The following is a 115,343-nucleotide window of genomic DNA, read 5'->3' as shown; positions in this document are numbered from 1 at the left end:
GCAGGCCGCGGATGCGGTTGCCGATTCGGGTGGCTTCGCCGACCAGGTCGTCGTCGAACCTGACCAGCATGGCCAGCCAAGCCGAGGAACACGCCATAGCCGCCGATGCCACCAGGCCCGGTGACCCCCGGATCATGCGTGCGACTGGAGGTTGGTCATGCCGGACCTGACGACCACAGCTCCTTGGTCAGGAACTACGAGGAAGGTAACGAGGGCACCGGGCAGCGGCCGATCATTCCGGCCGGTGGTGAGCAGGTCGTGAGTGGCGGCATACTTCGGTTGCTGTCACGGCGGTTTGCTCTCCGAGCATGCCGAGGAGCCCGTCGCCTGGTGGTCGGCGGGCTCCTCGGTTTCAGCGCTTGTTGCGACGAGGTCGTTGTAGTGGGTCCAGGTACTGCGGCGGGATGAAGTCCGGTCGGCCGCCGGTCATGCGGATTTTCCAGCCGGATTGGCCGTGGATGACCATGTGGTGGTAGCGGCAGAGTAGACAGAGGTTGTCGAGGTCGGTGTCGCCTAGCTGGCCCCACGGAAGAATGTGATGGGCTTCGCAGTGCTTGGGTTTTCGGTGACAGCCGGGGAAGGCGCAGCCGTGGTCGCGGAGGTTCAGGGCCCGGCGTTGGGCTGGGGTCACTGATCGGGCGGCGCGGCCGATGTCGAGGGGTTCGCTGTCGGTGCCGAGGACGGCGGGGATGATTTTGGCGTCGCAGGCGAGCATCCGCGCGTGCCGAGCGGTGATCTGCGAGACCTCGTCCACGCAGGCGGATTCCAGTCCGGAGGTGAGGGTGTCCAGGGGGATGGTGACGACGACGGTGGTCCGGTCCCCTGACAGGGTGGGGGCTTTGTCGTTTGTCATGGCGTAGTGGATGGCGTCGAACAACGCATCACCATGACGCTCACCGGGAGTGCGCGGGTCGCGGTTGCCGTCTTCGTCGACGGGTCTTCGTTGTCCCCAGGTGTCGAACAGGGCGTTGGCGCGGGCCCCGAATTCCGGGTCCAGGAGGCCGTTGAGTCGCCACCAGCCGTCGTCGCGTTTGCGGAGATGCACTTCGCGTGAGGGTGGTGTGAGGTCCTCGTCCTTCGGCTCGTTCCCGTCGGGGTCCAGCCGCGCCAAGAGTTCCGCGCCGGCGTTGGTGATCTGCTGTGGGCCGGCCTGGCGGGCCAGGTTCACCAGGATCTGTTCGGCGCCCGACCGTTCCTCGGCGGAGGCGTCGGCGGGAATTTTCTTCAGCACGGCGAGGATCGGGTCGAGGTGCTGGTGCCCGAGGTCCCCGTCGGCCGCGGCGGCGCCGGCGATCGGGGCGGTGGCGGGTGCGGGGGTGCCGTCCAGGTTCCGGCTCTCGTTCACCGCCAGCGCGCGGGTCACGGTGTCGCGGGCTTCTTTGGGGCTGATCCGGGCGGTTTCGGCGAACCAGCCCGCGGTCGAGCCGTGTCCGAACAACTCCATCGGGCCCCGGGACTCGATCTCGGCCAGGAACTGCCCGACCTCCGCCAGCGCCTGTCGTGCCACCGACAACCGTTCGACCACGCCGTGCGCGAGTTCCCGCGCACCGGCACGCCACAGCTCCTGTGGCGGTTCGAGGGTTCGTCGGCTGGACACCCCGCCATAATATCAGCAAATTCGAACACATATTCGATCCGGAAAGAACTTTTCTCGAAGGTGGAATGAAGGTAGTTCGCATTCAAAAGTGCGCGAATAACACTCGTGGGTGAGGGACGGCGTGGTCGTGAGTCGCGTTCTCTTGGGGGTACTTCAGGCGGCCTGAGCGGCGGACCGTGGTGGGCCTCGTGAGTGGTTAGGACGGTTCTAACCGTCCTAACCACTCACGAGGATCGCCACAGTGGTCGCGCTATCGCAGGCGAGATCATCCGGTGGAAAAACGCGAAGTGGGCGCAGTACCGGAGATGAAACGGACAGCTCACAGCTCCCGTAGCAGGTACCGCTGCAGTTTCCCGCTCGCGTTGCGCGGCAACGATTCGAGGAACCGCACGCGCCGTGGGTACTTGTACGGCGCCGCGGTGGCCTTCGCGTGGTCCTGCAGGGCTTTCACGAGGTCCGTGCCGGGTTCGGCGCCGGGCCGGGGTACGACGAACGCGGTGACGACCGAACCGCGATCCGGATCCGGTGTGCCGATCACGGCGCATTCGTCCACGTCCGGATGCGTGAGCAGGACCTCCTCGACCTCGGGAGCCGCGATGTTGTAGCCCGAGGAGATGATCATGTCGTCGCTGCGCGCGACGAACCGGAAGTAGCCGTCGGCGTCGCGGACGTAGGTGTCGCCGGTGATGTTCCAGCCGCCGCGGACGTAGTCCCGCTGGCGCGGGTCTTCGAGGTAGCGGCAGCCGGTGGGGCCTCGCACCGCCAAGAACCCGGGAGTGCCGTCCGGAACGGGCGTGCCGTCGATGTCGAGGACGGCGGCCCGGTAGCCGGGAACGACCTTGCCGGTCGCGCCGGGACGCGCGTCGTCGTCGGCGGCGGAGATGAACACGTGCAGCATTTCGGTGCTGCCCAGCCCGTCTATCAGCGGCCGTCCGACGATCTGCCGGTACTGCCCGGCCACAGGAGCGGGAAGCGACTCGCCCGCCGAGACGGCCCGGCGAACTCCGGTCAGCAGTCGCCCGTTGCCGGCGTTCAGGATCGCCCGGTACGCGGTCGGGGCGGTGAAGAGGACGGTGACGCCTTGATCGGCGACGAGGGTGGCGAGTTCCGCCGGAGTGGCGCGTTCGACGAGCAACGTCGCCGCCCCCACGCGCAAGGGGAAGACCAGCAGGCCACCGAGGCCGAAGGTGAAGGCCAGCGGTGGCGTACCGCAGAAGAGGTCGTCGGACGTCGGGCGCACGACGTGCCGGGAGAACGTGTCGGCGATCGCGAGCAAGTCGCGATGAAAGTGCATCGTCGCTTTCGGGGAGCCTGTCGTGCCTGAGGTGAAAGCCAGCAGGGCGACGTCATCGGCCGCGGTCGGGACGTCGGCGAAGGTCGCCGGATATCGTTCCGCGCGGGCGGCGAGCTCGGTTCCGTAGGACACGGCAGGCAGATCGGGCGGGAGTTCGTCCAGCAGGCGTTCGTCGCAGACGGCGAGCGCGGGCTTCGCGCGGCCGGCGATCTTGTCGAGTTCGGCGCGCCTCAGCATCGGCATGGTCGTGACCGCCACCGCGCCCGTCTTGAGCACGGCCAGCCAAGCCGTCGCGAGCCATGGTGTGTTGGCTCCCCGCAGCAGCACCCGGTCCCCGGGAACCACCCCGAATTCGGTGACCAGGACGTGGGCGACGCGGTTGGCGCGGGCCAGGACTTCGCCGTACGTCCACGTTTCGGCGGGCGAAAGCAGACATGGCCTGCTCGGGCCGAACCGCGCGACGGTGTCGTCGAGCAGCGCGGTCGCGGCGTTCAGCCTGTCGGGATACCGCAGTTCCGGCAGATCGAACACGAACTCCGGCCACTGATCGGCGGGAGGCAGGCGATCACGGCAGAACGGGTCGACGTGCGCGCTGGGAGAAAGCATCATCGTCGCCGCTCCTCGATCCGGCCGTGCCCCCTCCCGCGAAGGTAGCACTTGTTACGACCGTCGAGAAGACGCGATGTCCTGCCCGTGACGACGGCACCACACAGAACATGCGACAGAATGTCCCCTGTGGACGCGGAGGGGGCCGGACCGGGCGGGGCCGCGCGGAAGCTCAGCTCACGACATCGGTGACCGCGCGGCGCAGGGTCGTGCGCACGGTCTCGGCGTCGTCGAGGTTCCCGCCGTGAAGCGCGCCGTCGCGGAGGAGGACGAGCGTGCGGGCGGCGTGGTCGGGGTCGGGGTGACCCGCGTCGCGCGCCAAGTCGCGAAGCGCACCGAAGAACCACTCCCGGTGGTCGTCGATGACCTGGCGGACCTGGTGCGCGGGATCGGGGTATTCGGCGGCGGCGTTGAGGAACTGGCAGCCGCGGAAGTCGTCGTCGAGCGTCCGGTCGCCGATGATGCCCAGCGCGGCCAGCAGCGCTTCGCGGGCGGGCTTCCCCTGCGTCACCGCGCCGACACCCGCGCGGATCCGTTCGCTCGTGGTGCTCAAGTAGGCGGCGACGAGGTCGTCCTTGGTGGGGTAGTGGCGGTAGAACGTCGCCCTGGTCACGGCCGCTTCGGAGACCAGGCGCTCCACTCCGACGGCGTGGATGCCCTCGGCATAGAAGAGCCGTGACGCTGTCTCGAGCAGCCGGACCTTCGGGTGTATGTCCCGGTCGACAGTCGGCATCTCTCAACTATAGAGAAAGAACGATCATTCCACCAGGTCGCCATCGTCACGTTGCGGAAGACATTCCGGGTCAGCATGGTTGAGGCAGAAAGACCGATCGTTCTACCTAGCTCAGAGGGAGCCATCATGAGCAACCAGAAGCCCACCATCGTCCTGGTCCACGGCGCTTTCGCCGACTCGTCCAGCTGGAACGGCGTCGTCCCGAAGCTGCGTGAACAGGGCTACCGGGTGCTGGCCGCGTCGAACCCGCTGCGAGGGATCGAGTCCGACGCGGACTACGTCGCCGACGTCGTCAACGGAGTGGACGGCCCCGTGGTGCTGGCCGGGCATTCCTACGGTGGCGTGGTGATCAGCCGCGCGGCCACCACCGCGCCGAACGTCAAGGCGCTCGTCTACATCGCCGCCTTCCAGCCGGAGGCGGGGGAGAGCGTGTTCGAGCTGTCCGGCCGGTTCGAGGGCGGCAAGCTCGGCCCGGACACCACGAACGTCCTCGCGGCCCAGGGTGAACTGTCGATCAAGCCCGAGAACTTCTCGGACGTGTTCGCGGCCGACGTCCCCGCGGAGACCGCCGACGTCATGGCGGTCACCCAGCGTCCGGTCACCGAGCGCGCGCTCGCCACGCCGTTCGACGGCGAGCCGGCGTGGAAGAACGTGCCGTCGTGGGCGCTGATCGCCGAGCAGGACCACGCGATCCCCGCCGCCGCGCAGGCGTTCATGTCCGAACGCGCCGGTTCGGAGGTCACCAGGGTCGACGCTTCGCACGCTGTCTCGGTCTCGCGGCCGGACGTCGTCGCGGAGGTCATCCTCGCGGCGGCCGCCAAGGTCGCCTGACCTCGGTCGCTTGACAGGTGAAACCCTCCCCGGAGAGGCTGCAAAAGCGCTTTTGCAGCCTCTCCGGGGAGGTGGGCGGCCGCGCGGCTCACCGGTTCACCAGGTGACGGGCAGTTCCCGCACCGTGTAGAAGACCGCGTTCTCGTCGAACGGAAGTTCTTCCAGTGGGATGGCCGATTTCAGGGTCGGTATGCGCCGGAAGAGCGTGCCGTAGACGACCTGTAGTTCCACCCTGGCCAGTGGGGCACCGAGGCACAGGTGCCTGCCGTGGCCGAAGGCGACATGGTGGCGGGCCTTGCGCCGGACATCGACGGTGTGCGGATCCGGGAAGGCGGCCGGGTCCCGGTTGGCCGTGTTCTTCACCGCGATGATGCCCTCGCCGGCGCGGATGAGCCTGCCGCCGATCTCCAGATCCTCTCGCGCGACGCGGCGCGCTTCGGTGTGGGTGTTGGACAAGTAGCGCAGGAGCTCCTCCACCGCGCCGGCCGCCCGCGCGGGGTCGCCGTCACGGACCAGGGCGAGCTGGTCCGGGTTCGCCAGGAGCGCGGCCGTGCCCAGCGCGATCATGCCCGCGGTGGTGTCGTGCCCGGCCACCAGAAGGAGCTGGCCCAACGTGGCGATCTCACGCGGGGTCATCGCGCCGGTCCGGAACTGTTCGACGGCCAGCGTGCTGAGCAGATCCTCGCCGGGCGCTGCGTTCTTTTCGAGCACCAGCTCTTCCAGATAGGCGTTCAGCTCCTCACTGGCGGCCATGGCCCGCTCGGGATCGAGCTCGTCCATGACGAGGGTGCGGGCCACCCCCTGGAAGAAGCCTCGGCCGGCGTAGGGCACGCCGAGCAGTTCGCTGATCACCAGCGAAGGGACCGGCAACGCGAACGCCGTCACCAGATCCACCGGCTTGGGACCGTCGAGCATTCCGTCGACGAGGTCGTCGACGATCCGCTGGATCCGGGGTCGCAGAGCCGCCATCTTCCCGATCGTGAATTCCGGCGTCAGCAGCCGCCGCTGGGCGGTGTGTTCCGGCGCGTCCATCTGCATCAACGTCTTCATCTCGGTGTCGCGTGCTTTGCTCACCGCGTTGGTGTGCGGGAAGGCGGGTCGCGCGGCATCGACGCTGACCCGTGGATCGGCCAGGACCATGCGCACGTCCTCGTAACGGGTGATCAGCCACGGCGTGCCGCCATCCCACAGCTTCACCCGGGACACCGGGTCCTCTTCGGCCCGCCGCAGCAGTTCCGGTGCCGGGTCGAAGGGGCGGCCCACCGCGCGCGCCATCGGGAATCGCCGCATGCCCGCCTGGTCGTCGTCCACACGTTTCTCCTTGCTGTCGAGTGCTTCGCGCTCGCAGCATGCCGGTGCGGAGAACCCCGGTAATCGGACAAATCAGACGTGAATTGCGTCACATTATTTCGGACGGCCGGACCGCTAGGAACTCCGGCACACCGCGACCGGCGCGTCCCCACCTTCTTGCTCGGTGGCCGCGATGAAACCGAAAGTGGTCGTCCCGCCGGCGGGCAGGACCGCGTTCCAGTCGAGTTCCGACACCCGCACGCGGTCGCCGTCCTGTGCCAGGGAACCGTTCCACAGATTGGCGATGCGGGTGCCGGGCGGCAGGGTCCAGCTGACCTCCCAGCCGGTGAGCCGGGTGTCCTGGGCGTTCCGCACGGACACGCGGACCTCCGAGCCGCCGGGCCAGCGGTTGGCGATCTCGTAACGCGCTTCGCACACCGGTTTCGCGGCCGAAGGGGATGGCGCCGCCACCGGGGCGACGGCTTCGGGTGAGTCGCCGTCGAACAGCAGGATCCCCGCCAGGGCACCACCCGCCACCACCACGCCGCCCGCGATGACGAACGGCAAGCGTGAACGGCGGGTGGGCGCGGGAAGCCGTTTCGTACCGGACAGGATCGCCGAGCGGCCGTCTGCGACGGCGGCGAGCATCCGCTCGGCCTCGGCCATGTCCGGCCGCTCCCGGGGATCACGCCGGAGCAGCCGCAGCAGGACGTCCGTGAGCGGGCCGGTCGTCCGCGGCGCGGTGATCTCGCCGCGGGCGACCCGCTTGAGGAGCGCGATCTGGTTGGCGTCGGTGCCGAACGGCGGCGCGCCTTCCAGCGCGGTGTAGAGCGTGGAGCCGAGCGAGAACACGTCCGACGGATAGCCGGGTTCCTCGCCGTCCGCGACCTCGGGGGAGAGGTACGCCGGAGTGCCGACGACGAGGCCGCCCCCGGTCATGGTCCCTTCGCCCATGGCGTGGGACAGGCCGAAGTCGGCGATCTTCGCCTGGCCGTCCCCGGTGATCAGGACGTTGTTGGGCGTGACATCCCGGTGCAGGATCCCGTTCTCGTGGGCGGCGGCCAGCGCCGAGGCGATCTGCGCGCCGAGTTCCGCCACCCGGCCCGCGGGGAGCGGGCCGTCGTCCGCGAGAAGTTCCGTCAGCGGCCGTGACGGCAGGAATTCCATGACCAGGAACGGGGTTCCGTCCTGCTCGGCGACGTCGTACACGGTGACGGCGTGGGGATGCTCGAGCCGCGCGGCGACCCTGGCCTCCCGCATCGCGCGCACGATCGACCGGAAAGGCGCGTCGTCCGACCAGGTGTCCGGCAGCAACTGCTTGACCGCGACCGTGCGGTCGAGCCGCTCGTCGTGCGCCCGCCACACCACGCCCATCGCGCCCCGGCCGACCTTGCGCTCCAGCCGGTAACGCCCGGCGATGACGGCATTCCGGTCCACGAAGGCAACTGTATCCGCTAGGGCTGCGGGACCTTCCCGACCGGCGCCCCGGCGGCCGCGAGCCAGGCATCGGCGAGCAGCCGGTGTCCCAGCGGGCTGGGGTGGACGCCGTCCGGGGCCAGCGTCGCCGCCCCGTGCTCGGCCGCGGCACGCGGCATGAACAGGTCCGCGCGGACCAGCCGCGCGCCGAACTCGGTCGCCACGTCGATCGCGGCTTCGACGCGCGGCGCCAAATCGCCGAGCCAGTCCTGCTGTTCCGGTTCCACCGGCAGCAGGAACGGCGTGATCACGTACAACTCGGCCGGGAGATGCTGCCGCGCACCGGCCAGCAGCCGGGAGTAGGCGGCGCGGAACTTCCCGATCGGGCTGGGCAGCCTGCGGTCGAACGTGCGCCAGGTGTCGTTGATGCCGATCTTCACCGTCAGCACCGTGGGGCGTGCCGCGAGGACGTCGGTGGTCCACCGGGCTTCGAGGTCGTAGATCCGGTTGCCGTTGACCCCCCTGTTGACCACCTCCGGCCCGTCGCCGAGGAGGTCCGCGATTCGCCGGACGTAACCCTTGCCGAGTGAAGCGGGATCGGTGCGGTCACGGCTGGAGTCGGTGATGGAGTCGCCGGCGAACAGCAGCCTGTCGGCTTCGGTGAACCTCACGCGCCCGCCTCGATCAGCTTCCGCAGCGAGTCCGCCTCGCCGGGGATCAGGTCCGGATCGTTGTCCGGGACGAACTCCAGCAGCGCGTCGAGCGGCCGTCCGGTCTTCGCGAGCAGGCCGAACGCCCGCGTCCACAGTTCCGCCCTGGCGGTCAACGGATGCCGCTCGTTGCTGGGCCACCACGAGAACACGTGCACCGCCCGAACCCGGTCGAGGACCAGTTCCAGCCCCGCCAGCGCCTGATCGTCCGGCAGGTCCTGTGGCGGTTGCCAGTAGGTGCCGAGATTGTCGCGGCCGACCTCTTCGAGCAGCCGGACGGTCGATTCGGCGGTGTCGGTCAGCGTCCCGCCGTGGTACTCCAGCGCGACCTCCAGGCCGTGTTCGTTCGCGACGTCGGCGGCCTCGCGGAGACCGGCGACGACCTGCTCACGTTCGTCGGGGTCGACGTCCTCGGAGCCCGCCTTGCCCGCCCACACCCGGATCCGCGAGGCGCCGAGCCGGACCGCCGTGGCGGCGATGTCGCCGAACTTCCCGGCCTCCATCGGGGTGGCACGGAAGTAGGAGCCGTAGGAGTCGCAGGTCAGCCCGTGCCGCGCCATGGCTTCGAACGCGCGCTCGGCCGCCCAGTCGTCACCGGGGCGCACGTGGACGTCGGCGCCCCATTCGATCACCTGAAGTCCCGCGTTCTCGGCGCGACGGGCGACCTCGTCGGCGTCCAGCCTTCGCAGCGTCACCGAACACAGTCCCGGGCGGATCATTTTCCCTCCAACGGTTGAGTGCTTTCCCGCAGCACGACCTCGCCGGTGATCGGCTTGACGCGGGGACTGTCCGCGCGGTCGGCGAGGACGAAGTCGAGAGCCCGTTCGCCCATCGTTTCGATCGGCACGCGCACAGTCGACAGCGAAGGCCTTATGTCGCGCAAGGTGATGATGTCGTCGAACCCCGCGATCGCGACGTGCGCCGGTACGTCGACGCCGTGGTCGCGGCAGGCGGCCATCGCGCCGACGGCCATCACGTCGTTGACCGCGAAGACACAGCCACGGAAGCCGCTTTCCAGCGCCCGCACCATCGCCGCGTAGCCGCCGTCACGGGTGAACTCCGCGTGCAGGACCTGGTTCACGGGCAGGGGGACGCCGTGGTGGGCGAGGCCGTCGCGGAAGCCGAGGACGCGGTCGCGTGAGGTCAGCAGCCCGGGCGGCCCGGCGAGGACGAGGAAGTCGTGGTGCCCCAGTCCGGCGAGCCGTCCGGCCAGATCCGCCGCGCCCGGCCGGTTCTCCAGCATGACGGTGTCGAACGGCAGTTTCCGCTGACCGATCACCACGACCCGGCCGTCGGCGGCCTCGAACGCCTTGAGTTCCTTGGTCAAATTCCGTTGCAGGGCGCTGTCTTCGTTGCGCGAGCCGGCGAGGATGACCGCTCGCGCCCGTTGCCCGCGCAACGTCGTGACGTACTCGAGTTCCTTCTCCGGATGGTTCTCCGTGCTCGCGATGGTGACCGTCAGCCCATGCCGGGCGGCCACGCGCATGACACCGGACGCGATCGAGGAGAAGTACGGGTCGACGATGTCGTGCACCAGCAGCCCGACGACGTTGCCGCGGCCGCGGGCCATCGCCTGCGCGGGCACGTTCGCCGTGTACTGCAACCGTTCCGCGGCCCGCAGCACCGATTCCCGCAGAGTCCCGCTGACCTGTCTGGTTCCGCCGTTGAGCGCTCTCGACGCCGTCGCGAGCGACACTCCCGCCTCACGGGCGACGTCCGCCAGGGTGGCCGAACCCGCGGCGCGCTGCGGCATGGTTCCTCCTCGGTGGTGCGGTGGGCTCACGCCGGCGTGGGCTGCCGCCGGCGTGAGCCCGGCTTCGCTACGGAGCGTCGGGTCCGACGTCCGCGGTGGTGAGCGGCCGGTTGGTGATGGTGGCCGTCGAGTACTCGTCCGCCCCGACATCACGCTGGCTGCCACGGGGCTGGCCGTCGATGTCGAAGGCGGTCGGCGCGACCGCCAGCGTGGCCGCGTTGATCGCGGGACTGTTCGAGGCGAGACGCGAAATCCCGTCCGAACCCTGGACGAGCTTCGGGTCGATCCGGCTGAAGGTGCCCGCCGGGATGTTGCCGTCCCCGCCCGAGCCCCACAGGATGTTGCCCGACCACGTGAAGTTGCCCGTGGTGCTCATCGCGACCAGATCGCCGTTGCTGCCGACGAAGATGTTGTCGGAGATGGTGCAGTCGCGCGGTTCGATCGTCCGGTTCGTCTCGCCGGACAGCGTGCTGCTGTTGTTCAGCAGCGTGTTGTGCGCGATGAGCACGCGGTCCGCGGCGTCGTTGCCGCGCCGGGATTCGGGCGACTCACCGACGAAGTGATCGCGGACGGTGCCACTGCCGACGACGAGTGCCCGGCTGGACAGGCCGGACAGGTAGTTGTTGACGATCGTGTGGTCGTTCCCGTAGATCCGGATGCCCTCCTGGCCGTTCAGGATGAAGTTGGAGTCGACCAGGGTCTTGTTGCCGTGGCGCAGGACGATGCCGCCGAGGCTGTTCCGGATGGTGTTGTACCGGACGAAGTTGCCGGACGACTTGACCGAGATCGCCTCGGGGTCGCCGTTCGCCCGCTCGAACAGGTTGTTCTCGATCTTCGCGCCGGCGGTGCTGAGCGCACGTGGGCTGACACCGAGCCGGATCGGCTCGCCGCCGTTGCTGCCGCCGAAGGTGTGGTCGGAGAAGTAGTTCCGGAAGACCTCGACGCCCGAGGCCATCTTGTCGTCGTCCGCACCCTCGATGCGGAGCATCACGCCGAGGGTCGACTTGTGGTGGAAGTGGTTGCGGTCCACCTTGGTCTTGTCGGCGCGGACCAGCACCCAGTGCAGGCCCTCGATGTCGGCGAGCTGGAAGTCGTTGCGGGTCAGGCGGATCACCGAACAGTTCGGCGGGATGTCCAGCATCGTGCTCTGGCGGAACTTGAACCCGCTGATCGTGACGCCGACGGAGTCGTCGAAGACGAAGCTCTGCTCGCCGTTCAGCGTCACCCCACCGCGGGACTGGGCGACGATGGTGATCGGCTGGTCCTTGGTGCCGCGCTTGCCCGTGATGGTGATCGGCTTGCCCGTCGGCACGGTGTACGTCCCGTTGTTCACGGTGATGACAGTGCCGGCGGCGGCCGAGTTGATGGCGTTCTGCAGTTCGGTCAGCGAGCTGACGTTCAGAGCGCACAGACCGTTCGGCTTGGCGGACGCCGTCCCGCTGGTGACCCAGGGAACGGTGATCAGCGCGGCGCCGAGGGTGGCGCCGCTGAGGAACCTTCTGCGATCCATGATGCCTCCGTGCTCAATCGGTGGGGAGGGTTTCGGCGGCGGGGCTGGTGAGGAACAGCTCGATCACCGGGACCGGGGTGTCCGGTTTCCGGATGGGGAGCTTGAGGGTGAGCGTGCCTTCCGGCTGCCCGCCCATCTGGGTGTTCTGCGCGGTCTGCCCGGGATCCGTGTGCACCTGCTGGATCTCCGAGGCGTCGTCGAGCAGCTGGGCGTAGCGCACCCGCCCGGCGAGCCCCGGCAGGTGGACATGGTTCATCGGCCAGCTGAAGAGGTGCAGGTAGAGCCGGTCTCCGCGCTGGGTGTAGCGGCCGTCGGCGGGCGCGGTGAACTCGGCGGGGCCGCACCCGCGGATGGAGCGTTCGTGCCGGTCCATCCAGCGGCCGAGTTCCGCGAGCACTTCGTGCGCCCGCGGATCGATCTCGCCCCGGCCGTTCGGCCCGACGTTGAGCAGCAGGTTGCCGTCCTTGGACACGCCGTCGACCAGCATCCGGATGAGCAGTTCGGGGCTCTTGTAGTCGAGGTTGTCGCGGTCGTAACCCCAGCTGCCGTTGAGGGTCTGGCACGCCTCCCACACCACCGGGACGCCGTCACGGGTCATCGGTCCGGACGGCTGGTACTGCTCCGGGGTGATGAAGTCGCCGGGGACGCCGGTGCGGTCGTTGACCAGGATGCCGGGCTGCAGTTCGCGGACCATCTCGAGCAGGCCGGGGGAGTCCCAGTCGTCCGGTCCCTTGCCGCCCCACCATTCCTTGCGGCCCTTGTAGGAGAAGTCGAAGAACAGGTAGTCGATCGTGCCGAAGCGGGTGAGCAGTTCGCGCACCTGACCGTGGAGATAGAGCTGGTATTCGGCGATGTCGGCGTACTGGTGCGCCGCGATGTATTCCGCGTCGTCACGGCGGGGGTGGGTGCCGTCGACGGGGAAGGCGGGGTGGTGCCAGTCGATCAGCGAGTGGTAGAAGCCGACCTTCAAGCTTTCCTCGCGGCAGGCGTCGACGAACGGACCGAGCAGATCCTTGCCGTAGGGCGTGTTCGTCACCTTGAAGTCGGTGAGGTCGCTGTCCCACAGGCAGAAGCCGTCGTGGTGCTTGGTGGTCAGCACGACGTAGGTCATACCCGCGGCCTTCGCGGCCCGCGCCCAGGAACGCGGGTCGTACTTGTCCGGTTCGAAGTGGTCGTAGTAGACCCGGTACTGCTCGTCGGTCAGCTTTTCGCGGTTCTGCACCCATTCGTGCCGGGCGGCCAGCGAATACAGTCCCCAGTGGACGAACATCCCGAACCGGTCGTGGGTGAACCAGGCGGTGGAACTCACTTCAGGATCGCTCCTTGATTGTGGGTCAGCCCTTGAGCGCGCCCGAGGCGAGGCCGCGGACGAACGAACGCTGGAAGAACAGGAACGCGGCGACCGAGGGGAGCAGCGCCAGCAGCGACGCGGCCATGATCACGCCGGGGGTCACGTCCGAGTCGATGCGCAGGGTCCGCAGGGCCAGCGGCAGGGTGTAGGTCGAGGCGTCGGTCGACACCAGCAGCGGCAGCAGGTACTGGTCCCAGATCATCGTGAAGCCGAAGACACCGATCACGCCGAGCGCGGGCTTGCACATCGGCAGGATGATCTGCGCGAAGATCCGCAGGTCACCGGCACCGTCGATCCGCGCCGCCTCTTCGAGTTCGCGGGGGACGTCCTTCATGAACTCGGTCATCACCAGGATCGAGAAGGCCCACGCGCCCAGCGGCACGATCATCCCGGCGAGGCTGCCGATCAGGTTGAGGTGCACCACGGGCAGGTCGGACAGGATCAGCGACAGCGGGATCGCGAGGATCTCCTCCGGCAGCATCAGCGTCGCCAGGATCGCGACCAGCACGAAGGTCATGAAGCGGAACTTCTTGCGCGCCAGCGCGTATCCGGCCAGTACCGAGATGACGACCTGCAGCAGCAGGCCGAAGCCGACCACCAGGAACGAGTTGAGCAGGTACATCCCGACACCCTTGTCGAACGCGATGCCGAAGTTGTCCAGGGTGGGGCTCGACGGGATGACGCTCAGCGCCGTCGGGTCGGACACGTCGCTGAACGAGCTGACCAGCAGCGCCAGCAGCGGGCCGGCGAACACCAGGAGCAGCAGGGCGTACAGGACGAACCTCAGGATCCGTCCGCCCGGTGATTTGACGGCGTCGAGCCCGAGCGCCGAATCATTGGCCGCGGTCATGCGTCTCGCCTCCGTCGGAGCACCTGGACGAACAGCGTCAGCACGAGCGTCGCGAGGAACAGCAGGACCGCTCCCGCCGCGCCGACACCCAGCCGGTTCTGTTCGAGTCCGAGTTTGTAGATCAGGGTCATCGCCACCTCGGTCGAGCCGTTCGGCCCGCCGTTGGTCAGCAGGAACACCTCGGTGAACACCCGCAGGCCGCGGATCGCCGCGAGGACGAACAGGATCGAGAACACCGACCGCAGCCCCGGCAGCGTCACGTGGAGGATCTTGCGCCAGCGCGATGCACCGTCCACAGTGGCCGCTTCGTAGAGCCCCCGGTCGATACCCGCCAGGCCCGCGAGGAAGATCATCATGTCGTACGGCGCGCCGCGCCAGATCCCGGTGATGATGACCGAGACCATCGACGTGTCGGGATCGTTGATGAAGCCCGACGGCCCCAGCCCGACCAAGCCGAGGATGGAGTTCAGCATCCCGTCCTCGGTCGGGTGGTACATGATCCGCCAGAGTTCGGCGACCACCGCGATCGGCACGACCACCGGCAGGAACGCCGCCGACCGCAGGAACTTCAGCCGCTTGCTCTGGCCCTCCATCAGCAGGGCGAGCGCGAGGCCGATGACCATCGACCCGACTGTCTGGCCGACCGCGATCACGACGGTGTGCCAGATCGCGGAGTGGAACGCCTCGTCACCGAGGACGGTGCTGTAGTTCTCCCCGCCGACCCACTGGTTGCCCAGGTACGGCTGGACGTCCTGGAAGGACATCGTCACCGCGGTGATCATCGGGATGAACTTGAAGTACACGAACAGGATCAGGGCGGGGGCCAGGAACAGCCACGGCGTCCACCACTTCCCGTCGCGGTCGCTGCGCCTGCGGGCCTTCGGCGCGGGCGTCCGCTTGACGGCGGGACGGTCCGCGCCGACGGCCGCCGGCTTGGCGTGATCTACGGTCATGAGGCGCTGATCCCCTGTTGCTGCAAGGTCGCGGTGAGCTTGGTGTCGAGTTTGGACAGTTCCGCCTTGAGGTCGAGCTTGCAGTCGGCGACGAGCGCGCTGACCGTGTCGGCGGTGTCCTGGCGGACCGGCGTCCAGTTCGGGATGGACGGCGCGTAGTGTCCGGACTTGGCGTAGATCTCGGCGTAGGTCTTCCAGCGCGGGTCCGGGCGGACCTGGGCGATGTCGACGTTCTTGTTCACCGGGAGCTGCACGATGAAGGCCGATTCGCCCTCCATGCCGATCTTCTGGCCGTCGGCCGAGATCGCGAAGTCACCGAAGGCGTCCTGCCCGGCCTGGTTCGGCGAACCGGCCATCATGTAGATCGACAGGCCCTCGGCCAGGACGTCGGCGTTCTTGGCGCCCTTCGGCATCGGGACGACCTCGTACTTGTCCTTGCCGAGCGACTTGTCGAAGCGCGGCAGCAGGTACGGGCCGACGACGTACATCCCGGCCTTGCCCGCTTCGAAGGTCTCGTTGGTCGCAGGGGTCGGCATGGTGACCGAACCGGGCTGGATCACGTTGTCCTTGCAGCCGAGGTCGCGGAACCACTGCACCGCGGCCACGGATTCGGGGGTGCTCATCGACGGCTTGTACTTGCCGCCACCGGCTTCGGTGATGAAGTCACCGCCCGCGGCCCACAGGAAGTTGGAGAAGTACCAGGAGGCGTACCCCCGCTTGGTCGACAGCGTCGCGGTCAGCCCCGCGGTGTCGTTCTTGCCGTTGCCGTCCGGGTCGCCGGTGGTGAAGGCCTTGGCGAGGTCCGCCAGTTCGGCCCAGCTCTGCGGGACGCTCTTGCCGAGCTTTTCGCGCCAATCCTTGCGGATCAGCAGCGCCGAGGCCTGCGCGCTGTAGGGCAGGCCGTACAGCTTGCCGTCCGGGGTCTGGTTCGACTTCAGCGCCTGCTCGGTGAGCTCCGAGGCGTGCTTGATCTTGCCCTGTTCGATCTCACGCACGAGCCCCTGGCTCTTCAGCGTGCCGACCTGCGTGACGTCGTTCATCACGATGTCCGGCAGGTCGCGCTGCGCGGCGCGCTGGGCCAGCTTCGTCTCGAAGTCGTCGAAGATCGCGGTGACCTGCACCTTGAATCCCGTGGCCTTCTCGAAGGCTTCCGCGAGCCGCTTGGTGGCCTGCTCGCCCGCGCCGCCAGGGGTCGTCCGGGTCCACAGTTCCAAGGGCGCCTTGGTGTCCTGCGCGACGTTCGTTCCGGCGGGGCCTGCCGAGCAGCCCGAAAGGACCAGCGCTGAGACAGTGAGCCCCACGCCGATCCACCGCGATTTCCGCATCGCTTCTCCTGTTCACTGTGGACCACGCTGTCTACTTCGGAGGGGACGGTAAGCGCTTTCCCGGGTCCCGGTCAATGGTCCGATGATTACGAATTTCAATCGGCCGGGATTGCCTCTGCATGGGGCTCGCCGTCCGTGGACCGGGTTAAGCATCCGATGTATGGTCGCCGACGGAGGTAGGGATGACCGAGCTGCAACACCGGCCGACGGCACTTCTCGTGATGGAGGAGCGTCGCCGCGACGACGTTTACCCCGAGACGGTGCTGAAGGAGATCGAAACGCTGGTGGACCTGCGTGAACCGCTCACCCGTGAGCGGCTGGCGGAGGACCCGGCGGCACTGGAAGGCGTCGAAATCCTGCTGTCCGGCTGGGGTGCCCCGGTGCTGGACTCCGTCCTCTTGGGACACGCGCGGGACCTGCGGGCCGTGCTTGTCGCCGCCGGATCGGTCCGGCCACTGACCACGCCCGAGTTCTGGGCGCGCGAGCTGCCGATCGTGTCCGCCGCGGCCGCGAACGCCGTCCCGGTCGCCGAGTTCACCCTGGCCCAGGTCCTCTTAGGACTCAAACAGGTGCACCGGATCTCGCGCGAGATCCGGGAGCGGCGGGCCTATCCGCCGGACCCGAGGGTCGCCGGTGCCTACCGGTCGCGGGTCGGCCTGCTAGGCCTCGGCGAGATCGGTGCTCTCGTCGCGTCGCATTTGCGCGGTTTCGACGTGGAGGTGCTCGCGAGCGACCCAGTCGTCGACGCCGCGACCGCCGCCGGACTCGGAGTGCGGCTGGTGGACCTGGACGAGCTGTTCGGCACCTGTGCCGTGGTCAGCCTGCACGCGCCGCTGCTTCCGGAGACCGAAGGGCTGGTCAACGGGGAGCTGGTGGCCAGGATGGGCATAGGCGCGACTCTGATCAACACCGCCCGCGGCGCCGTCGTCGACGAGCCGTCGGTCATCCCGGTGCTGCGCGGGCGCCCGGACCTCACGGCGATCCTCGACGTCACCTGGCCCGAACCGCCCGAACCGGACTCGCCGCTCTACACGCTGCCGAACGTGGTGCTCACACCGCATCTGGCCGGGGCGCTGGGCGCCGAGCGCGCCCGGATGGGTGAACTCGTCGCGCAGGAGCTGCGGCGGTTCGTACTTGGGCAGCCGCTGCGGCACGCCGTCGCGCCGGACCGGGCCCACCTCCGGGCCTAACCTGGCGAGGTGAAGCTCGCCTTTCGAGACACCGGCCCACGGACGGGTGTACCTGTGGTCCTGCTGCACGCCCTGGGCAGCGAATCCGGCACTTGGGACGATTTCGTCGCGCGCCTGACGTCCGGTGGCCGCCGTGTTCTCGCTGTCGACCTGCGGGGACACGGCGACAGTGCCCACACGGAGAAGTACTCCCTCGAGGCGATGGCCGATGACGTGGCCGATCTTCTCGGGGAGCGGGCGGACCTGGTCGGCCATTCGATGGGCGGCCGGGTCGCCGTGCTGCTCGCCCAGCGCCTGCCCGGACGTATCCGGCGGCTGGTCGTCGAGGACACCCCGCCGCCCCCGACGTCGATGAAGGAACCGCTGTCCCCGACCGTGGAGCCGCCTGAGCCGCTGCCGTTCGACTGGCGGCTGATCGACCCGATCATGGCCGAACTCCGGACGCCCGACCCCGCATGGTGGGAGCGGCTCACCGCGATCACGGCGCCGACCCTGCTGGTCGGCGGCGGGCCGTCCAGCCACGTCACCCGTGAATCGCTGGAGCGCATGTGCGGGCTGATCCCGGACTGCCGTCTGATGACCATCGAGGACGCGGGGCATCGGGTGCACAGCACCAAGCCGGAGGAGTTCGCCGCGGTCGCGGGCGAGTTCCTCGGCACGGCGTGATCCGGTCGGCCTGGCTGGGGCTCGTGAGGGGTAAGGACGGTTCTGGTGGACCTGTATTTGCCTACCCACTGGAACCTGAGCTCACCTGGGTGTCCTCGGGTTGGATGATGGGTGTGCGACGGGGGAGGATTCCGGACGTTGAACGTCCGAATTCTTCCCCGCTCGGTCGGTGGGGTGGTCTTGATCAAGTCCGAGAGTGGATCGTCGTGCGTTGATGAAGGAATCGGGACACTCAACGTCCCGATTCCTTCGTCAACGGCGCCCGGACCGCCGCCCTGAGGTGGTCAGGCGTAGGTAGGTGAATACTGGTCCGCTTCTAACCGTCCTTACCCCTCACGAGGCCCGGCCGCGGCACCCGGCCCGCGGTGCGTCGCCGCGAAACGGCGACGGTCACCAGTTCCGCACTGAGGGCGCGTATCCCGCCGGCTTGTCCCCGACCTTCACCCCGGGGCTGATCACCCAGTTCTGGTACTCAGGCGTGAGCATCCGATACACCGACTCCGACGGCACGGCACTCGCCTCGTCGAGGAGCGCCTGCAGGTCCGGCGGCAGTTCGAAGTCCAGTGCGGCCATGCTCTTGCCCAACTGGTCCGCGCTGCTCGCCCCGACGATCGCGGCCGCGACGCCCGGTCGGGTCGCGACCCAGTTGATCGCGACCTGGGCCATCGTGACACCGAGTTCGTTCGCGGCCTTGTCCAGCGGCTTCAGCAGCGCCCAGTCGCGGTCCGTCCACGACTGGGCGGGGTTCCCCGGATCGCTCAGCCTGCCCTCGCCGGACGGCGTCTCGCCGGTCTGCCGGTACTTGCCGGTGAGGAAGCCGCCCGCCAACGGGCTCCACGCGGTGATGCCGAGCCCGAGATGCTGGCCCATCGGGACGTGTTCCGTCTCGATGGTCCGCTCCACGAGCGAGTAGGGCAGCTGGAGATTGACGACCGGGGTCAGCGCGTGCGCCTCGGCGAAGCTCTGCGCCCGGGCGGCGTACCAGGCGGGCACGTCGGAGAGCCCGGCGTAGCGGATCTTTCCCGCGCGCACCAGGTCGTCGAACGTGCGCATCACCTCTTCCACCGGCGTGACACGGTCCCAGGTGTGCAGCAGGAACAGGTCGACGTGGTCGGTGCCGAGCCGTCGCAGCGACGCTTCGAGCGCCCGGATCAGATGCTTGCGGCCGTTGCCGCCCGCGTTCGGGTCGCCCGGGTCGACGCTGTTGGTGTACTTGGTGGTGAGCACGACCCGGTCGCGCACCTTCGCCTCGGCGATGAGGCGGCCGAGGATGGTCTCGCTTTCGCCGGCGGTGTAGAAGTCCGCCGTGTCGATGAAGTTCCCGCCCGCCTCCAGGTATTCGCGGAAGATCGGCCGGACCTCGTCCTCGGTCTTCCCGTACGCGGCGTGGAAACCGCCCGGTGCCGAAGTTCATCGTGCCGAGCGCGATCCGGCTGACGCGCAGTCCGGATCGGCCGAGCAGGTAGTACTGATCCAGTGTCATGACAGGAACTCCAGGGTTTCAGAGACGACCGGGGTCGGTCGCCGGCGCGGTGAGGGTGTGGAGCGGGTCTCGGTCAGCCGTCGCGGCGTGTGGTCGAGCGGTCCTCGGGCCACAGGGGAAGAACGGCATCTCAGTGATGTCCACTGTGGACGGGAACGACGACGTTCACCGTCTTCTGGTCGAGGATCTGGTGCGTCGGGTCGGCGAGACCGATCCACACCTTGTGCGGTCCCGCCGGCAACGACTGGATGATCAGTGGTTCTCCGCTGCCGTCCGCCCAGTGCCACGCCGCGTCGTCGACGGTCACATGGATGTGGCCGATCCGCGGCGAGACGTCCAGCGCGGCCGGCCCGTACACAGGGACGATCCGGAGGTTCTCCGCCCGGTACCGCAGCACGACCAGGCCCATCGCGAGCTGATCGGGCAAGGGCGCGTCCACGACCAGCGACGGCGGCGGTTGGGACGGCAGCGGCACCACGGGAGCGGGTGACCAGCCGGCGGCGGCCGCGGCGGGGGGAGCGGGCGCCGCCGGAGCGGGTGGGGGAGCGCTGCAGGCGGCGGTGAGCAGAACGGCGGAGGTGAGGGCGATTTTCCCGAGTGCGGGCATGAAATCACGCTAGGACGGTCAGAGGGGCCGCGGCGCCCGTCGGATGACGTCATCGGTGTACGTCACCCGTGACACTTTCCGGTGATCCCCAGGTGGATCGGCCGGATCCGGGGAATATCCAGGACATCGACCCGCTGGGTGGAGGAAAAGGAGAGAACGATGAAGTCCCGGATCGCCGCCTTGGCGGCCGCAGTCATGTTCTTGGTCTCCGCGGGCGTTGTCACGGCCTCGCCCGCCACCGCGGACCCGGTACCCGGCAGCCCGAACCAGTTCTACGCGTCGTGCGCCGTCGACCTGCTCGGCTCCCCGGTGGGGTGTCTGGAAACCGACGAGGTGCACGCGACGCACATCTGCCAGTACGTGGTCACGGCGTTCGGGCTCGGCCTCGACTGCATCCAGCGCTGATCGTTCGAGGAAGCCCGCTCAGGTGCCGAGCCAGCCGGGGTTGGCCGCAGCCCACTCGGGAAGGCGATGCCGGATCGCGGCCAGTTCGGTGATCGCGTGCACCAGTCCACTTCGGACATCGGTGACGTCGACGGGCGAGCCGTCGCGCCACAACAGGAGATGCCGCGTCCGCAGCGGCACCCCTCGCAGCGCCACCACCGAGCCGGGCATCGTGGAACCGGAATCGAGGGACTGGGCCGGCACCACCGCGCGGGGATCGCGCCGGACGGTCTGCCGCAGCACCATCGGTTCCAGCTCCCGCACGGTGATCGCGCCGAGGCCGGCGCGTGCGCACTGATCGGTCAGGTGATCGTGGAATTCGTCGTCCCTGCCTGCCACCGCCAGCCAGACCGAGCCGTCGAGCTCCGCCAAGGACACCTCGCCGCGTCCGGCGACGGGATGGTCCGGGGACACGATCACGAAGACCGGCTCCGTCCCGACGGGAAGCATGTGGACGCCTTCGGGCGGGACGATCTCCTGCCCGGGATGGTCCACGTACAGCGCCAATTCCACCGTGCCGTCGAGAAGCGCGGAGAACAACGCCGTCCGGCTGGTCATCGCCAGCAGTTCGACCGGACGGCCGGGGGCGGCCGCGGCGACCACTTCGCTCAACGTCTCGGCGAAGACGGTCGGGAGCGCGCCGATCCGGAGCAGCCCTTTGGGCGGCGCGCCGTGGAACCGGCGGATCGCCAGTTCGAGGTCGTCCGCCGCGGCCAGTACGCGTCGTGCGTGGTTCAGCAGCACCTCGCCCAGCGCGGTGAGCCGCACGCCGTGCCGGTCGCGTTCGAACACCGTCCGCTCCAGTGCCCGCTCGACGCGGTGAAGCTGCGCGCTCAGCGCGGGCTGGGAGAGGCCGAGCGAGGTCGCGGCCTTCGCGATGCTGCCGGCCGACGCGATCGCGTCGAGGAGGCGCAGGTGCCGGACGTCGATTTCCACCGGCCAGGTGTGGCCGTCCCCGGGACCGATCAGGGGGCTGATCACAGGTCGTCCTCGCTGATGATCGTGCGGAGTTTGTGCAGGGCGCGATGCTGGGCGACCCGGACCAGGCCGGGGCTCACCCGCAGGACCGCCCCGGCCTCGGGAGCCGTCATGCCGACGGTGATCCGCAACCGGAGGATCTCCTGCTGGATACCGGGCAGGGTGCTCATCAACCGGGTCAACCGGTCGTGGCCGTCGGCGGCGAGGGCCTGGCGCTCGGGTTCGTTGGGCTCGGGTGTCGCGCGTTCCGGCGGGTCGGGCGTGGGTTCCGATCTGTCCCGGGCTCGCCGCCGGAAGGCAGCGGCGACCTTCCGGGCGGCGATCCCCAGGACGGCGGCGAGGAAGGTGCCGCCGGTGGTCCTCGCGGTGGGCAGCGCGGTGAGCACGGCGAGGCAGGTCTCCTGCGCGACGTCCTCCGCGGCGATCTCCCGCGCGTCCGTTCCGTCCATCCGGCTCCGGCAGTAGTCCGCGACCACCGGCTGCACGATGCTCATCAGCTCGTTGGTCGCCGCGGGGTCACCGCGGCGGGCGCGGGGGACGAGGGATTCGAGATCCGCCCATGCGCCGTCGTCAAGGGGAGGAGCCGCCCCCGGCGAGGTCGGGTCGCCGGGGGCGGTCCAGGTCAGGCGAGTTCCCAAAGCGCGGGCACGTTCGGCGGTTCCCAGCCGGGCATGGAGGTGTGCGGCTGGATGACCCGGTAGTCGTTGCCGCCGTAGCTGGCGGTCGCGCCGGAGCCGTAGTACGTGTACGGCGCCCAGGTGCCGCCCGGCGGGTTCGACGTCGTCGGGCTGGTCGGGGTCGTGGGCGTGGTCGGCGTCGTGCTGGACGGCGGGTTCCCGCTGACCGTCAGACGCAGGTTGTAGACGCTCAGGATCTCCGAGATCGGCTGGAAGTAGGTCGTGCCGCCGGAGGTGCAGTTGCCAGAGCCACCCGAGGTGACGCCCTGCGCCTGGTCGCCGCTGATCCACGAACCGCCGGAGTCACCGGGTTCGGCGCAGGCGTTGGTCCGGGTCAGGCCGGTGATGGTGCCTTCGGGGTAGGTGACCGAGGCGTTCTTCTGCAGGATGGTGCCGCAGTGCCAGCCCGTGGTGGAACCGGAACGGCAGACCGAGGAGTTGACCGCGGCCTCGGTCGAACCCGCCACCGGCACCGTGCCCGGGTAGCGGTTCACCAGCGGACGCGGGGTGTTGCCCGCGTCGGCGCGGACCCATGCGTAGTCGTTGCCGGGGAAGCTGGAGCCCGCGACGGTCCCGCTCGGGTTCGAAGTCCGCGTCCCGGTGGTGCCGCAGTGCCCCGCGGTCACGAAGCCGCCCTCGACCGGGAAGCCGATCGAGCACCGGCCCGAACCGAAGGTGTAGGCGTTGCCGCCGATGATGTCGATCAGCGCTCGCGGCTTCTCGGTGCTGGCCTCGATCCGGACCAGGTCGGACGGCACACCGGACTCGGCCGCCCACGACTTCGCGGCCGCTTCGCCACCCGCGTTGGCCAGCACGACGATCGAGTTGGTGGTGACGTCGGTGAACCAGCCGGGCACGGTCTTCGGTGCCTTGGTGGACTTCGCGTCGAGCCGCAGCTTCGCCGCGTCGAGATCGGCGGCGCTGCGGGCGACGGTCTTCGGGGTGGCGCCCGCGGCGCGCACCAGGTCGGCCTGGGCGGCGTCGGTGACCGCCACGGTGAGCGTGGTCCCGGTGGAGTCCAGCCACGATCCGGCGTACGACGTGCCGAGCTGCTTCTTCAGCATGTTGTCGGCGACCGCGGCGCGCTGTTCGCTCGCTAGCCGGAGCTGGGCTTGTTCTGGGCTGATCTTCAGGTCGCGAGACATCGCGGTCAGCATTTCGGACTGTGCCTGGTCACCGGCGGTGGCTTGTTGACCGGCGCTCGCGCTGGGGGTGAGGGCGATCGCGGTGATCAAGCCTGCCCCGGTTATGGCCGCGGCTGTCGCGGCTAAGATCTTTCTGTTCATTTCAACGCTTTCCTCGAAACGGGCGGGGAGGGGGATGCGTCCCCGACCGTACGAGGCGTATCACTCGACTGGTACATACCATTTGGGTCATATCGCCCGGCCGGAACGCAGGGTGATATGACAGTATTCCGTGGTGATCCGGCAGTTCATTCCGTTGCGGTGCAACGGTACGACGGGCACGGGTGGGGAGGACCTCAGCGACCGGTGCAGCGGTAGCTCGAAGCCACCGAGGGATCACCGTGGCCGCGGTAACGCGAGACCTGCGGATACGGGCAGAGATCGCGGGTGAGGGTCTTGTCGCCGTTCGCCGCGGCCAGGGTCGCCGGTGCCTTGCCGTGTTCGACCCAGTCGACGAGTGCGCCCAGCGCGTTGGTCGGCGCGGCGCCCGCGCCGCCGAAGCAGTGCGCGACACCGGGGGCGAGGAACAGCCGGTAGAAGTCGTTCACCCGCTTCGGGCCGCCCATCTCACGTTCCACCTCGCGGCGATACCGCAGTGTGCCGCCCGGCGGGATCAACTGGTCGTCGCCGCCGACGAAGGTGATCAGCTTGCCACCCGCCCGGCGGAAGCCCGACAGGTCGGGCTCCGAGGTCCCGATGATGTCGTCGTATTCCCGCACCGACTGGCTGAACAGGTCCGCGAACTGGCGGTAGGTGATCTTTTCGGTGTTGAACCCGGGCTGCTTCTTCAGGAATGTCCGTACCCAGCCCACGGCCACCGGGAAACCCGGAGCCGTCGTCACCGGGCCGAAGTCCGCGCCTTTGGGAAGACCCGCCCAGAGCCTTCGTCCGTGCTCGTCGGTCGGGCCGGCCCAGATCTTGCGCACGACCTCGGCGTCCGCCGCGGTGACGGTGACCTCTTTGTCGCCGCAGAGCACCTTCGCGCCGACGAGCGATCGAGGGTCGTAGCCGCATTCGTCCGGCCGGTCCACGATGCCGTCGGTGACCCCGTCCCGGCCGTCGCAGGCCTTGATCGCCGCATGCTGGAAGGCGGTGAAGACGCAGGTCGCCGGGAAGGTCTTCTCCTGGTTCATCACGACCCGCGGCCAGAGGGTCGCGACCGCGAACTCCGCCCAGTGCACGGCGGGCGCGTTCGCCAGGACACCGTCGAAGTCGCCGGGGTATCGCTGCGCTTCGGAGTAGCCCTGACGGCCGCCGGTCGAGCAGCCGTTCCAGTACGAGTAACCGACTTCCCGCTGGTAGAACCTCTGTGTCACGTCCTTCCCGATGAGGGCGGCTTCGTGCACGGAACGGGTCGCGAAGTTTGTCACCAGGGGCTTGTTGATCTCGCCCCGCGGAGTGAGTGCCCATGAGGTGTCGAGGAAGGTCAAGGGGACGCCGGCGTCGGTCGTGACGCCGCTGTAGCCGTCCTTGACCGCCTGGACCAGCGGGGCGCCGAAGTCGCCGGCGGTGTAGGCGCTGCCGCCGACCGCCTGAAGCCTTCCGGTCCACCCGGTCAGAGGCAGCGCGACGGCGACCTTGACGTGGTCACCCGCTTCGCCGTGGGTCAGGGTGACGGTGATTTCGCAGTAGGCGGGCACATCGGTGATCGGGTCCGGATGCGAGAACGGGGTGGGCGGGAATGTGACGGTCCCACCGGGTTTCCGGGCGGCCTCCACAGACTCGATCCGGGCCCCGTCGGGCGCCGAAACGGGGACCGCCGCGCACGGCGACGTCGCCGCCTCGGCGGGCGCCGTCTGCGTGACCGAGGTCAGCACCAGCGGCAGCAGGGCGGCCAGCGGTGCCGCCGCCAGGAACATCTTCTTGCGTCTCATCACTTCGCCGAAGCTAGGCCGAGCGTGTTGACACGCCGTCTACATCCTGTGGACGCCGCCGCCGAGTCCTAACCGGACCGTTTGGGTATCGTCGGACGGGCGGCCGCCCATGGCCGGGGGAGGAACGCCGCACCATGCCGCTTTTCGGACGGGAAGCCGAACTGAAGGACCTGGGTGAGCTCGTCGACGGGCCTGCCGCGGGCCGCGGCGGTGTCCTCGTCCAGGGCGAACCCGGCGTCGGCAAGTCCGCCGTCGTGGCGGAGGCCGTGGCCGTGGCGACGGTCGGGGGCCTGCGGGTGCTGCGCACGACCGGTGTCGAGGCAGAACGGAACTTCGCCTACGCCGCTCTGCATCAGCTGCTCCATCCGGTCCGGGCAGGCGTCGACACTCTGCCCGCGCCGCAGCGCTGTGCGCTCTGGGCGGCGCTGGGACTCGCCGAAGCGGCGGAGCCGAACGCGTACCTGGTCGGACTCGCCGCGCTGACACTGCTTTCGGAGGAGGCGGTGGCCAAGCCGTTGCTGATCGTCGCCGAGGACGTCCACTGGATGGACCGCGAGAGCGCCGACGTGCTCGCGTTCGTGGCGCGGCGGATCGAGACGGAGCCGATCGTCCTGATCGCGACCCTCCGGGACGGGGAGCCGTCGCCGCTGCGCGACGCGGGACTGTCCTCAATGGACCTGGAACGCCTTCCCGAAGACGTGGCGGCCGACCTGCTCGACTCCGTCGCCCCCGGGCTCACCTCGCCGGTCCGGTCCCGGCTGCTCGCCGAGGCCGCAGGGAATCCGCTGGCCCTGACCGAGTTGCCGTCGTCCGTGACCGAGGCGCCCGACCCCGTGCTGCCGCTGACCGAACGGCTCGAGCGCACGTTCGGTGCCCGGTTCGCCGCTCTGCCGGAACCGGCCCGCACGACCTTGCTGGTCGCCGCGCTCAACGAGGCCGGTTCGCTGAGCGAGACCCTCGCGGCGGCAGGCGAGCTGCTGGGTGAAGACGTCGAGCCGTCGGCGCTGGCGCCCGCCGCCGAGGCCCGGTTGATCGACCTCGAAGCCCGGACGGTCTCGTTCCGGCATCCGTTGACGCGCTCGGCCATCCCCGCTTCGGTGCCGATCGAGGAACGGCGGCGCGCGCACTTGAGTCTCGCCGAGACCTTCCACCAGCAGCCGGATCGTCGAGCCTGGCATCAGGCGGCCGCGGCGACCGGCACCGACGAAAACGTGGCACGAGAATTGGAGAACGCCGCCGATCGTGCCCGGCACCGCGGAGGGCCGACAGCCGCCGTCGCCGCGCTGGAGCAAGCGGCCCGGTTGAGCCCCGAGTCGGAGCGCCGCGCGGACCGGTTGCTGCGCGCGGCCGAGCTGGCCGTCGAATCCGGTGGCCGTGAGACGGCGGAACGGCTCGTCCGGGACGCCCGCGCGGGGGAGCTCACGCCACGGCAACGAGCGACAGCGAGCTGGCTGCTCAGCGGGTTCGAGGACGGTGTGCGCGAGGACCTCTCGCGGATCGCGGAACTGGCGCGGCTGGCCGAGTCGGTCGCGGAGGACGGACATCCGGATCCGGCGATGCGCGTTCTGTGGGGTGCCGCCATGCGCTGTTTCTGGGCAGAACCCGGCGCGGACACGCGGCGCGCGCTGCTGGCCGTCGCGGACCGTCTCCCGGTGGATGACTCGGATCCGCGCCTGGTCGCCGTCGCCGCCTATGTGGCGCCGTTCGACCGGGCCGGATCCGTGCTCGGCGAGCTGCGCGAACTCGCCGCCGGCACCGGTGCCGACCCCGAGGTCGACCGTTTCCTCGGCAGCGCCTCACTGCAGGTCGGCGCGGTCGATCTGGCCGCCCGGTTCTCCGCGGCCGCGGCGCCGGGGTTGCGGGCGCAAGGCAGGCTCGGCCTGCTGACGCGAGCACTGGCGATCCAGGCGTGGAGCAGGGTCCGGCTCGGCGACCTCGCCGCGGCCGTGCCCGTCGCGGCGGAAGCGGCCGAACTCGCCAAGGAGACAGGGCAGCCGTTCATGTACGGCCTCGCCACCGCGGTCCAGGCGGAGATCGCCGCGTTGCGGGGCGAGCACAAACAAGCCAAGACGCTGGCAGACGAGGCCGAACGGACCGCGCTCGCCGCCGGTGCCCGGCCCGTACTGGCGACCGTGCGGCTCGCCAGGGGGATCGCGGCGTCGAGCGAGGGCCGCTTCGACGACGCGTTCACCGACCTGCGGCGCCTGTTCGACCCCGCCGATCCCGCCTTCCAGCTGGCGCTGCGCGTCTACTTCGTCGCCGAACTCACCGAGGCCGCGGTCCGGGCGGGCCGGATCGAGGCCCTGCGCGAGATCGTCGCGGAGATGGAACAGCTCGCCCCGACGACCCCGGCGCCCGCCTTGCACATCGGCTTGCGTTACGCCCGCGCCGTGCTCGAACCGAGCGACGAACTGTTCGAGACCGCACTGCGGGCGGAGCTGGACGGCTGGCCCGCCGAACGCGGGCGGCTGCACCTGGCCTACGGCGAGTGGCTGCGGCGGCAGCGGCGCGCCGTGGACTCGCGGGCGCATCTGCGCACCGCGCGGGAGACGTTCGACGCGCTCGGCATGACAGCGTGGGCCGAACGCGCGCGCCGCGAACTGCGCAGCGCGGGAGAGTCCAGCCCCCGTCGTGGCCCCGACGCGCGCGAGAAACTGACCCCGCACGAACTGAGCATCGTGCAGCTGGCCGCGGAAGGCCTGACCAACCGGGAGATCGGGCAGCGGCTCTACCTGTCCCACCGGACGGTCGGCACGCATCTGCACCGGATCTTCCCGAAACTCGGGGTGAGTTCGCGGGCGGAACTCGCGGGAGCGCTCAAGCTCGTGAGTGGTAAAGACGGTTAGAACCGTCCTTACCACTCACGAGCCGCGAGACCTCACGCGACTGTCGCGGCCAACGTGACTTCCACATTCCCCCGAGTCGCCTTGGAGTACGGGCACACCTGATGGGCGCCCTGGACCAGTTCGTCGGCGGTGGCCTGGTCGATGCCGGTGGCCTCCAGGTGCAACGCGGCGCTCAGGTGGAACTCGCCCGCGCCGGTGTCGTGGTGCAGCGTCACCTCGGCGACGACCGCCAGGTCGTCCAGCTTCACCTTCTTGGCGCCGGCGACGCGACGGACGGCACCGACGAAGCAGGACGCCCAGCCCGCGGCGAACAGTTGCTCGGGGTTCGTGCCGTCGCCGGAACCGCCGAAGGCCTTCGGGACGGCGAGGCCGACGTCGAGCACGCCGTCGTCGGAGGTCGCCCGGCCGCCGTTGCGGCCTTCCGCGGTCGAAGTGGCGACGGCGGTGTACGTGGTTTCAGACATGCCGCAACCGTAGGAATCCGGCCGTGACCGCGGCGACCGTCGCACGACGTCATTCCTGTACGTCATGGGCGGACGACGTACGCCGACGACGTCGTCCGACGGTCGCGGCCGCCGCCCGGGCTCGCCTACCTTTCGGTTCATGTCCCACCTGCCGCAGGAAGTCCGGTATCGCTTCACCGTGCTCGGCCCGCCCGGTTTCACCAGCGGTGGAACCCGGCTGGACCTCGGCTCACCGCAGCAGCAGGCGGTTCTGATGCTGTTGCTGGCCAACGCGGGCAGTTTCGTCCGGACCGGCGAGCTGATCGACGGGCTCTGGGGCGAGCGGGCACCCGCGACCGGCGAGGCCGTCATCCGGACCTACATCTCCCGCCTCCGGCGACTGCTCTCCTTGCAGGGATTGGGATCGGCGATCGTCTCGCGGTCCGGCGGCTACCGGCTGGACCCGGATCGCTTCGAGGTGGACGCGGTCGAATTCGCCGGGTTGATCGAGCGCGCGCGTCAGGCTCACACCGTGGAGACGGCGGCGAAGCTGCTGGAGCGGGCGCTCGGTCTCTGGACCGGAACGGCGCTGGCCGGCGTCCCCGGCGAAGCGGCCGAACACGAGCGCACGCGTCTGGAGCGGCTGAAACTGACCGCCACCCAAGAGCTGCTCCGGCTACGCCTGGAACTCGGGGAACACGACGAGGTGATGGCCGAGGTGCCCGTGCTGATCGAGCGGAACCGCCTCGAAGAGCCGCTGTACGAGATCTATCTCCTCGCCCTCCATCGCGGCGGCCGCCGGGCCGAGGCGCTCGAACTCTACCGGACGATCCACGACCTGTTCGCCGAAGAACTCGGGGTCCGGCCGGGGCCGAAACTGCGGGCACTGCACGAAAAGGTGCTTCGCGCCGAAGACGACCAAGCGCCATCGCTCCGTGAATCCGACCCGCTGTTCGTCGGACGCGAGCGCGAACGCGCGGAATTCCGGCGGCTGCTCGCGAGAGACCCGGCCAAAGGCGTCGAGGTGCTGTTCCTCACCGGTGCCCCCGGCATCGGGAAGTCGACCCTGCTGCGGAAATTCGCCGAGGACGCGGCGGCCATGGGCAAGCCCGTACGGTTGTTCGACGGGCTCGACTGTCCAGCGGGTGTTTTCCGTCGCTTTTCCGAAGACGCCACGGTCGTGATCGCGGGCCGGAGCGGTCCGGACCCCACACTGCTGGTCGATCCGGCGTGGTCCGGGAGGATCAGGATCCGGAAGCTCGAAGCCCTGAGCGAGACCGAGTCCGCGGCGCTGCTCGAGGCACGGGGTGTGGACCCCGGCCTCCGGAGGTCCATTGTGGACTTCGCGGCGGGCAACCCGTTCGCGCTTTCCCTGGCCGCCGAGGTCAGCAGGTCGCCTCGGGTGGATGCGGCGCGCTACGTGGTGGACACCGTTTACGCCCATCTGGCCGGTGATCCGCCGACGGAGAGGCACCGGTGGGCGTTGTACGTGTGCGCGCAAGCGGACCACACCACCGAAGACCTCCTCCGGTCCGTCCTGCCGGGAGGGCGGTCGTCGGAGCTGTTCGACTGGCTCCGCGACCACCCCTGCGTCGAGACCGTCACCCACGGCCTCGTCCTCGGCGGTGTGCTCCGCGAGGTGCTCGACAGGCACCTCGCCTGGCGTGACCCGGCAGGCCGCGCACGGATGCGCGGCCGGATCAGCCGGGTCACGACCGGTCGCTGATCAGGCGAGCAGCCACACCGCGGTGTCCGTCGGGAGTTCACCTTCGACGGTGCCACTGGCCATGAGCACTTCGCGATGCGGCGGCAGCGGCACCGGCTCGGCCGAGAAGTTCAGCACGAAGGTGAATCCCGGCTCCCGGGTGAACGCGAGCACTCCGTCGCCCAGCTCCAGCCACTCCAGATCACCGGGCCCGAGTGCGGGAAGTTCGTCCCGCAGGCGCAGACCGGCGCGGTAGAGCCGGAGCATCGACGCAGGTTCGGCCGCCTGTGCCTTCGCCGTGCTGGAGCGCCATTCCGCGGGCTGGGGCAGCCACGTCCCGCCGGTGCCGAAGCCGAACGGTGGCGCGTCGCCGGACCAGGGGAGCGGCACACGGCAGCCGTCACGACCGGGGTCGGCGCCGTTCGTGCGGGTCCACACCGGATCCTGACGGAGTTCGCCGGGGATGTCCTCGATCTCCCAGAGCCCGAGCTCTTCCCCTTGGTAGACATACAAACCGCCGGGCAGCGCCATGGTCAGCAACGCCGCCGCCCGCGCCCGGCGGGTCCCGAGCTCGCGGTCCACCGGGGTGCCGTGCAGCCGGTCGGCGAACGCGAAACCGGTGTCGCCCTCACGTCCGTACCGGGTCACGTGCCGGGTGACGTCGTGGTTCGACAGCACCCAGGCCGCGGGCGCGCCGACCTCTTCGTGCGCCGCCAGCGCCCGCTCGATGACGTCCCGGAATCGCGCGGAATCCCACGGGCACACCAGGAAATCGAAGTTGAACGCCGCGTGCAGTTCATCGCGGCGGAGGTACCGCGCGGCACGCGACATGTCCGGCAGCCACATCTCGCCGACCAGCACCCGGTCACCCGGGTAGCTGTCGGCGATCTTGCGCCACGACCGGTAGATCTCGTGCAGTCCCTCCTGATCGGAGAACGGCGTCTCGTCGCCGGGATCGACGTCGGGCAGCCGCGGGTCCTTCACCAGGCCGTCGGCGACGTCGATGCGGAAACCGTCGACCCCGCGGTCGAACCAGAACCGCAGCACATCCTCGAAATCGGCGCGGATGTCCTGGTTGTCCCAGTTGAAGTCCGGCTGGCGCGAGCTGTACAGGTGCAGGTACCACTCGCCGTCCGGGACCCGCGTCCACGCGGATCCGCCGAAGCGCGACTTCCAGTTGTTCGGCGGCTCGGAGCCGTCGGGTCCGCGCCCCGGCCGGAACCAGAACCGTCGCCGCTCCGGTGATCCCGGCTCCGCCGCGAGAGCCTCCTTGAACCAGCGGTGCTCGTCGGAGCAGTGGTTCGGCACGATGTCGATGATCACGCGGATCCCCTTGGCGTGGGCCGCGGCGATCAGGTCCTCCGCTTCGGCGAGAGTGCCGAAGAGCGGGTCGATTTCCCGGAAGTCGGCGACGTCGTAGCCGCCGTCGTCCATCGGCGACGGATACCACGGGGTGAACCAGATCGCGTCGATCCCCAGTTCGGCCAGGTAGTCCAGCCGTGCGCGGACCCCGGCGAGATCGCCGACACCGTCGCCGTTCCCGTCCGCGAAACTGCGGAGGTAGACCTGGTAGATCGCCGCGCTCCGCCACCAAGCGGCGGACTGCCCTGATGCGGTCACGGAAACGCCCTCCTCGATTGTTCGTGGATACCCCGTATGCGGCGAGAATCAACCTTTGAGGCTGCCGGCGGTGAGCCCGGCGAGGATGTGCCGCTGGAACGCCAGGAACAGTGCCACCATCGGCAGACTGGCCAGCACCATGCCGGCGACGAGCACGTTCAGTGGCATGTCGATGGCCACTCGCTGCAGCATCACCGACAGGGTCTGCTTTTCGGTGTCCGGGAACACCAGTAGCGGCCAGATGAAGTCCTTCCACGCGGTCACCACCGCGAGGATCGAGACCACGGCCAGGATCGGCCGGGAGATCGGCAGGATGATGCGCCACAGCGTGCGCACCGGCCCCGCGCCGTCGAGCCGGGCGGCCTCTATCAGCTCGTCGGGGACCTGGTCGAAGAACCGTTTCAGCAGGTAGATGTTGAACGCGTTCGCGGCGGCCGGCAACCAGACGGCCGCCGGTGAATTGATCAGGTTGATGTTCAGCAGCGGCAGGTCGGTGATCGTCACGTAGGTCGGCACCAGCAGCGCCGCGGCCGGGAGCATCAGCGTCGCGAGCATCAGCCCGAGCACGACGTTGCCGAATTTCGGCCGCAGTTTCGACAACGCGAACGCCGCGGGGACGTCGATGGCCAGCTGCGCCAGCCAGGCGCCACCGGCGACGATGACGGTGTTGAGGAAGTACTTGCCGAGGCTCAGCTGGTCCCACGCGTCGGCGAAGGTCTCCGGACGCCACTCGTTCGGAATGAACGTCGCCGGTGTCCGCGCCAGCTCCTGCGGTGACTTCATCGCGCCGGTCACCGCCCAGTACAGCGGGAACAGGAACGCGATGACGAACAGGAGCAGGGTGCAGCCGAAGATCACGGCGTACCCGATCTTCCCGCCGGGGCCGCGGAGCGTGCTGGGGGAGACGAGTGTCCTCATGACCGATCCGCCTTCCGGGTCAGGCGCACGTACAACGCGGAAAACACCCCGAGCGCGACGAACAGCAGCAGGCTCAACGCGCTGGCCGAGCCGAAGTCGTTGTAGACGAAGGCGTAGCGGTACAGCAGCAGGAGCACGGTGACGGTGGAGTCGTCCGGCCCGCCGCCGGTCATCACGTACGGCTCGGTGAACACCTGCATGGTCGCGACGACCTGCAACAGCAGGAGCACCAGCAGGACGAACCTGGTCTGCGGCAGCGTGACGTGGATCAGGCGTTTCCACAGTCCCGCGCCGTCGAGCTCCGCGGCTTCATAGAGTTCGCCGGGGATGGTGCCGAGCGCGGCGAGGTAGATCAGCGTGGTGCTGCCCATGTTCGCCCACGTGGAGACGAACACCAGCGACAGCATCGACGTGTCGCTCGAGTCGAGCCATTGGCCGCCGGGCAGGCCGACGGCGCCCAGCGCGGAGTTGAACAGCCCGGCGCCCGGATCGTAGAACCACTTCCACATCAGGGCGGTGACCACCGGCGGCAGCATCACCGGCAGGTACACCGCGAGCCGGAAGAACGCCTTGGCGTGCCGCAGTTCGTTGAGCAGCACCGCGGTCAGGAAGGGCACCACGAACCCGAAGACCAGGGCGAGCCCGGTGAACGACAACGTGTTGCGCCAGGCGACGCCGAACAGCGGGTCTTCGAACAGGCGGGTGAAGTTGTCGAACCCGACCCACGTCGGAGGGTTGACGAAATCGACCTGCTGGAAGCTCAGCAGCAGCCCGCGCACGATCGGGTACCAGGAGAACAGCGCGAACACCACGAGCGCGGCGCACAGCAGGCCGTACGCGGTGAGGTTCTCCTTGATTTCGCGGCGTAACCGGGCCCGGCGGCGTTCGGCCGGGGACGCGACTGGGCGACCGGCCCGAGACGAGGCTGTCGCGGGCCAGTCGAGGACGCTACTTGACCTGGGCGAGGACACTGTTGACCTTCGACTCGGCCGAGGACAGCTGCTGGTCGATATTCGCGTTCCGATCGGTGAGCACCGCTTGCATCACACTGTCGAGAATGGCGTAGACCTGCTGCGCGCTCGGTGGTTCGATGCTGCCCTTGATCCGGGACATCGTGTCCACATAGGACTGAAAGTTCTCCGCGGGGACGTTGGCGTGCTTGGCCTTGATCGCGAGCTGCCGGTCACGGACGGCGCCTTGCCAGACGTCCGGCGTCGGCTCGGCGGGCAGTCCGACCGGCTGCTTGCCGTCGACGTACTGTTGGACGTGCTTCTCGAATCGCTCCGGGTTGAGGTACTTCCAGCGGACCCATTCGAGGCCGGCCTTGATCTTCTCCGGCGAAGCCTTTGGGTTGACCATGTAGCCCTCGCCGCCCAGCAGCGTGCCCTGCCCGCCCGGCATCCCGGCGACGCCGTAGTCCTCGTACTTGCCGTTGAACTGCTTGACCAGCACCGGGACGTTGTCCGGGGCCGCCATGTACATTCCGAGCCGGCCCGCGCCCATCATGCGCTGGACGTCCTGCGCTTCGAGCAACTGCTTGCTGCCCATGGTGTCGTCGTCCCACCGCATGGCGCGCAGCCGGCTCAGGGTGGCCTTCGCCTTGTCGTTGTCGAACGCCGCGACCCACTTGTCGCCGTCCTTGCGGGCGACTTCGCTGCCCATGGAGTAGAGCCAGCCGGTCAGGTGCCAGCCGCCCTGGTTGTTCTTGCTGTAGTCGGCGTATCCGACGATGCCGTTGCCCAGCGCGGCGATCTTCTTCGCGGCTTCGCGGACCTCGTCCCAGGTCCGCGGCGGTTTGTTCGGGTCCAGCCCGGCCTTCTGGAACAGCGGGCGGCTGTAGAGCAGGCCCATGCTGTAGTTCATCGTCGGCAGGCCGTAGAGCTTGCCGTCGGCATCCCGGAAGTTGTCCAGTAATTCCGGCTTGATGTCGCCGAAGTTCTTCAGGCCCTTGGCCGCTTCGGTGATGTCGGCGGCCTGACGGCGCGCGATGATCTGGGCCGGGTCGGTGAAGTAGACGTAGTAGACGTCTTCGAGCTGCCCGCCGGCGAGCTTGGCGGAGAACGTCTTCGGGTCCATGAACCCTTCGTGCGGTTCGATGTCGATGTCCGGGTGGGTCTCCTCGAACTCCTTGACGTCGGCGTCGAACACGCCGCGCTCGAACGGCTGGCTGGTCGGGGGCTGGCCGGTGACGGAGACCTTGACCTTGCCCCCGGCTCCGGTGCTGTCACCGGAGCCGGAACCGCAGGCGGCCACTCCCAGTGTGAGTCCGCCCGCCAGAAGCAGGCAGAAAATCCGGCGGCGCGCGGCAGAGGACCAAGTGCTGCTCATCTTCAAGCCTCATCTCGGGATCGCGACGGCTGTCACGTGATTGCGGTCACTCTAAAGTGGCGCCCCGGATTAACGCAATAACTGGATGAGAACCTGCAACTTATCGACAGCTCCTGGCGACCCCGCAAGTAGGTGACTAGTTGCGGCGGGCGGTCGAGCCCCGCACGACGAGTTCGGGCGCGAACAACAGTTCCTCGGCCGCCACCTCGCCGCCGTTTATGCGCTTGACCAGTAGTTCCACCACGGCGCGGCCCATCGCCTCGATCGGCTGGCGGGTCGTGGTGAGCGGCGGGTCGGTGCAGTTCATCAGGGCCGAATCGTCGTAGCCGACCACCGAGATGTCTTCGGGAACCGACAGTCCCTGTCGCCGGGCCGCGCGGATCGCGCCCAAGGCCAGCAGGTCGCTCGCGCACAGGACGGCCGTCGCGCCGCGTGGGTACAGCCGCGCCGCGGCCGCGTGTCCGCCTTCGATGGAGAACATGCCGTGTTCGACGAGTTCGTCCAGTACCGGGAGCCCGAGTTTCCCCGCGTAGGCGCGGAATGCCTCGAGTTTGCGCTGGGACGGCACGTGGTCGGTCGGGCCGAGGACGAGCCCGATCTTCTCGTGCCCGAGTGAGCTCAGGTGCCCGACGACCTGCTCGACGGCGACCGCGTCGTCGCACGAGATCTGCGGCAGCCCGAGGTGGTCGACGGCGGCGTTGATCAGCACCGTCGGCAGCCGGCGCTCGGCGAGGTGGTGGTAATGGGAGTGCACCGCGTCGGCTTGGGCGTACAGCCCGCCGGCGAACACGACGCCGGAAACCTGCTGCTGCAGAAGCAGTTCGACGTACTCGGCTTCGGAGACGCCGCCCGCGGTGCGGGTGCACAGCACGGGGGTGAAACCCTGTTGGGCGAGGGCGTTGCCCATGATCTCGGCGAGCGCGGGGAAGATGGGGTTCTGCAGTTCGGGAAGGACCAGTCCGACCAGGCGGGCGCGGTCGCCGCGCAGCTGGGTCGGCCGTTCGTAGCCCATCACGTCCAGCGCGGTGAGGACGGCGGCCCGGGTGCTCGCGGAGACCCCGGACCGGCCGTTGAGGACCCGGCTGACCGTGGCTTCACTGACCCCGACCTTGCGGGCGACTTCGGCAAGACGACGCGTCATGTGTGAAACATTACCGCAAGCGAGTGCAAAAACTAGACACTCTTGATCGGTGCGGTAGCCCGGAAGTCGCGCGAAGAGGGAACGAGAGCGGCGGCCGCCGGCGCGGCGAAGCAGACGACCGCGCATGCCGCCAGCACCGGCGTCGCCCCGAACCGGTCGATCGCGGGCGCGATGAGCGCCAGCCCGGCGGGTGCCAGGCCATAGGAGAACAGGAAGTCCAATGAGGACACTCGGGCGAGCTTCCCCGGCTCGACCTCCCGCTGGGTCGCGGTGAACCACGGGACGTTGAACAGTTCGATGCCCAGCCCGGCGACGGCGTAGGCGGCGACGACGAAGGCCGGGTGCACGGGGAACAGCAGGCTCAGTGGTGCGAAGCCGTAGCAACCGAGCCCGATCAGCGCCGCCCAGCCCTGCCGCTTCGGGCGACGGCGCGCGATGACGACGGCGCCCGCGAGCGCGCCGACTGTGTACGCGGTGAGCCCGGCGGCCAGGACGGCTTCGGTGTCGTAGCGGTCGCGGCTGACCAAGGGCAGCACGACACCGGTGGCGGAATAGCCGGTCGCGACGACGGCGGTCAGCGCGCCGAGCCCGGCCAGGAACCACGGGTGACGGCGAGCTTCGCGGAGACCGTCGGCGAATTCGCCGAAGAAGCGTGCCCTGCCGGCCGCCGGGGCGGGCGTGAAAGTGCCTCGCGGCGGGATCAGCGCCGCGCCCAGCCACAGCACGCCGGTCCCGATCACCAGGACCGGCGTCGAGGCGACCTGCGACAGCAAGGCGGTGAGACCGGGCGCGACGAGCGTCGTGACCCGGACGGCGAGGGTCATCGCGGCGTTGGCCTGCTGACGCCGGTCCTCGGCGATCACTTCGGCGGTCAGCGCCTGGAACGCCGGGCGGCACGCGCCCTGCCCGATGCCGACGACGGCGGCCGCGGCCGCCGTCACCAGGACTGACCGGCCCATGCCGGTGGCGATCAGGGGAGTGGCGAGACCGGCGACGAGACCTGCCCAGAGCACGACCTGGCGGCGGGAGTGCCGGTCGGCGAGTACCCCTGCCACCGGGACGGCCACGAGGAATCCCGCCGTCCGCGCGGCGAGCACGATTCCGAGGTCCACGGCCGAAAGCGAGCGTTCCAGCACCGCCAGTCCGAGGATGAACGGGAGGGCCCAGGTCGCCAGCCCGGAGGCGGTGTTCCCGGTCCAGAGCCGGAGGAACGACAGGCTGCGGAACACCGGGGTGACGATAGCAAGGAGAGACAGCGGGCCCGGTCGCGCTCTACTCTGCCTCCCGTGCGCACGCCGACCCCGACCCGAGGCCCGGCCCGGCGCCTCCGCGGCGGGGCCGTGGGGGTCCTGACCGGGACCTTGGCGACCGGTGCCCACGTCGGGACCAGCGGACGCGTCCCCGACCTGGGCGTGGTCGTGCTGCTCGTCGCCTTGCTGAGCTGGGTGGCGTACGCGTTCGCGGGCCGCCGCCGCGGTCCGCTCGCCATCCTCTGCCTGGTGGCGGGCGGGCAGCTGGCGATGCACGCCTGCCTGACCTTCCTGACCTGGCAGTCGCATTCCCATCATGCCGAAACCTCGGGCAACGGCCTGTCCATGGCGGCCGGGCACGCCGCCGCGACCCTTGTGGTGGCGATGGTGCTCGCGGGCGCCGAACGCGTCCTGTTCGCCCTCACGACGCTGATCGCTTCGGTTCTTCCTCGCCGGCTGACACCGCCGCCGGCGACAGCGCCGCTGCGGATCCACGTCCCGCTCGCGGTGGAGTTCCCCGCGACCGAGGCGCTCCTGCGAGACGTGCTTTCGCGGCGCGGCCCGCCGGTGACGTCCGCCTGATCCCCGAAATCCTGCCGGGACCCCATGTCCCGGCGGGGCTCAGCACGCGTGCCGTGACCATCCCGGCGCGCGGCGCAGGCGCACGTCTCCCCACCGACGCCTCAGGAGTTCCCCCATGGCAACGCGAACCGAACCGACCACGAGCCCGCCGCGCGCGTCCGGCTGGCGCGGGCTGTTCCTCCGTCTCCACTTCTACGCCGGCGTTCTCGTCGGACCGTTCGTCCTCATCGCCGCGCTCACCGGCGTTCTGTACGCGGCGACGCCGCAGATGGAGTCCTGGATCTACTCCGACCAGCTCCGCGCACCCGTCGGGCTGACCCAGGCCTCACTCGCCGACCAGGTCAAGGCGGCTCAAGCGGCCCACCCCGGCGGTGACCTGGTCGCCGTCCGTCCCGCTCCCGAACCGGGCGACACCACTCGCGTGCTGTTCGCCGAGGAAGGACTCGGCGAGTCCGAACGGCGTGCGGTCTTCGTCGATCCGGCCACCGCGCAGGTGCGCGGAGACCTCGTCGCGTACGGCTCGAGCGGCGCCTTGCCGTTCCGGACCACGCTCGACCAGTTGCACCGCAACCTGCTGCTCGGCGAGCCGGGACGGCTCTACAGCGAACTCGCCGCGTCCTGGCTGTGGGTGGTCGCGCTGGGTGGTCTCGTGCTGTGGGCGAGCCGTCGTCGCGCTCGCCGGAACGAGAAAGCCGCGAAGACCGAGTCCGCGCGTGGGAAGTCGGTGCGCCGTCACGGATCTGTCGGTCTGTGGGTGCTGCTCGGCGCGTTGTTCCTGTCCGCGACAGGGCTGACGTGGTCGGCGTACGCGGGTGAGAACGTCTCCGCGCTGCGTGAATCCCTCGGCTGGGCCACTCCGGCGTTGAAGGTGACCGGCACCGATGAACACGCCGGGCACGCGGGTCACGGTGAAGCGCCCGCCGCGCCGGCGCCCGCGAAGCCCGAGAGCGTGGACGCGATGCTGGCGTCGGCCCGCGCGGCCGGGATCGACGCGCCGTCCGTGGAGATCGGACTGCCCACCGAACCCGGGGCGCCCTGGCAGGTGGCGGAAATCGAGCGTGGCTGGCCGACGCAGGTCGACGCCGTCGCGGTCGACGGGACCACCGGGCAGATCCTGGGCGAGGTGCGGTTCGCCGACTACCCGCTGATGGCGAAGCTCGCCCGCTGGGGGATCGACGCGCATATGGGCGTGCTCTTCGGCTGGCCCAACCAGATCGCGCTGCTCCTGCTCGGCGCCGGTCTGGTCACGCTGGTCGTGCTCGGCTACCGGATGTGGTGGCAGCGCAGGCCGACCCGCGCCACCGGGCTGACCTTCGGACGGCCCATCCCGCGCGGGCAGTGGCGCAAGGCGCCGCCCGCGCTGCTGGTGGGTCTCCTCGTCCTCGCCGCCGCGATCGGCTGGTTCGTGCCGCTGCTCGGCATCAGCCTGCTGGCGTTCCTGGTGATCGACCTGCTGCTGGGTCTGCGGTCCCGCGGCCGGTCCGAACCGGAATCCACCGACGTCACCGTGTGACCCCGATGCCGGTGAGGCCGACGCTCGCCGCCCACAACCGGGCGGCGAGCGCGGTGTCGGCGAGCTTCCCGCGGACCGGTTCCCGCCGGGGCTCACCGCGCAAGCCGAACACTCGTGGGCCGAACATCTCGCCACCGCGCACAGCGGGGTCGAGGACGGCGCGGACGGCGGGCCATGCTCCGGCTTCCTTGCCCTGCAACAGAAGTCCGGCAGGGAACTTCCGCCCGCCCGGCGCCGGGTGTACCGGCCGCGCCGGGGTCAGGGAGTCGAGCGCGCCGCCGGGATGGTCGACGACGCTCAGTACCGTGCTCCCGGCCGCGCGTAGCCGCCTGTCGAGTTCGAACGCGAAGAGCATCTGTGCCAGCTTCGAGCGCGCATAGGTGCGTTTGGGCTGGTAATCCCGCTCGCTCTGAAGATCGTCCAGGTCGAGTTCCGCGGACTTGCCCACGAAGCTGCCCGTGGTGACGACACGGCCGGCCTCCGCGGCTTCGAGCAAAGGCATCAACTGGTGCGCCAGCACGAAATGCCCGAGATGGTTGGTGGCGAAGGTCAGCTCAAGTCCTTCGGCGGTCTCACGCCTCGGTTGGTCCTCCAGGAGCACGCCCGCGTTGCAGACGACGGCGTCGAGCCGTTCGATCTCCAGAGAGTCCACGGATGACTCGAGGGACGACAGATCGGAAAGGTCGAGCCGCAGGTGTCCGAGTCTCGCGTCCGGGACCCGGGACCGGATCGAGGCCATCGCCGTCTCGGCCTTGGTGGCGTTCCGGCTGCCGAGGAGCACGGTGGCGCCGGATCCGGCGAGCTGTTCGGCGACGAAGTAGCCGATACCCGCGTTGCCGCCGGTGACCAGGAAGGTCTTGCCGTCGGCACGAGGCAGGTGATGGACGTCCCAGTGCGTCATGAGGAGGCTCCCGTTCAAAGTCGAAGTCACTCCGAACATACACTCATTCCGAATTCGGAGTTACTTCGATGTATTGTGGTCGCATGGGACGGACCGAGCCGGGCAGGCGTGAACGCAAGAAGGCGGCGACACGTCAGGCGCTGTCAGGGGCGGCGCGAGAGCTGTTCCTGGAACGGGGCTTCGACAACGTCACCGTCGCGGAGATCGCGGACGCCGCGGACACGGCGGTGTCCACGCTGTTCGCGCACTTCCCGGGCGGCAAAGAGGCACTGATCCTCGGCCACGGTCACGAACGCGAAGCGGCACTGGCCGCCGCGGTGTGTGACCGCGCCGAGGGCACCTCGATCCTGCAGGCGTTGCGCGACTTCCTCGCGACTCGCGGCCCGTTCGATCCGGATCCCGATCCGTTGTCGCGCCGTGTCGCGGAGCTGGTGGTCGGCACCCCGGCGCTGCGCGCCTACGCCAGGACACTGTGGACGGGGTGCGAGGACGCGCTCACGAAGGTCATCGCCGAGGAGTCGGGTCAGGACGATTTCTCCGTGCGGCTGCTGGCCCGCTACGTCCTGGAGGTCCCGGACCTGGCCGGGGCCGAGCCGGATCCGGCCGCGGCGCTGGACGCCGCGTTCGTCTTCCTGCGGCGTGGCTGGCCGGGGTTCTGACCGGCCGCCCCGAGATCCTCGGTCGGGACGTCGTGCGTCTCGCGCGCGGTGAGCGCGGCCGGCCAGGAACCCGCGAAGTCCGAATCAGAAGCCGATGGGCAGTCCCGCGTAGTTCTCCGCGAGTCCCGCCCTGCCCGCCTCGCTCCGTGCCAGCCAGTGCAGCTGCGAGAGCTGCAACTGCCGGTCGAACGGATCGTCCGATCGGTGCAGCATCGTCGTCATCCACCAGGAGAAATGCGTACACCTCCAGACACGCCGTAGCGCGGTGTCGGAGTAGGCGTCGGCGAGTGCGGAGTCTTTGTCCCGCAACAAAGCGGCCAACGCCGGGGCGAGGAGGGCGACGTCCGCGACGGCGAGGTTGAGTCCCTTGGCGCCGGTGGGAGGCACGATATGGGCGGCGTCTCCGGCGAGGAACAGGCGGCCGTGCCGCATGGGCTGCTGCACGAAACTGCGCATGGGCAGCACGCTCTTGTCGGTGATCGGTCCTGGCGTGAGTGTCCAGCCGTCCTGGCCGTGGCCGAGCCGGGTCGCGAGCGCCTCCCAGATCCGCTCGTCGGACCAGGTGCCGATGTCGGTTCCGTTGGGCACCTGCAGATACAGCCGGCTGACGGTGGCCGAACGCATCGAATGCATGGCGAAACCGTCGGGATGCCAGGCGTAGATGAGCTCGTCGGTCGATGGGGCGACGTCGGCGAGGACGCCGAGCCACGAGTACGGGTAGGTGCGCTCCCAAGACTGCTTCGCGGCGTCGGGGATCGCGGTGCGGCAAGGCCCGAAGGAGCCGTCGCAGCCGACGACGACGTCGGCGTCCAGCCTCTGCTGTGTGCCGTCCGCGTCGGTGAAGGTGACGTAGGGCCGGTCGGTCTCGATGTCGTGCACGGAGGTGTCCGTGACCTCGTAGTGGATCTGCTGCCCGGCCGCCGCACGCGCCTTGCCGAGGTCCTTCGTCACCTCGGTCTGGCCGTACACGGTGACGCTTCGCCCGACCAGGTCCACGAAGTCGAGATGGTGCCTTTCCTCCGGCCACTGCAGGTAGATGCCGCGGTGCTCGTCGCCCTCGCGGTCGAGCCGGTCGCCGAGACCTGTCTCGCGCAGGAGATCCACTGTGGACTGTTCGAGGATGCCTGCCCGGATCCGCGCCTCGACGTACTCGCGCGAGCGGGTCTCCACGATGACCGATTCGACCCCTGCCAGATCGAGTAGATGCGACAGGAGCAGTCCGGCCGGGCCGGCGCCGACGATGGCGACTGGGGTTCGCATGACCGGAGTCTGGCCGCGTCGCGGGCGAACTTCTAGCGTTCGCTTCCACTCAGTGAAACCCGCATGCTTCGGCCGATTCCGGCGGCCGCGACCTGGAGCGCGGAGACCAGCCGCGCCCGCCCTCGGCTCAGATCCGGGACGACCAGGCCGAGCGCCGCGACGACGTCACCACCGGAGGACGGCCGGATCGGGACGGCGACCGAGCAGGCGCCTCGGCTCATCTCCTCGACGGTCTGCGCATAGCCCTCACGGCGAACGCGCCGCAACTGTTCACGGAGTCGTCCGGGCTGCGTGATGGTGTACGGCGTGACGCGGGTCAGCGAGGCGAGTACCTGCCGCTGGACGTCCTCCGGAGCCCAGGCCAGGAGGACCTTCCCGATCCCCGTGGCGTGCAGCGGCAGCCGTCCGCCGATCCGGCTGACCACCGGCACGGACGCGTTTCCGGAGAGCCGGTCGAGGTAGAGCACCTGCTCGCCGTCCCGCTCGCCGAGATGCACGGTGGCGCCGGTCGCGCCGTAGAGATCCTGGAGGAAGGGAGCGGCGACCTGCCGTAGTTCGAACTGGACGGGCGCGAGCAGCCCGAGGTCCCACAGTCGTCTGCCGACGGCGTACCGGTCCTCGCGTCGCTCCAGCGCGCCCAGGCCCACGAGTTCGCGGGCGAGCCGGTGCGCGGTGGGCAGGGGCAGGCCGGCGCGGTCCCCGAGTTCGGTCAGCGACAGCTCACGATGGTCGACGTCGAAGGCGCCGAGCAGCGCGAACGCCCGCGACGTGACGCTGGCGCCCGGCGTCGACAAGTTCCCCGGCATTCGTCCATCTTCTCACTGAGTGAAATCAGGGCATCAGGGTGAGCCCGAGCCACAAGCCGGCGACGGCGAGCACGATGGACGCCGGAACGGTGAGCAACCCCAGCCGCGTGAACTCGCCCAGGTCGGGCCGGGTGTCGTGCCGGTGCAGGATCCGCCGCCACAGCAGCGTGGCCAGCGAGCCGACGTAGGTGAGGTTCGGCCCGAGGTTGACCCCGATCAGCACGGCCAGCACCACCGGGGTCCCGCCCGCGGTGGCGAGCGGCAGCAGCACGAGCACCGCGGGCAGGTTGTTGATCAGGTTGGCGAGTACGGCCGCCACCGCGGCGGCGCCGAGCAGGGCGGGGAACGAGGTGGAGGTCGGGACCAGGTGGCTGAGCGCCTCGTCCAGTCCATTGTCGACGACGGCCCGGACCACGATCGCCAGCGCGAGCACGAAAGCCAGGAAGGGGATGCTCGCCGACCGAACGATCGCGGCGGGTGAGGTCCGCCGCTGGGCGAGGGCGCGGCAGGCCAGGACGGCGGCACCGGCGAACGCGGCCCACGCGGGACTGACGTCCAGCAGCGAGGTGATCACGAACCCGGCCAGCGTCAGGCCGAGCACGACCAGGACGAACGCCGGGACCTTCCCGGCCGGGACCGTTTTGCCGCCACGCGGCCGGGCCGCCAGGTCGGCGGCGAAGAACCGGCGGAACACCAGGTATTCGGTGAGCACCGCCGCGAGCCAGGGCAAGGTCATCAGCGCGGTGAACCGCAGGAACGAGATCCCGGTCGCGGCGACGGCGAGCAGATTGGTCAGATTGGACACCGGAAGCAGCAACGACGCCGAGTTCGCCAGATGCGTGCAGGCGTAGGCGTGCGGTTTGGCCCGCGCGCCCATCCGCGCGGCGGTGGCGAACACGACCGGGGTCAGCAGCACGACGGTGGCGTCGAGGCTGAGCACCACGGTGACGGCCGCGGCGACCGCGAACACCGCGGGCAGCAGTCGTCGCGGCCTTCCCCGGCTGAACCGCGCCATGAGCGTTCCCGCCGCTTGGAACAGCCCTTCGTCGTCGCACAATTTGGCCAGGACGAGCACCGCGGCGAGGAAGCCGACGACCGGGGCGAGCCTGGTCACCTCGTCGAGGGCGTCCGGGAACGAGATCGCCCCGGCCGCCAGGACGATCCCGGCGGCGGGGACGGCGGCGACCGCCTCCGGGAGGCCGCGTGGCCGGATCACCGCGAAGGCCAGGACGACCAGCAAGAGCGCGATGGACACCATCTCGCCGGGAATGCCTGTCAGTGCGAACCCTCCTCCGTGTGAAGCCGACCTCGGCAATCTAGGCTGGGCCTGGTGCGCGAGACGAACTGGGCGGGAAATAGGACCTTCACCGCGGAACGGATCCTCCGCCCGCGCACGATCGGCCAGATCCAGGACACCGTCGCCCGAGCGACCGCGGTCAAGGCGCTCGGCAGCGGACATTGCTTCAACGACATCGCGGACTGTCCGGGTGGTGTCCTGCTCGACCTGTCCGCGCTCGACGTGGAGACCGTCCTCGACGCGGAGTCCGCGACGATCACGGTGCCGGCGGCGGCGCGCTACGGCGACATCGCCGTCCAGGTGCACGCGGCCGGGTTCGCGCTGGCCAACCTCGCTTCGCTGCCTCATTGCACGGTGGCGGGCACCGTCGCGACGGCGACCCACGGTTCCGGGCGGCGCAACCAGAGTCTGGCGTCGGCGGTGTCCGGTTTGGAGCTGGTGACCGCCGACGGCGAGGTGAAGACGTACTCCCGGCACGACGGTGTGGTCGTCGGCCTGGGCGCGCTGGGAGTGGTGACCCGGCTGACCCTCGACCTGGTGCCGTCCTTCGACCTCCGCCAGGACGTCTTCGACGGCTTGCCCTGGGAGTCGGTGTACGAGCACTTCGACGAGATCCAGGACGCGGGTTACAGTGTCAGCCTGTTCACGAACTGGGCCCGCGACGAAGTCGACCAGGTCTGGGTCAAGGGATCGGGGCGGCCGGGCGCGGACTTCTTCGGCGCGAAGGCGGCGGACGGGCCACGCCATCCGGCCCACGCGGCGGGCATCCCGGCGGACAACTGCACGCGGCAGCTCGGGGTCACGGGACCGTGGCACGAACGGATCCCGCATTTCCGCCTGGACTTCACGCCCAGCATCGGGAACGAACTCCAGACCGAGTACTTCGTGCCCGTCCGGCACGCCGTCGCGGCGATGGAGGCGTTGCGCGGCATGGGGGACCGGCTGGCACCCGTCCTGCTCACCTCGGAGATCCGCACGGTCGCGGGGGACGACCTGTGGCTCAGCCCGTTCCAGGGCGGCGACCGGGTGGCACTGCACTTCACCTGGCTGCCGGACGAGGACGCGGTCCGCGCGCTGCTGCCCGTCATGGAAGAACGGCTGGCGCCGTTCGACGTCCGGCCGCATTGGGGGAAGCTCTTCCACCGTGCGGCGGACTACCCGAGGCTGGCCGATTTCCGGGCACTGGCCGCAGAACTGGACCCGGACGGCAAGTTCCGGAGTCCGTTCGTCCGGCGGCACGTCTTGGGGGAGCGTTCGCGGAGCTTGGCTTCGGGAAGATGGGGCGCGTAGGTGATTTCCACGAGAGGCACGAGTACGAGCCTAGGGCAGCCCAGGGCTGATATCCTGCCGGTGGTTGCTTGCTCATACGGGCGGATCCCCGGGTGGCTGCACTGAGCCGCACATTTCTCCCGAGGAGCCTTCATGTCTCTTCCCCTCGCCCGTCGTATGGACGGCGTCACCAGTTCTCCCGTGCGTGACCTGCTCGCGCTCACCGCCCGTCCGGGCGTGATCTCCTTCGCCGGTGGAATACCCGCGCCGGAACTGTTCGATGTGGACGGCCTCCGTGCCGCCTTCGACCGGGCACTCGCCGACGGGCCCGCCCAGCGTGCCCTGCAGTATTCGCCCACCGAAGGGAATCTGAGGCTGCGTGAACTGCTCGCGCAGCGGCTGTCCGGTCGCGGGCTTCCGACCACTGTGGACGATCTCCTGATCACCACGGGTTCGCAGCAGGGCCTGCAACTGCTCAGCACCGCGTTACTCGATCCCGGTGCCACCGTGCTGGTGGAAGAGCCGGTGTACCTGTCGGCGCTGCAATGCTTCCAGCTCGCCGAGGCGCGCATCGTGCCCGTTCCCGGGGACGCGGAAGGGATCGACCCGGCCGCGCTGGACGAGATCGCGGCCAGGGAACGGCCCGCGTTGCTGTACCTCGTCCCGACGTTCTCGAATCCCTCCGGGCGCACGATCAGCCCGGAGCGGCGTCGCGCGCTCGCGGAAGTGATCGCCCGCCACGGTTTCTGGCTCGTCGAGGACGACCCGTACCACGAACTGCGCTATCGCGGTGAACGCGAGGAACCGCTGTCGGCCCGCCCGGAACTCGCCGAGCGCACGATCTACCTCGGCACCTTCTCGAAGGTGATCTCCCCGGGGATGCGGCTGGGCTGGTTCCGTGCGCCGAGGGAGCTCCTGCGCCGCGTCGCGATTCTCAAGCAGGCGACCGATCTGCACACTTCGACCGTCGATCAGGCGGCCGCGGCCGAGTACCTGGCCGCCGCCGATCTCGACGCGCACGTGCGGAAGCTGTGCGCGACCTACCGCGTGCGCCGTGACGCGATGATGGCCGAACTGCCCGCGATCACCCCGTCCGGGACGACGTGGACCGATCCGGACGGCGGGATGTTCGTCTGGGTCATCCTTCCCAGCGGCGCGGACACGGACCGGCTGCTTCCCGAGGCGTTGCGCCACGATGTCGCGTTCGTGCCCGGTTCGGCGTTCCAGGTGGGGGAGCCGGACCGGTCGGCGTTGCGACTTTCGTTCGCCGCGCACGGACCGGGGACGATCGCCGAAGGATTGCGGCGGCTGGGCAAGGTCCTGTCGCAGTGAGGTCAAGGCAAAGTGGCGGCCGTCGCGGACCTGATCACGGCGCGGCTCCCTTAGCCGTGCGGAAGGTGCGGCGGTAGCTGTCCGGCGGCACCCCGACCGTCCGGTTGAAATGCCGCCGCAGGGTGGCGGCGGTGCCCATCCCGGTGGCCTCCGCGATCAGGTCGACGCTGTCGTCGGTCCGCTCCAGTAGTTCCTGCGCGCGGCGGATGCGCTGGATCAGCAGCCAGCGCAGCGGGGTCGTCCCCGTCGCCGCCCGGAAGTGCCGCGCCAGGTTGCGTGAACTCATGTTCGCCTGCCTGGCGAGGTCCTCGACGGTCAGCGGCCGGTCGAGCCGTTCGGTGACCCAGGGGAGCAGGCCGCCGAGCGGGTGGTCGTCCTGTTCGGGCACCGGGGCCGTGACGAACTGGGCTTGCCCGCCGGCGCGGTGCGGCGGGACGACCAGGCGGCGGGCGACGGTGTTCGCGACCGCCGAACCGTGGTCGGAACGGACCAGATGCAGGCACAGGTCCATCGCGGCGGCCTTGCCCGCCGAGGTGAGGACGCTGCCGTTGTCGACGTAGAGGACGTCCGGATCGACCTCCACCGAGGGATACCGGGCGGCGAGGACATCGGTGTGCGCCCAGTGTGTCGTCGCGCGTCGGCCGTCGAGCAGGCCGGCGGCCGCCAGCACGAACGCGCCCGTGCACAGGGACGCCACCCGCGCGCCCGCTTCGTGGGCGGCGCGCACGGCCTCGACCAGGTCCGCGGGCGGATCGACGTCGATGTCGGCCCAGCCGGGGACGATGACGGTGTCGGCGCGCTTGAGGCGTTCGAGCCCGTGATCCGGTTCGAGCAGGAAGCGCCCGACTTTCACCGGCTTCGCCCCGTAGACCCCGAATTCGTACCAGGAGCCGGGGAAGCCAGGCAGGCCCGTGCCGAAGACCTCGTGGGCGATGGACAGCTCGAACTGCAGCATCCCGTCCGTGGCGGCGAGGGCGACCGTACTCATGTCCGAAAGTGTACGCATGATGGCGTTCCGGACACTGTCGATCAGCGGGATCCGCCGACAGGATGGTCCACAGTGGATCAACCGAGGGCAGGAGAAATCATGGGTACGTACGACGTCGCGGTGTTCGGGGCCTACGGGCACACTGGGCGGTTCGTGGTGGCGGAGTTGCGCGAGCGCGGACTCGGTGTGCTGGCCGTGGGACGCGACGAGGCCAAACTGCGCGGCCTGCCTTGGCCCGATCTCGACATCCGGCAGGCGTCCGTCGACGACCCGGCATCGCTGGACCGCGCGTTCGCGGGCGCGGACGCGGTGATCAACGCCGCCGGCCCGTTCGCCGACACCGCCGCCCCGGTGATCGAGGCGGCGCTCCGGGCGGGTGTCCCGTATCTGGACGTTGCCGCCGAGCTCGAAGCGAACCTCGACACCTTCGCACAGTTCGGTGACCGTGCCACGGGAGCGACGGTGATCCCGGCGATGGCGTTCTTCGGCGGCCTCGGCGATCTGATGGTCACCGCCGCGATGGGCGACTGGACGTCCGCCGACGAAGCGCACGTCGCATACGGGCTGAGCAGCTGGCATCCGACCGAAGGGACCCGCGCGGCGGGCAAGGTGTCGCGGGAACGGCGCGACGGCAAGCGGATCCGGTTCTCCGGCGGCCGCATCGAACACCGCGACGACGTGCTGCCCGCCCTGGACTGGGATTTCCCCGCGCCGCTCGGGACCCGCGCCGTGCTCGGCGAGTTCACGATGGCCGACGTCGTCACCGTCCCGAGCCACCTCGACATCCCCGAAGTGACCACGTACATGACCGTGAACGCGGCCCGCGAGGTGGTGACCCCCGAGACGCCCGCGCCTCCGGCCGACGGCCCGTCCGCGCAGGAGTTCATGGTCGACGTCGTCGTGCGGTCCGGTGGCGGACAACGGCGGATCGTCGCCCAGGGGCAGGACATCTACGCGATCACGGCGCCTCTAGTGGTGGAGGCCGTCCAGCGCGTGCTCGACGGGCGGACCAAGGCGACCGGGGTCGTCTCGGCCGGTGCGGTCTTCGACGCGGCCGACTTCCTGGCGGCGCTGGCGCCGCGGGTGACGGTGGAGGGTCCTGTCGTGTCGTGAGGGCGTCTACACGAAGGCAGCAGCCAGGGCTGCGTAGGCGCCACCACCGACGAAGAGGCCGACGAGGGTGCCGACCGAGACTTCGGCGGTGGTGTGGTCCTTGAGTTCGACGCGGGACCAGCAGACCCAGGCCACACCCAGGAGAAGAAGGGCGAACCACGGATCGTAGACCTGGACCAGGATGGCGACGGCTCCGGCGGCGACGGCGGCGTGCATGCTCACCTTGAACTTGAGCCCGAAGGTGATGGCCACCGCGACGATCAGGGAGATGAGTTCGGCGGCGGCGAGGGCGATCAGCTCGCGAGGTGCGTCGCCGACGATGAGGATGGCGAAGCCGATGGCGAGGAAGCCGATGCAGGCGGCGAACGGGATCACGCGTCCCGCGCGGTCGGTGACATGGTGGCTGTCCCACTGGCCCTTCCTGGCACCCCGGACGATGACCGCCATGGGCAGGATCGAGCCGAAGATCCCGGTGATCAGGCCCCACAACAGCGTTTCGCCGAGGTGGTGGCCGGTGGCTCGCCAGGCGACGGCGAGCGGGAGCAGCAGCACCCAGACCCAGGGGGCGAGTACCTCGGTGGCGGCGCGTGCTGATCGCTGCCGGGCGCTCGCGGTCGTGGTTTCGGCGGGCACGGGCGACATGGGGCTGCTGCTCCTTCGTGGACGGTCCGGTCAATCGCTGGTACGCGAGTGTGTCATCCGCCAGCCGGGATGCGGCAGTCGCGCGGGCGGAGCCTCCCCGGGCCGGTACTCGAAGTGCCACCATTCGTTGTCGTAGATCCGGTAGAGCGCGAACCGTGCGCCGTGATCCTCCAACCACTGAGCACCCTCCCGCGGCCGGATGTCCAGCGCCGTACCCCCGACGTGCGCGGAATCCTGCGGCGGCAGAACGCGCTTCCCGCCTAGCCTGGCCTCGGCGAGGTACAGCCGATGCTGCTCGGCGGCGTCCCGATGTCCCGAGGTGACGCCGAGGAGCGTGCGGTGCCGCCAGAACGCCTCGGTCCTGGCCGCGGTGAACGCGGCGAGTGTTCCGGCGGTGAGCCCGGCGAGGTTCTCGGCGGGGAACCGCAGCGACAGCGCCCATCCGCAGGCGAGCCGGCGGGCCTGGCCGGGGGACCGCAGCCACGCCGGGATCAGCAGCAGTACCGCGAGGACGCGGGTGATCGCCGCGAGCACGAGTTCTTTCATGCCGTCAACGGTCGCCGTCGCCTGTCCGAACCCGATCGCGGCGACGTGCGCGGACGCCGACGAAAATGTCACCGTTCCGCACGGATCACGCCGTGACGGAACGAAGACATTCCGTGGACGTTCCGCGGAAACGGGACGGGCACGATGGCGTGTCATGGACGAGCGGATTCCGTCCGGCGCTGCGATAGTCGTCGGCATGCCCAAGGTGCTGCTCATCGAGGACGACCAAGCCGTGCGTGACGGGCTCAGCATGGCGCTCGGCGGCCGCGGCCACGCGGTCGACGCGGTGGCGACCGGCGAGGAAGGCCTCGCCCGGCTCGCGTCACGACCGCCGGACATCGTCGTGCTGGACCTGATGCTGCCCGGACTGGACGGTTTCGAGGTCTGCCGCCGGATCCGCGCGGCGGGGGATCTGCCGATCATCATGCTCACCGCGCGCAACGAGGACATCGACGTGGTGGCCGGGCTCGCCGCCGGCGCGGACGACTACGTGGTCAAACCCGCCAGGGCACAGGTGCTGGAGGCCCGGATCCGCGCGGTGCTGCGCCGCACCGGGCAACCGGCGCCCGCGGTGCCCGCGCAGACGGAGATCGAGCGCCACGGCGATCTCGGCATCGACCGGGCCGCGCTGACGGTGACGAAGGGCGGCAAGCCCGTCGCGCTCGCCCCGACCGAACTGCGGCTGCTGCTCGAACTCACTCAGGTACCGGGCCGCGTGCTCAGCCGCCAGTACCTGCTGGAGAGTGTGTGGGAGCACGGTTACTTCGGTGACTCCCGCGTCGTCGACGCCTGTGTGCAACGGCTTCGCGCGAAGATCGAAGACGACTCGTCCGCGCCGGTGTACGTGCAGACGGTCCGCGGGTTCGGCTACCGGTTCGGGCCGCTGTGAAGCTTGGCGGCCTGCGCACCCGGCTGCTCCTGGCGTTCAGCCTGCTGGTCGTGATCACCGCGGCGACGGTCGCGGGCGGTGCCTACGTCCAGTCCCGCACCGTGATCCTCCAGCAGGCACAGGACGCCACGGCCCGCGTCCTGGTCGACAAGGCCACGGCGTTGTACCCGCTCGGCCCGTTGCCGCCAGGTGACGGGACGCTGAGCCGGATCAGCGGCGAATTGTCCGACCGCGAGCTGAGTTCCCTGGTCCTGTACGCGGACAGGGCGAGCGGGAACCAGCAGATGCGGGCACTGATCTCGCCGGAGCTTCGCGAACGGGTCCGGTCGGGGAACGTCGCGTGGCAACGGGTCGAGGCCGACGGCACGCCGACGCTGGTGGTGGGCACCAGGTTCACCGTGCTGCTTCCCGGTGGGCAGCAACGGGATTCGGGAATCGAGGCATACATCGCGCGAAGTATGGCCCCGGAGGCGAAGAGCATCGACGAACTCGCCACCCGGGCCTGGCTGATCGGCGGGGTGGCCCTCGTTTTCGCCATCGGGCTGGCGTTGCTGGCCGCCCGCGGGGTCCTTCGGCCGGTGCGTGAACTGGGCGACGCGGCGCGGCGGCTGGGGAAGGGTGATCTGCGGGCCCGGATCAGCGTCCGCGGCTCGGACGAACTGGCCGGGGTGGCGCGGACATTCAACGAGACGGCCGAAGCGCTTGAACGGCACGTCGGTGAACTGGAACGGATGGAATCCGACGCGCGGCGCTTCGTCGCCGACGTCTCCCACGAACTGCGCACCCCGCTGGCCGCGATGACCGCGGTCGCGGACGTCCTGGAGCAGGAGGCTGCGAATCTGCCCGGGGACGCCGGTCGCGCGGCGAAGATGAGTATCGAGGAGACGCACAATCTCACGCGGCTGGTGAACGACCTCATCGAGGTCTCCCGCTTCGACGCCGGGGCCGCCGCTCTCGCGCTGGAAGAAGTCGAAGTCGCCGAGGTGGTCACGGCGAGCCTGCGCATCCGAGGCTGGACGGGCGAGGTGGAGGGGGAGTTGCCTTCCGGGATCTTCGCCGGGCTGGATCCGCGGCGGGTGGACGTCATCGTGGCGAATCTGGTCGGAAACGCCTTGCGGCACGGGGAAAAGCCGGTTTCGTTGCGTCTTTCCGAAGCGGGGGAGTGGATCATCCTGGAGGTCTCGGATCGTGGTCCCGGGCTTGCGCCGGAGGTGCTGCCGCACGTGTTCGACCGGTTCTACAAGGCGGATTCGGCGAGGGCGAGGTCCGGCGGCAGCGGACTCGGTCTCGCGATCGCCTGGGAGAACGCCCGTCTGCACGGCGGCACCTTGAGCGCGGCCAATGGCATCGACGGCGGCGCGGTGTTCACGTTGCGCCTGCCTCGGCAGGGAGCGACGGCATGAGGAAGAACTGGCTTTTGCCGCTCCTGCTCGTTTCGGTGGTCGCGGGCTGCGGTGTCCGGCCCAGTGCCGTGATCTCCGGCGCGCCCGCGCCGGCGGGGCCCGCCAACGGTGCGGTGCTCTACTTCCTGTCCGGCGGGCAGCCGGTCCGGGTGTTGCGCCCGCTGGCCGACGAGCTGCCCCCGGCGAGCCCTGTCGACCTGCTCGCCGCCGGACCGGACGAGAGCGAACGGGAACGGCGCTACACCACCGAAGTCCCGTCCGGCACCGCTGTGCTGGACCAGACGCCCGCGCCCAACGGGGTCACGGTGACCCTGTCGATCGGCGTCGCCGGGTTGTCGGCGAGGGCCGTCGACCAGATCGTGTGCACCGTCAGGGACTCCCTGGGCGGGAGCGCGCAGATCACGTTGCGGGGCGAAGGAAGCGTACGTGGCCCGCTTTCGTGCCCCTTGCCCGGTTAGAGCCTGTCTTTGATCCCGGCGGTGTACGGGCCTCTGCTGGTGATTGAGACACCACATCATGATCACGATCAGAGGCCCGGTCTTCTTTGTGCCTTGTCGCCGGTCAGTCCACGTCAGGGGGTTGTCGTTATCCCTCGGAGGCCACTGATGCCGAGTGGGTGTTGCTGGGGCCGTTGCTGCCCCGGCCCGCGTGCGGGACCGCGGTGGGTGGCCGGCCGGAGAACATCCGCGTCGCGCGATCATGGACGCGCTGCGGTAGGTCACCGATAATGGCATCGCATGGTGGGCGCTACAGAGGGGCTTCCCGCCGTGGTAGACGGTGCATGGGTTTTTCGCCGTTGGAGCGAAGCCGGGGTGTTCGGCAAGGTCCGTGACCGGCTGGGCGAGGAGAGCCGGTCACGAGCGGGACGGAATTCGGCGCCGAGCGCGGCGGTGATCGATTCCCAGTCGGTCAGGGTCTGCTGCTGGTCGTGCTGGTCGTGCTGGTCACCGCCGCCAGCAGCCAGGACCGCTCCGCCGCGAGGCTGCTTTCGTCGTCTTCTCCAGACGCTGGGGCGTCGAACGCATCTTCTCCTGGGTCACCCAAGCCTGCCGCATCGTCCGCGACTGCGACCGCCTTCCCGACCGCTCCGCCGCGTTCATCAACCTCTCCAGGATCACTACGAGGGCCAGGCGCCTGACCTGCCAAAAACAGCGGGCCAGGACCGCCTGACCAGGTTCAAAGACAGGCTCTGAGGTCCGGGCATGGCGAAGACCCCGAGAACCCGCCTGTGGCTGGCGGGCTCCTCGGGGGTCAGATGTGGTGGAGGGTGTTGCGGCGGGGTTTTCGGAGCGGATCCCGGTACTGAGGTGGGATAAATTCCGGTAGCCCGTCGGTGGCCATGCGGACTTGCCAGTCGCCGTGATGGATCAACCGGTGATGGAAGCCGCAGAGCAGCACCAGGTTCCGAAGATCCGTCGGACCTCCGTCTATCCAGTGCTCAATGTGATGGGCGTGGCAGTGCTTGGGTTTCCGATGGCAGCCGGGGAAGGCGCAGCCGCCGTCGCGGATGTTGAGTGCCCGTCTCTGGCCGGGCGTGACGAACCGTCGCAGCCGCCCCACGTCCAGCGGCTCACCCGCGGCGCTCATCACGACCGGCAACATCAGGCAGTCGCATGCCGCGAGCCGAGCTTCCCGAGCGGTCATCGTCCCGACGAAGTCGAGACACGCGGTGCCGAGGCCGGACTTCAACTCCTCCAGCCCGATCGTGACATGCACCAACGTGCGGTAGCCACTCGTTCCGGGCTGGTCGGGGCAGGCGATGGCCAGGTCGAGCAGTTCGGTCCAGGCGTCCCCCAGGCGTTCGCACTTCATCCGCAGGTCGGCTTGGCCGAATTCGTCGACCGGGCGTGGCTGGGCGTGGGCCTCGAGCGCGGCGGCGGTGCGGGCACCGGTCTCGTCGTCGAGCAAGCCGGTCAGTCTCCAGAACCCGTCCTTGCGCCGTTCCAGGGTGAGTTCCCGACGCGGTTCCTTGGGTTCTGGTTCCTTGGGTTCGTTGCCGTCGGGGTCCAGCCAGGCGAGCAGGTTCTGCTCGGCTTCGGCGAGCTGTCGGGGACCGGCGTCGCGGGCGAGGTCGGCGAGGATCTTCTCCGCACTGGTGCGGTCTTCGGCGGAGGTCTCGGCCGGGATCTTCGTCAGGATCTCCAGGATCTGGTCGATCCGCTCATTCCCGACCATGCCCTCGGCGGCCACCGCGGCGGTGGCGGGAGCAACCGCGGGAACCTCGGTGCCGTCCAAGGCACGGGTGGGGTTCAGGGCAATGGCTCTGTTCACCACCGGCCGCGCCTCACCGAGCGACAATCCCGCCATGTCCGCGAACCAGTTAGCCGTACTGCCATAGCCGTACAGGTCTTTGACGCCCCGAGACTCGATCTCCGCCAGAAACTGCCCCAACCCGGCGGTGGCCGTCCTGATCATCTGCAAGAACTGCTGCACGCCATGGGCAAGCTCCAGCTTGCCGGCACGCCACAACTCCTGCGGCAACTCGGGAAGAAAGGTCTCGGACACCTCCCCAGAATACCCGAACAAATCGAACGCGTGTTCGTAATTTTACGCAACAACGAAACAGCGCATTTACCACTGAAGGGTGATTAGTGTGGCGGGCATTGTGACTCTCGTGAGTGGTATTGAGGGGTAAGGCAACGGTGTGGTGTCGAGTGGCGTGTCCGTGAAGGCCTCCTTGCCTACCTTGAGGGTAGGCAAGGAGGCCTTCACGGACACCCGAACGGCACCTGCGGCCCCAGGCGCACCAGCAGTCACGGCGGTGCCGTGTGAAGGCTGTACTCGCAAGGGGCCCTTCACGGACTTGCCACCCTGACATGACACCTTTGACTTCCGGCTCAATAAAACCTGTCTTTGATGCCGGTGACGGGTATGGGCCGGGCCTCTGCTGGTGATCTTGACACCACATCACGATCATTCTCGGCAGGGGCAGGAATCCGCGCCGTCCGCGGCGGTGATCGATTCCCGGTCGGTCAGGGTCTGCTGCTGGTCGTGCTGGTCGTGCTGGTCACCGCCGCCAACAGCCAGGACCGCTCCGCCGCGAGGCTGCTTTCGTCATCTTCCCCAAACGCTGGGTGGTCGAACGCACCTTCTCCTGGATCACCCAAGCCCGCCGCAACGTCCACGACTACGAACGCCTCCCGCCGCACTCCGCCGCATTCATCAACCTCTCATGATCACTATCACGGCCAGGCGCCTGACCCGCCAAAAACAGCGGGCCAGAACCACCTAGCCAAGTCCAAGGACAGCCTGTCAAGAGTGGCCCGAATCACCGGTGTCGGTCCCTCGCTTTGTCCGGATTCGCCCGCTAGCTTAGGCAAGGCTAAGCGAATGCGACGTAGGGTGGTTGTGGCGTGGAGGGGATCGAGGGCAAGGTCGCGCTCGTCACCGGAGGCGCGCGCGGGATCGGGGCGGCCGTCGTGGACGGGCTCGCCGAAGCGGGTGCGATCGTGGCGGCGGTGGACCTGGCGGAAGGGGCTCCCCGGGACGGCGTGACCTCGTTCGTCGCGGACGTCGGCGATCCCGCGGCCGTCGCACGGGTGGTCGACGAGGTCGAACGCGAACTCGGGCCGATCGGGATCGGGGCGTCCGTCGCGGGCGTGCTGAAGCCGGGGTCGGTCTGCGAGACGAGCGACGAGGACTGGGCGGCGACCTTCGCGGTCAACTCCACCGGTGTCTTCACCGTGCTCCGCGAGATCTCCCGCCGGATGCTGCCCCGCCGGAGCGGTGTGCTGGTGACGGTCGGGTCGAACGCCGCGGGTGTCCCGCGGACCGGGATGGCCGCTTATGCCGCTTCGAAGGCCGCGGCGACGATGCTGACCCGCTGTCTCGGTCTCGAACTCGCCGGCTCCGGCATCCGCTGCAACATCGTCTCGCCCGGCTCGACAGACACCGACATGCAACGTCTACTGTGGACGGACGAGAACGGCGCTGACCGTGTCATAGCCGGAAATCCGGAGCAATACCGTGTCGGCATACCACTGGGCCGGATAGCCGAACCCGCGGATATCGCCGACGCCGTCCTGTTTTTGGCCTCCGATCGCGCGCGGCACATCACGATGCAGAACCTCTACGTCGACGGCGGCGCCACGCTCCGCGCGTGATCTCGATGACGCAACGAAGACTTTTCGGGCCCGTATGATTAGGTTAGGCTAACCGAAAAGATGGGTCAGGCGCGTCCGGGGGGTCGCGTTCCGCGCCGGCATGAGGCACTGCGACAGCACAAGAGTGCCGACCTGGTCAGTAGTATTCGCGAAAGGGAATCCAGTCGTGTCCTCACCTGCACCGGCCCGGCCAAGGCCGGTCCACCAGGCGGCCGATCTGCTGGCGGCGTACCTGCCCGGATCGTTCTACTACTCGTCCGTTCGGGGATCGCTGCTCGCCGACGGGGTGTACTCCCCGGTCCACGCGGCGCCGGGCGGGCGTGCCCGCGCCGCCGCCGAGGTCCTCGACGCCGCCCTCGTGGCGGGAGTGACCGAACCCGTGGTGGCCGGCGCGATCGGATTCCGGCCCGACGCGCCGAGCAGTCTGGTGGTCCCCGCCGTGGTGCGCCGGGCAGGACCACCGAAGGCGCGTGGTCCGGTCGCCCCGCTCGGCGGGAACTGGTCGGTGTCACCGCAGCCCGCGCCGGAGGTCTACACCACTGCCGTCGCCAGGGCGCTGGACGAGATCCGCGACGGTGACCTCCGCAAGATCGTGCTGGCCCGCTGTCTCGACGTCACCGGCGGCGACCCCGTCGCCGTGCCGCGGCTGCTGGCCCGCCTCGTCCACACCGACCCGGCGGCCCACGCCTTCGCCGTCGACGTCAGCGCGCCGGGGGATCCCGCGCCGCGCACCCTGATCGGCGCGAGCCCGGAACTGCTGGTCTCCCGTCGCGGCCGGGTCGTGACGGCCAATCCGCTGGCCGGGTCGCGGCCGCGGGTGGCCGACGAAGCCGAAAACGCCCGTCGTGTCAGCGATCTGCTCGCGTCCGAAAAGGACCGTGCCGAACACGCCCACGTCGCCGCTCAGGTGGCCGAGGTGCTGGGCCGGTTCTGTGTCGATCTCGACGTGCCCGCCGAACCCGAGGTGATCGGCACGCCCACGATGTGGCATCTCTCCACCAGGATCAGCGGACGGCTCGCCGACGCGACCGACGCCGGTTCGTCCGCGCTCGGGCTGGCCGAAGCACTGCATCCGACGCCCGCGGTCTGCGGCGTCCCGACCGAACTCGCCCGCGACACGATCGCCGCGCTCGAACCCGAGGATCGGGGCTATTACGCGGGTCTCGTCGGCTGGACCGATCAGGACGGTGACGGCGAATGGGTCGTCACCATCCGCTGTGCCGAGGTCCGGGACCGGACCGTGCGGCTGTTCGCCGGCGCGGGAGTGGTGGCGGGCTCCGACCCGGAGGCCGAACTCGCCGAGACCGGCGCGAAGTTCGGCACCATGCTGCGGGCGCTCGGTCTGGAGGGGGCGGCGTGAACCCGGACCACGTGCCCTGGCCGGCTGGGACCGCCGCGCGTTACCGGGCTTCGGGATACTGGCGCGGCCAGACTTTCGGCGAACTGCTGGCCAGTCTCGCCGAGGCCTACGCCGAACGTCTCGCCGTGATCGGTGAGACCGCCCGCTGGACCTTCGCCGAACTCGACGAACGAGCGCACCGGCTCGCCGCCGGATTCGCCGGGGCGGGGATCCAGGCCGGTGACCGGGTCGTCGTGCAACTGCCGAACGTGCCGGAGTTCGCGTCCGTCGTGTTCGGACTGTGGCGGGCCGGCGCGCTGCCGGTGTTCGCGCTGCCCGCGCACCGGGCCAGCGAACTGCGGCACTTCGCCGAACAGAGCGAGGCGGCGGCGATCCTGACCGTCGGGGAACACGAACGGTTCGACCACGCGGCCATGGCGAACGCGGTCGCGGCCGGAATTCCTTCGGTGCGGAGGGTCTTCGTCGTCGGCACGGAGGAATTCACCGCGCTCGAAGCGACGACCCCACGCGTCCTGCCGGATCCGGATCCCGCCGGGGTCGCGTTCCTCCAGTTGTCCGGCGGCAGCACCGGTCTGCCCAAGCTGATCCCGCGCACGCACGACGACTACCTCTACAGCGTCCGTGAGAGCGCCCGGATCTGTGGCCTGCGCCCGGAAAGCGTGTACCTGGCCGCGTTGCCGGTCGCGCACAACTTCCCGCTCAGCTCACCCGGTCTGCTCGGGGCCCTGCACGCGGGCGCGGCCACGGTGTTCGCGCCGCGTCCCGACGCCGACACCGCCTTCCGGCTGATCGAGGCCGAGGGCGTGACGATCACCGGGCTCGTGCCACCGCTGGCCGCCGCGTGGGCGCAAGCGGCCGCGCGGACCACCCGTGATCTGTCCTCTTTGGATGTCCTGCTGGTCGGCGGCGCCAAATGCGCCCGTGAGCTGGCCGAGAAGATCGGCCCCGCGCTGGGCTGCCGTCTGCAGCAGGTGTTCGGCATGGCCGAGGGGCTGGTCTGCTACACGCGGCTCGACGACCCGGAAGAGTACGTCCTCGCCACACAGGGACGGCCGATCTCGCCGGACGACGAGATCCGCGTCGTGAACCCGGACGACCTACTGTCCACTTCGGACGATGTCGTCGCACCGGGCGAGATCGGTGCTTTGCTGACCCGGGGCCCGTACACGATCCGCGGCTACTACCGCGCCGCCGAGCACAACAAGACCGCGTTCACCGAGGATGGCTTCTACCGCACCGGGGATCTCGTGCGGCGGCATCCGTCAGGGCATCTGGAAGTGGTCGGCAGGGCCAAGGAACAGATCAACCGCGGCGGCGAGAAGGTGGCCGCGGAAGAGGTCGAGAACCATCTGATGGCGCATCCCGGCGTCCTCGACGCGGCCGTCGTCGCGGTGCCGGATCCCTACCTGGGCGAGCGCACCTGCGCCTACGTCGTCCCCGCTGCCGGTGCCGAGCCCGCCGCGGCGGAGCTGCGCCGGTTCGTCCGCGAACGCGGGGTGGCGGCGTTCAAGGTGCCCGATCTGGTCCAGGTGGTGCCGGAGTTCCCGGTGACCGGCGTCGGCAAGACCAGCAAACGCGAGCTGCGGGCGGCGCTGGCCGCCCTGGCGAAGGAGAAGTGAACGTGTCACTGCCCAAGATCGAGCCCTACCCCCTGCCGACGGAGGCCGAGCTGCCCGCCGGGCGGGTCGGCTGGAAGCCCGACCCGGCCCGCGCCGCGCTGCTGGTGCACGACGCGCAGCGGTACTTCCTCGCGCCGTACGAGGGATCCCCGGTCCCGGAGATGGTCGCGAACATCGCCGTGCTGGCCGACGCCGCCCGCGCCACGGGTGTCCCGGTGTTCTACACCGCGCAGCCCGGTCACCAGGCCGCCGAGGACCGAGGCCTGCTCACCGAGTTCTGGGGCGACGGCATCGGCGCGGTCATCGACGACGACCCCGCCGCCGCCGACGTGGTGGCCGAGCTGGCCCCGAAACCAGGGGACAAGGTCCTGACGAAATGGCGCTACAGCGCGTTCCAGCGCAGCACGTTCACCGAGCAGCTCGCCGAGGCCGGCCGTGATCAGCTGCTGATCACCGGTGTCTACGCGCATATCGGCTGCCAGGCCACCGCCGTCGAGGCGTTCATGCGCGACATCCAGCCGTTCCTGGTCGGGGACGCGGTCGCGGACTTCTCCCGCGAACGCCACGACCAGGCCTGCGAGTACGTCGCCCAGCGCTGCGGCGCACTGACCACCACGGCCGCCGCGCTCGCCGCGCTGGCCCCGATCCACGCCGGAGCACAGCGATGAGCTTGACCGTCGAAAAGATCCACGCCGACGTCGCCGAACTGCTCGGCTGCGACCCGGCCGAGCTGAAGCCGGAGACCGATCTCACCGACCTCGGCCTCGACTCGATGCGGATCATGGGCCTGGTCGAGCAGTGGCGCGCCGAGGGTGCCGACACCCTGGAGTTCGCCGACCTCGCCGAGCAGCCGACCCTCGGCCACTGGACGCGGGTCCTCACCGGGAGCGCCGCGTGAGCCGCGCCGACCATCGCCACCGGCACCTGGAGCGCATCGCCGAAGTCCGCGCGGGACAGCACGCGGAGAAGGTGCCTTATCCGATCCGCATCCGGCAGGCCGAGGTCGCGCGCACCGAGATGGTCGGCTCCGGACTGCTCCGGGTCACCCTCGGCGGGCCGGGAACGGCGGGTTTCGAGGCGCATTCGCCCGACGAACACGTGAAAGTCCTGTTCCCCGAACTGGACGCCGAGCCGCGACTCCCGGTCCAGGACGGCGACATGCTGCGCTGGCCGAAGCCGTCCCCGACGTCGCGCGAGTACACGGTCCGCCGGTACGACCCGGTTTCCGGGGAACTCGACCTCGACGTCGCGCTGCACGAAGGCGGGCTCGGCTCCCGATGGGCCGAGAAGGTCGCTCCCGGCACCCCGGTGCACGTCGCGGGACCGCCCGGCGGGCTGATCGTGCCGCACACCTACGACCGCTACCTGCTCGCCGGTGACCTCACCGCGTTGCCCGCGATCGCGCGCTGGCTCGAAGAACTTCCGCGCACCGCCGCGGGCTGGGCGTTCATCGAGGTCACCGACGCGAGCGAGGAGATCGAGCTGTCCCCGCCCGAAGACGTCGAGGTGCACTGGCTGCATCGAGGCGACGTCGCGCCGGGCGCCTCCGACATCCTCGCCCGCGCGGTGCGGACGATCGAGGTCCCCGCCGGTCAACGGCTCTATGCCTGGGTCGCAGGGGAAGCCGGACAGATCAAACCGCTGCGCCGCTGGCTCAAGAACGACCTCGGGCTCGGCAAGGACGACCACGACGTGACCGGCTACTGGAAACGCGGCGTCGCGGACTTCGACGACGAGCACGACCACTGAACCACACCCCCCGCCCCTGCCCCCACCCCCCGAAGAACGAGGAAACCCATGCGCACCACTAGAACCCGACGCCTCGCCGGAGCGATCGCGCTCGCGCTGACGGTCGCGACCGCGGCCACCGCCTGCGGTTCCGGCGGCGACGGCAAGGCCGCCGACGGCGGCCAGACCCGGGTGTTCGCGGCCGACAACGGCCAGATCACCATCCCGGTCTCGCCGAAGCGGGTCGTCGCCACCGGTTATGCCGTGCCCGCCCTGCTCGAAGCGGGTGCGCCGCTGGTCGGGGTGTCCAGCTGGAAGCGCGGCATCCCGCTGTTCGACGAGCAGGAGCGCAAGAAGTACGACGAGCTGGCGAAGGTCGCGGGCGAGTCGGCGTCGGAGACGAACTACGAGGCGATCGCGCAGGCCGATCCGGACCTCATCGTCATCGGCGTGCCGAAGCCGGTGCTCGCCGACATCGACATCAAGCGGCTCGAAGCGATCGCGCCGGTCGTGGCCATCGGCCCGTCGGTGCCGTCCATGTGGCGTGAGCTGTCCCGCAAACAGGCCGACGCCGCCGGCGCGACCGCCGGGTTCGACGCGATCAAGTCCGCGTACGACACCAAGGCCAAGGGACTGGCGGAGAAGTACAAGGCCGTGCTGCCGCAGCTGAAGCTGGGCCACGTCGGCGCGTACGGCGAGGTCGCCAAGGGCAACTTCCAGCGTGAGTTCAACGGTTCCTGGGGCACCAACGTCGCGCAGGACATCGGCGCCACCTACTACGGCCAGGTCAAGGTCAAGGGCGGCGGCTCCAAGGACGTCAGCGAGTACCCGTCGATCGAAGAGCTGTCGACGGCGTTCGCCCAGGCCGACGCCATCACCTACTCGGTCAGCGCCGACGGTTCCGTGCCCGCGCCGGTCAAGTACGTCCTCGACTCGCCGCTGTGGAAGGAACTCCCCGCGGTGAAGGCGGGCAAGGTCTACCCGTTCCGCTACACCGAGGCCGCCACCTACCGGGCCGCGACGTCCACTTTGGACGCCATCGACCAGGCGTTCGCGCCGCTGCTCGGGCAGTGACCACCACCGGGCGGTCCGCGCTGCTCGGCGCCGCACTGCTCGGGCTCGTCGTGGTCGCCGTGCTGAGCGTCGGCATCGGCGCGCACGCCATCGCCCCCGGCGAGGTCGTGCGCGCCCTGCTGGGCGGAGGGAATCCGAGTGACCGGGCGGTGGTCCTGGACATCCGGATGCCGAGGGCGGTGCTGGCGATCGGGGTCGGCGCGGCGCTCGCCGTCGGCGGCGTGCTCGTGCAGGCCTTGTCGCGCAACGCCTTGGCCGAACCCGGTGTGCTCGGCGTGACCGCCGGGGCCGGGTTCGCCATCGCGGTGGGTTCGGCGTTCGGCCTCGCCGCGTCGGCGCCCGCCGAACTGGGCCTGGCGGTGCTGGGCGCGGTCGGCGCGTCGGCGTTGGTGTACGCGGTCGGCAGCCGGTCGCCGCTGCGGCTGGTGCTCGCCGGGACCGCGCTGAGCGCCGTGCTGCTGGGGCTCACCCTCGGCCTGCGGCTGCTGTTCCCGGACACCTTCGACGTCTATCGGTTCTGGTCGGTGGGTTCGCTGGCCGGTCGAGAACAGGCGCCGACCACGGTCCCGCTGATCGTCATCGGCCTGTCCCTGCTGGGCGCGTTCGCGGTGAGCCGTCAGCTGAACGCGATCGCGCTCGGCGAGACGGTCGCGCACACGCTCGGCGCGAACGTCGCGCACGTCCGGACGATCACCCTGCTGCTGATCACGCTGATGGCGGGCGCGGCCACCGCGCTGGCCGGGCCGATCCTCTTCGTCGGGCTGATCGTGCCGCATCTGGCCCGGCGGGTGGCGGGCGCGTCGATCCCGTGGCTGATCGCGTTCGCCGCGCTGCTCGGCCCGGTCCTGATGCTGGCCGCGGACGTCGGCTCCCGGGTCTTGCTGCCGACCGGCGAGGTCCCGGTCGCGATCGTGACCGCGTTCCTCGGCGGCCCGGTGCTGATCTGGGCCGTCCGCAAATACGGGGCGGCGCCACTGTGAACACTGTGAACAAAGCGAGCGCACTCGTCGTGCGGCGCGGGCGGTTCTCCGCCCGGCTGGAACGCCGCACCCTCTGGTTCCTCGTGGTGATGATCGTGGTCATCGCCGGGCTGACGCTACTAGGGCTCTGCTACGGCGCGGCCTGGGCCAGTCCCGCCCGCGTGTTCGCCGCGCTCACCGGTTCCGGCGGCGGGCCGGGCGTGGTCATCCGGGAATGGCGCCTGCCGCGGGTACTGGCCGGGCTGGTGTTCGGCGCCGCGCTCGGGCTGGCCGGCGCGATCTTCCAGAACATCACCCGTAATCCACTCGGCAGCCCGGACGTGATCGGCCTCGACGCGGGCGCCTACACCGGCGCGCTGGTCGCGATCACGGTGCTTTCGGGGACGTCGACGCAGCTGACCATCGGTTCGGTGCTCGGCGGCGTGATCACGGCGGCCATCGTGTACGCGCTGTCGCTCGGCGGCGGCCTGTCCGGGTTGCGGCTGATCGTCATCGGCATCGCGGTCAACGCGATGTTGACCGCGTTCAACTCGTGGATCGTGCTGCGCGCGGAACTCGAGATCGCGATCGCGGCCGTCGGCTGGAACGCCGGTTCCCTCAACGGGATCGGCTGGGACGACGTCGCCATCCCGTTCGGCGTGCTCGCGGTGCTGTTCGTCGTGCTGTTCACCAGGGCGCCGGCGCTGCACCAGGCGGCGCTCGGCGGCGCGCTGGCGGTCACCACCGGGGTGCGCTGGGACCGGCTGCGGCTGGTGCTGGTGCTGATCGGGGTCGGCTGCACGGCCACGGTCACCGCCGTCGCCGGTCCGATCGCGTTCATCGCGCTGGCGGCCCCGCAGATCGGGCGGCGGCTGGCCCGCACGCCCGGTGTTTCCCTGCTGCCCGCCGCCCTCACCGGCGCCGTGCTGCTCACCGGCGCCGACCTGGCCGCCCAGATGCTGCTCGCGCCGGAAGCGCTGCCGGTCGGTGTGGTCAGCACCGTGATCGGCGGCGGCTACCTGATCTGGCTGCTCACCAAGGAGGTGCGGCGCACATGAGTGCCCGCTTGACCGCTCGGGAACTGACCCTGCGCTACGGCGACCGGGTCGTGTCGACCCGGCTGAGCCTCGACGTGCCCGACCGCGCGTTCACCGCCGTCGTCGGACCGAACGCGTGCGGCAAGTCCACCTTGCTGCGCGCGTTCGTCCGGCTGCTGCGTCCTTTCGAGGGGGAGGTCCTGCTCGACGGCAAGGACGTCGGTTCCTTCCACGGCAAGGGGCTGGCGCGGGAACTCGGTTTCCTGCCGCAGGATCCGGTCGCGCCGGAGGACGTCCGCGTCCGGCAGCTGGTCGCGCGCGGCCGGTTCCCGCATCAGTCGCTGTTCGCCACGTGGTCCGAAGAGGACGAACGCGCGGTGATCGACGCGATGACCGCGGCCGGGGTGGCGGGACTGGCCGACCGGCCGGTGCAGGAACTCTCGGGCGGACAACGCCAGCGCGTGTGGGTGGCGCTGGTGCTGGCGCAGAAGACGCCGTACCTGCTGCTCGACGAACCGACGTCGTTCCTCGACATCGCGCACCAATACCAGCTGCTGGGGTTGCTGGCGCGCTTGCGTGACGAGGGCCGCACGGTGATCGCCGTCCTGCACGACATCAACCAGGCCTGCCGCTATGCCGACCACCTCGTCGCCTTGCGGGACGGCCGGATCGTCGCCGAGGGCACGCCCGCCGACATCGTCGACGCGGAGCTGATGAAGGAGGTCTTCGATCTCCCCAGCGTCGTCGTGCCCGACCCGGTGACCGGAACCCCCATGGTGGTGCCCTCATGCTGAACGGCTGGCGGAGCTGAAGATGGAATTGGAAAACGACCGAACGCGTGAACCCGCCCCGGTCGAAGGCCCCGCTATCGCGGTGGCAGGGCGCCCTGTCCGTATCCGTGACGTGGACGATCAGGCAGCGCCCTGCCGACGTCGATCGCGGTCGCGGGTTCACCAACAGGCACTGAACCTCACCGGAGCCCAGCTGGGCATCTGGACCGCGCAACGCCTCGAACCCGACTCGCCTTACTACGTCGTCGGTGACGTGATCGAGATCGCCGGGGACCGGCCGGTCGACGTCATCGCGCTGGGCGAGGCGATCCGGGCGACCGCCGAAGAGGCGGACAGCCTGCGGTTGCGCGTCTTCGAGACGGCGGACGGCCCGCGCCAGCTGGTGTCGGGCGACGCGGTGCCGTCGCCGGCGGTGGTGGATCTGCGCGGTGAGGCCGATCCGGTGGCGGCGGCGCACGCGCGGGTGGACACCGAACGGCGCCGCGTCGCCGAGGCTTGCCGCGGCATGGTGGACCGGCCGCTGTTCGCCCATCTCGTACTGCGGCTTTCCGACACGCACGTGTGGTTCACCCAGCTCGGGCACCACCTGGTGTTCGACGGCTACACCGCGGCGATGCTCGCTCGCCGGACCGCGGCCCGCTACACGGCCGTCGTGACGGGGAAGGACGTGCCGGCTTCGACGTTCGCCCGATTCGCCGATCTCGTCGAGGCCGACCGCGCTTACCGCGAGAGCGAGCGGTTCGAAGAGGACCGCGAGTACTGGCGGGAGCGATTCACGCCGTTGCCGGACCTCGACGACGCCGGCAGCGCGCCGGGCCCGCCCGAGCACACCGTGACCGCCCGGTTCGTCCTGCCCGCTTCGGATGTGGCCCGGCTGCGCGAGCTGGGCGAACGAGCCGGGACGACCTGGGGTGACGCGCTGATCGCCTGCTACGCCGCCTTCCTGCACCGCGTGCTCGGCTGGACCGACGTCGTGTTCGCGATGCCGTTGATGTGCCGGGAAGGAGCGGCGCTGCGGATCCCGGCGATGGCGGTCAACGTCCTGCCGCTGCGGGTCACGGTGCTCCCGGAGGACTCGGCCGCCGAACTGACCGCGCGGGTCGCGGGCGCGCTCAAGGAGATGCGCACGCACCAGCGGTATCGCGGCGAAGACCTGCCCCAGGATCTCGCGGTGCCCGGAGCCGGTGCGCTGTTGCACGGCCGCGGCGTCAACCTCAAGGCGTTCGACCTGAAGCTCGATTTCGCAGGCTCGCACGGCACCATGCGCAATGTCGCGGGCGGGCCGCCCGAGGACATGGGTCTGTCCGTGCTCCCGACGTCCGACGGCGGGCTGCTGCTCGGTTTCGAGGTCGACGCGCGGACTCACGACCAGGCCGCCGTCGACGCCAAGCTGACCGCGCTGCGCTGCCTGATCACCGCGCTGACCGAACCGGACGGCCCGGCGGTCGCCGGTGCCGACCTGGTGCCGCCGGGGGAGCGGGAAACGTTGCTGAAGGCGTGGTCGACACCCGCGCCTTCCTCGGAACTTGTCGGTGTGCCGGAACTGCTGGCCGGACTCGACCCGGACCGGATGGCCTTGGTGTCCGGTGAGGACCGGCTGACCGGCGGAGAGCTCGTCACGCGCGTGCACCGGCTCGCGCGGGCGTTGCGGGCTCGCGGTGTCGGGGCTGAGGACGTCGTCGCGCTGGCCCTCCCGCGGTCCGCGGATCTCGTCGTCGCCCTTTTGGCGGTGCTCGACGCCGGGGCGGCGTTCCTACCGCTGGACCTCGCCCACCCCGCCGAGCGGTCGCGGGAACTCGCCGCCGAGGCCGGCGCGGTGCTCACGGTGGCCCACGACCCGGAGATCGTGCCGGGACCGCATCTGCTGCTCGGCGAAACCGATCTGTCCACACTGGACTCTTCGCCGCTGGATATTCCCCGCCACCCGGAAGATCTCGCTTACGTCATCTTCACCTCCGGCTCCACCGGCCGTCCCAAGGGCGTCCTCGGCCGGGTCGGCGGGCTGGCGACGCTGCTGCGTCATCACCGCGCGACCACGGTCGCCGAGACCGAACGCGCCGCGGGGAGGCGGTTGCGCGTCGCGCACACCTACTCGTTCGCCTTCGATTCCGCGCTCGACCAGCTGATGTGGCTGCTGTTCGGGCACGAACTCCACGTCTATGGCACCGACGTCGCGCGGGACGCCGACGCCCTGCTGGCCGCGTTCGCCCGCGACCGGATCGACGTCGTCGACACCACGCCGTCGATGGCCGCGCCGCTGATCGACGCCGGTCTGCTCGACGGTCCTCGTCCGCCCGCGCTACTCGTCCTCGGCGGCGAGGCGACCCCGCCCGCGCTGTGGCGCCGGGTCGCGGCGTCCGGTGCCCGCGCCCGCAACATGTACGGCCCGACCGAGGCCACTGTGGACGGTGCCGGATCCTGGCTGGACGACGGCGAGCCGACGATCGGGACCGCGGTGCCGGGTACGGCGGTCCGGGTGCTCGACGCCGCGCTGCGTCCGGCACCCGCGGGAACGCCGGGCGAGCTGTACCTCGCGGGACCGCATCTGGCACGCGGCTACCTGGGGCGCCCCGGCGCGACCGCCGAACGGTTCGTCGCCGATCCGTTCGGCGCCCCCGGCGACCGGATGTACCGGACCGGGGACCTCGCCCGCTGGGTACCCGGTCGCGGTCTGGAATACCTGGGCCGTCGCGACGGCCAGGTGAAGGTGCGGGGCCACCGTGTCGAACTGGGCGAGGTCGAGGCCGCGCTCGCCGCCGTTCCCGGTGTGCGCGCGGCCGCCGCCGCGGTGCGTGGACCCCGGCTCGTCGGCTACGTCGTCGGCGAGGTCGTCACGGACGAGGTCCGCGCGGAACTCGCCGGGCGGTTGCCGGAGCACCTCGTGCCCGCCGCGGTGGTCGTGCTCGACACGCTTCCGTTGACCTCCAACGGGAAGATCGACCGAGCGGCGCTGCCCGCCCCGCGCGCGGCGGCCGGGCGGACCGCGGTCACCGAACGCGAACGGCTGCTGTGCGCGACCATCGCCGAGGTGATCGGCGTCGAAGAGGTCGCCGTCGACGACGACTTCTTCGCGCTGGGCGGCGACAGCATCACCGCGATCAGCGTCAGCAGCAGGCTGCGCGCGCACGGCCTCGACCTGCGGCCGCGTGATCTGCTCGCCCGCCGCAGCTTCGAGGCCCTGGCGGCGGCGAGCGCGGAGATCGGCGGCCCGGCCGCCCCGCCGGACGAGCCCGACGAGGCCGTTGGTGAGGTGCCCGCCCCGCCGATCGTCCGCGCCCTGCTCGACCCGCATCCGGACGTCACGACGGTCGCCGGCTACACCCAATGGACCGCGGTCCGGCTCGACGAGGATCTTCCGGCCGGCCTGCTGACCGAGGGCGTGCGAACACTGCTGGACCACCACGACGTCCTGCGCCTGCAACTAGGTGACGAGTTGCGTGTCCGCGAACGCGGGGCCGTGAAGGCGTCCGACGTGGTGATCGAGACGACCGGTGACCCGGCCGAGGTCGCGGCGGAACTCGCCGGGTCCCTTGATCTCAGTGCCGGAGTGCTCAGGATCGCGTTGCTCCCGGACCATCTCGTCATCGTGATCCATCACTTGGCGATCGACGGTGTGTCCTGGCGGGTTCTGCTGCCGGACCTGCGTGCCGCCTGTGCCGGTGAAGCGCTCGAACCGGCCGGGACGTCGTGGCGACGGCACGCGCTTCTCCTCGCCGAACAGGGGATTTCGGGTGCCCGGCGCGGCGAACTCGAGCACTGGCGCGGCGCGCTCGACGGCCCGCGTCTCGGCCGCCGGCCGCTCGACCGCGGCATCGACACGGTCGCGACCGCGCGGCGTTCGGTCACCCTCGCTTCACCGGAGCAGACCGACGCGGTGCTCACCGCGTTGCCCGCGGCGTACCGCGCCGGACCGGACGACGTCCTGCTCGCCACGCTCGTGCTCGCTCTCCGGTCGTGGCGTGGTGCTCCGGTCGACGCCGAAACCGCGTCCCTCGAAGGCCATGGCCGGGATCGAAACGGCCTGGACCTCTCGCGCACCGTCGGCTGGTTCACCGCCGAGCATCCGCTGCGCGTGCCCGCCGGCGCGGTGGCGGCGACCACGGACTTCGACGGCGCGCTCGCGGGCGGAGACGCGGCAGGAAAGCTGCTGCGAGCCGCCAAGGAAGCCAAACGCGCCGTGCCGGACAGCGGCGTCGGCTTCGGCGTCCTGCGGTATCTCGACCCGCTCACCCGGGACGAACTCGCCGCCGTCCCGCCGCCGGACGTCGTCCTGAACTACCTCGGCCGGTTCGCGCCGCTGCCGGGCACCGGCTGGCGGCTGCCGGAGGAGGACCCGTTCGCGGTCACCGAACCGGACGCCAAGTCACTGGAACAGGTGCTGGCGCTGAACTGCTTCGTCCGCGAGGACGACCGCCCTCGGCTCGCCGTCGAATGGACCGCGGCGGGCGAGGTGCTTGACGCGGAAGGTGTTGCCGCGCTGCAAGAAGCGTGGTCGCGGGCGCTGGACGCCATGGCCGCGCACGCCGCCCGGATCGGGCCGGACGGCGGCGGGCTCACGCCGTCCGATCTGCCGCTCGTCGGCCTCGACCAGGCCGACATCGACGCGCTCGAACGGCAGGGGCGGATCGAGGACGTCCTGCCCGCGACCCCGTTGCAGACCGGGCTTTCGTTCCACACCCTGGCGCGCGGCACCGAAGACACCGACGTCTACGTGGTGCAGGCCGTCACCCTGCTCAGCGGCGCGCTCGACGCCGATCGCCTGCGTGAGGCCGCAGTGGAAATGCTGCGACGGCATCCCGCGTTGCGTGTCCACCTGCACACCACCGACGCGGGTGAGGTCGTCCAGGTGGTGCCCGCCGAGGTCACGCTGGACTGGCGGTCCGCGAGCGTGTCCCCGGAGCGGGTCGAGGCCGAATGTCACGCCGAACTCGCCCGTCCCTTCGACCCGGCGACACCGCCGCTGATCCGGTTCCTGCTGCTGACCCTCGGCCCGGACGAGCACCGCCTGGTGCTCACCAACCACCACGCGCTGCTCGACGGCTGGTCGATGCCGCTGGTCGGCCGCACGCTGCTGGCCACCTACGCCGAACTCGGCGGCGGCCCGGCGGCTCCCGTCGCGCCACCGCTTTCGGAGTACCACCGGGTGCTCGGCGAACGCGACCCGGACGCGGCGCTGGACGCGTGGCGCGAGGCGCTGGCCGGACTCGACGAGGGCACCAGGCTCGCGCCGACGAGCGTAGAGTCCACTGTGGAGCGTCCGGAACGCGTCACCGTGGAACTGGGCGGGGAGTTCAGCGAACGCCTGCGCGCCTTCGCCCGGGAACACGGGATTACCCCGACGACGGTGTTCCAGACCGCCTGGGGAGTGCTGCTCGCCAGGCTGACCGGCCGCCGCGACGTCGTCTTCGGCTGCCCGGTCTCCGGCCGCCCGGCCGACGTCCCCGGCGTCGAGCGCATGATCGGCCAGCTGGGCAGCACGATCCCGGTGCGCGTGCGGTTCGACGCCGCCGACACCGCGGTCACCGTGCTGGCACGTGTGCACACCGAAAGCGTCCGGCTCACCGATCACCATCACGCCGGACTGCCGGAGATCCAGCGCGCGGCCGGTGTCGGCGACCTGTTCGACACGATGCTGGTGATGGAGAACTTCCCGCTCTCCAGCCGCGCCCGCACCACGCCGGCGCCCGGTCTCGACCTCGTCGGGGTCGACATCACCGACGCCACGCATTACCCGCTTACGGTCATCGTGCTGCCGGGCGACGAGTTCACCGTCGGCCTCGGTTACCAGCCGCGGGCCTTCACCCGCGACGAGGCCGAGTCCTACGGCCGCTGGCTGTGCGCCGTGCTGCACGAGATCGTCGCCGATCCGGCGCGGCCGGTCGCCCGGCTGCGCGCGCTCGACGCCGAGGAAGAACGCGCGATGCTGCGCCTCGGCGAAGGACCGGAACCGCGGCGCGAACGCGGTGGCATGCTGGAGGAGTTCGGCCGCTGGGTCCGCGAGACCCCGGACGCCGAAGCCGTCGTGTGCCGCGACCGGAGCCTGACCTACACCGAACTGGACCGCCGTGCCAACCGGCTCGCGAACACCCTGATCGACGCCGGGGTGAAACCGCAGGACCCGGTCGCGGTCCTGCTGCGCCGCGACGTCGACCTCGTGGTCGCGTTGTTCGGCGTGATCAAGGCCGGTGCGGTGCACGTGCCGATGGACCCGGACTACCCGGCCGATCGGCTCGCGTACATGCTGGGTGACATCAAGCCCGCCGCCGTCGTGTCCACCTCGGACGTCGAAGGTCTTCCGGTGATCGACCCGGCCGAACTGTCCACTGAGGACACCGATCCGGCCGTCCGGCTCAGCGAGGACGCGATCGCCTACGTCATCTACACCTCCGGCACCACCGGCAGACCCAAGGGTGTGGCGGTGCCGCATCGCGGTGTCCCGAGCCTGATCGCGTTGCAGGAGGACATCGTCGGGATCGGGACCGCCGAGCGGTACCTGCATTTCGCCTCGACGAGTTTCGACGTCGCCTTCTGGCAGTTCATGCTGCCGCTGCTGTCCGGCGGCACCTCGGTGATCGCGCCGGAGGAGGTGCGCGTCTCCGGCGACGACCTGCTGGCCTACGCCGCCGAACACCGCGTCACCGGGCTCAACCTGCTGCCTTCGTTCCTCTCCGCGATGCCGGACGACGCGACCGTCGATCCGGACGTGTTCTTCGTCGTCGGCGCCGAACGGCTCGACCCGGAACTGGCCCGGCGCTGGGGGAACCGGCGGGCGCTGTTCAACGCCTACGGCCCCACCGAGGTCACCATCAACTCGGTCACCTGGCACTACGACCCGGCGGATCCCGGCCCGCTGCCGATCGGCCGTCCGGACCCGGAGGTCCGTGCGTACGTGCTCGACGGCGGGCTGCTCCCGGTCGGGACGAACGTCACCGGCGAGCTGTACCTGGCCGGGCCGAAGCTCGCCCAGGGTTACGTCGGCAGGGCGGCGCTGACCGCCGAGCGGTTCGTGGCCGACCCGTTCGGTCCTCCGGGGGAGCGGATGTACCGCACCGGCGACCTGGTCCGCTGGCGGCCGGACGGGCAGATCGCCTTCCTCAGCCGCGCCGACCACCAGGTCAAACTACGCGGGTTCCGGATCGAACTCGGCGAGATCGAGACCGCGCTGACCGCGCACGACGACGTGCGGGCGGTCGCGGTGATCGTCCGCGAGGACCGGCTGGTCGCCTACTTCGTCCCCGTGGACGGCGCCGAACCCGACCCGGCCGCACTGCGCGAGTACCTCGCCGCGGAGCTGCCCGCGTACATGGTGCCGACGGCGTTCGTGGCGCTGGAGCGGCTGCCGCTCGGCCCGAGCGGCAAACTGGACCGGGCCGCGCTGCCCGCGCCGGAGGCCCGGTCCGACGGTGGGCGCGAACCCGCTACCCCGGCGGAAGCGGTGTTGCTGCGGGTGGTCCGCGATCTGCTCGGTCCCGGCGTCGGGCTGGACGACGGGTTCCTGGACGCGGGAGGGGACAGCATCGCCTCGCTGCGCGTGGTCTCCCGCGCCCGCCGTGAAGGGCTGCACCTGACCGCGCGCGACGTCCTCGAAGGCGGCACGGTCGCCGGGATCGCCGCGCGCTGCGGTGAACCCGAACGGGCCGAGGAGGCCCACGCCGTCGGTGATGCTCCGCTCACTCCGATCATGCGCGATCTGTTGCAGCGCGCTGGAAAGGCGGCCGACGGGTTCTGCCAGTGGGTCGAGATCTGCGTGCCTTCGGCGGACGACGTCCCTCGCTGGCGCTCGGTGCTCGACGCCGTTCTCGCCCGTCACGACGTCCTGCGCGCGCATCTGGTCGAGGACGCACTGCGTATCCCGGACGTCGGGGCCGTGACCAGCGCCGACGTGCTCACCACGATCCGGGTGTCCGGTGATCCGCGCGCCGTGTCGGACGCGCAGGTCGAGCGGATCGTGGCACGGATGGACCCGCGCACCGGGCCGCTGGTGCGGGCGGTGCTGGTGGACGCGGGCGAGGAGCGGCCAGGGCGATTGCTGCTGGTGGCGCACCACCTGGTCGCCGACGCGGTGACCTGGCGCGTGCTGCTCGACGACGTCGAACAAGCCTTCCACGGCAACACTCTGCACCGGCGCGGCCAATCGTTCCTGGGCTGGGCGCGGTCCTTGCGTGTGGCCGCGCCGCACCGGAAGGACGAACTGTCCTACTGGCAAGGGATCTCCGCAGCGCCGGTGACCACGCTCGGCCGCGAAGCGCTCGATCCGGCGCGCGACACCGTGGCGACCGCGCGCCACCACCGCATCGACGTCGGCGACGATACGACGCACGCCGTGCTGACCGCGCTGCCGACGGCCTACCGCACCGGCCCGGACACCGTCCTGCTGACCGCGCTTTCGCGAGCTGTCGCCGCTTGGCGCGGGACCGGGGCCGATCTGCTCGTCGCCGTCGAGAGCCACGGCAGGCCGGGCCACACCCCGGACTTCGCGGGTACGGTCGATCTGGCGCAGACCGCCGGCTGGTTCACCGCCGTGCATCCGGCGCGGATCGCCCCGCCATCAGGACCGTTGCCGGACGCGTTGCGGGCCGTGCGCGACCATCTGCGCGCGGCAGGGGACGGCCTCGGCCACGGGATTCTCGGGGTCGACGGCCCACGGCCCGAGGTCGCCTGGAACTACCTCGGCCGGTTCCCCTCGGCCCCGGTCACCGAGACCTTGTGGCAGCGCCCGCCGGACGCCGATCCGCTCGGTTCGGGTGGTGGCGCGGAGATGCCGCTGCCGTACGCGCTGACGGTGAACGCGATGGTGCCCGACGGTGGCACGCTCGGTGTCCGCTTCACCTGGCCGTCCGCGCTGTTCACCGACGCCGAGATCGCCGTGCTCGGCGAGCACTTCCGCCGCGAACTGGACGAGCTGGCCGCCGACGTGCCCGGGCCCGGCGAGATCATGCCGCTGACGCCGTTGCAGGAGGTGATCCTGCGCGAGTCCCGGACCGCGGAAGAAGATCCGTATCCGGTGCAGGCCGCGTTCACGCTGTCCGGCGACCTCGACGTCGAGGCATTGCGGTCGGCGGCGGACGCGCTGGTGCGGCGGCAGCCGAACCTGGGCACGGTGTTCCCGCCGTCGCACGAGGTCCAGGTGATCCCCGCCGGGCCGCAGGCCGGTTTCCGGGTCCGCGACGTGTCCGAAGTGGACGCCGCGCTGGACGAGGAGCTCGCGGCGCCGTTCGACCTGGAGAACGGGCCGCTGTGGCGGGTCACCGTGCTGCGTCACGGGCCCGGCCGACAGACTCTCGTGCTGACCGGTCACCACTTGCTGTCCGACGGCTGGTCCGCGCCGCGCATCCTGGGCGAGCTGTTCACGCTGTACGCGGGGAAGCCGTTGCCCGAGCCGATCCCGCCGGTCCGGTACACCCGCCTGCTGGCCGCGGCCGATCACTCGGCCGACGTCCGGGCCTGGCGGGCGGAGCTCGACGGTCTTCCCGAGGGCGACCATCTGCCGCGCACCGGCGGCACGGCCGAACCCGCTTTGTTCACTGTGGACGGTCAGCTGGTTTCGGAACTGACCCGGCTGGGCGCGGCACGCGGGCTCACCGCCAACACCCTGTTGCAGGGCGCCTGGGCGGCCGTGCTCGCGACCCACGCCGGACGCCGGGACGTCAGCTTCGGGGTGATGACCTCGAACCGGACGTCCGATGTGGACGGTGTCGAAGAGATCATCGGCCTGCTGGCGAACAGCGTCCCGGTCCGCGCCCGGTTCACCGGAACGGTCGCCGAGGCGCTCGCGGACCTGCAGGCACGGCAGCAGGCGATGGCCGGGCACCACCGGATGGGCCTGCCCGAACTCGCGTCGCTCGCCGGACGCGAGAGGCTGTTCGACAGCCTGCTCGTATTCGAGAACTACCCGGTCGATCCGGCGAAGCTGCGGGAACCCGCGCCCGGCCTGACCGTCACCGGGACGAGGTTCCGCGAACGCACGCACCACCCGGTGAGCGTCACCGTCGTCCCCGGCGAGCACGGCTGGGAAGGCGTTCTGTACGCGCGGGAGACCGACGCCCGGTCGCTGGCCGATGACCTGGTCGGGTTCCTCCGGAAGCTGCCGTCCTGGCTCGACGGCGACGCCGCCGGGTTCGTGGGGGAGCGGTGACCGCGCGCCCGATCGACGCCGCGCTGTGGCGCACGGCGGCCGTGCTGGTGCTCGGCACCTTCATGGCGACCTTGGACAGCACGATCGTCTCGGTCGGCGTCGACACCCTCGCCGACGAGTTCGGCGCGCCGGTCACCGGCGTCCAATGGGTGACGACGGCGTACCTGCTGGCCGTGGTCACGGCGGTACCGGCGTCGGGCTGGCTCGCCGACCGGTTCGGCGGCCGACGCGTCTGGCTCACCGCTGTCATCGTGTTCCTGCTCGCCTCCCTGTTGTGCGCGCTGGCGCCGACTCTGCCCGCGCTCATCGCGTTCCGTGTCCTGCAAGGGCTCGCGGGCGGCCTCCTGCCGCCGACCGGGCAGGCGCTGCTGGCGCGGGCCGCCGGGCCGGACCGGATCGGCCGCGTGATCAGCGTCGTCGGTCTCGTGCCACTGTTGTCACCGGTGCTCGGCCCGCTGGCGAGCGGCACGATCCTCGCGGTGGCCGACTGGCCGTGGCTGTTCTACGTCAACCTCCCGGTCGGTGTGGTGGCGGTGGTCCTGGCCCGGCGCTGGGTCCCGGCGAGCGAGCCGGGCGGGCGGGGCGACCGGTTCGACCTTCGCGGCGCACTGCTGCTTTCGCCGGGGCTCGCCGTGCTGGTCTTCGGGCTCACCTGGTTCGAACAGGGGACGCCGGTGGTCGCCGGGATCGCGGTCGCGGTCGGTGTCGTGATGCTCGCGGCGTTCGTCCGGCACGGCCTGCGGGCGGAAGCCCCGCTGCTCGATCCACGGCTGTTCACCAAGCCACCGTTCGGGGTCGCCGCACTGGCGCTGGTCCTGCTCGGCGCGTCGGTGTTCGGCACGATGTTCCTGCTCCCGCTCTATCTCCAGCGCGGCGCTGGACTGTCCACTTGGGACACCGGTCTGCTGCTGGTGCCCCAGGGCATCGGCGCGGCGGCCGGTTCGCTACTGGTGAACCGGCTCGTCGACCGGCTCTCGCCGCGCACCCTGGTGCTGAGCGGGATCGGGCTCGTCGCCCTCGGCACCGCCCCCTTCACCCGGCTCGGCCCGGGTCTCCCGGACTGGGTGATCGTGCTTTCCCTGCTGCTGCGCGGTTTCGGCGCGGCGCTGATCGGCGCGCCGGTGATGACGATCGTCTACCGCCGGGTCGAACCCGCCCGGCTGCCCCGCGCCGCCGGGGCGCTGAACCTGCTCAACACGCTCGGCGGCTCCATCGGCACCGCGGTGCTGGCCGTGGTACTGCAGGCCCGGCTGGCCGCCCGCGGCCCGGACGTCGCCGCGGCCTTCGCCGACGCCTTCTGGTGTGTTCTCGGCCTCGCCGTCGTGGCGGTGGCCGGTGCGACGCGGCTGCCCCGGGCCGGGGCGGCCGCCCCCGACAAGAAGAGAGGTCATGCGGATGCTTGACCAGGACACGCTGCCCAGTCCGGCCGAGGTGGCCACGAGCGGCTTCGTGCCGGAGGAGATCACCCGGAACCGCGCGACCGTCGCGGACGTCCTCGCACGGCGCGACTCGCGGCTGCTCGTCGTCGTGGGGCCGTGTTCGGTGCACGACACCGACGGGGCGCTCGAATACGCGCACCGGCTCGCCGAGGCGTCCCGCCGGTTCGCGGACGACCTTGTCTTGGTCCTGCGCGCCTATCTGGAGAAACCGCGGACGGTCGCGGGCTGGACCGGCCTGGTGCCCGACCCCACCCTGGACGGCAAGGGCGACCTCGCGTCCGGGGTCCGGATCGGACGGCGGTTCCTGGACGACGCCGCCGCGACCGGGCTGCCGCTCGCGTACGAGTTCGTCGACCCGTTCCTGGCGCCCTACTTCGCGGACACCGTCAGCTGGGGCGCGATCGGCGCGCGGACCGTCGCCAGCCAGCCGCACCGGCATCTGGCGTCGTGGCTGCCGATGCCGGTGGGCATGAAGAACTGCGTCTCGGGGCGGCTGGACACCGCCGTCGCCGCGGTCCGGGCGGCCGCGCTGCCGCACGTGTTCCCCGGCGCCGCCGCCGACGGGCGCCCGCGGATCCGGCGCAGCGCCGGGAACCCGGACGCCCACCTCGTCCTGCGCGGTGGGCCGAAACCCAATCACCACGCCCATGCCGTCGCGGACGCCCTCGACGCGCTGACCGGCGCCGGCCTGCCGCACCGGCTCGTCGTCGACGCCTCGCACGGCAACAGCGGCAAGGACCACAACCGGCAACCCGTGGTCGTCGCCGATCTGGCGGACCAGATCTCGGCAGGCAACGACGCGCTGGCCGGCGTGATGATCGAGTCGTACCTCTCCGACGGCAGGCAGGACGTCGGCTCCGCGCGGCCCCGGCCCGACCTGAGCATCACGGACGCCTGCCTGGGCTGGGACCGGACCGTGCCGCTTCTGGAGTCCCTCGCCTGCGCGAACGCGGTGCGGCGGCTGAGCGGCCCGCGGAGGCGACTGCCTCGTGAGTGGTAAGGACGGTTAGAACCGTCCTTACCACTCACGAGGAAGCGAGCGCTTCGAGAGCCTTTTTCATCTCCGGCACCAGTTCGTCGCCCATCTTCTCGAACTGTCGTTTCAGGAACGGGTCCGCGAGCTTCGCCAGCCCGTGGAACTCGATGGTGGCGTGGTAGCTGACGGTCGTCGTGCCGTCTTCTTCGGAGATCGTCAGATCGTCGGTGGACGTCGCGGTCTTGTTGCTGCCGACGAACACGATCCGGCCCGGCTCCGACCGCTCGAGCCGATAGGTCAGCTCGGTCTTCTTGCCGCGGAACTCGGACACGTTGTGCCACCGCGTCCCGATGGCGATCGGGCCGGGGTCGGCGCGGGTGCAGGACACGGTGCCGGGGTCCCAGGACTCCGCGTGCGCGAAGTCCCGCAGGTATTCGACGACGGTCTGGGCGGGGGTGCGGACGGTGATCGTCCGGTGGACGTGGACCATCACGACAACAGTACGCACACGCACCGGGCCCCGCAGCGTCAGCCGAAGCGCACCTGAAGTCCGTGAAGGCCTCCTTGAGGGACCCAGGGTCCCTCAAGGAGGCCTTCACGGACTTGCCGCAGTCTCAGGCTACTTTTTCCAGATGACCGGGTCGTCCTTGTACCCGTCACCATCGGTGTAGGTGGCGCCGCCGACCTCGCCACCGTCCCTGATGGCCTGCAGTTCACAGGTCTCGTAGGTCGCGCCGACGGTCTTGAAGTCCTTCTTCGCCGACTCGGACTGGCAGTTCGGGGTCTCGCCGGTGATGATCACGCCGGTGCCCTTGTTGTCCGGGCCGACCGCGCGCAGCCGCACCGTGCTGTAGGTGAGGTCCGTTCCGCCGACGTTCTCCACCGACATCCGGATGTACACCGGCGTCATGCCCTTGGCCTTGTCGCCGTAGGAGGCGAGGTCTTCCTTCGGGCCCAGCTCGATCGACTTGACGGTGATCGCGATGGTGCCGGTCTTGTCGGTGCCGTACTTGAACGGGACGACGGCGCGGTCGCCGACCTTCAGTTCGCTGCCGGGCGCGGTGGCGTCCGCGTTCGAGACCGGGACGGTGCCGCTGGTCGCGGGGGAGGAGGCGGGAGCCGACGTCGGCGCGGGTGCAGGGGCGGGGGCGGGGCTGCCCGCTTCCTCTTTGCCGCCGCACGCGGAAAGCAGCAGCAAGGCGGCGCAGCCGGTGGCGGACAGGGCGATACGGGCGGACTTCATGGATCTCCTCGGACTCCCCGCCGGATCTGCTCCGGCGTTCTCGCCACGCACCGTAGTCCATGCGGGAGTACGGCGGTGTGGGCCGTTCGCACCACGGACGATCACGAATCGGTTGCGCTGATCGGCCCAAGCCCGCACGGCCTGTGCGTGGGCTACTTCTTCCAGATGATCGGGGCGTCCTTGTACCCGTCGCCGTCGCTGAACGACACGCCGCCGACCTCACCACCGTCCTTGACGCCTTCGGTGTCGCAGGTCTCGTAGGTCGCGCCCGGGGTGGTGAAGTTCTCCGCCGCCGTCTCGCCTTTGCAGGCCGCGGCGCCGTTGGCCATGATCACCTTGGTGCCCTTGCCGTCCGCGTCCACCGCGCGCACGGACACCGACGTGTCGGAGAGGTCCGTGCCGCCGACGTTCTCGATCACCATCCGGACGTAGACCGGAAGCGTGCCTTCGGCCTTGTCCTTGAACTTGGCGAGGTCCTCTTTCGGGCCGATGTCGATCGACTTGACGGTGATCGCGATGGTGCCGGACTTGTCCGCGTACTCGAACGGGACGACGGCGCGTTCGCCGACCTTCAACGTGCTGCCGGGCGCCATGGTGCCGTCGACCCTGACGGTCTTCCCGCCCTCCTCGCCACAGGCGGAAAGCAGCAGCGCGATGGCGCAGCCGGTGGCGATCGAGGCGGTACGGCCGGACTTCAATGGATCTCCTCGGACTTCCCGCCGAACAGACTCCGGCGTGCTCGTCACGCACCGTAGTCGCAGTCGGAGGTGGCGAGTGTGGCCCGTTCGCACCACAACCGATCACAAATCGCTTACGCCGATCAGTCCGTCTTGGATCGCCCGCGCGACGAGCGCGGCCTTGGTCGGGGCCTCCCTGCCGATCTGGGCGTACTTGACCCGGATCCGCTCGAGATGCGAGTTGACCGTGTTCGGCGAGATTCCCAGCCGGTGCGCCACGAAGTCCTTCGATTCGGACTGGAACCACTCGATGAGCACTTCGGTCTCGCGGGCGGAGAGGGCGGGGCGCCGCTCGGAGCGGTCCCCGGCCATCGCGCCCGCCATCGACGGCGGCGTGTACGACCGATCGGCCGCCGCGGCGCGCACGGCTTCGACGAGGTGCTCCGCGCCTTCGGCCTTGGTGAGATAGCTGAGCGCGCCGAGTTCGAGGCACTGCAGAACCGTCGCGTCGTCGGCTCGCATCGAGTAGACGACGACGCGTCGGCCCACCTCGGTGAGGCGGCGCAGATCTCCCATCGCCGGGGTGGTGCTGTTCAGGTGCAGGTCGAGGATGACGACGTCGGCCCGCGCGCCCTCGCCGATCCACGCGGTCCGCACGTCCTCGCCCTCGGCCACGACGGTGACCGGCGGGGTGCCCGAGGACAGCCAGTGCACGACCCCGGCCCGTACGGCCGGATGATCGTCGACGACCACCGCGGTCAGTTCGGTCGCGAACGCCATTTCGCCTCCATCCACGATCGCTCTCCCAGTGCGTGCCATTCGACGTCGACGGCGCCCGATCCGTTCACCGTCACACCGGGTTCACCGTCCGTGATCGCCGCGACCCGGATCTCGTCGCCGGTGCGCAGGACGCTGACCCTGGCCTGTGTCCTGGCGGCGACCAGCGCGGTCATCAGCGGACCGGTGAGTTCGCGGCGGACGGCGGTCGGGACCGGAGCCGATTCACCGCTGACCGCCAGCGTCACCGTCAATCCCCGCCGCTCGGCGAGATCGACGCACGCCGAGACTTCGTGCAGCAGCGGATCGGGAACGTCGTCGTTCTCCGCGAACAACCGCCGCAATTGCGTGGCCGCGAGCGCGCAACGCTGCCGGACCGCGTCGTCACGCGGGTCAAGGGTGCGGTCGGCCAGTCCGGCGAGCAGTGGCAGGGTGGCGCCGAGCTGACCGGCGAACCGGCTCCGCTGGTCGGCCTCCCGCTCCTCGGCGAGCGCCTTGCGGTGGGCTTGCCGGTCCCGTTCGGCGGAGGCCTCCGCGGCTTCACCCGCCCGCCGGTTGACCACCCTGATCAGCGCCAGCGTCGCGGCCTGGAAGGTGAGCACGCTGAGCCCGACGATCACCATGCCGCCGATCTCGCCGCGATCGGTGGGCGCCGCGCCGATCTGCCGGACGAAGGTGAGCGTCATCTGGAGGACGAGCGCGGACATCGCGACCGCGGGGCGGTCCAGCAGCAGCACCAGCAGATGCCAGCCCGCGAGCCCGGACGCCCAGTCCTCGTCGCCGAGCAGCCGGTCGGGGGGCAGCGTCCAGACGGCGACCGTCGACGCGGCGAGGACCACCACCGTCCCGGAGAGCGCGACCGGCCAGGGGACCGGCTTCCAGCGCAGTACCCACCACGCCGCCACGACGAGCACGCCGGCGAGCACGGCGAACGCGATCCGGTCCGGGGTGTCGTCCAGCCGGGACAGGCTGAGCCCGATCTGGATCGCCGCCGTCGCGAGCAGGACCGCGATCCGGCAGCCGCCGAGCACCCGGTCCGCGGTCTCATTCATGCGGCCACACCAGTTCCACCGTGGTCCCCGAACCGGGTGCGGAGGTGACGACTGCCCGGCCGCCCGCCGCGGCCATGCGTTCGACGAGCGAGCCCCGGACACCTCGCCGCTGCGCCGGGGTCTTCGCCGGATCGAAACCGCGGCCTTCGTCCCGGACGGTCACGCGTACGCCGTCTTCCACCGTCAGCCGGGCCTCGCCGACACCCGCGTGCCGGTCGACGTTCACCAGTGCCTCACGCACGGCGCGGACCAGAGCGAGCGCCGCCGACGCCGGGATCGGCGCGACCGGCGACCAGCGCGTCTCGACCTTCACCGGGCTTTGGGCGAGCACACCGCGCAGCGAGGTCTCGAGATCGACCACGCTGCCGGGACCGGATTCGCCGGTGAGGATCGCGAGATCGCGGCGGGCGTATCCGGCGACCTCGGCCGGATCCGTGGTTTCCCCGCGCTGGGCCACGGTGAGAAAGGTGGCCGCGGCCGTGTCGTGCAGGACGGCCAGGTACTCCCGTTCCCGCAGCCGTCGTTCCACGGCAAGGGATTCCTCGCGGGTCAGCCGGGCCTGGCGCTCGCGGAGGTGATCGATCCGGCGTGTCGTCCGTGCCAGCAGGAGGAAGGCGCCCCTGGCGAGGGTGGCTTCGATGAGCACGCGTAGTACTACCGGAAAACCGTCCTCGAAGCCGAGCGGAACCGCTTCGATCGCCAGCAGGCAGGCGATGGCGGGCACGGTGATCTCCGGCGGCCATTCCCATTGGAGGGTGATCGCGGTGAGGGTGAGGACGTTGAGTGCCCACTGGTTCAGCTCGCCCGCCTCGGGCGCGGTCAGGAACTGGGTGCCGCAGATCGCCGCGGCGCGCACCAGGGTGAGCGCGAACGCCACCGGTCTGCCCCGGCCCGTCTTCCCCACGAGGTGCTCGGCCACGGCGGTGACCAGGGCCAGCGCGAGCAGACCGAAGGCGAGCGGGAGCGCGTCCGACGGCGTGGCGAGCACCCCGAAAACACTGATCACCAGCAGTCCGGCGCCCCTGGCCTGCCCGGTGAACCGGCCGACCACCCGCGAGAACTCCGCTTCGACGGAGGTCTCACGATCGGACTGCACGGCAGCAGTCAAGCAGATGCCTCAAGGGTGCGCAGGTCCAGCGACCGCCAGGTGAGCGCCTCGTTCTCGCCCTCCGACCACCACACGTACGGTCCTCGCGCCAGAACCGTGCCGAACTCCGCCGCCAGGTCGGCCATCCGGCCGGTGGCGGTGTCGTAGAGGGCGAGCACGCCGCGGTCGTCGTCGACCACGACCGCGTACCGGTCGAGCACGACGACGTCGCCGAACGCGGGCCGGATACCCTTCCCGCCGACACGTCTCCGTTCGGAACCGTCGGGTTTCATCAGATCGAACCGCGCGGTCCCGCTCTGGCGCAGTACCTGGACCCGGCACCAGGACGGCGTGCAGTCGACCAGTTCGACGTTCTGCCCGCCGACCCGGGCGACCCGGCCGTCGCGGAGGTCCACGAGCTCCGACGGTCCTGCCTGCTCGACGGCGGCCGACGTCGCGAACGGCCAGGCGGTGAGCGCGAAGTCGCCGGGCAGCGGTGTGCGGTTCACCGGGCCGCCGGACAACGCCACCGTCCGCACCTCGGTGGCGTCGCCCCGCACGGCCACCCAGCCGGCCTGGTCTTCGTGCACGACGAGGTCGTACTGGGAGTCCTGGAGCACGACCCGCCCGGTGTCGGCGGTGACCAGGACGGGGTTCTCACCGCGCGGCCCGGCGCGCCACAGCGCACCCGTCCCGGTGATGTCGGACAGCTCCAGCCACACCAGCGCTTCCGGGGAGACGGCGAGGACGAACCGGGGCGAGCCCGGCAGCGGGACTTCGCGGAGTACCCGATCTCCCAGCGTCAGCCGGATCGAGTCACTCGCCCGCGCGACCCCGGCGGACGTTTCGGAATCGAGGTACGCCAACGGTGTGTAGGGCGGCCCGGTGACGGTGTGCGCGGTGATCCGCGCGCCGGGCCAGACGTCGGTGACCGACGGGACGGCGGGAGCCCTGACCGCGGGGGCCGGTGCGGGCAGGATCACGACCGCGACGGCGGCCAGCACCGCGAGCGCCAGGCCGAGTGGGGTGCAGTCACGGGGGATCACCGCACGACCGCGGGGGAGGACGCGGCCCGGCGGACCAGGACGGGCATGCCGGTCCCGTCGGCCGGTACCGCATAGATCGCTTTGTCCCGGTCGTAGGCGACGGTCCTGTCGTCCAGCCACTGTGCCTGGTCGTCCAGATGCGCGGGGTCGGCGAGCGGGACGTCACGGCCGTCGATGAGGGAAAGCACGTGCAGCCGCCACTGGTCACCATCACGGAACTTGTAGGCGACGCGGGTGCCGTCCGGGGAGAGGGAAGGACATTCGACGTCGCGCCGCAGCGTGGTCAGTGTCCGGCCGCGGAGATCGCCCCGCACCAGCCAGATGCCGCTAGCAGACCGGGCGGTGGCGTAGAACGTCTGATCGTCGCGTGCGAAGGTCACTCCCCAGTAGTTCAGATCCTTGGCCGGGTACGGCTTTCCGTCCACGGTGAGCGCGAAGTCCTCCAGGGAGCCGTAGTGGCTTCCGGTGTCAAAGTCGTAGATCCCGGCGGTGGTGGAGAACGTGCCCACCCCGCCTAGATACGAGTCACCGGCGCGGAACACCGTCCAGCCCACCAGCCGCCCGGACGGAGACACCCGGACCCTGGACGGCGTTCCCCATTCGGAGATCCGCCGTGGTTCGGCCCCCTGTTTCGTGACGACCAGCTCGGCCTGGTCGGGCACCGCCGTCGCGCGCAGGCACGCCAGGGTGCCCGCGGCGACGTCCACGCGCTGACAGGACGGGCCGACGCGGTCGTCCTGCCGGACGCGGCCCGACTCGTCCACATACAACATCCCGCCGTCGACGAGGTCCAGCCGCTGTTCCGCCACCGCGTCCCCGGTGCGCAGCCCGACGAAGACCGCCCCGGCCAGCACCGTGACCGCGACCGCGGCGATTCCCACCCAGGTCCGCTTCATTTCACCCTCGTTCCAGCCAGCACCGACACCAGCATCACGATCGCGAACACCGCGAACGCGGGGCGCGGCGCCGCCCCGGCCGCGAGCGCGCCGAACAGCACCGCGCCGGCGGCCCTGGCCAGTGCCTGTCCTGTTTGGACGATCGCGAGACCGGTGGCCCGCAACGACTCCGGCACCAGCGGCGACGCGTGCGCCATCAGGACGCCGTCCGTGCACGCGTAGAACACGCCATGTGCCGCCAGGACGACCACCGCTACGAGCCATCCGCTCGCCGAAGCGGCCAGGACGACGTACGCGGCGAGCAACACGACGTGCCCGGCGAGGAACACCTTCCACCGGCTGAGCCGGTCCGCGAGCCGTCCGATCGGTGATGCCAGCGCCATGAACACCAGCGCCGTCGCCAGCGGCAGCAGGGGAAGCGCCCCGGGCGGCAATCCGGCGGACTGCTGCACGCCGACGAACAAGAACATGTCGCCGACCGTGCAGACACCGAGAAGTGCCGCGGCCAGGCAGGTGCCGCGGAGCTCCGGCTGCCGCAGCAAGGCGAATCCGGCGCGCAGCCGTATCCGAGACCGCTCGACCGCCCCGGCGGGGGCACGGACGAACACCACCAGCACGATCACCGCGATCACGGCGAGGAGGAAACTCACCCCGAACACCGCCGGGTAGTCGCCGACGAGCAAGGTCAGCAGACCGAACGCGATGATCGGCCCGAGTAGCGCGCCTGCCGTGTCCATCGCGCGATGGACACCGAACGCGCGGCCCAGGCCGTCGGCGGGGGTGGCGAGGGTGATCATCGCGTCCCGCGGCGCGGTACGGATGCCCTTGCCGGCGCGATCGGCACCGATCACCAGGCCGATCGCGCCGAGCGAGGATCCGGCGGCGGGGAAGGCTAGTTTGGTCGCCGCCGACAGGCCGTAGCCCACCAGGGCGACGGCCTTCGGGCGGCCGAGACGGTCGGCGAAGAAGCCGCCCGTCAGCCGCAGCAACGCCGTCGCCCCCGTGTACAGCCCGTCGATCGCGCCCAGTTGCAGGTAACCGACCCCGAGGCCGTACACGAGGTAGAGCGGCAGCACGGCGGTGACCATCTCGGCGGACATGTCCGTGATCAGGCTGACCACGCCCAGACCGAGGACGGTGCCCGGGACCGCGTGTTTCGTACGGCCTCCGGGCCGGGCGGGGTCGGTGGAGCGAATGGTGGAGACGTACATGTCCGGCCTTCCCCGGTGCTACGCGGTGACGCGGATGTCGTCGACCGCGGACTCCCACAGCGACGCGGTGCTCGCGTCGGCGGCTTCGACCAGCAGGCGCACGGCGCGCCCGGCGAACGACGACAGGTCCGCCGTCGCGTTCTGCCAGACACCCGCCACCTCGGTCGAGGACCCGAGTTTCTCGAACACCGTCGTGGGCGTGGTTCCGTCGAGGACGCGGATCCGCAGGTAGTCCGCCGAGGTCGCGTTGTCGCCGTGCGCGAAGGTGTAGGAGAAGGTCAGCTTCCCGCCCTCGGGCACGGTGAACGACGGTGAGGCCATCGACGACGCCCCGCCGTCGAGGTCGTTGACGCCGTACTCCGACCCGGCCAGCCGCCCGGTGACCAGGCAGTTCGCGCCACTGGTCGTGTCGCCGCGCTGCTTGATCTGGTTGCTGTAGGTCGAGGTGGTCTGTTCGGGATCGCCCCGTTCCCACTTACCCGCGGTGGCGGTGTCCGCCCCGGCCGCGTCGAGCCGCCATCCCTTGTCGGTCTCGAAGTCGTCGGCGAACGCCTCACCGCCCGCCGAACCGACGCTCACCGAGACGTTCGCGGTATGGCTGACCGAACCGGACGTTCCGGTGACCGTGGCGGTCGCCGAGCCGGACGCCGCGTCCGACGCGGTCAAGGTCAGCGTGGCCGTCGCGGTGCCGTTGGCGGGCGGGGTGACCGACGACGGGGAGATCGTCCCGGTCACGCCCGAGGGCAGGCCGGAGACCGAAAGCGCGGTCCCCGCGGTGAAGCCGCCGGTGCTGCCGACGTTCACCGTCACCGAGGCGGTCCCGCCCGGTTTCACCGATACCGACGACGGGCTGGTGCCGACCGAGAAGGCGGGGGAGGAGACGCCTTTCTTGCATTTGCCGGTCGCGGTGTCGGTGAAGGTGCGGCCCGACACCGGCACGAAGTCGCTGCGGTAGTCGGTCGCGCTCAGCGTCAGCTTCCCGACGCCGAAGGTATTGGTGTTGCCCGCTTCCTGCACGGCGGCCGACGACTGGTCGAAGTTGTAGTAACCCCGGCCGCCGGTGCCGATCAGCAGCTCACGAACGCCGTTCACGTCGTCGCGCGTGCCGTCCGGCCGCGAGGGCGCGTACCGCTGGTAGTTGTGGTCGTGGCCGACGACGATCAGGTCCGCCTTCGCGTTGTAAAGCGCTTGGAAGAACGGCGTCACCGACGAGTCGTCGCCATGGGTACCGCGGCTGAACCGAGGATGGTGGAAGAACGCGGCCGTGCACGGTTTGGTGCTCGCCGCCAGGTCCTTCTTGAGCCAGGTCTCCTGCGCCGAACCGGTGCCCCGGCCGATGTTGGAGTTGAGCGCGACGAAATGCCAGTCACCGACGTCGAAGCTGTAGTAGCCCTTGCCGCGTTCACCGGCCCGGGCGCCGAAGTAGTCGAAGTAGCCCGAGGCGCCGGACGTTTTGTATTCGTGGTTGCCCGGCGTCGGATAGGTGATGGACTTGAACTGCCCGTAGTACGGGTTGTAGTTGTTGTTGTATTCGGACAGTGTGCCCGAGCTGTAGGCGTTGTCCCCGGCCAGTATCAGCGCCTGCGGGTTCATGTTCTTGATCAGTGGCGCGGTCTGGTTGCACGACGAACCGCAGACGTCGCCTACCGCCGCGACGGTCGTGGTCGCCGTGGCGAGCGGCTGGTCACCCGCCTGGTAGGCGTCGATGGCGAAGCGGCTGGCGGGGTCGGCCAGCGACGCCGAGACCCGCACACAGTCGCCTTCGAACGCGCGGGTGTGGAACGCCTTGCCCGGCCAGTGTCGAGCGGTGAGCGTGAACGAACCCGCGCTGCTCCCGGTCAGCGTGACGGAATCGTTGCCGTGCAACGAAAGTTCCGTGAACCGGACGCGCAGCCAGTGTGCGCCGGGCGCGCAGACGGACCGGGCGGCCATGGTGGACGTGCCGCCGCCGGACACCGACGCGGGGCCGCCGGTGACACCCGCTTCGGCCAGTTGCGGAACCTGATCGGCCACTTCGGGCACGGCGGGTGGCGCGGCTCCGCCCGCCTGGGGGTGCGCGGCGACCAGGAAGGCTCCGGCCGTCAGTGTGGAGGTCGCGACGGCGAGCGTCCGGCGGCGCCATCGTCTTGTGGTTGAGCGCATGGGAAATCATCCTCTTCGGTCATCGGCGGGAGGACATGCGAGTCGTCGGCGATTCGGGGATTCTTCCGACGATTTCGACCCTAATCGCGGCCGGATGAGCGTCAACGAAAAGTCGTACGGAGGCTGGATAACTCTGAACGGAGCCGGGTTCACCCGACGAAAGTCGGGTGTTACGGACGGTACGCTGCGCCTTCATGACGAGTCTCGCTCCGGCGGAATTCGGTGCCGCCTTGCGCGCCGCGATCGAACGCAGCGGGCTGAGTCTCAGCGAGATCAGCCGCCGATTGCGTGATCAGGAGAAGCCGGTCAGCATCAGCGCGCTGAGCTATTGGCAGAATGGCGAAAACCGGCCGGAACGGGCCAGTTCGCTCGCTGCGGTGACCGCGCTGGAGGAGATTCTCGGCCAACCGCCGGAAACATTGACCGGGCTGCTCGGTCCGCGCCGTCCCCGCGGCCGCTGGACGGTCCGGGCCGGACACGTCCTGACCTACGACCAGGTGTGGAGACGGCCGGAAGAAGTGGTGCGCGCACTGGCCAAAATGGACGTGACACCGGACGAACTCGATACACCGCAACGGCTTTCGCAGAACGTGTGCTACCGCGTCGACGGTGACGGGCACCAGGAATCGATCCGGGTCCGCCGGCTCATCCGCGCCGATCACGACGACACGTCGCGGTTCGTGTTCGTGAGCCGGTGCTCCAGTATCACGCAGCCGCCGGTGGTGCTGTTCACCGAAGGCTGCCGCCCGGCGCGGTTCCGCGCGGACGTCCCGTCGTCCACCTGCGTCTTCGAATTCGCGCTCGACCGGACACTGGCGGCCGGTGAGCTCGCCGCCGTGGAGTTCGGCGTCCGGTTTCCGCCGGGGCAGACCAACCGGCACGCGCAGATCGCGCTCTACCGGCCCGCGCGGGAGATCGTCGTGCAGCTCGCGTTCGACCCCGGATGCCTGCCGAGGCGCTGCACCGCCTTTTTCCAGCCGCGCAGCGGGCTGCCGCGAGAGGAACGCGGCGAGGCGAAATTCGACCAGGACACCAGCACGTTCCAGTTCATCACCCTCGATCCGCTCCCCGGTCAGTACGGGATCCAGTGGAGCTGGGCCTGACTATTCGTAAGGACGTTCGGGCGCGGCCACCGGTGTGACGCTTTCGACCTTCAGGAACGGGATGCGTTCGCCGTTGACGTCGTCCACCACGGACCCCGGCCTGAACGTGCCGGTGACCTCGATCCAGGTGTCGGGTTCCTTCGGGACGCGGCCGTCCAGCACGACCTTCACCGGACGCCCGTCGACGGCGCAGCAGGTGAGGATCATCCGGACGAGCAGTGACCCGCCGTCGGGGCCGGTGGCGGTGAAGCCGGTGAGCACGACCCGTCTCGCACCGAGGGAACGGCCCTCGTCGAACACCGCGCGCGAGGCGTAGTCCAGGACGGTCACCTTCACCGGGTCGCCGTCGGGCAGCGGCGGGTACTCGTCGGAGCGCGCCAGCGCCATGCCCGCGTTGCCCGCCGCGTAACTGCCGAGTGGCTGCGGGGAGACCAGCAATACGGCGAGGACCGGAAGCGGGAGCAGCCATGCCACCTTCGGGTGACGATGACGGTTCGTGGCCGCCAGCACGAGGACCAGGAGACCCGACGCCAGCAGGAACGGCCATAGCCCTTCCTTGACATAGCGCAGGTATCGGCCGGTCAGGCAGACCTTGAGCACGGCCGCGCCGAGCAGGAACAGCACGACGGTCGCGGCGGTCCGGTTCACCAGAGCACCGTCCCGGTCACGGCCGCGCAGGTGAGCGCCACCACGAACGTGGCGGGCGCGAACCGGGCGGCGAACCGCCTGCCGAAGGTTCCGGCCTGCATGGCGAACAGTTTCAGGTCGACCATCGGCCCGACCACCAGGAACGTCAGGCGGGCGGTGAGCGAGAACTGGGTCAGCGACGCGGCGACGAAGGCGTCCGCTTCGCTGCAGATCGACAACAGGACCGCCAGCAGCGACAGCGCGAGGACGCCGAGCACCGGGTTGTCCGCGACGGCCTGGAGCCAGCGGTCCGGGATCAGGACGTCGAGTGTCGCGGCCGCCATGGCTCCGACGACCAGGAACCCGCCCGCGTGCATCAGGTCGTGACCCGCCGCGCCGGCGAACGCCCGCCAGCGCGTGTCACCGTGGATGTGGTCGGGCAGCTTGATCCACTCGGCCCGGCCGAGCCCGAGCCACAGCCAGCCCATCACGACCGAGGCGGCGAGACCGGCCGCCGCCCTGGCGAGGACCATCGACGGCTGATCCGGGAACGCGATCGCCGTCGCGGCCAGCACGACCGGGTTGAGGGCGGGGGCGGCGAGCAGGAACGCCAGCGCCGCGGCCGGGGTGACACCCTTGCGCACCAGAGCGCCGGCGACCGGGACCGAACCGCATTCGCAACCCGGCAGCACCATTCCGGTCGCCGCGGCCGCCGGAACCGCGAGAGCCGGATGTTTCGGAAGGGCTTTCGCGAAGAAATGTCGCGGGACGAAGACCGCGATCGCCGCGGAAAGGGTCACACCGAAGACGAGGAACGGAACGGCCTGGAGCACTATCGAAACGAAGATCGTCGTCCAGGTCTGCACCATCGGCGTCCCGAGGACGTCGTCGAGCGGACCTCGCACGAGCAGAAAGAGAACGAGAAGGCCCGCGAGCAGTTCCACCGAACCGGTGCGACGGCCCACTTCGGTGTCCGTCATGTGGCGAACCTCCCATCGTCGGGCCCGACTCTATGGTTTTCGCCGTCCACCTGGAATTTCGCCGACTGGATAACACTGGACGCCCAGGAACGGGCCGGGTGAGGGACCTCGCCCGGTCGGGGGTATTTCCGGATTCCGATTGTGTTCATCCGGTCGAAGGGCACAAGAATCGCCCCATGCGTGCAAGGCGTTTCGCCTCTCTTTCCGCCGGTGCCGCCGCCGCGGTGTGCGTGGCGGCACTCGTGGTCACCGACGGCGCGGTCGCCGCCCCGCTCCCGGGCGGACTGGGTCCGTGCGTCGGATCGGCGTGCCCCGGCAAGTACCCGCCGGTGAACAACCAGGACTACGCCGGCCGGGACAACGGCATCAACGTCTACGTCGGCGGCGAATTCCAGGTACGGGAAGCGGCGGCGGAAGCCGAAGGACGAGTCGTCGTCCTCGGTGATTTCGACATGGCGAAACGAGCGGGCGCGTCCGCCATCTACAACGTCGGCATCGCCGGTGTCGGATCCCGCGTTCCGCCGCCGGACGGCGCCGACTTCCTGACCACCGGCGGCGATATCAGCGTCGCGGCGGACCAGCGGCTGCTCGCTGACGGCGGTGTCGTCCGGCACGCGGGAACCGTCACCGGGACGGTGACCGGCAAGCTCGAAAGAGACCCCGACGCGGCGAAACCCTATGTGGGCCTGCGCGAGGATCTTCGGGTCGCGAGCAAGTGCTACGCGCGGGAAGGCACCACACCGCGGCCGGCCACGGGCATGGCGGTCAACCAGGGATACCGCACCCTGTTCACCGGGGACGGGAAATCCGCGTTGCAGGTGTTCACCGTGGACTTCGACCTGACCGGCGGCACCGGCGGCATGCAGGGGATCGAGTTCGAGGGCATCCCGGCGGGGGCGACGATCCTGGTCAACATGGTGGGCGCCGCCCGGACGATCAACACCTACACCGGCGACCTGAACGACCAAGACCCGCTGAACAAACTGCGCGAACGGCTGCTGTGGAACTTCCCGGATGCCACGCAGGTGAAGATCGCCGGTGGCGCCCAGTTCCAGGGGAGTGTGCTGATCGGCGAGCCGGGGAGCACCGCGACCGTCACCGCGTCCGGGATGAACGGCCGCTTCTTCACGACGGGCTCGCTGGTGCACACCTCGGAGGCCACCGGCGGTGGCGGGCAGGAGTTCCACGCCTACCCGTTCAACGGGGATCTGCCCGAATGCGGCAGCACACCGACCATGACACCGAGCAGCTCCACTTCTTCGTCGTCATCTTCTTCGAGCTCCACGAGCCCGACCTCGACGAGCAGCAGTTCGACCACCACGAGCAGCAGCACCACGAGCAGCAGTTCGACCACGACCAGCTCTACGTCGACCAGCCCGACTTCGACGACTTCCACGTCGGTCACTTCCACGTCGACGACGCCGACCTCGACCACGACGTCGTCGAGTCAGACGAGCACCAGCTCGACGTCGAGCAGTTCCTCCGGCAGCGCCACGTCGTCGAGTCCGACGAGCAGTAGTGCCACCACGTCGTCGAGCTCGGGCAGCACCTCGTCCGGCAGCACGTCCCCGACCACCACCAGCAGCACCTCGAGCACGACCCCAGGGCCCGGGGTCACGGTGAGCACCACGCCGGGGCAGCCCGGGGCGACCACGCCGGGCGGCGGGCCGTCCGACGGCGGCCCGCTGGCCTCGACCGGCAGCGAGGTCCGAGGCCTGCTGGCCCCCGGCCTGTTCCTGCTGCTTCTCGGTGGCGCGCTGGTGGCGTTCACGATCCGGTCGAGGCGGCGCGAGACCTAGGTGAGGGCGGTGTCGATGACGTCGCGGCGGTCCACCAGCAGGGCCTCCGCGGCGGTCCGGCCCGTCGCGGCCAGATAGGCGTCGACGAGACGGTTGCCGACCGCGTACACGGCGCCGGTCGGAAGGCCGACGGGAGTGCCGCCGTAGCGGGCGGCGGTCTCGTCGCCGTGCACCCACGCCGTGAAGTTCTGCATGCCGGTGATCTCCAGCCCGGAGACGACCTTCGCGAACACCGCGTCGTCGTGCAGGTGCGGCACACCGACGCGGGCGTAGCCGAGTTCGTCGCCGTACAACTGACGGGCGAACGCGTCGGCCAGGCCCTCGGACACGATCTGCTCGCCGACCGTGACCGTCGCCGGGTCCCAGATCACCCCTCCCGGGCTGTAGCGCAGGTTGTGGGTCAGCTCGTGGACCGCCGTGGCCTCCAGCCGTGCCAGATTCTCCGGATACGGCCAGAAGCGGGTACCGGGATCGTTGATGAAGGAATCAGGACGCTCAACGTCCCGATTCCTTCATAGACGCGAGGTGACCCCGTCCCGGACCATGATCAACGGAAGATTCGGGACACTCAACGTCCTACCGTCCTCACCACTCACGAGGCGGAAGGTGACCCTGAGCCCGGACCAGGGAGAATCCCGGATGTCCTGGCCGCCGCCCGCTTCTAGCGTCGTGATCATGATCCGACGCATACTGCTGACGGTGCTCGCCGGCGCGGCGGTCCTGCTCGTGCCCTGGACCGTCTACCTCGCGCACACGCTGCCCGACCGGTACGACACCGGCCAGTGGCGCGCGGCCTGGGTCGGATTCGACGTCGCACTCCTGTTCTGCTTCGCGGCCGGGGCGTGGCTGGGGACGCGCCGCCGCCGGGCGGCCGTGCCACTGCTGTCGGCCACGGCCGCGATGCTGTGCTGCGACGCGTGGTTCGACGTCATGCTCGGCTGGACGTCGCCCGAGCGGTGGACCAGTGTCGCGCTCGCCGTCTTCGTCGAGATCCCGGTCGCCGTGGTGCTGGCCTTCGCCGCGCGGCGGCTGTTGGGCGACGCGCTGCCACGGCGATCGGTCACCTTGCGGGACATCGCGATGCGGGAGGATCCGCGATACCAGCGGGTGACGCGGGAGCTTCCCGCCGGCACGGAAGAGATCGCGCGCCGAACGGGACTGGGGCGAGCCGAAGTCATCGAATGCCTGAAAACCCTGCAGGACAACGGTTTCGTCCGCCGCGACCGGAAAGGGACGTGGATCGCCATCCCGCAGGATCTACGGGAGCCGAAGCCGGACGACTACGACGGCGCGGACCGGGAGCGGGTCACCGCGTTCCTCGACGCGAAGTACGCGAACGAGGTCGCCCTGCTGTCCTGGGCCGCGGCGCACCGCGACGAGTTCGGCCCGTGGTCGACGGCGCAGCGGACCTCGACGCGGTTGACCGAAGAGGAATTCCGAGAACTGGACGCGGAGTACCGCGAGCTGATCACGCGGTACTGCCGACGCCGCCGGCGTCCGGCAGCGGGAGAGAAGGAACTCTCGGTGCGCTTCTACGCCTTCCCGCCACCGGAGGCCATCCCGGCCTAGGGGTGCCGCCAGGCCAGGAAGGTCTCCAAGGTGGTCAGCCGGTGCTCGCGCACGGCCAGTTCGATCTCCCCGGCCGGCGCGTTCCGGTCGAACAGGTCGAGGATCTTCTGGTGCTCCTGCACGGATTCGTGCGCGCGGCCGGGAACGAAGCTGAACGTCGACGTGCGCAATCCGGCCAGCCGGTTCCAGCCGCGATTGACCAGATCGAGCACCTGCGGATTGGGGCAGGTGCCGAACAGGACGCGGTGGAAGTCGCGGTTCAGCGCGGTGAACCGCGACGGCTCGAAGTTGTCCAGGCACGCGGTCAGTTCCGCGTTGAGTCCCTTGGCCTCGTCGAGTGCCTCGCCGGGCAGGGACGGCGCCGCCAGCGCGGCGGCGTAACCCTCGACCAGCGCGAGCGTCTGCATGGTGTGCTGGTAGTCGCTCTCGTCGGCCATCGCGACCTGCGCGCCGATGTTGTGCTCGTAGGTCACCAGTCCCTCGGCCTCCAGCCGCCGGACCGCCTCGCGCACGGGCACGGTGCTGACCCCGAGTTCGTGTGCGATCTGCCCGAACACGAGGCGGTAGCCGGGAGAGAAGGTGCCGTCGTCGATCCTCGCCTTGATCCAGTGGTAGGCGATCTGCGACTTGCTCATCGCGGTCGAGTTCACCGCGTCCCCGGTGGTCACGAGTAGTGCAGCCAGACTGATTTGATCTCCGTGTACGCGTCGATCGCCCACGGCCCCATCTCGCGGCCCCAGCCTGAGGCCTTGTATCCGCCCCACGGGGCGGCCATGTCGGGGATCGGCGGCATGTTGACGAACACCGCGCCCGCCCGGATGCCGTTGGCGAACCGCTGCGCGACACCCAGATCGCGGGTCCACACGGTGGCCGCGAGGCCGTACTCGGTGTCGTTCGCGCGGGCCAGTAGTTCGTCCGGATCGTCGTAGGCGGTGACGGCGAGGACCGGCCCGAAGATCTCCTCGCGCATGATCGTCATGTCGTCGGCGACCCCGGCGAACAGCGTCGGCTGGTAGAAATAGCCGTCGCCGTCGACGGTCTGACCGCCGGTGACGAGGTCCGCGCCCTGTTCGCGACCGGTCGAGACGAGGAAGTCCACGTGCTCGCGGTGTTTCGCGGACACGAGAGGACCGAGCTGGGTGGACTCGTCCAGTCCCGGCCCGAGCTTGAGGCCCTCCAGCCCGGCTGCCAGTTTCGCGACGAACTCCTGTTCGCGTTTGCGGTCCACGAAGAACCGCGTGTACGCGGCACAGACCTGCCCGGTGTTCAGCGTCGCGCCCGCGAGGTTGCCCGCGACGGCGGCGTCGATGTCGGCGTCCCCGGCGATGATGCTGGGCGCCTTGCCGCCGAGTTCGAGGGTGAGCCGTTTGAGGTTCGACTCCGCGCTGGCCGCCGTGATCAGCTTCCCGACCGCGGTCGACCCGGTGTAGGACAGGTGGTCGACGTCGCCGTGCCCGCTCAGGAGCGCGCCCACCGCGCCGTCGCCGGTGACCAGGTTGACCACACCCGGCGGGAACCCGGCCTCTTCCACCAGCTCGACCAGCCGGATGCTGGTCAGCGGCGTGACCTCGCTGGGCTTGATCACCACGGTGTTGCCGGTGGCCAGCGCGGGCGCGAGCTTCCACACCAGGATCATCAGCGGGAAGTTCCACGGCGTGATCAGCGCGTTCACCCCGACCGGCTCGCGGCGGGTGTAGTGCAGCGTGTCCGGGAAGGACACCGGGTTGGTGGTGCCCTGGATCTTGGTCACCCAGCCCGCGAAATAGCGCAGGTGCTCGGCCGCGCCGGTGACGCTGACCTGGCGGGAGATGCCGATCGGCTGGCCCTGGTCGCGTGTCTCGAGCGCGGCCAGCTCCTCATGGTGCTCGTCGACCAGCGACGCCAGCTTGAACAGCAACGCGGCCCGCTGGACCGGCAGCAGCCCCGCCCAGGCGGGGTCGTTCAGTGCCTTCCGTGCGGCACCGACTGCGGCGTCGACATCGGCGGCCGACGCGGTGCCGACCTCCTCGATCACCTGGCCGGTGGCCGGATCGTACGTCGGCAGGGACCCGCCTCCCGCGGCGGTCCACTGTCCGTCGATGAACAGGCGTGTGGCCATGGCTAGCTCCTCCTCGACCGGTGTGTGACCGAGTATCGGGCGCCACGAGGCTTCCGGTCTTGCCCGCCAGGGCACGCCGATTGTCGGCCAGCGAACCGAATCCGCCGGACGTCCTCGAGCCTTGCGAGGCTGGGGGACATGGACGTCATCGTGGTGGGAGCGGGTTCGGCCGGTTCGGTGGTCGCCAGGAGACTGGCCGACTCCGGGGCGTGGGTCACCTTGCTCGAAGCGGGCGGGCCGGACACCAATCCGGCCATTCACGACCCTTCGCGGGCCGGAGAACTGTGGCACGGGCCGGAGGACTGGGACTACTACACCGTGCCGCAGCCGCACGCGGCGAACCGGCGGCTGCATCTGCCGCGCGGCAAGGTGCTCGGCGGGTCGCATTCGCTCAACGCGATGATCTGGGTGCGCGGCGCCCCGGCCGACTACGACGGCTGGGACCTGCCCGGCTGGCGATGGGACGACGTGCGCCCGGTGTTCGAACGGATCGAGAAGGATCTGCTCGACGTCGTGCCGAACGAGCCGTTGCACCCGATCCAGCAGTCCATTGTGGACGCGGCCGTGCAGATCGGCCTGCCGTTCAATCCGGACTACAACGGCGACGAGCTCGACGGCGTTTCGGTGCAACGTGTCACCACGCGCGACGGCAAACGGCTCAACACCTGGCTCGCCTATGGGCAGCCCGCCGCCGAACGGATGACCGTCCACACGGGAGCGCTCGTCCACCGGCTGCTCGTCGAGGGCGACAAGGTGACCGGCGTGCTGGCCGAGGTCGACGGCGAACTGCGCAAGGTCTTCGCCGACGAGGTCGTGCTCGCGGCCGGCACGCTGGCGTCACCGGCGATCCTGCTGCGCAGCGGTGTCGGGCCGGCCGGCGAACTGGAAGCGCACGGCATCGACGTCGTCGCGGACCTGCGGGGCGTCGGGAAGAACCTGCACGACCACCTGCTCTCGCCGGTCATCTTCGCGACCGATCGCCGTCGGGTCGACCCGCCCGCGCCCGGCCGCTCGGTCACGCAGACCCATCTGTTCTGGCGCAGCCGTCCCGGCCTGCCGGTGCCCGACACCCAGCCGATCCACTTCAGCGTGCCCATGTACGAGTCGTGGATGAGTGGGCCGGAAACCGGGTTCTCGCTGATGGCGGGCATGGTCTCGCCGCGGAGCCGGGGCAGCCTCCGGCTTTCGGGGCCGAGCCCGCTCGACGAACCGCTGATCGATCTCGCCGCGCTGGAGGACCCGGCCGACTTCGAGAGCTTGGTCGCGTCGGTGGAGCAGTGCCGGGAGATCGGCCGCGCGTCCGCGCTGGCGCGGGAGTGGGGCGCCCGCGAGCTGTATCCGGGGCCGGAGGCCGATGTCCGCGAGTACGTCCGGCGGACCGCGATCACGTACCACCACCAGGTCGGGACCTGCCGGATGGGCACCGGCCCGGAGTCCGTGGTCGACCCGGAACTCGCCGTGCACGGGATCAGCGGCCTCCGGATCGCCGACGCGTCGGTGCTGCCGCGGGTGACCACGGGCAACACCAACGCGCCGGCGGTGCTGGTCGGTGAGCAGGCCGCCCGGTTCATGCTCGGCCGATAGTGCGGCGCAGCCAGGAGGCCCGGGCGGCTAGCGCGGCCCGGGTCACCTCGCTGTCCGGGGCGATCCGGTCGAAACCGTGGTAGGCACCCGCCCAGACGTGCAGTTCGGTGGGCACACCCGCCTGCCAGAGACGCCGCGCGTAGTCGACGTCCTCGTCGCGAAAGATCTCGGCCGCGCCGACCTCGATGAAGGCGGGCGGGAGCCCGGTGAGATCGGCCGCGGTCGCCGGGACCGCGTACGGCGAGGTCTGTCCATTCAGGAGGGATCGCCAGCCGAACTCGTTGGCTTCCCGTCCCCACACGCCGCGTTCCGCGAATTCCACTGTGGACGCGGAGTCGTTGCGGCTGTCGATCATCGGGCACAGCAGGAGCTGACCTGCCAGCGCCGGTCCGCCGCGATCCCTGGCCAGCAGGGCGATTCCCGCGCTGAGTCCGCCGCCCGCGCTGCCGCCGCCGACGATCAGCCTGCCGGGATCGAAGCCGAGCTCGGCCGCGTGCTCGACCATCCAGGTCAGGCCCGCGTAGCAGTCTTCGATCGGTGCCGGATGCGGGTGTTCGGGGGCGAGCCGGTAGTCCACGGTCACCGCGACGAAGCCGAACTCCTCGACCAGCGCGACCATCCGCGGCAGGTCGGCGAACCGGTTGTCCAGCACCATGCCGCCGCCGTGGATGTTGTAGAGCCCCGGCGCGTCCTCGGCGTCCCTTGGCTTGACGACGGTGACGACCACGTCGGTGCCGGGTACCTGGCGGTCTTCCCAGACGAGGTCGCGGTCACCGATCGCCTCGGCGCAAGTCAGGTTCCCGGCGGCCATCGCCTGCCGGATGCCCGCCAGCGAATCGGCGCCCAGCGGTGGTCCGGACGGCAGACCTTCGAGGGCTCCGGCGAGTTCGGGGTCGAAGGCCGTCACGGTCCCTCCGGATCGACGACATCCCGGTCGGCCCAGTACGGCTCGACCAGTTCGCGGAGCTGCTCCGCGCCCACACGCTCGACGAGGTCGACAGCGCCCAGGTTGTCCTTGAGCTGCTCGGTGCTCGTCGCGCCGAAGAGCGTGGTCGTGTTGGCCGGGTGGGTGAGCGTGAAAGCCAGGCACAGCTGGGCGGGAGTCGCGCCCAGCCCGGTCGCGATCTTCGCCAGTTCCGGGGCGGAGGCCGCGATGCGCTCGCGGATGTCGCCGGGGTCGCGGCCGACCTGGCGTGCGCCGCTGTTCTTGCCGAGCAGGACCCCGCCCTCGAAGATGTCCGACGACTGGAGGGTGACCCCGAGTTCACCGAAGACCTTTTTGAAGGGTTCACCGTCCGGAATGGACCGTCGCGCGACGCTGTACTTCAGCTGCGCGATGGCGGGGCCGGGAACGTTCTCGGCCGCGGCGAAATCGTGCAGGGCCTGGATCGTGGTGGCGGACCAGTTGTTCACGCCCCACTGGCGGATGAGCCCGGCCTCGCGGAGCTCGTTCAGATCCAGCACCAGCCGGTGCAGGTCGGTGTCGTCACGCCGGAGATCGCCCAGTACCACGAGATCGGCGTGCTCGACCCCCGCGCGGAACAGCGCGTTGTCCAGCTGGTCGCGCAGGTTGTGCTCCGGATATCCCTCCAGCCAGAGCTTGGCCGAAAGCAGGTAGTCGTCGCGGCGGAGCCCGGCCGCGCGGACCATCGCGGAGAACAGCACGTCGGTGAAGACCGGCGTGGCGCCGGGGAAGCCGTAGACACCGACGTCGAAGAGCGTGATGCCGGAATCGACCGCGGTACGAACGAGGTTCACCGCCTCGCGGAAGTCCATCCGGTCGTAGGTGTGCCACGAGCCGAGTGAGAGCACTCCGGTGAGTGGGCCGTCGCGGCCGATCCGGCGCTGGGGGATGACGGTCATTCAGGTCTCCTAGGGAAGACGGGGATCGATGACGGCTTTGAGTTCGCCGAGCCGCGACATCGACTCGACACTCTGGGACGCTTGGGAAAGACCGACCGGCTCGCTGAACAGTTCGTCCCACGGCAGCCGATCGGCGAACGTGCGGAAGAAGTCCACCGAGCGGTTGTAGTCGGAGATGTCGCCGTTGAGTGAGCCGACGACCGTGAGTTCCTTGCCCATCACGGTGCCCAGGGCCACGGGGGAGGGCGCGGGACCGGTGGAACCGACGATCGCGATCGTTCCGCGCTGCGCGGCGAAGGCGACGGCCTCTTCACCGATGGTCGGCCCGCCGGCGAAGTCGAAGACGTGATCGGCACCCCGTCCACCGGTGAGTTCCTTGACCCGGTCGACGCGGTCTTCGACGGTCCCGTCGACCGGGATCGTCGCCGTCGCCCCGAAACGTTCGGCGATCTTCAGCCGGTCGGCGGGCCCGCCGATGGTGATCACGTCGCCCGCGCCGGAGATCCGCGCGACCGCGGTGGCGAACACGCCCAGCGCACCCGCGCCCTGCACCACGACCGTCGCCCCGGGACGGATCCCGCCCGAGCGCGAGACGGCCCGCAGCACGGTCTTGCCCGCGCAGCCCGACATCGAGGCCCAGGTGTCCTTCACGTCGTTGGGGAGCAGGAGTTTGGCCGCGCCAGGAGTCACGTAGCAGTACCGCACGAGCCCGCCGGTGGCGTACGGGAAGACGTCGGATCGCTGGAGGAACCCGTACCCGCGCTTCTCGCAGGCGACCGGCTCGCGCAAGATCGTGCAGCCGTAACACTTTCCGCAGGTCGACTCGGACCAGCCGATGCGGTCGCCCTCGGTGATCTCGCGGCCGAGGGTGTCGGTGGTATCCGGTCCGACGGTCACCACCTCGCCGACCATTTCGTGGCCGAGCACCATCGGGAGCATGCCGGGGAAGGTCATCTGGCCGGACCAGATGTGCACGTCGGTGCCGCACAGCGTGGTGCAGGTGATCCGGACCAGCGCGGCGCCCGGTTCCGGCTCTTCGGGCAGCGGTAATTCCCGCAAGGTGAGCGCGGAGCCGTGTTCGGTGAGCACCGCCGCTTCGGTTCTGTTGACCATCTTTTTAGTCTACAGTCGTAGGAGAAAAAGTCCAGATCCTGGAGGAAACCATGCCGTCGCAACGTATTCGCCCCGCTTCACTCGTGGTTCGCGGCGGCCCCGTGCTCACCTTCGACCCGGCGGGCACCGTCGTACGGGCGATGGCCGTGCGCGAGGACCGGATCGTCGCCCTCGGCGATGTCGCGCTGGACCACATCGGCCCGGAGACCGAGGTGATCGACCTCGCGGGGAGAACCGTTCTGCCCGGTATCAACGATTCGCACCTGCACGCCACCTGGCTCGGTGCCAGGTGGCCGGACACGCTCATCGGTGGCGCCGGATTCACCGGGGGAGAGGAGAAAATGGTGCGGACCGCGGCCGAACGGCGGGCCGCCATCCTGCGCGCGGGTGATCTGTGCGCGTCACTGGGCATCACGAGCTACACCGAACCCGGCCTGGGCCCTGGCGAGACAGGCTGTTTCAGCGCCGAGGTGCTGGAGGAATACGCGGCGCTGGCCGAGGAAGGCCTTCTGCGTGCGAGGGTGACCGCGCTGCGGTTGTTCGGCCTGCTGGACGGCGCCAGTTCGCTGGCGGACTTCCAGAGAGGCTTGGCAACCCCGTCGCCGACCGCGAATCCGTTGTGGCTCACCGTGCCCGGCGTGAAGATCTTCGCCGACGGCATCCCGCCGATGCGATCCGCGTGGACGCATCACTGTTACGCCGACGGTTCGCACGGCGCGCTCCTCGTCGACGGCGACGACGATCCGGGTCGCGCGGGCAACCTGGCCGCGATGATCCGGCTCGCCCACGACGCCGGGATGACGGTCGCCGTGCACGCCACGGGGGATCGCAGCATCGAGGCCGCGCTCGGTTCGCTTCGCCGCGGCGATCACCTGGTGCACGGCGATCTGGTGACGGCGGATCAGCTGGCACGGATGGCCTCCGCGGGGGTCGGTCTGACCACGCAGCCCGCGATCGCGGTGGCGATGCGGGGAATGCTGACGGACGCGCTCGGCGCCGAGGTCGGCGCTCGTGCCTGGCCGTTGGCGGAAATGCTGGCGTCGGGTGTCCCGCTGACACTGAGCAGTGACGCGCCGGTGGTGACCCCCGACTGGCGGGTGCACATCGCGGCGGCCGCCCGGATGCTGGAAGCGTCCGAAATGGACGCCGGGCTGATGACCCGGTTGCTGCGCTGCTACACGGTGGCGGCCGCCGAGCAGGACGGTGCCGCGGACTGCAAGGGATCGCTCACCGTGGGTCGCGTCGCGGACTTCTGCGTGCTGGCGGCGAATCCGCTCGAGGTCGCGTTCGCGGACCTGCCGGACGTCGGTGTCGAACTCACCGTGTCCGGCGGCCGCGTCGTGTACTCAGGTGAGCAGTTGCCCGCCGTCGACCTGGAGGCTCACCCCGGTGAGATGGCCGGCGTCGGCGGAGGCGAGGAACAGGACTGACGGCACCACGTCGGCGACGGAAGCGATGGTTCCCAAGGGAATCCTCGCTTCCCACGCCGCGCGGGCGGCGGTGTCGGAGGCGAATCCGGCGGTCATCGGCGTGAGCACCGGGCCGGGCGCGACGGCGTTGACCCGGATGCCGTGCGGTGCCAGTTCGAGCGCGGCCGAGCGGGTGAGCGCCTCGACCGCGGCCTTGGTGGCCTCGTAGTGGCCGAGTCCCGGGGTCGGCTGCCGGGCGCCGATGGAGGTGATGTTGACGATGGCGCCACGGGTGCCCGCCTCCACCATCTGCGCGCCGACCGCGCGGGTCATCAGGAAGGTGCCGCGGAAGTTCACCCGCATGCACAGGTCGAAGACGCCGATGTCCAGTCCCACCAACGGTCCGCCGCCCCCGGCGAGACCGGCGTTGTTGACCAGGACCTCCACCGGGCCGAACCGGTCGGTGACCAGCGCCAGTGCCGCGTCGACCGACCCGGGGTCCGAGATGTCGAGTTCGACGTGCTCCGCACCGAGTTCGCCGGCGAGGTCGTGGGCCGCGCGGGCGTCGACGTCGGCGACGACCACACGGTCACCCACGGACTGGAAGGCTTCGGCGACTCCGCGGCCGATGCCACTGGCGCCGCCGGTCACCACTACGAGTCTCTTGTTCATTCTACGATCGTAGACTAAAACTAGTTTCCGTTGCCAGCGAAAGGAAATCTCGTGCACGAGGAGCAGAACGGACTGGGCTTCGCGACTTCGGCGCTGAGCTTGGGATCCTGGAACACCTGGGACCGCATGGACTTCGACGACGCGGTACGCCTGATCCGGCGCGCGATCGATTCCGGGATCACGCTGTTCGACGTGGCCCACTACAACATGGGGCCGCACTCCGAACAGTCGCGCACGGATCTCCTCTTCGGCGAAGCCGTCCGCGCCGCCGGGATCGCCCGGGACGAGTACCAGCTGTGCGGCAAACTCTGGCTCTGGGACTATCCGAACACCGGTTTCGCCGAGCAGCTCGCGACCTCGTTCGACCGCGTCGGCGTCGACCGCGCGGAAGCCGTCGTGGTCGGAGACTACTTCGAACGGCCGGACATCCCGCGGATCGTCACCGAGGTGGCCGAACAGATCCGACTCGGTCGCTTCGACGTCTGGGGCGTGAACAACTGGCATGCCCCGGATCTCGATCTCGCGCTGGAGTTCGCCTCGCGTGAAGGACTTCCCGCACCGGCTTTCGCGCAGCTTAAGTACAGCATCGCTCGTCGTTCGATGGCCGAGGGCTCTTTCTATGGCAAGCATTTCGAGGCCGGTCGCTTGACCCTGCAGGCGTCGGACGTGTTCGAGGGCGGCGTGCTGCTCGGCAAGACTCCGGAACGGAAGATCGGCGCCGATCCGGGCGGGATCCGGGAGTCGATCCGGGACGCCGCCACGCGGGTCGCCGCCGTGGCCGGGGACTTCGGGGTGAGTCCTTCGCAGCTGGCTCTCGCGTTCTGCCTCGCGTACGAGCCGGTGGCGAACGTGCTGTTCGGCGTGAGCCGGATGGCTCAGCTGGAGGACAACCTGGGCGCTGTCGCGTTGGCTTCTTCCCGCGGCGCCGAGGTGCGGGCGGCTCTGGAGGATCTCTGGCTGGACCGGTCCGTCGCCGCCGATGGGACCTTCTGACGCTTGCCTTGGGACTCGTGAGTGGTAAGGACGGTTCTAACCGTCTGTCCTGTTTCAGGACCTCACGGACAGATGTGTTTCAGCACATGTCGGACAGTTTTGGGTTGGTCAGTGGTTGGTAGCGTACTGCTCTGTTGAGGGTGAGCTGGCGGGCGAGTGTGTCGTCGATCATGATGACGACGCGGTCGCCCTGCCAGAACACGGTGGCGGTCTGGCCGGCCCAGCGTCGGCCTAGCACGATGGAGCAGCCGGAGAAGGCGATGACCCCGGTGCTGGAGACGGGGCGTTGGGTGGTTCCGCTGGGAGCTTTAGGCCCTTCGGACGGAGTGGCTTTGAGGCTGGCGTCGTAGCGTTGCTGCGGGGTCTGGCCGTCGAGGCTCTGGTGCCTTCGGTTGTTGTAGGTTGTGCGGTAATCGTCGAGAAGCTGTTGCAGGGCAGCAAGATTCTCGGCTGGGGGCCGGGCGGCGAGCCATTTCTGCAGCGTCTGATGGACGCGTTCGTTCTTGCCGCAGGTTTGCGGGTGATAGACCGACGAGGCGATCGTGGTGACGCCGTGTTCGGCGAGGTGACGTTCCAGATCGGCCATCCGGCCGCGGTGTTTGCCGGAGAAAGCTAACCCGTTGTCGGACAACAGTTTCACCGGCGCCCCGTAGCAGGCGATGGCCAGCTGCACCGCGGTCCAGGTGTCAGCACCGTTCTCGCTGACCGCGGCGTAGGAGCCGACGTCGAGGCGGGAATGGTCATCCAGGATCTGGATGATGCAGACCGTGGTGCCGTCGGCCAGGCGGTGCTCCGTCCCATCGATCTGCCAGCAGCCGTTCGGATCCGGGTACTGGAACCGGCGCCGCGTGCGGGGCTTCTTGCGTGGCTCGGGCTCGATCTGGCCGCGATCACGCAGGATCCGGTAGACCGACGACTGCGAGGGCGGCGGGACCATCCCGGCGTCCTCCAGACGCCAGCGGATCGAGATCGGCCCGTTGTCCAGGCCCTCCTCCTCGAGTTCTTTACGGGCCCGCAGCACCGCCTCGGCCACCTCCTCACCCAGCGCGGACGGATGACTCAGCGGAGCGGTGCTGCGGCAGGCGACCCCGCCGGTCCCCTCGCTCCGGAACCGAGCCACATACCGATAGAAGGTGTCCCGGGACACCCCGTGCTCGCGGCAGAACCGCGCCACGTTGATCTTCTCGCCCGCAGCGGTCCTGACGATCGCGGCGACGAACTCAGGATCCATCGGAAACCCTGCTCTGCCCATCGCCGCATGATCACCACACAAGCCCTGGTCACCACGCCGACAGGCCGGTCAGTGTCCGTGAGGTCCTGAAACATCAACTGTCCGACATGTCCTGAACTCAGACAGACGGTTCTAACCGTCCTTACCACTCACGAGGCTTTACTGCAGGAACTCCAGTACGACCGCCTTGAACTCAGCGCTCCGCAGCGCCCCGCCGTGGTCCCCGGGTACCCGCACGAGATCCGCCCCTGGAACCAGCTCCACCAACGTCTCGATGCCCTGGCTCACCGGGTCCTCCACTCCCGCGACGAACCGGGTGGGCACGGAGACGGCACCGGAAACCGGCGCGAAAGGCTCCGCGCGCAGATCTTCGATGCATCGCGCGAGTGCGGCCGGATTCCGGCCCGGCGCGGTGATCATGTGCGCGATCATCCCGGTCAGCGGATCCGACGGCGCCTTGCCGCCGTCGGCGAACGCCAGCGCGGCCGCGACATCGACGGCACCGAACGGTTCGAACGGGCTCACCCCCGCGAGCACGAGCCGCCGGACCGGAGCCTGGCCGGGCAGCTCCCACGCCAGGCGGGCGCCGAGCGAGTATCCGACGACGTCCACTTCGGACAGATCCGCGACGAGCCGCGACAGTTCGGCGGTGATCGCGACGGCGCCCAGCGAGCCGGAGGGAGCCGTGCTGGAGCCGTGAGCGGGAAGGTCGGGTATGAGTACCTCGCGACCCGCGGCGGTGAGCGCGGCCGGCCACCCCGTGGTGATCCAGTCGGTGTGCCCGTCGGAGGCGAATCCGTGCACCAGCAGCACAGGCGGTCCCGAGACGGCTTCGGGAGCGAAACGGCGCACGGCCAGGGAAGTAGTGGCAGACAACGGAATCCTTTCTCAGCTGCCGGAGGGACGGCGGGTGCGCAGACGCTGCATCTCGCTCAGCGTCCGCGCGCGGGCGTCGACGGCGATCCGCAGCGACGATCCGATGAGGTTCAGCAGGAACACGCACACCATGATCGTCACGCCGGGCGCGATCACCAGCCAGGGCGCCTGCACCAGGTACGACCGGCCTTCGGCGATCATGTTGCCCCAGGTCGGGGTCGGGGGAGCGATGCCGAGACCGAGGAAGCTCATCGCGCCGTCCACCAGCATCGCCGCCGCGGACAGGATCACCACCTGCACCAGCGCCAGTGGCAGCACGTTCGGGAACACGTGCACGACGAGGATCTTCCACCGGCTCATCCCCGAGACGCGGGCGGCGCCGATGTAGGCGCGGCCGGCGATGCCGAGCACCCGGCTGCGGATGACGCGGGCGGTGAACGGCGTGAAGATCACCGTCAGCGCGATCAGTTCGGTCCAGATGCTCGCGCCGAGCGAGATCGCGAGCGCCATCGCGAGGATGATCGCCGGGAACGACATCCAGGCGTCCATCACCCGCATCAGCACCGCGTCGGCCGCGCGGAAGAAGCCGCTGATCAGCCCGATCACCAGGCCGGTGAAGGCCGCGCACAGGGTGATCAGGGCGGACAGGCCGAGCGATGCCCGTCCGCCGGAGACCAGCCGGGCGAGCACGTCCCGGCCGAACGAGTCCGTGCCGAGCGGGTGCGCGGCGGACGGTGGCAGCAGCCGGTTGACCGGGTCGGTCGCGCTGACGCTCGGCAGGAAGAACGGCAGCACGATCACGGCCAGCACGATCACCGCCAGCAGCGCCGTGGTGATCACCAGCATCCGGTTGCGCCGGAACAGCTTGCCGGCGCGACCGGCCGGACGCGGTTCGCGCACCGGCGACGTCTTTTCCACCAGAGCCACGCTCACGAGACACGCACCTTCGGGTCGAGCAGCGCGTACGACAGGTCCACCAGCAGGTTGACCAGCACGAACAGCACCGCGACGAACAGCGTCACACCCTGGATCAGCGGGAAGTCGCGGGTGGACACCGCGCCCATGAGCAGATGGCCCAGCCCCGGCACGACGAAGATGGACTCGATGATCACGATCCCGCCGACCAGCATGGCGAAGTTGCTGCCCAGCTGGGTGATCAGCGGCATCAGCGCGTTCGGCAGGACGTGCTTGGTCATCACCTGCCGTTCGGACAGCCCCTTGACCCGCGCGGTGCGCAGATACGCCAGCGGCAGCTCGCCGAGCAGGCTTTCGCGCAGGGTGAGCACGAACAACGCGGTCTGCCCGATGACCAGCACGGTCAGCGGCAGGACCAGCGCGGGCACCGCCGTCGCCGGATCGGTGAACAGGTTTTCGTAGCCGCTGGAGGGGAACCAGCGCAGCGTCACCGAGAACACGAGCACGAGCATCAGCGAGATCCAGAAGTCCGGCATCGCCATGCCGAGCGCGGAGAGCCGGTCCAGCGCCCGCGCCACCGGATTGCGCGGCGACACCGCCTGCCAGGAGGTGATCGCGACCGAGAGGAAGAAGCTGATCACCGTCGACAGCACGGCCAGCGTCAGCGTCGGCAGGATGTGGTCGGCGACCACGCCGAGCACCGGCGCGTGATAGGTGATCGACGTGCCGAAGTCGCCGTGCAGCACGTTCCCGGCCCAGGTGAGGTACTGCTCCCACAAGGGGCCGTTCAGCCCCATGCTCTCCCGCAGGGCGTCCACATCGGACGGTCGCGCGGTCGGGCCGAGGATGGCCTGCGCCGGGTCGCCGGGGATCAGCCGGATGACGAAGAACATCATCGTCCCGACGATCACCAGGATGATCACCAGATCGCGCAGCCTGCGCAGCAGCAGACCGGTCATGACGCCAGCCAGGTGTTCCAGAAGACGCGGTAGAAGTCGCCGTAGCCCTTGAGTTTGGGGGAGTAGGCCGCATAGAGCTTGGACTGGCTCAGGGTGATCACCGACAGCTGCTTCCAGGTGAACGCCTGCAGCTTGTCCACCACCGCTTTCGCCTGCTCAGGTGTCGTCGAGGCGTTGAACTCCGCCATGAGACCGTCCAGCTCGGGCGAGGTCGAACCGTTCAGCGTGCCCAGGGTGAGCGCGGGCATCTGCGCGGGCGAGGTCAGCGCCGAGTCGAAGAACAGTGTGGTGATGTCCCAGCCGCCCGGTTCCTTGGTCAGCGTGCCGAGCATGGTGGCGAAGTCGAAGGTGTCGATCTTGGTGTTGATGCCGATCTTCGACAGGCTGTCCTGGATCAGCACCGCCCACTTGCCGAACTCCGGGTACGAGTTCGTGGTGACGATCCGGATCGTCGCGCCGGCGGTGATCCCGGCCGCGGCCAGCAGTTGCTTGGCCTTCTCCGGGTCGTGCGCCTTGTAGACCTCTTCGCCCGCGGTGGAATAGAACTGCTTGTTGTCCGGCGAGGCGAAGGCGCCGGTCTCGAGGGTGAGGTCCTTGCTGCCGCCGGTGGCCGCGTTGATCGCGGGCTTGTCCAGCAGCAGGTTCAGCGCCTCTCGGGCGCGGGGGTCGGCGAATTTCGAACCGGTGTTGAAATTCGGGATCACCACGTTGTCGTTGCCGCCGGGCAGGTTGTGCACCACCACGGCCGGGTTGTTCCGCAGGGGCTCGTACTGGTCGTTCGTGGGCATGATGTGGTCCCACTGCCCGGTCTGCAGGCCGTTGATCAGCGCGTCCTGGTCGGAGACCACCTTGTAGGTCACGGTGTCCAGGTACGCGTGCTTGGCGCCCGCCTGCCCGCCCCAGTCCTCTTCGGTCCGGGACTTGTAACCGGCGTACCGCTCCAGCACCAGTTCACGGCCGATGTCCCAGGTCTTCAGCTTGTACGGCCCCGTCCCGATGGCCTTGTCCTGGCCGAAGCCGGTCGGCGCGACCCCGGTGAGGTTCTTCGCCTCGTAGATCTCCGTGCCCGCGCCGGCGAGTTCGTTGATCAGCGGGTAGCGCGGCTGCTTGAGCTTGATGGTGACCGTCGCCGGGTCGGCCGGCGTGATCGCCTCGATGTCCGGGGTGACCAGCTGACCGGTGCGGTGCACCTGCTGCCACCGCTTCAGGCTCGCCACGACGTCCTCGGAGGTCAGCGGGTTGCCGTCGTGGAAGGTGACGCCCTGGCGCAGCTTGAAGGTGTAGGTGAGCCTGTCCGGGCTGGTGGTGTAGTCCTCGACCAGCATGGGGCGGGCGGTGAAGCCGCGGTCCACCTCGAACAGCTTCTCGTACATCATGTTGCCGATGTGCGCGGTCACCTGGCCGGGGTTCGCGACCATGTCGAGGGACTGCGGGTCGGTGGGCACGGCGACGTTGAGGTTGCCGCCGGGCTTCGGGGGCCCGTCCGCGGCGCCACCGCCGGCCTGCCCTCCCATACACGAGCTGAGCAGCAGGACGGTCGCCAGGCCGAGGGCGGCCGAGGTCAGGGTTCGTCTCATGGGTTCCGCACTCCAGTGTGGGGGTGGGCGGGCAGTTCGGGGTTCGCCGCGAGGAGACGGCGGGTGTACTCGTGCCGGGCGTGGAGCCGGATCTCGTCCGGTTCGCCGATTTCGATCAGTTCGCCCCGGTACATCACGCCGACCCGGTCGGCGACGGAGAGCACCAGGCTGAGGTTGTGCGTGATGAACAGGAAGCTGAGCGCACGGGTGCGCCGCAGTTCCAGCAGCAGGTTCATCACCTGGCCCTGCACCGAGACGTCGAGCGCGGAGGTCGGCTCGTCGGCGACGATGAGGTCGGGTTCGGCCGCGATCGCGCGGGCGATCGAGACGCGCTGCCGCTGCCCGCCGGAGAGCTGCGAGGGCAGTTTCTTCGCGGTGTCGGAGGGGAGACCGACCTCGTCGATCAGTTCGGTGACGCGGCGGTCGAGTTCGGCACCGCGGAGGCCGGTGAGCTCCCGCAGCGGTTCGGCGATGATCCGGGCGGCGGTGTGCCGGGGGTCGAGCGAGCTCTGTGGGTCCTGGAAGATGAGCTGCGCGCGACGGCGGAACGCGCGTTCGTCGCCCTCGAGCCCGGACGGTGTGCACCGGTGCGCACCGAAGGCGATGGTGCCCGAGGTCGGCGGCTCCAGCGCGCTCACCAGACGGCCGAGTGTGGTCTTGCCCGAACCGGATTCCCCGACCAGGCCGAAGAACTCGCCGGGCGCGATCTCCAGCGAGACGTCCTTGACCGCCTGCACCTCGGGTTCGCGGCTCAGCGAGAACCGGCCGCGTCGTCCGTACACTTTGGACACCGAATCGATGACGAGCGCGGTGCCCTCGCCCGTGTCTTCGGTCTTCGCGCGGCTCAACGACCTGGTTTCGGTCGCGACCGCCGATTCGCCCGCCATCGCGGCTTCGAGCAGCGCTTCGGAGATGGTGGGGAAACCGTCGCGTCTGCTCACCCCGAGTTGCGGGACGCAGTCGAGCAACGCCTTGGTGTAGGGATGCTTCGGCGCGTGCAGAATGTCCTCAGTGGACCCGAGTTCGACCAGTTCGCCGCGGTACATCACCGCGATCCGGTCCGCGACCTGCGCGGCCACGCCCATGTCGTGCGTGATGAAGACGCACGCGGTGCCGTGGTCGCGGCGGACGCGGTCGAACAGGGTGAGGATCTCCGCCTGCGTGGTCACGTCCAGTGCCGTGGTCGGCTCGTCGGCGATCAGCAGACTCGGGTCGGCCATCAGTGCCAGCGCGATCATCACGCGCTGCTGCATCCCGCCCGACATCTGGTGCGGGTACAGGGAAAGCACCCGGTCGGTGTCGGTGAGGCCGACTTCCTTCAGCAGGCCGCGAGCCTTCGCCTCGGCCTCGCGGTGCAACGGCGTGCCCTTGCGCGCGGCTTGGCGAGGCAAAGAACCGGGCTTCCGGTAGGCCTCGATCAGCTGTTTGCCGACCCGTTGACTCGGGTTGAGTGAATCCAGTGCCTCCTGGAAGATCATGCCGATCCGCGGACCGCGGTACGCGCGCATCTCGTCGGCGGAAAGCCGCGTCAGGTCCACGCCGTCGACGGTGATCGCACCGCGAGTGAACACCGGCGCGACGAACTCCAGCAACCGGATGATCGACAAGGCCGTCACCGTTTTACCGCTGCCGGATTCGCCGACCACGCAGAGTGTCCGGCCCTGTTCGAGGTCGAACGAAAGTTCGCGCACCAGTTCGCGTTCGGTTTCGTCGGCGATCACGCCGACGGTCAGTTCTCGTAATTCGAGCAGGGTCATGAATCCCCTTTCCCGTGCCCGCCCGAAGCGGACCGCACTGCCGGGGAACGGGCCTCCGGCGGGGGTAGTTCTACGCATGTTGACACTGGGCGAGTGCGCTGTCAATGGGTATATTCTACGAATGTAGGAAGTTGATATCCGGCGGGTTTTTCCTGGTGGTGGGCGAAAACTTGCACTGGATTCTTTTGTCTACGTCTGTAGACTCTCGGCGGAAACGAGCTAAGGAGGGCACCCGTGAGCGGGTCGACCAAGACTGCCGGTCCCGAGCGGATCGTGGACATCGCCGTGGGGTACATGGCGGCCAAGCAACTCTTCGCGGCGAGCCGGATCGGCCTGTTCACCGCGCTCGCCGGCGGGCCGCTGACGGCCGCGGAACTGGCGGGCAAGACCGGCAAACCGGAGAAGATCACCCGCATCCTCGGTGACGCCATGTCATCACTCGGTCTGCTGTCCCGTGTGGACGGACGCTACGGACTGGCCGCCGACGCCGCGGAGTACCTCGGCGGCGGAGACCTCGATCTGGCCCCGTTCCTGACGTTCCTGGACTCGATCAGCTACCCGCATTGGTTGCAGTTCGGCCACACGGCCGACAGTGGCGAGCCGGGCAAGCTGGAGATGGACGACGCGCGCTGGGGCACGTTCATGGCCGGCGTGATGACGTATAACGCCCTGCACGCCAAGATGCTGGCCGGCGCCTATGATTTCGGCCCCCACCGGAAGGCGCTGGACCTCGGCGGGCTCTCCAGCGCGTTCGCGGTCGAAGCGATGAAGACCAACGAAGGACTGCACACCACGTTCGTCTTCGACCCGGGCTTCACCGAGTCGGTCACCATCGCGGCGGCCGAGGCGGGGCTCGCGGACCGCGCGACCGTCGTCGGCGCGGAGACGCCCACCGCGCGGCCCGAAGGCGAGTTCGACCTGGTGATGGTCAACCACGTCGTCCACCGTTTCGACGCGAAGCAGAACGCGGAGATCCTGCGCAACGCCCGCGCCGCCGCCGCGCCGGGAGCGACGTTGCTGCTGCTCGACTTCTTCCTCGACGACGACGCGGTCCAGCGGCCCATCGACGCGCTGCACGCGGGGGAGTACCTGGTGATCGACGGGACGGTCGTCTACCCGGAGGCCGAGGTGCGGGACTGGCTGGGCGAGGCGGGCTGGCGGGTCACCGACCGGCTCGCGCTGCCGGGCAGCCCGCGGGTGCTCGTCGCGGAAGCGGTGTGACCGTGACCCTGGATCCCGCGGTCAAGGAACTGCTCGCCCGCAGCGCTCCATCGGAAGCGCCTGCCACGCCGCTGACGGCTCCGGAACTGCGAGCCGCTTTCGCCGCTTCGTGGCGACGTCCCGATTCGGTCGAAGAGGTCGCCTCGGTGACCGACCACGTCCTGCCTTCCGGCGTGCGCGTGCGGGTCTATCTGCCCGAGACGACCAAGCCGGTGCCCGCGTTCGTCTGGATCCATGGCGGCGGCTGGACGATCGGCTCGATCGACGAGAACGAGGTCGCGTCGCGGGCGGTGTGCAACGCGGCCGGGGTCGCCGTCGTCGCGGTCGACTACCGGCTCGCGCCCGAACACCCGTACCCGGCGGCACCCGACGACTGCTATGCCGTCGTCGAATGGCTCGCCGCGGGCGGCGCCGGCCCCTCGGTGGACGGGGCACGGATCGCCGTCGGTGGCGAAAGCGCGGGTGGCAACCTGTCGACGGTGGTCTCGATGATGTCGCGCGACCGTGGTGGCCCGCCGCTGGCGGCTCAGGTGCTGATCTGCCCGGTCTACGGTCACCCGGACGACGGATTCCGGTCCTATGTGGACTTCGCCGAGGGCTTCGGCATGACCGCCGGGGCGATGCGGTTCTTCTTCGAGCAGTACGTGTCGGATCCGGCGCAACTGAACGATCCGTATCTGCTGCCGCTGCGCGCCGACGACCTGACCGGGCTCCCGCCGGCGCTGGTGCTCACGGCCGAGTACGACGTCCTGCGGGACGAAGGGGAGGAGTTCGCGCGGCGCCTGACCGATGCCGGGATCCAGGTGGAGATGACGCGGTATTCGGGCCAGATCCACGGCTTCTACGGTCTCTACACGGATCTTCCCGCGTCGCCGCGCTCGCACCGGCACGTGGCGAGCTTCCTGACGCGGACTTTCGACCGCCGCGATTAGTCACCTACTTGCCGCACGCCTCGTGAGTGGTAAGGACGGTTCTAGCCGTCCTTACCACTCACGAGGCGTCAGGGGCGGGTAAGGCGCGCGAAGAACGACTCCAGGTGCTGCCGCTGCAAAGCGATCGTCGAGAACTCCCCGGCGACCAGGCTCATCACGTTCGCCCCGGCGTTGATCAGCACGACCTCGTCGACCAGTTGCTCGTCGGGCGTTTCGGTGACGATTTCGCCGTCCTCCCGGCCCTCGGTGAGATACCGGTGCAGCAGGCCCCGCCACGAGCGGATGTGCTCGAGGTACTTGTCCTGCAGTTTCGGGTTGGTCAGCGAAAGCTGCCAGAAGGTGAGCAAGACGCGCCCCGCGGCGATGCGGTCCTCGTCGATGGGCATCGACGAGACGCACAGCTCGCGGAGCGCGGTCAGCCCGCGCAGCTCGTCCAGCTCCACGTACTCGCGCATCATGCCGAGCGCGCGTTCGTAGGTGGCCTGGATGATGTCTTCCTTGCTCGGGAAGTACAGCTTGAGCGCGCCGTTGGCGAAGCCGGCGGCCGCCGCGATCTCGCGCATGGTGGCGGCCTCGATCCCGCCCTGGGTGATCAAATCCCAGGTGACGTCGACGATGTGGCTGCGCCGTTCGTCGTGGTCGATGATCTTCGGCATCGGCAGACCTCCCGCACTGGTTCTTCTACCAGTGTAGGAGATCAGGCGCGGTGATACACGCGGTGCCCGGCGAACCACGTTTGCGTCACCTTTGTCTTGACGAGCGCGGACGGATCGGTCCGGAACGGATCGCGGTCCAGTACGACGAAATCGGCGGACTTCCCGGGGATCAGCGAGCCGGTGACATCGCCCAGTCCCATCGCGCGGGCGGCGGCGAGGGTGAAGACCTCGACCGCTTCGGCCAGGGTGATCGCCTGCTCCGGCCACAGCGCGCCGGGGAACGTGCCGGTCGGGTCCTGGCGGGTGACGAGGCCGTGGATGCCCTCCCACGCGTTCGGGGACTCGCTGACCGGCCAGTCCGAACCGCCCGCGACCAGCGCGCCCTCGTCCAGCAGCGACCTGTTCGGCTGCATCCGCCCTGCCCGGTCACCGGGCAGCACCTCGGCGATGGCCGCCGGGATGACGCCGGGGACCCACAGGAAAGGCGAGATGTCCGCGGCGACCCCCAGCGCGGCGAACCGGGGGAGGTCGTCGGGGTGGACGAACTGGCCGTGCGCGACCTGGAAGCGCGCTTCGGCGAAGCCCTCGGCGCGTACCTTCTCGACGGCGTCGAGCGTCGCGCGCACCGACGCGTCCCCGGTGCAGTGCACCTTGGCCGACAGTCCCGCCGCGGCCGCGGTGCGCAGCCAGCCCACGAGTTCGTCGCCCGGCATGGTGGTGGCGCCGTGATGACAGGCTCCGTGCGCGGCGTCCGGCAGGTACGGCTCCAGGAAAGCGGCGGTCCGCGTCGGCGGGACACCGTCGAGGAAGATCTTCACGAAGTCCGGCCGGTGGTGCTCGCTCCGGTACTGCCCGGCGACCTCCAGCAACGGCGCCCCGATCGGGTCGAAGCCGAAGATCGGGTCGTTGATCAGCAGCGACGAAACGACCCACGCGTGCAGCTCGCCCGCGTCGTCGAGCGACTTCAGCGCCCGCAGGATGTCCGCGGAGACACCGGCGTCCTGGAACGCGGTGACCCCGTACGAGTGCAGGGTGCCGATCCCGTGCCGCGACGCCGCCACGTGCTGATCCGCGGTGAGCGTCCGTGTCTCGCTGAGCGCCCGCTCGACGGCTACGCCCGCCGCCTCGAGCAGGACGCCGACCGGCTCCCCGGTCGAAGGGTCGCGGACGATCTCCCCGCCCGCCGGATCGGGCGTCGACGCGGTGACGCCGGCCAGCTCCAGGGCCCGGCTGCTCACCCAGCGGTTGTGCCTGCTGTCGTCCGACAGCATGACCGGCCGTCCA

Annotated in this window: 98 protein-coding genes (2 of these 98 cut by a window edge); 36 read left to right on the top strand and 62 right to left on the bottom strand. The window is 69.9% G+C overall.

Annotation, left to right across the window (positions count from 1 at the left end):
* The 4 genes from H074_RS42325 to H074_RS06395 all read right to left on the bottom strand — a co-directional run.
* Positions 1–136: the 5' portion of a hypothetical protein gene (locus H074_RS42325; RefSeq protein ID WP_152521356.1), read on the bottom strand. It extends 98 nt beyond the left edge of the window; the window shows 136 of its 234 coding nt (coding positions 1–136); it begins with the start codon at positions 134–136; its stop codon lies beyond the left edge, outside the window.
* Positions 137–352: 216 nt separating this feature from the next.
* Positions 353–1,597, bottom strand: a complete 1,245-nt coding sequence (locus H074_RS06405) for an HNH endonuclease signature motif containing protein (RefSeq protein WP_007029208.1) — start codon at positions 1,595–1,597, stop codon at positions 353–355.
* A gap of 319 nt (positions 1,598–1,916) precedes the next feature.
* Positions 1,917–3,500: an AMP-binding protein gene (locus tag H074_RS06400; protein ID WP_007029207.1), complete on the bottom strand. Its 1,584-nt coding sequence runs from the start codon at positions 3,498–3,500 to the stop codon at positions 1,917–1,919.
* Between the two features lie 169 nt (positions 3,501–3,669).
* Positions 3,670–4,230 carry a TetR/AcrR family transcriptional regulator gene (locus H074_RS06395; RefSeq protein WP_007029206.1) on the bottom strand — a complete coding sequence of 187 codons (561 nt, stop codon included), beginning with the start codon at positions 4,228–4,230 and terminating at the stop codon, positions 3,670–3,672.
* Between the two features lie 126 nt (positions 4,231–4,356).
* Here H074_RS06395 and H074_RS06390 point away from each other — a divergent pair, with 126 nt between their 5' ends.
* Positions 4,357–5,061: an alpha/beta fold hydrolase gene (locus tag H074_RS06390; protein ID WP_007029205.1), complete on the top strand. Its 705-nt coding sequence runs from the start codon at positions 4,357–4,359 to the stop codon at positions 5,059–5,061.
* A gap of 96 nt (positions 5,062–5,157) precedes the next feature.
* Here the strand turns inward: H074_RS06390 and H074_RS06385 are convergent, their stop codons facing one another.
* From H074_RS06385 to H074_RS06340, 10 genes are all read right to left on the bottom strand, one after another.
* Positions 5,158–6,351: a cytochrome P450 gene (locus tag H074_RS06385; RefSeq protein WP_051071893.1), complete on the bottom strand. Its 1,194-nt coding sequence runs from the start codon at positions 6,349–6,351 to the stop codon at positions 5,158–5,160.
* 135 nt (positions 6,352–6,486) lie between these two features.
* Positions 6,487–7,788 (bottom strand): serine/threonine-protein kinase, encoded by a 1,302-nt coding sequence (locus tag H074_RS06380; protein WP_007029203.1) that lies wholly within the window; start codon positions 7,786–7,788, stop codon positions 6,487–6,489.
* Positions 7,789–7,805: 17 nt separating this feature from the next.
* Positions 7,806–8,438: a GDSL-type esterase/lipase family protein gene (locus H074_RS06375; RefSeq protein ID WP_007029202.1), complete on the bottom strand. Its 633-nt coding sequence runs from the start codon at positions 8,436–8,438 to the stop codon at positions 7,806–7,808.
* A complete protein-coding gene (locus tag H074_RS06370) occupies positions 8,435–9,196 on the bottom strand; it encodes a sugar phosphate isomerase/epimerase family protein (RefSeq protein ID WP_007029201.1) in 762 nt (253 codons plus the stop codon). The genes H074_RS06375 and H074_RS06370 overlap by 4 nt, the downstream gene beginning before the upstream one ends.
* Complete coding sequence (locus H074_RS06365; RefSeq protein ID WP_007029200.1) at positions 9,193–10,230, bottom strand: LacI family DNA-binding transcriptional regulator; 1,038 nt, start codon at positions 10,228–10,230, stop codon at positions 9,193–9,195. The genes H074_RS06370 and H074_RS06365 overlap by 4 nt, the downstream gene beginning before the upstream one ends.
* Positions 10,231–10,297: 67 nt before the next feature.
* A complete protein-coding gene (locus H074_RS06360) occupies positions 10,298–11,740 on the bottom strand; it encodes a polysaccharide lyase 6 family protein (protein ID WP_007029199.1) in 1,443 nt (480 codons plus the stop codon).
* Positions 11,741–11,753: 13 nt separating this feature from the next.
* Positions 11,754–13,049 (bottom strand): alpha-L-fucosidase, encoded by a 1,296-nt coding sequence (locus H074_RS06355; RefSeq protein ID WP_007029198.1) that lies wholly within the window; start codon positions 13,047–13,049, stop codon positions 11,754–11,756.
* Between the two features lie 25 nt (positions 13,050–13,074).
* Positions 13,075–13,941: a carbohydrate ABC transporter permease gene (locus H074_RS06350; RefSeq protein WP_007029197.1), complete on the bottom strand. Its 867-nt coding sequence runs from the start codon at positions 13,939–13,941 to the stop codon at positions 13,075–13,077.
* Positions 13,938–14,894 (bottom strand): carbohydrate ABC transporter permease, encoded by a 957-nt coding sequence (locus tag H074_RS06345; RefSeq protein ID WP_007029196.1) that lies wholly within the window; start codon positions 14,892–14,894, stop codon positions 13,938–13,940. The genes H074_RS06350 and H074_RS06345 overlap by 4 nt, the downstream gene beginning before the upstream one ends.
* Positions 14,891–16,219, bottom strand: coding sequence for a sugar ABC transporter substrate-binding protein (locus H074_RS06340; protein WP_007029195.1), 1,329 nt, complete (start codon positions 16,217–16,219; stop codon positions 14,891–14,893). Before H074_RS06340 ends, H074_RS06345 begins: the two co-directional genes overlap by 4 nt.
* Before the next feature lie 182 nt (positions 16,220–16,401).
* Between H074_RS06340 and H074_RS06335 the strand changes: the two genes are divergently transcribed.
* Positions 16,402–17,409, top strand: coding sequence for a hydroxyacid dehydrogenase (locus H074_RS06335; RefSeq protein ID WP_007029194.1), 1,008 nt, complete (start codon positions 16,402–16,404; stop codon positions 17,407–17,409).
* Positions 17,410–17,418: 9 nt separating this feature from the next.
* Positions 17,419–18,075 (top strand): alpha/beta fold hydrolase, encoded by a 657-nt coding sequence (locus tag H074_RS06330; RefSeq protein WP_039921636.1) that lies wholly within the window; start codon positions 17,419–17,421, stop codon positions 18,073–18,075.
* 390 nt (positions 18,076–18,465) lie between these two features.
* Here H074_RS06330 and H074_RS06325 read toward each other — a convergent pair whose 3' ends face one another.
* On the bottom strand, positions 18,466–19,389 hold the full coding sequence (locus H074_RS06325; protein WP_235096679.1) for an aldo/keto reductase: 924 nt from the start codon (positions 19,387–19,389) through the stop codon (positions 18,466–18,468).
* Positions 19,390–19,688: 299 nt separating this feature from the next.
* A complete protein-coding gene (locus H074_RS06320; protein WP_235096672.1) occupies positions 19,689–20,165 on the bottom strand; it encodes a DUF6130 family protein in 477 nt (158 codons plus the stop codon).
* Positions 20,166–20,324: 159 nt separating this feature from the next.
* Here H074_RS06320 and H074_RS06315 point away from each other — a divergent pair, with 159 nt between their 5' ends.
* On the top strand, positions 20,325–20,570 hold the full coding sequence (locus H074_RS06315; RefSeq protein ID WP_007029191.1) for a hypothetical protein: 246 nt from the start codon (positions 20,325–20,327) through the stop codon (positions 20,568–20,570).
* Between the two features lie 18 nt (positions 20,571–20,588).
* Here the strand turns inward: H074_RS06315 and H074_RS06310 are convergent, their stop codons facing one another.
* The 4 genes from H074_RS06310 to H074_RS06295 all read right to left on the bottom strand — a co-directional run bounded on the left by H074_RS06310 (position 20,589) and on the right by H074_RS06295 (position 25,322).
* Positions 20,589–21,590 (bottom strand): LysR family transcriptional regulator, encoded by a 1,002-nt coding sequence (locus H074_RS06310; RefSeq protein ID WP_007029190.1) that lies wholly within the window; start codon positions 21,588–21,590, stop codon positions 20,589–20,591.
* On the bottom strand, positions 21,587–22,225 hold the full coding sequence (locus tag H074_RS06305; RefSeq protein ID WP_152521355.1) for a sigma-70 family RNA polymerase sigma factor: 639 nt from the start codon (positions 22,223–22,225) through the stop codon (positions 21,587–21,589). Before H074_RS06305 ends, H074_RS06310 begins: the two co-directional genes overlap by 4 nt.
* Positions 22,210–23,550 carry an alpha-lytic protease prodomain-containing protein gene (locus tag H074_RS06300; protein WP_039921635.1) on the bottom strand — a complete coding sequence of 447 codons (1,341 nt, stop codon included), beginning with the start codon at positions 23,548–23,550 and terminating at the stop codon, positions 22,210–22,212. Before H074_RS06300 ends, H074_RS06305 begins: the two co-directional genes overlap by 16 nt.
* Before the next feature lie 194 nt (positions 23,551–23,744).
* Positions 23,745–25,322: a tannase/feruloyl esterase family alpha/beta hydrolase gene (locus tag H074_RS06295; protein WP_039921633.1), complete on the bottom strand. Its 1,578-nt coding sequence runs from the start codon at positions 25,320–25,322 to the stop codon at positions 23,745–23,747.
* A gap of 134 nt (positions 25,323–25,456) precedes the next feature.
* Between H074_RS06295 and H074_RS06290 the strand changes: the two genes are divergently transcribed.
* The gene (locus H074_RS06290) at positions 25,457–28,168 is read left to right on the top strand and encodes a helix-turn-helix transcriptional regulator (RefSeq protein ID WP_007029186.1); all 2,712 of its coding nucleotides are present in this window, start codon (positions 25,457–25,459) and stop codon (positions 28,166–28,168) included.
* Positions 28,169–28,200: 32 nt separating this feature from the next.
* On the opposite strand, the gene H074_RS06285 is transcribed toward H074_RS06290, so the two are convergent.
* Positions 28,201–28,632, bottom strand: coding sequence for an organic hydroperoxide resistance protein (locus H074_RS06285; RefSeq protein ID WP_039921688.1), 432 nt, complete (start codon positions 28,630–28,632; stop codon positions 28,201–28,203).
* Between the two features lie 139 nt (positions 28,633–28,771).
* Here H074_RS06285 and H074_RS06280 point away from each other — a divergent pair, with 139 nt between their 5' ends.
* A complete protein-coding gene (locus H074_RS06280) occupies positions 28,772–30,337 on the top strand; it encodes a BTAD domain-containing putative transcriptional regulator (RefSeq protein WP_007029184.1) in 1,566 nt (521 codons plus the stop codon).
* On the opposite strand, the gene H074_RS06275 is transcribed toward H074_RS06280, so the two are convergent.
* From H074_RS06275 to H074_RS06250, 6 genes are all read right to left on the bottom strand, one after another.
* Positions 30,338–31,936: a glycoside hydrolase family 13 protein gene (locus H074_RS06275; protein WP_007029183.1), complete on the bottom strand. Its 1,599-nt coding sequence runs from the start codon at positions 31,934–31,936 to the stop codon at positions 30,338–30,340. It abuts the gene before it with no gap.
* Between the two features lie 48 nt (positions 31,937–31,984).
* Entirely contained in the window at positions 31,985–32,854 is an 870-nt protein-coding gene (locus H074_RS06270) for a carbohydrate ABC transporter permease (RefSeq protein WP_007029182.1), read from the bottom strand.
* Complete coding sequence (locus H074_RS06265; protein WP_007029181.1) at positions 32,851–33,825, bottom strand: carbohydrate ABC transporter permease; 975 nt, start codon at positions 33,823–33,825, stop codon at positions 32,851–32,853. The genes H074_RS06270 and H074_RS06265 overlap by 4 nt, the downstream gene beginning before the upstream one ends.
* A complete protein-coding gene (locus H074_RS06260; RefSeq protein WP_039921686.1) occupies positions 33,803–35,182 on the bottom strand; it encodes an ABC transporter substrate-binding protein in 1,380 nt (459 codons plus the stop codon). The genes H074_RS06265 and H074_RS06260 overlap by 23 nt, the downstream gene beginning before the upstream one ends.
* 136 nt (positions 35,183–35,318) lie before the next feature.
* Positions 35,319–36,323, bottom strand: a complete 1,005-nt coding sequence (locus H074_RS06255) for a LacI family DNA-binding transcriptional regulator (RefSeq protein ID WP_007029179.1) — start codon at positions 36,321–36,323, stop codon at positions 35,319–35,321.
* A 32-nt stretch (positions 36,324–36,355) separates the two neighbouring features.
* Positions 36,356–37,552: an MFS transporter gene (locus H074_RS06250; protein ID WP_007029178.1), complete on the bottom strand. Its 1,197-nt coding sequence runs from the start codon at positions 37,550–37,552 to the stop codon at positions 36,356–36,358.
* Between the two features lie 57 nt (positions 37,553–37,609).
* Here H074_RS06250 and H074_RS06245 point away from each other — a divergent pair, with 57 nt between their 5' ends.
* On the top strand, positions 37,610–38,155 hold the full coding sequence (locus tag H074_RS06245) for a hypothetical protein (RefSeq protein WP_235096671.1): 546 nt from the start codon (positions 37,610–37,612) through the stop codon (positions 38,153–38,155).
* A gap of 115 nt (positions 38,156–38,270) precedes the next feature.
* A complete protein-coding gene (locus H074_RS06240; protein ID WP_007029176.1) occupies positions 38,271–39,668 on the top strand; it encodes a PepSY-associated TM helix domain-containing protein in 1,398 nt (465 codons plus the stop codon).
* Here H074_RS06240 and H074_RS06235 read toward each other — a convergent pair.
* Complete coding sequence (locus H074_RS06235) at positions 39,658–40,569, bottom strand: SDR family NAD(P)-dependent oxidoreductase (RefSeq protein ID WP_039921631.1); 912 nt, start codon at positions 40,567–40,569, stop codon at positions 39,658–39,660. The genes H074_RS06240 and H074_RS06235 overlap by 11 nt on opposite strands.
* 83 nt (positions 40,570–40,652) lie before the next feature.
* On the opposite strand from H074_RS06235, the gene H074_RS06230 reads away from it, so the two are divergent.
* Positions 40,653–41,228, top strand: a complete 576-nt coding sequence (locus H074_RS06230; RefSeq protein WP_007029174.1) for a TetR/AcrR family transcriptional regulator — start codon at positions 40,653–40,655, stop codon at positions 41,226–41,228.
* A gap of 84 nt (positions 41,229–41,312) precedes the next feature.
* On the opposite strand, the gene H074_RS06225 is transcribed toward H074_RS06230, so the two are convergent.
* The 3 genes from H074_RS06225 to H074_RS06215 are packed head-to-tail and all read right to left on the bottom strand — an operon-like array spanning position 41,313 to position 44,552.
* Complete coding sequence (locus H074_RS06225) at positions 41,313–42,488, bottom strand: 4-hydroxybenzoate 3-monooxygenase (protein ID WP_007029173.1); 1,176 nt, start codon at positions 42,486–42,488, stop codon at positions 41,313–41,315.
* Positions 42,489–42,520: 32 nt separating this feature from the next.
* The gene (locus H074_RS06220; protein WP_007029172.1) at positions 42,521–43,294 is read right to left on the bottom strand and encodes an IclR family transcriptional regulator; all 774 of its coding nucleotides are present in this window, start codon (positions 43,292–43,294) and stop codon (positions 42,521–42,523) included.
* A gap of 25 nt (positions 43,295–43,319) precedes the next feature.
* Entirely contained in the window at positions 43,320–44,552 is a 1,233-nt protein-coding gene (locus tag H074_RS06215) for an ArsB/NhaD family transporter (RefSeq protein WP_007029171.1), read from the bottom strand.
* 72 nt (positions 44,553–44,624) lie between these two features.
* On the opposite strand from H074_RS06215, the gene H074_RS06210 reads away from it, so the two are divergent.
* The gene (locus H074_RS06210) at positions 44,625–45,881 is read left to right on the top strand and encodes an FAD-binding protein (RefSeq protein WP_007029170.1); all 1,257 of its coding nucleotides are present in this window, start codon (positions 44,625–44,627) and stop codon (positions 45,879–45,881) included.
* A gap of 132 nt (positions 45,882–46,013) precedes the next feature.
* Entirely contained in the window at positions 46,014–47,192 is a 1,179-nt protein-coding gene (locus tag H074_RS06205) for an aminotransferase-like domain-containing protein (RefSeq protein ID WP_051071891.1), read from the top strand.
* A 34-nt stretch (positions 47,193–47,226) separates the two neighbouring features.
* Here H074_RS06205 and H074_RS06200 read toward each other — a convergent pair whose 3' ends face one another.
* Positions 47,227–48,180, bottom strand: a complete 954-nt coding sequence (locus H074_RS06200; protein ID WP_051071890.1) for a helix-turn-helix domain-containing protein — start codon at positions 48,178–48,180, stop codon at positions 47,227–47,229.
* A 99-nt stretch (positions 48,181–48,279) separates the two neighbouring features.
* Between H074_RS06200 and H074_RS06195 the strand changes: the two genes are divergently transcribed.
* A complete protein-coding gene (locus H074_RS06195; protein WP_007029167.1) occupies positions 48,280–49,293 on the top strand; it encodes a saccharopine dehydrogenase family protein in 1,014 nt (337 codons plus the stop codon).
* 6 nt (positions 49,294–49,299) lie between these two features.
* Here H074_RS06195 and H074_RS06190 read toward each other — a convergent pair whose 3' ends face one another.
* Both H074_RS06190 and H074_RS06185 read right to left on the bottom strand, forming a co-directional pair.
* Positions 49,300–49,935, bottom strand: coding sequence for a phosphatase PAP2 family protein (locus tag H074_RS06190; protein WP_007029166.1), 636 nt, complete (start codon positions 49,933–49,935; stop codon positions 49,300–49,302).
* Between the two features lie 30 nt (positions 49,936–49,965).
* Positions 49,966–50,553, bottom strand: coding sequence for a M15 family metallopeptidase (locus H074_RS06185; RefSeq protein ID WP_007029165.1), 588 nt, complete (start codon positions 50,551–50,553; stop codon positions 49,966–49,968).
* A gap of 82 nt (positions 50,554–50,635) precedes the next feature.
* Here H074_RS06185 and H074_RS06180 point away from each other — a divergent pair, with 82 nt between their 5' ends.
* The 3 genes from H074_RS06180 to H074_RS06170 are packed head-to-tail and all read left to right on the top strand — an operon-like array spanning position 50,636 to position 53,231.
* Positions 50,636–51,370, top strand: coding sequence for a response regulator transcription factor (locus H074_RS06180; protein WP_039921628.1), 735 nt, complete (start codon positions 50,636–50,638; stop codon positions 51,368–51,370).
* Positions 51,367–52,773, top strand: coding sequence for a sensor histidine kinase (locus H074_RS06175; protein WP_007029163.1), 1,407 nt, complete (start codon positions 51,367–51,369; stop codon positions 52,771–52,773). The genes H074_RS06180 and H074_RS06175 overlap by 4 nt, the downstream gene beginning before the upstream one ends.
* The gene (locus tag H074_RS06170) at positions 52,770–53,231 is read left to right on the top strand and encodes a GerMN domain-containing protein (RefSeq protein WP_007029162.1); all 462 of its coding nucleotides are present in this window, start codon (positions 52,770–52,772) and stop codon (positions 53,229–53,231) included. Before H074_RS06175 ends, H074_RS06170 begins: the two co-directional genes overlap by 4 nt.
* Positions 53,232–54,024: 793 nt before the next feature.
* Here H074_RS06170 and H074_RS06165 read toward each other — a convergent pair.
* Complete coding sequence (locus tag H074_RS06165; protein WP_007029161.1) at positions 54,025–55,278, bottom strand: HNH endonuclease signature motif containing protein; 1,254 nt, start codon at positions 55,276–55,278, stop codon at positions 54,025–54,027.
* Positions 55,279–56,126: 848 nt separating this feature from the next.
* On the opposite strand from H074_RS06165, the gene dhbA reads away from it, so the two are divergent.
* The 13 genes from dhbA (at position 56,127) to H074_RS06100 (ending at position 78,018) form a co-directional block, all read left to right on the top strand.
* On the top strand, positions 56,127–56,876 hold the full coding sequence (gene dhbA, locus H074_RS06160; protein ID WP_007029160.1) for a 2,3-dihydro-2,3-dihydroxybenzoate dehydrogenase: 750 nt from the start codon (positions 56,127–56,129) through the stop codon (positions 56,874–56,876).
* A gap of 166 nt (positions 56,877–57,042) precedes the next feature.
* On the top strand, positions 57,043–58,236 hold the full coding sequence (locus H074_RS06155) for an isochorismate synthase (RefSeq protein WP_007029159.1): 1,194 nt from the start codon (positions 57,043–57,045) through the stop codon (positions 58,234–58,236).
* Positions 58,233–59,855, top strand: a complete 1,623-nt coding sequence (locus H074_RS06150) for a (2,3-dihydroxybenzoyl)adenylate synthase (RefSeq protein WP_007029158.1) — start codon at positions 58,233–58,235, stop codon at positions 59,853–59,855. The genes H074_RS06155 and H074_RS06150 overlap by 4 nt, the downstream gene beginning before the upstream one ends.
* The gene (locus tag H074_RS06145) at positions 59,852–60,523 is read left to right on the top strand and encodes an isochorismatase family protein (protein ID WP_007029157.1); all 672 of its coding nucleotides are present in this window, start codon (positions 59,852–59,854) and stop codon (positions 60,521–60,523) included. Before H074_RS06150 ends, H074_RS06145 begins: the two co-directional genes overlap by 4 nt.
* On the top strand, positions 60,520–60,753 hold the full coding sequence (locus H074_RS06140; protein ID WP_007029156.1) for a phosphopantetheine-binding protein: 234 nt from the start codon (positions 60,520–60,522) through the stop codon (positions 60,751–60,753). The genes H074_RS06145 and H074_RS06140 overlap by 4 nt, the downstream gene beginning before the upstream one ends.
* Positions 60,750–61,604 (top strand): siderophore-interacting protein, encoded by an 855-nt coding sequence (locus H074_RS06135; RefSeq protein ID WP_007029155.1) that lies wholly within the window; start codon positions 60,750–60,752, stop codon positions 61,602–61,604. The genes H074_RS06140 and H074_RS06135 overlap by 4 nt, the downstream gene beginning before the upstream one ends.
* Before the next feature lie 48 nt (positions 61,605–61,652).
* On the top strand, positions 61,653–62,657 hold the full coding sequence (locus H074_RS06130; RefSeq protein WP_007029154.1) for an ABC transporter substrate-binding protein: 1,005 nt from the start codon (positions 61,653–61,655) through the stop codon (positions 62,655–62,657).
* Positions 62,654–63,637, top strand: coding sequence for a FecCD family ABC transporter permease (locus tag H074_RS06125; RefSeq protein WP_007029153.1), 984 nt, complete (start codon positions 62,654–62,656; stop codon positions 63,635–63,637). The genes H074_RS06130 and H074_RS06125 overlap by 4 nt, the downstream gene beginning before the upstream one ends.
* Entirely contained in the window at positions 63,634–64,674 is a 1,041-nt protein-coding gene (locus tag H074_RS06120) for a FecCD family ABC transporter permease (RefSeq protein ID WP_007029152.1), read from the top strand. The genes H074_RS06125 and H074_RS06120 overlap by 4 nt, the downstream gene beginning before the upstream one ends.
* Positions 64,671–65,447: an ABC transporter ATP-binding protein gene (locus tag H074_RS06115; RefSeq protein ID WP_007029151.1), complete on the top strand. Its 777-nt coding sequence runs from the start codon at positions 64,671–64,673 to the stop codon at positions 65,445–65,447. Before H074_RS06120 ends, H074_RS06115 begins: the two co-directional genes overlap by 4 nt.
* A gap of 19 nt (positions 65,448–65,466) precedes the next feature.
* A complete protein-coding gene (locus H074_RS06110; protein WP_007029150.1) occupies positions 65,467–75,579 on the top strand; it encodes a non-ribosomal peptide synthetase in 10,113 nt (3,370 codons plus the stop codon).
* The gene (locus tag H074_RS06105; protein WP_007029149.1) at positions 75,576–76,982 is read left to right on the top strand and encodes a DHA2 family efflux MFS transporter permease subunit; all 1,407 of its coding nucleotides are present in this window, start codon (positions 75,576–75,578) and stop codon (positions 76,980–76,982) included. The genes H074_RS06110 and H074_RS06105 overlap by 4 nt, the downstream gene beginning before the upstream one ends.
* The gene (locus tag H074_RS06100; RefSeq protein WP_007029148.1) at positions 76,969–78,018 is read left to right on the top strand and encodes a 3-deoxy-7-phosphoheptulonate synthase; all 1,050 of its coding nucleotides are present in this window, start codon (positions 76,969–76,971) and stop codon (positions 78,016–78,018) included. The genes H074_RS06105 and H074_RS06100 overlap by 14 nt, the downstream gene beginning before the upstream one ends.
* A 25-nt stretch (positions 78,019–78,043) precedes the next feature.
* On the opposite strand, the gene H074_RS06095 is transcribed toward H074_RS06100, so the two are convergent.
* The 10 genes from H074_RS06095 to H074_RS06050 all read right to left on the bottom strand — a co-directional run bounded on the left by H074_RS06095 (position 78,044) and on the right by H074_RS06050 (position 88,125).
* Entirely contained in the window at positions 78,044–78,484 is a 441-nt protein-coding gene (locus H074_RS06095; RefSeq protein WP_007029147.1) for an SRPBCC family protein, read from the bottom strand.
* A gap of 129 nt (positions 78,485–78,613) precedes the next feature.
* On the bottom strand, positions 78,614–79,237 hold the full coding sequence (locus tag H074_RS06090; protein ID WP_007029146.1) for a hypothetical protein: 624 nt from the start codon (positions 79,235–79,237) through the stop codon (positions 78,614–78,616).
* A gap of 152 nt (positions 79,238–79,389) precedes the next feature.
* Positions 79,390–79,935 (bottom strand): hypothetical protein, encoded by a 546-nt coding sequence (locus tag H074_RS06085; RefSeq protein ID WP_007029145.1) that lies wholly within the window; start codon positions 79,933–79,935, stop codon positions 79,390–79,392.
* 102 nt (positions 79,936–80,037) lie between these two features.
* Complete coding sequence (locus H074_RS06080; protein WP_007029144.1) at positions 80,038–80,694, bottom strand: response regulator transcription factor; 657 nt, start codon at positions 80,692–80,694, stop codon at positions 80,038–80,040.
* Complete coding sequence (locus H074_RS06075; protein ID WP_007029143.1) at positions 80,673–81,743, bottom strand: hypothetical protein; 1,071 nt, start codon at positions 81,741–81,743, stop codon at positions 80,673–80,675. Before H074_RS06075 ends, H074_RS06080 begins: the two co-directional genes overlap by 22 nt.
* Positions 81,736–82,839, bottom strand: coding sequence for a sensor histidine kinase (locus H074_RS06070; protein WP_007029142.1), 1,104 nt, complete (start codon positions 82,837–82,839; stop codon positions 81,736–81,738). Before H074_RS06070 ends, H074_RS06075 begins: the two co-directional genes overlap by 8 nt.
* A gap of 8 nt (positions 82,840–82,847) precedes the next feature.
* Complete coding sequence (locus tag H074_RS06065; RefSeq protein ID WP_007029141.1) at positions 82,848–83,876, bottom strand: hypothetical protein; 1,029 nt, start codon at positions 83,874–83,876, stop codon at positions 82,848–82,850.
* Positions 83,873–84,772 carry a TolB-like translocation protein gene (locus tag H074_RS06060; RefSeq protein ID WP_007029140.1) on the bottom strand — a complete coding sequence of 300 codons (900 nt, stop codon included), beginning with the start codon at positions 84,770–84,772 and terminating at the stop codon, positions 83,873–83,875. The genes H074_RS06065 and H074_RS06060 overlap by 4 nt, the downstream gene beginning before the upstream one ends.
* Positions 84,769–85,983, bottom strand: coding sequence for an MFS transporter (locus H074_RS06055; protein ID WP_007029139.1), 1,215 nt, complete (start codon positions 85,981–85,983; stop codon positions 84,769–84,771). Before H074_RS06055 ends, H074_RS06060 begins: the two co-directional genes overlap by 4 nt.
* 18 nt (positions 85,984–86,001) lie before the next feature.
* A complete protein-coding gene (locus tag H074_RS06050) occupies positions 86,002–88,125 on the bottom strand; it encodes a metallophosphoesterase (RefSeq protein ID WP_007029138.1) in 2,124 nt (707 codons plus the stop codon).
* Between the two features lie 194 nt (positions 88,126–88,319).
* Here H074_RS06050 and H074_RS06045 point away from each other — a divergent pair, with 194 nt between their 5' ends.
* Complete coding sequence (locus H074_RS06045) at positions 88,320–89,228, top strand: helix-turn-helix domain-containing protein (RefSeq protein WP_007029137.1); 909 nt, start codon at positions 88,320–88,322, stop codon at positions 89,226–89,228.
* Here the strand turns inward: H074_RS06045 and H074_RS06040 are convergent, their stop codons facing one another.
* The gene (locus H074_RS06040; RefSeq protein WP_007029136.1) at positions 89,229–89,876 is read right to left on the bottom strand and encodes a TIGR03943 family putative permease subunit; all 648 of its coding nucleotides are present in this window, start codon (positions 89,874–89,876) and stop codon (positions 89,229–89,231) included.
* A complete protein-coding gene (locus H074_RS06035; protein ID WP_007029135.1) occupies positions 89,873–90,835 on the bottom strand; it encodes a permease in 963 nt (320 codons plus the stop codon). The genes H074_RS06040 and H074_RS06035 overlap by 4 nt, the downstream gene beginning before the upstream one ends.
* Before the next feature lie 176 nt (positions 90,836–91,011).
* Here H074_RS06035 and H074_RS06030 point away from each other — a divergent pair, with 176 nt between their 5' ends.
* Complete coding sequence (locus H074_RS06030; RefSeq protein ID WP_007029134.1) at positions 91,012–92,634, top strand: choice-of-anchor A family protein; 1,623 nt, start codon at positions 91,012–91,014, stop codon at positions 92,632–92,634.
* Here H074_RS06030 and H074_RS06025 read toward each other — a convergent pair.
* On the bottom strand, positions 92,631–93,113 hold the full coding sequence (locus H074_RS06025) for a DUF2268 domain-containing putative Zn-dependent protease (RefSeq protein WP_420805368.1): 483 nt from the start codon (positions 93,111–93,113) through the stop codon (positions 92,631–92,633). The two genes, H074_RS06030 and H074_RS06025, sit on opposite strands and share 4 nt — an antisense overlap.
* Positions 93,114–93,309: 196 nt before the next feature.
* On the opposite strand from H074_RS06025, the gene H074_RS06020 reads away from it, so the two are divergent.
* Positions 93,310–94,203, top strand: coding sequence for a helix-turn-helix domain-containing protein (locus H074_RS06020; RefSeq protein ID WP_007029132.1), 894 nt, complete (start codon positions 93,310–93,312; stop codon positions 94,201–94,203).
* Here the strand turns inward: H074_RS06020 and H074_RS06015 are convergent.
* Both H074_RS06015 and H074_RS06010 read right to left on the bottom strand, forming a co-directional pair.
* Positions 94,200–94,871 carry a GntR family transcriptional regulator gene (locus H074_RS06015; RefSeq protein WP_007029131.1) on the bottom strand — a complete coding sequence of 224 codons (672 nt, stop codon included), beginning with the start codon at positions 94,869–94,871 and terminating at the stop codon, positions 94,200–94,202. The two genes, H074_RS06020 and H074_RS06015, sit on opposite strands and share 4 nt — an antisense overlap.
* Positions 94,868–96,301, bottom strand: a complete 1,434-nt coding sequence (locus tag H074_RS06010) for an aldehyde dehydrogenase family protein (protein ID WP_007029130.1) — start codon at positions 96,299–96,301, stop codon at positions 94,868–94,870. The genes H074_RS06015 and H074_RS06010 overlap by 4 nt, the downstream gene beginning before the upstream one ends.
* Before the next feature lie 138 nt (positions 96,302–96,439).
* Here H074_RS06010 and H074_RS06005 point away from each other — a divergent pair, with 138 nt between their 5' ends.
* On the top strand, positions 96,440–97,885 hold the full coding sequence (locus H074_RS06005) for a GMC family oxidoreductase (RefSeq protein WP_007029129.1): 1,446 nt from the start codon (positions 96,440–96,442) through the stop codon (positions 97,883–97,885).
* Here the strand turns inward: H074_RS06005 and H074_RS06000 are convergent.
* Genes H074_RS06000 through H074_RS05990 form a run of 3 tightly spaced genes read right to left on the bottom strand, consistent with a single transcriptional unit; the run spans position 97,869 to position 100,861 of the window.
* Complete coding sequence (locus H074_RS06000; RefSeq protein ID WP_007029128.1) at positions 97,869–98,792, bottom strand: alpha/beta hydrolase; 924 nt, start codon at positions 98,790–98,792, stop codon at positions 97,869–97,871. The genes H074_RS06005 and H074_RS06000 overlap by 17 nt on opposite strands.
* Complete coding sequence (locus H074_RS05995; protein ID WP_007029127.1) at positions 98,789–99,748, bottom strand: aldo/keto reductase; 960 nt, start codon at positions 99,746–99,748, stop codon at positions 98,789–98,791. The genes H074_RS06000 and H074_RS05995 overlap by 4 nt, the downstream gene beginning before the upstream one ends.
* 9 nt (positions 99,749–99,757) lie before the next feature.
* On the bottom strand, positions 99,758–100,861 hold the full coding sequence (locus tag H074_RS05990; RefSeq protein WP_007029126.1) for a zinc-binding dehydrogenase: 1,104 nt from the start codon (positions 100,859–100,861) through the stop codon (positions 99,758–99,760).
* A 50-nt stretch (positions 100,862–100,911) separates the two neighbouring features.
* Here H074_RS05990 and H074_RS05985 point away from each other — a divergent pair, with 50 nt between their 5' ends.
* On the top strand, positions 100,912–102,291 hold the full coding sequence (locus tag H074_RS05985) for an amidohydrolase (RefSeq protein WP_007029125.1): 1,380 nt from the start codon (positions 100,912–100,914) through the stop codon (positions 102,289–102,291).
* Here the strand turns inward: H074_RS05985 and H074_RS05980 are convergent.
* Entirely contained in the window at positions 102,208–102,924 is a 717-nt protein-coding gene (locus tag H074_RS05980) for an SDR family NAD(P)-dependent oxidoreductase (protein WP_007029124.1), read from the bottom strand. The two genes, H074_RS05985 and H074_RS05980, sit on opposite strands and share 84 nt — an antisense overlap.
* Positions 102,925–102,993: 69 nt before the next feature.
* Between H074_RS05980 and H074_RS05975 the strand changes: the two genes are divergently transcribed.
* Complete coding sequence (locus H074_RS05975; protein WP_007029123.1) at positions 102,994–103,935, top strand: aldo/keto reductase; 942 nt, start codon at positions 102,994–102,996, stop codon at positions 103,933–103,935.
* Positions 103,936–104,014: 79 nt separating this feature from the next.
* On the opposite strand, the gene H074_RS05970 is transcribed toward H074_RS05975, so the two are convergent.
* From H074_RS05970 to H074_RS05945, 6 genes are all read right to left on the bottom strand, one after another.
* Positions 104,015–105,166, bottom strand: a complete 1,152-nt coding sequence (locus H074_RS05970; protein WP_007029122.1) for an IS481 family transposase — start codon at positions 105,164–105,166, stop codon at positions 104,015–104,017.
* Positions 105,167–105,325: 159 nt separating this feature from the next.
* Positions 105,326–105,979 (bottom strand): alpha/beta fold hydrolase, encoded by a 654-nt coding sequence (locus H074_RS05965; RefSeq protein WP_007029121.1) that lies wholly within the window; start codon positions 105,977–105,979, stop codon positions 105,326–105,328.
* A 75-nt stretch (positions 105,980–106,054) separates the two neighbouring features.
* Positions 106,055–106,975, bottom strand: a complete 921-nt coding sequence (locus tag H074_RS05960; RefSeq protein ID WP_007029120.1) for an ABC transporter permease — start codon at positions 106,973–106,975, stop codon at positions 106,055–106,057.
* Entirely contained in the window at positions 106,972–107,916 is a 945-nt protein-coding gene (locus H074_RS05955; RefSeq protein WP_007029119.1) for an ABC transporter permease, read from the bottom strand. The genes H074_RS05960 and H074_RS05955 overlap by 4 nt, the downstream gene beginning before the upstream one ends.
* Positions 107,913–109,493: an ABC transporter substrate-binding protein gene (locus H074_RS05950; protein ID WP_007029118.1), complete on the bottom strand. Its 1,581-nt coding sequence runs from the start codon at positions 109,491–109,493 to the stop codon at positions 107,913–107,915. The genes H074_RS05955 and H074_RS05950 overlap by 4 nt, the downstream gene beginning before the upstream one ends.
* Positions 109,490–111,250 carry a dipeptide ABC transporter ATP-binding protein gene (locus tag H074_RS05945; protein WP_007029117.1) on the bottom strand — a complete coding sequence of 587 codons (1,761 nt, stop codon included), beginning with the start codon at positions 111,248–111,250 and terminating at the stop codon, positions 109,490–109,492. Before H074_RS05945 ends, H074_RS05950 begins: the two co-directional genes overlap by 4 nt.
* A 234-nt stretch (positions 111,251–111,484) precedes the next feature.
* Here H074_RS05945 and H074_RS05940 point away from each other — a divergent pair, with 234 nt between their 5' ends.
* Both H074_RS05940 and H074_RS05935 read left to right on the top strand, forming a co-directional pair.
* Positions 111,485–112,471: a methyltransferase family protein gene (locus tag H074_RS05940; RefSeq protein ID WP_007029116.1), complete on the top strand. Its 987-nt coding sequence runs from the start codon at positions 111,485–111,487 to the stop codon at positions 112,469–112,471.
* Positions 112,468–113,403, top strand: a complete 936-nt coding sequence (locus tag H074_RS05935; RefSeq protein WP_007029115.1) for an alpha/beta hydrolase — start codon at positions 112,468–112,470, stop codon at positions 113,401–113,403. Before H074_RS05940 ends, H074_RS05935 begins: the two co-directional genes overlap by 4 nt.
* Positions 113,404–113,471: 68 nt before the next feature.
* On the opposite strand, the gene H074_RS05930 is transcribed toward H074_RS05935, so the two are convergent.
* Together H074_RS05930 and H074_RS05925 are read right to left on the bottom strand one after the other, a co-directional pair.
* Positions 113,472–114,059: a TetR/AcrR family transcriptional regulator gene (locus H074_RS05930; protein WP_007029114.1), complete on the bottom strand. Its 588-nt coding sequence runs from the start codon at positions 114,057–114,059 to the stop codon at positions 113,472–113,474.
* Between the two features lie 41 nt (positions 114,060–114,100).
* A protein-coding gene (locus H074_RS05925; protein WP_007029113.1) for an amidohydrolase crosses the window boundary here: on the bottom strand, positions 114,101–115,343 show its 3' portion. The gene runs 392 nt beyond the window's last position; only the last 1,243 of its 1,635 coding nucleotides appear in the window; the start codon falls outside the window, past its right edge; its stop codon occupies positions 114,101–114,103.

This window comes from Amycolatopsis decaplanina DSM 44594 (assembly GCF_000342005.1).
GTDB lineage: Bacteria > Actinomycetota > Actinomycetes > Mycobacteriales > Pseudonocardiaceae > Amycolatopsis > Amycolatopsis decaplanina.
The sequence above is the reverse complement of the archived record's forward strand: the minus strand, read 5'-3'. Positions and strand labels throughout refer to the sequence as shown.

Bases quoted from the DNA above. Each gene is read 5' to 3' on its own strand.
- H074_RS06400 (WP_007029207.1), bottom strand. From the start codon at position 3,500: ATGATGCTTTCTCCCAGCGCGCACGTCGACCCGTTCTGCCGTGATCGC.
- H074_RS06395 (WP_007029206.1), bottom strand. From the start codon at position 4,230: ATGCCGACTGTCGACCGGGACATACACCCGAAGGTCCGGCTGCTCGAG.
- H074_RS06390 (WP_007029205.1), top strand. From the start codon at position 4,357: ATGAGCAACCAGAAGCCCACCATCGTCCTGGTCCACGGCGCTTTCGCC.
- H074_RS06385 (WP_051071893.1), bottom strand. From the start codon at position 6,351: ATGCGGCGATTCCCGATGGCGCGCGCGGTGGGCCGCCCCTTCGACCCG.
- H074_RS06370 (WP_007029201.1), bottom strand. From the start codon at position 9,196: ATGATCCGCCCGGGACTGTGTTCGGTGACGCTGCGAAGGCTGGACGCC.
- H074_RS06365 (WP_007029200.1), bottom strand. From the start codon at position 10,230: ATGCCGCAGCGCGCCGCGGGTTCGGCCACCCTGGCGGACGTCGCCCGT.
- H074_RS06360 (WP_007029199.1), bottom strand. From the start codon at position 11,740: ATGGATCGCAGAAGGTTCCTCAGCGGCGCCACCCTCGGCGCCGCGCTG.
- H074_RS06350 (WP_007029197.1), bottom strand. From the start codon at position 13,941: ATGACCGCGGCCAATGATTCGGCGCTCGGGCTCGACGCCGTCAAATCA.
- H074_RS06345 (WP_007029196.1), bottom strand. From the start codon at position 14,894: ATGACCGTAGATCACGCCAAGCCGGCGGCCGTCGGCGCGGACCGTCCC.
- H074_RS06340 (WP_007029195.1), bottom strand. From the start codon at position 16,219: ATGCGGAAATCGCGGTGGATCGGCGTGGGGCTCACTGTCTCAGCGCTG.
- H074_RS06335 (WP_007029194.1), top strand. From the start codon at position 16,402: ATGACCGAGCTGCAACACCGGCCGACGGCACTTCTCGTGATGGAGGAG.
- H074_RS06320 (WP_235096672.1), bottom strand. From the start codon at position 20,165: ATGCCCGCACTCGGGAAAATCGCCCTCACCTCCGCCGTTCTGCTCACC.
- H074_RS06315 (WP_007029191.1), top strand. From the start codon at position 20,325: ATGAAGTCCCGGATCGCCGCCTTGGCGGCCGCAGTCATGTTCTTGGTC.
- H074_RS06300 (WP_039921635.1), bottom strand. From the start codon at position 23,550: ATGAACAGAAAGATCTTAGCCGCGACAGCCGCGGCCATAACCGGGGCA.
- H074_RS06295 (WP_039921633.1), bottom strand. From the start codon at position 25,322: ATGAGACGCAAGAAGATGTTCCTGGCGGCGGCACCGCTGGCCGCCCTG.
- H074_RS06290 (WP_007029186.1), top strand. From the start codon at position 25,457: ATGCCGCTTTTCGGACGGGAAGCCGAACTGAAGGACCTGGGTGAGCTC.
- H074_RS06285 (WP_039921688.1), bottom strand. From the start codon at position 28,632: ATGTCTGAAACCACGTACACCGCCGTCGCCACTTCGACCGCGGAAGGC.
- H074_RS06280 (WP_007029184.1), top strand. From the start codon at position 28,772: ATGTCCCACCTGCCGCAGGAAGTCCGGTATCGCTTCACCGTGCTCGGC.
- H074_RS06270 (WP_007029182.1), bottom strand. From the start codon at position 32,854: ATGAGGACACTCGTCTCCCCCAGCACGCTCCGCGGCCCCGGCGGGAAG.
- H074_RS06260 (WP_039921686.1), bottom strand. From the start codon at position 35,182: ATGAGCAGCACTTGGTCCTCTGCCGCGCGCCGCCGGATTTTCTGCCTG.
- H074_RS06255 (WP_007029179.1), bottom strand. From the start codon at position 36,323: ATGACGCGTCGTCTTGCCGAAGTCGCCCGCAAGGTCGGGGTCAGTGAA.
- H074_RS06240 (WP_007029176.1), top strand. From the start codon at position 38,271: ATGGCAACGCGAACCGAACCGACCACGAGCCCGCCGCGCGCGTCCGGC.
- H074_RS06235 (WP_039921631.1), bottom strand. From the start codon at position 40,569: ATGACGCACTGGGACGTCCATCACCTGCCTCGTGCCGACGGCAAGACC.
- H074_RS06230 (WP_007029174.1), top strand. From the start codon at position 40,653: ATGGGACGGACCGAGCCGGGCAGGCGTGAACGCAAGAAGGCGGCGACA.
- H074_RS06225 (WP_007029173.1), bottom strand. From the start codon at position 42,488: ATGCGAACCCCAGTCGCCATCGTCGGCGCCGGCCCGGCCGGACTGCTC.
- H074_RS06220 (WP_007029172.1), bottom strand. From the start codon at position 43,294: ATGCCGGGGAACTTGTCGACGCCGGGCGCCAGCGTCACGTCGCGGGCG.
- H074_RS06215 (WP_007029171.1), bottom strand. From the start codon at position 44,552: ATGGTGTCCATCGCGCTCTTGCTGGTCGTCCTGGCCTTCGCGGTGATC.
- H074_RS06205 (WP_051071891.1), top strand. From the start codon at position 46,014: ATGTCTCTTCCCCTCGCCCGTCGTATGGACGGCGTCACCAGTTCTCCC.
- H074_RS06200 (WP_051071890.1), bottom strand. From the start codon at position 48,180: ATGAGTACGGTCGCCCTCGCCGCCACGGACGGGATGCTGCAGTTCGAG.
- H074_RS06195 (WP_007029167.1), top strand. From the start codon at position 48,280: ATGGGTACGTACGACGTCGCGGTGTTCGGGGCCTACGGGCACACTGGG.
- H074_RS06190 (WP_007029166.1), bottom strand. From the start codon at position 49,935: ATGTCGCCCGTGCCCGCCGAAACCACGACCGCGAGCGCCCGGCAGCGA.
- H074_RS06180 (WP_039921628.1), top strand. From the start codon at position 50,636: ATGGACGAGCGGATTCCGTCCGGCGCTGCGATAGTCGTCGGCATGCCC.
- H074_RS06170 (WP_007029162.1), top strand. From the start codon at position 52,770: ATGAGGAAGAACTGGCTTTTGCCGCTCCTGCTCGTTTCGGTGGTCGCG.
- H074_RS06140 (WP_007029156.1), top strand. From the start codon at position 60,520: ATGAGCTTGACCGTCGAAAAGATCCACGCCGACGTCGCCGAACTGCTC.
- H074_RS06130 (WP_007029154.1), top strand. From the start codon at position 61,653: ATGCGCACCACTAGAACCCGACGCCTCGCCGGAGCGATCGCGCTCGCG.
- H074_RS06115 (WP_007029151.1), top strand. From the start codon at position 64,671: ATGAGTGCCCGCTTGACCGCTCGGGAACTGACCCTGCGCTACGGCGAC.
- H074_RS06110 (WP_007029150.1), top strand. From the start codon at position 65,467: ATGGAATTGGAAAACGACCGAACGCGTGAACCCGCCCCGGTCGAAGGC.
- H074_RS06100 (WP_007029148.1), top strand. From the start codon at position 76,969: ATGCGGATGCTTGACCAGGACACGCTGCCCAGTCCGGCCGAGGTGGCC.
- H074_RS06095 (WP_007029147.1), bottom strand. From the start codon at position 78,484: ATGGTCCACGTCCACCGGACGATCACCGTCCGCACCCCCGCCCAGACC.
- H074_RS06090 (WP_007029146.1), bottom strand. From the start codon at position 79,237: ATGAAGTCCGCCCGTATCGCCCTGTCCGCCACCGGCTGCGCCGCCTTG.
- H074_RS06080 (WP_007029144.1), bottom strand. From the start codon at position 80,694: ATGGCGTTCGCGACCGAACTGACCGCGGTGGTCGTCGACGATCATCCG.
- H074_RS06075 (WP_007029143.1), bottom strand. From the start codon at position 81,743: ATGAATGAGACCGCGGACCGGGTGCTCGGCGGCTGCCGGATCGCGGTC.
- H074_RS06060 (WP_007029140.1), bottom strand. From the start codon at position 84,772: ATGAAGCGGACCTGGGTGGGAATCGCCGCGGTCGCGGTCACGGTGCTG.
- H074_RS06055 (WP_007029139.1), bottom strand. From the start codon at position 85,983: ATGTACGTCTCCACCATTCGCTCCACCGACCCCGCCCGGCCCGGAGGC.
- H074_RS06050 (WP_007029138.1), bottom strand. From the start codon at position 88,125: ATGCGCTCAACCACAAGACGATGGCGCCGCCGGACGCTCGCCGTCGCG.
- H074_RS06045 (WP_007029137.1), top strand. From the start codon at position 88,320: ATGACGAGTCTCGCTCCGGCGGAATTCGGTGCCGCCTTGCGCGCCGCG.
- H074_RS06035 (WP_007029135.1), bottom strand. From the start codon at position 90,835: ATGACGGACACCGAAGTGGGCCGTCGCACCGGTTCGGTGGAACTGCTC.
- H074_RS06030 (WP_007029134.1), top strand. From the start codon at position 91,012: ATGCGTGCAAGGCGTTTCGCCTCTCTTTCCGCCGGTGCCGCCGCCGCG.
- H074_RS06020 (WP_007029132.1), top strand. From the start codon at position 93,310: ATGATCCGACGCATACTGCTGACGGTGCTCGCCGGCGCGGCGGTCCTG.
- H074_RS06010 (WP_007029130.1), bottom strand. From the start codon at position 96,301: ATGGCCACACGCCTGTTCATCGACGGACAGTGGACCGCCGCGGGAGGC.
- H074_RS06005 (WP_007029129.1), top strand. From the start codon at position 96,440: ATGGACGTCATCGTGGTGGGAGCGGGTTCGGCCGGTTCGGTGGTCGCC.
- H074_RS05995 (WP_007029127.1), bottom strand. From the start codon at position 99,748: ATGACCGTCATCCCCCAGCGCCGGATCGGCCGCGACGGCCCACTCACC.
- H074_RS05990 (WP_007029126.1), bottom strand. From the start codon at position 100,861: ATGGTCAACAGAACCGAAGCGGCGGTGCTCACCGAACACGGCTCCGCG.
- H074_RS05985 (WP_007029125.1), top strand. From the start codon at position 100,912: ATGCCGTCGCAACGTATTCGCCCCGCTTCACTCGTGGTTCGCGGCGGC.
- H074_RS05970 (WP_007029122.1), bottom strand. From the start codon at position 105,166: ATGGATCCTGAGTTCGTCGCCGCGATCGTCAGGACCGCTGCGGGCGAG.
- H074_RS05955 (WP_007029119.1), bottom strand. From the start codon at position 107,916: ATGACCGGTCTGCTGCTGCGCAGGCTGCGCGATCTGGTGATCATCCTG.
- H074_RS05950 (WP_007029118.1), bottom strand. From the start codon at position 109,493: ATGAGACGAACCCTGACCTCGGCCGCCCTCGGCCTGGCGACCGTCCTG.
- H074_RS05945 (WP_007029117.1), bottom strand. From the start codon at position 111,250: ATGACCCTGCTCGAATTACGAGAACTGACCGTCGGCGTGATCGCCGAC.
- H074_RS05930 (WP_007029114.1), bottom strand. From the start codon at position 114,059: ATGCCGAAGATCATCGACCACGACGAACGGCGCAGCCACATCGTCGAC.